Annotated in this window: 100 protein-coding genes and 3 pseudogenes (2 of these 103 only partly in view); 41 read left to right on the top strand and 62 right to left on the bottom strand. The window is 70.1% G+C overall.

Annotated elements, in window-relative coordinates; all coding sequences use genetic code 11:
- Window positions 1–225: the final stretch of a transglutaminase-like domain-containing protein gene (locus tag ACGFZQ_RS08610; protein WP_393839708.1), read on the top strand. 663 nt of this gene lie to the left of the window's left edge; only the last 225 of its 888 coding nucleotides appear in the window; its start codon lies off the left edge, out of view; the stop codon is at window positions 223–225.
- A gap of 26 nt (window positions 226–251) precedes the next feature.
- Here the strand turns inward: ACGFZQ_RS08610 and ACGFZQ_RS08605 are convergent, their stop codons facing one another.
- The 12 genes from ACGFZQ_RS08605 to ACGFZQ_RS08550 all read right to left on the bottom strand — a co-directional run bounded on the left by ACGFZQ_RS08605 (window position 252) and on the right by ACGFZQ_RS08550 (window position 10,857).
- The gene (locus ACGFZQ_RS08605; RefSeq protein WP_393839707.1) at window positions 252–866 is read right to left on the bottom strand and encodes a response regulator transcription factor; all 615 of its coding nucleotides are present in this window, start codon (window positions 864–866) and stop codon (window positions 252–254) included.
- Complete coding sequence (locus tag ACGFZQ_RS08600; RefSeq protein WP_393839706.1) at window positions 863–2,071, bottom strand: sensor histidine kinase; 1,209 nt, start codon at window positions 2,069–2,071, stop codon at window positions 863–865. Before ACGFZQ_RS08600 ends, ACGFZQ_RS08605 begins: the two co-directional genes overlap by 4 nt.
- Entirely contained in the window at window positions 2,068–2,808 is a 741-nt protein-coding gene (locus ACGFZQ_RS08595; RefSeq protein ID WP_393839705.1) for an ABC transporter permease, read from the bottom strand. Before ACGFZQ_RS08595 ends, ACGFZQ_RS08600 begins: the two co-directional genes overlap by 4 nt.
- A complete protein-coding gene (locus ACGFZQ_RS08590) occupies window positions 2,805–3,749 on the bottom strand; it encodes an ABC transporter ATP-binding protein (protein WP_393839704.1) in 945 nt (314 codons plus the stop codon). Before ACGFZQ_RS08590 ends, ACGFZQ_RS08595 begins: the two co-directional genes overlap by 4 nt.
- Before the next feature lie 138 nt (window positions 3,750–3,887).
- Entirely contained in the window at window positions 3,888–6,194 is a 2,307-nt protein-coding gene (locus tag ACGFZQ_RS08585; RefSeq protein WP_393839703.1) for a hypothetical protein, read from the bottom strand.
- A 155-nt stretch (window positions 6,195–6,349) separates the two neighbouring features.
- Window positions 6,350–6,766, bottom strand: a complete 417-nt coding sequence (locus tag ACGFZQ_RS08580; RefSeq protein WP_382527861.1) for a DUF6113 family protein — start codon at window positions 6,764–6,766, stop codon at window positions 6,350–6,352.
- The gene (gene mshB / locus ACGFZQ_RS08575) at window positions 6,763–7,644 is read right to left on the bottom strand and encodes an N-acetyl-1-D-myo-inositol-2-amino-2-deoxy-alpha-D-glucopyranoside deacetylase (protein WP_393839702.1); all 882 of its coding nucleotides are present in this window, start codon (window positions 7,642–7,644) and stop codon (window positions 6,763–6,765) included. The genes ACGFZQ_RS08580 and mshB overlap by 4 nt, the downstream gene beginning before the upstream one ends.
- A gap of 53 nt (window positions 7,645–7,697) precedes the next feature.
- Window positions 7,698–8,360 carry a hypothetical protein gene (locus tag ACGFZQ_RS08570; RefSeq protein ID WP_393839701.1) on the bottom strand — a complete coding sequence of 221 codons (663 nt, stop codon included), beginning with the start codon at window positions 8,358–8,360 and terminating at the stop codon, window positions 7,698–7,700.
- Between the two features lie 156 nt (window positions 8,361–8,516).
- Window positions 8,517–8,774, bottom strand: coding sequence for a hypothetical protein (locus tag ACGFZQ_RS08565; protein WP_393839700.1), 258 nt, complete (start codon window positions 8,772–8,774; stop codon window positions 8,517–8,519).
- A complete protein-coding gene (locus ACGFZQ_RS08560; protein ID WP_393839699.1) occupies window positions 8,771–9,118 on the bottom strand; it encodes a hypothetical protein in 348 nt (115 codons plus the stop codon). The genes ACGFZQ_RS08565 and ACGFZQ_RS08560 overlap by 4 nt, the downstream gene beginning before the upstream one ends.
- Window positions 9,119–9,185: 67 nt before the next feature.
- Window positions 9,186–10,082, bottom strand: coding sequence for a helix-turn-helix domain-containing protein (locus ACGFZQ_RS08555; protein ID WP_393839698.1), 897 nt, complete (start codon window positions 10,080–10,082; stop codon window positions 9,186–9,188).
- 352 nt (window positions 10,083–10,434) lie between these two features.
- Window positions 10,435–10,857 carry an ATP-binding protein gene (locus ACGFZQ_RS08550; protein ID WP_393839697.1) on the bottom strand — a complete coding sequence of 141 codons (423 nt, stop codon included), beginning with the start codon at window positions 10,855–10,857 and terminating at the stop codon, window positions 10,435–10,437.
- Between the two features lie 155 nt (window positions 10,858–11,012).
- Between ACGFZQ_RS08550 and ACGFZQ_RS08545 the strand changes: the two genes are divergently transcribed.
- Both ACGFZQ_RS08545 and ACGFZQ_RS08540 read left to right on the top strand, forming a co-directional pair.
- Window positions 11,013–11,888 carry a helix-turn-helix domain-containing protein gene (locus ACGFZQ_RS08545; RefSeq protein ID WP_393839696.1) on the top strand — a complete coding sequence of 292 codons (876 nt, stop codon included), beginning with the start codon at window positions 11,013–11,015 and terminating at the stop codon, window positions 11,886–11,888.
- Complete coding sequence (locus ACGFZQ_RS08540; RefSeq protein ID WP_393839695.1) at window positions 11,885–12,097, top strand: DUF397 domain-containing protein; 213 nt, start codon at window positions 11,885–11,887, stop codon at window positions 12,095–12,097. Before ACGFZQ_RS08545 ends, ACGFZQ_RS08540 begins: the two co-directional genes overlap by 4 nt.
- 7 nt (window positions 12,098–12,104) lie before the next feature.
- On the opposite strand, the gene ACGFZQ_RS08535 is transcribed toward ACGFZQ_RS08540, so the two are convergent.
- The 3 genes from ACGFZQ_RS08535 to ACGFZQ_RS08525 all read right to left on the bottom strand — a co-directional run bounded on the left by ACGFZQ_RS08535 (window position 12,105) and on the right by ACGFZQ_RS08525 (window position 14,522).
- Complete coding sequence (locus ACGFZQ_RS08535; RefSeq protein WP_393839694.1) at window positions 12,105–12,704, bottom strand: N-6 DNA methylase; 600 nt, start codon at window positions 12,702–12,704, stop codon at window positions 12,105–12,107.
- An 85-nt stretch (window positions 12,705–12,789) separates the two neighbouring features.
- A complete protein-coding gene (locus tag ACGFZQ_RS08530; protein WP_393839693.1) occupies window positions 12,790–14,100 on the bottom strand; it encodes a type I restriction endonuclease in 1,311 nt (436 codons plus the stop codon).
- A 227-nt stretch (window positions 14,101–14,327) separates the two neighbouring features.
- Window positions 14,328–14,522 carry a hypothetical protein gene (locus ACGFZQ_RS08525; RefSeq protein ID WP_089098958.1) on the bottom strand — a complete coding sequence of 65 codons (195 nt, stop codon included), beginning with the start codon at window positions 14,520–14,522 and terminating at the stop codon, window positions 14,328–14,330.
- A gap of 189 nt (window positions 14,523–14,711) precedes the next feature.
- Between ACGFZQ_RS08525 and ACGFZQ_RS08520 the strand changes: the two genes are divergently transcribed.
- A complete protein-coding gene (locus tag ACGFZQ_RS08520; RefSeq protein ID WP_393839692.1) occupies window positions 14,712–16,832 on the top strand; it encodes a prolyl oligopeptidase family serine peptidase in 2,121 nt (706 codons plus the stop codon).
- 245 nt (window positions 16,833–17,077) lie between these two features.
- Here the strand turns inward: ACGFZQ_RS08520 and ACGFZQ_RS08515 are convergent, their stop codons facing one another.
- From ACGFZQ_RS08515 to ACGFZQ_RS08495, 5 genes are read right to left on the bottom strand one after another with little or no spacing between them, the layout of a single operon-like run.
- Window positions 17,078–18,151: an ABC transporter ATP-binding protein gene (locus ACGFZQ_RS08515; protein ID WP_393839691.1), complete on the bottom strand. Its 1,074-nt coding sequence runs from the start codon at window positions 18,149–18,151 to the stop codon at window positions 17,078–17,080.
- On the bottom strand, window positions 18,144–19,118 hold the full coding sequence (locus ACGFZQ_RS08510) for an ABC transporter ATP-binding protein (RefSeq protein WP_393839878.1): 975 nt from the start codon (window positions 19,116–19,118) through the stop codon (window positions 18,144–18,146). Before ACGFZQ_RS08510 ends, ACGFZQ_RS08515 begins: the two co-directional genes overlap by 8 nt.
- Before the next feature lie 8 nt (window positions 19,119–19,126).
- A complete protein-coding gene (locus tag ACGFZQ_RS08505) occupies window positions 19,127–20,107 on the bottom strand; it encodes an ABC transporter permease (protein WP_351745651.1) in 981 nt (326 codons plus the stop codon).
- Complete coding sequence (locus tag ACGFZQ_RS08500) at window positions 20,100–21,023, bottom strand: ABC transporter permease (RefSeq protein ID WP_393839690.1); 924 nt, start codon at window positions 21,021–21,023, stop codon at window positions 20,100–20,102. Before ACGFZQ_RS08500 ends, ACGFZQ_RS08505 begins: the two co-directional genes overlap by 8 nt.
- Window positions 21,024–21,029: 6 nt before the next feature.
- Entirely contained in the window at window positions 21,030–22,661 is a 1,632-nt protein-coding gene (locus ACGFZQ_RS08495) for an ABC transporter substrate-binding protein (protein WP_393839689.1), read from the bottom strand.
- Between the two features lie 431 nt (window positions 22,662–23,092).
- On the opposite strand from ACGFZQ_RS08495, the gene ACGFZQ_RS08490 reads away from it, so the two are divergent.
- From ACGFZQ_RS08490 to ACGFZQ_RS08470, 5 genes are read left to right on the top strand one after another with little or no spacing between them, the layout of a single operon-like run.
- Window positions 23,093–24,964: an ABC transporter substrate-binding protein gene (locus ACGFZQ_RS08490; protein WP_393839688.1), complete on the top strand. Its 1,872-nt coding sequence runs from the start codon at window positions 23,093–23,095 to the stop codon at window positions 24,962–24,964.
- A 3-nt stretch (window positions 24,965–24,967) separates the two neighbouring features.
- On the top strand, window positions 24,968–26,044 hold the full coding sequence (locus ACGFZQ_RS08485; RefSeq protein WP_351745662.1) for an ABC transporter permease: 1,077 nt from the start codon (window positions 24,968–24,970) through the stop codon (window positions 26,042–26,044).
- Entirely contained in the window at window positions 26,041–26,997 is a 957-nt protein-coding gene (locus ACGFZQ_RS08480) for an ABC transporter permease (RefSeq protein WP_393839687.1), read from the top strand. The genes ACGFZQ_RS08485 and ACGFZQ_RS08480 overlap by 4 nt, the downstream gene beginning before the upstream one ends.
- A complete protein-coding gene (locus ACGFZQ_RS08475) occupies window positions 26,994–27,989 on the top strand; it encodes an ABC transporter ATP-binding protein (protein WP_393839686.1) in 996 nt (331 codons plus the stop codon). The genes ACGFZQ_RS08480 and ACGFZQ_RS08475 overlap by 4 nt, the downstream gene beginning before the upstream one ends.
- Window positions 27,986–28,978, top strand: coding sequence for an oligopeptide/dipeptide ABC transporter ATP-binding protein (locus ACGFZQ_RS08470; protein ID WP_393839685.1), 993 nt, complete (start codon window positions 27,986–27,988; stop codon window positions 28,976–28,978). Before ACGFZQ_RS08475 ends, ACGFZQ_RS08470 begins: the two co-directional genes overlap by 4 nt.
- Before the next feature lie 102 nt (window positions 28,979–29,080).
- On the opposite strand, the gene ACGFZQ_RS08465 is transcribed toward ACGFZQ_RS08470, so the two are convergent.
- The 7 genes from ACGFZQ_RS08465 to ACGFZQ_RS08435 form a co-directional block, all read right to left on the bottom strand.
- Window positions 29,081–30,229, bottom strand: a complete 1,149-nt coding sequence (locus ACGFZQ_RS08465) for a dipeptide ABC transporter ATP-binding protein (protein ID WP_351745672.1) — start codon at window positions 30,227–30,229, stop codon at window positions 29,081–29,083.
- On the bottom strand, window positions 30,222–31,283 hold the full coding sequence (locus tag ACGFZQ_RS08460) for an ABC transporter ATP-binding protein (RefSeq protein ID WP_393839684.1): 1,062 nt from the start codon (window positions 31,281–31,283) through the stop codon (window positions 30,222–30,224). The genes ACGFZQ_RS08465 and ACGFZQ_RS08460 overlap by 8 nt, the downstream gene beginning before the upstream one ends.
- A gap of 11 nt (window positions 31,284–31,294) precedes the next feature.
- The gene (locus ACGFZQ_RS08455; RefSeq protein ID WP_393839683.1) at window positions 31,295–32,233 is read right to left on the bottom strand and encodes an ABC transporter permease; all 939 of its coding nucleotides are present in this window, start codon (window positions 32,231–32,233) and stop codon (window positions 31,295–31,297) included.
- Window positions 32,226–33,152: an ABC transporter permease gene (locus tag ACGFZQ_RS08450; protein WP_393839682.1), complete on the bottom strand. Its 927-nt coding sequence runs from the start codon at window positions 33,150–33,152 to the stop codon at window positions 32,226–32,228. The genes ACGFZQ_RS08455 and ACGFZQ_RS08450 overlap by 8 nt, the downstream gene beginning before the upstream one ends.
- 149 nt (window positions 33,153–33,301) lie before the next feature.
- On the bottom strand, window positions 33,302–34,924 hold the full coding sequence (locus tag ACGFZQ_RS08445) for an ABC transporter substrate-binding protein (RefSeq protein WP_393839681.1): 1,623 nt from the start codon (window positions 34,922–34,924) through the stop codon (window positions 33,302–33,304).
- Between the two features lie 518 nt (window positions 34,925–35,442).
- A complete protein-coding gene (gene typA, locus ACGFZQ_RS08440) occupies window positions 35,443–37,350 on the bottom strand; it encodes a translational GTPase TypA (RefSeq protein ID WP_393839680.1) in 1,908 nt (635 codons plus the stop codon).
- Window positions 37,351–37,580: 230 nt separating this feature from the next.
- Window positions 37,581–39,785, bottom strand: a complete 2,205-nt coding sequence (locus ACGFZQ_RS08435; protein WP_393839679.1) for an ABC transporter family substrate-binding protein — start codon at window positions 39,783–39,785, stop codon at window positions 37,581–37,583.
- Window positions 39,786–40,165: 380 nt separating this feature from the next.
- Here ACGFZQ_RS08435 and ACGFZQ_RS08430 point away from each other — a divergent pair, with 380 nt between their 5' ends.
- Genes ACGFZQ_RS08430 through ACGFZQ_RS08415 form a run of 4 tightly spaced genes read left to right on the top strand, consistent with a single transcriptional unit; the run spans window position 40,166 to window position 44,046 of the window.
- Window positions 40,166–40,456, top strand: a complete 291-nt coding sequence (locus ACGFZQ_RS08430; protein ID WP_351749229.1) for a hypothetical protein — start codon at window positions 40,166–40,168, stop codon at window positions 40,454–40,456.
- Window positions 40,457–40,504: 48 nt separating this feature from the next.
- Window positions 40,505–41,326, top strand: a complete 822-nt coding sequence (locus ACGFZQ_RS08425; RefSeq protein ID WP_393839678.1) for a hypothetical protein — start codon at window positions 40,505–40,507, stop codon at window positions 41,324–41,326.
- Window positions 41,327–41,341: 15 nt separating this feature from the next.
- Complete coding sequence (locus ACGFZQ_RS08420) at window positions 41,342–43,273, top strand: fumarate reductase/succinate dehydrogenase flavoprotein subunit (RefSeq protein WP_393839677.1); 1,932 nt, start codon at window positions 41,342–41,344, stop codon at window positions 43,271–43,273.
- Window positions 43,270–44,046: a succinate dehydrogenase/fumarate reductase iron-sulfur subunit gene (locus tag ACGFZQ_RS08415; RefSeq protein WP_393839676.1), complete on the top strand. Its 777-nt coding sequence runs from the start codon at window positions 43,270–43,272 to the stop codon at window positions 44,044–44,046. The genes ACGFZQ_RS08420 and ACGFZQ_RS08415 overlap by 4 nt, the downstream gene beginning before the upstream one ends.
- On the opposite strand, the gene ACGFZQ_RS08410 is transcribed toward ACGFZQ_RS08415, so the two are convergent.
- On the bottom strand, window positions 44,021–45,010 hold the full coding sequence (locus ACGFZQ_RS08410; RefSeq protein WP_351749237.1) for a phosphotransferase: 990 nt from the start codon (window positions 45,008–45,010) through the stop codon (window positions 44,021–44,023). The genes ACGFZQ_RS08415 and ACGFZQ_RS08410 overlap by 26 nt on opposite strands.
- Window positions 45,007–46,089 (bottom strand): hypothetical protein, encoded by a 1,083-nt coding sequence (locus ACGFZQ_RS08405; RefSeq protein WP_393839675.1) that lies wholly within the window; start codon window positions 46,087–46,089, stop codon window positions 45,007–45,009. The genes ACGFZQ_RS08410 and ACGFZQ_RS08405 overlap by 4 nt, the downstream gene beginning before the upstream one ends.
- Before the next feature lie 82 nt (window positions 46,090–46,171).
- Here ACGFZQ_RS08405 and ACGFZQ_RS08400 point away from each other — a divergent pair, with 82 nt between their 5' ends.
- A complete protein-coding gene (locus tag ACGFZQ_RS08400; protein ID WP_393839674.1) occupies window positions 46,172–47,650 on the top strand; it encodes a hypothetical protein in 1,479 nt (492 codons plus the stop codon).
- A 51-nt stretch (window positions 47,651–47,701) separates the two neighbouring features.
- On the opposite strand, the gene ACGFZQ_RS08395 is transcribed toward ACGFZQ_RS08400, so the two are convergent.
- From ACGFZQ_RS08395 to ACGFZQ_RS08370, 6 genes are all read right to left on the bottom strand, one after another.
- Window positions 47,702–50,290: a SpoIIE family protein phosphatase gene (locus ACGFZQ_RS08395; protein WP_393839673.1), complete on the bottom strand. Its 2,589-nt coding sequence runs from the start codon at window positions 50,288–50,290 to the stop codon at window positions 47,702–47,704.
- Window positions 50,291–50,539: 249 nt separating this feature from the next.
- Window positions 50,540–50,956 (bottom strand): ATP-binding protein, encoded by a 417-nt coding sequence (locus ACGFZQ_RS08390; protein ID WP_351741779.1) that lies wholly within the window; start codon window positions 50,954–50,956, stop codon window positions 50,540–50,542.
- 141 nt (window positions 50,957–51,097) lie between these two features.
- A complete protein-coding gene (locus ACGFZQ_RS08385; RefSeq protein ID WP_393839672.1) occupies window positions 51,098–51,592 on the bottom strand; it encodes a (deoxy)nucleoside triphosphate pyrophosphohydrolase in 495 nt (164 codons plus the stop codon).
- A 29-nt stretch (window positions 51,593–51,621) separates the two neighbouring features.
- Window positions 51,622–51,822 (bottom strand): SPOR domain-containing protein, encoded by a 201-nt coding sequence (locus ACGFZQ_RS08380; protein ID WP_351741773.1) that lies wholly within the window; start codon window positions 51,820–51,822, stop codon window positions 51,622–51,624.
- A 302-nt stretch (window positions 51,823–52,124) separates the two neighbouring features.
- Window positions 52,125–52,877: a GntR family transcriptional regulator gene (locus ACGFZQ_RS08375; protein ID WP_393839671.1), complete on the bottom strand. Its 753-nt coding sequence runs from the start codon at window positions 52,875–52,877 to the stop codon at window positions 52,125–52,127.
- A gap of 147 nt (window positions 52,878–53,024) precedes the next feature.
- Window positions 53,025–54,251 (bottom strand): DUF4190 domain-containing protein, encoded by a 1,227-nt coding sequence (locus tag ACGFZQ_RS08370; RefSeq protein WP_393839670.1) that lies wholly within the window; start codon window positions 54,249–54,251, stop codon window positions 53,025–53,027.
- A 208-nt stretch (window positions 54,252–54,459) separates the two neighbouring features.
- On the opposite strand from ACGFZQ_RS08370, the gene ACGFZQ_RS08365 reads away from it, so the two are divergent.
- Entirely contained in the window at window positions 54,460–55,635 is a 1,176-nt protein-coding gene (locus ACGFZQ_RS08365) for a serpin family protein (protein ID WP_393839669.1), read from the top strand.
- A gap of 42 nt (window positions 55,636–55,677) precedes the next feature.
- On the opposite strand, the gene ACGFZQ_RS08360 is transcribed toward ACGFZQ_RS08365, so the two are convergent.
- The 5 genes from ACGFZQ_RS08360 to ACGFZQ_RS08340 are packed head-to-tail and all read right to left on the bottom strand — an operon-like array spanning window position 55,678 to window position 64,619.
- Entirely contained in the window at window positions 55,678–58,671 is a 2,994-nt protein-coding gene (locus tag ACGFZQ_RS08360) for a glycoside hydrolase family 2 TIM barrel-domain containing protein (RefSeq protein WP_393839668.1), read from the bottom strand.
- A gap of 39 nt (window positions 58,672–58,710) precedes the next feature.
- Window positions 58,711–61,437 carry an alpha-mannosidase gene (locus tag ACGFZQ_RS08355; RefSeq protein WP_393839667.1) on the bottom strand — a complete coding sequence of 909 codons (2,727 nt, stop codon included), beginning with the start codon at window positions 61,435–61,437 and terminating at the stop codon, window positions 58,711–58,713.
- Window positions 61,438–61,463: 26 nt separating this feature from the next.
- Window positions 61,464–62,306 carry a carbohydrate ABC transporter permease gene (locus ACGFZQ_RS08350; protein WP_393839877.1) on the bottom strand — a complete coding sequence of 281 codons (843 nt, stop codon included), beginning with the start codon at window positions 62,304–62,306 and terminating at the stop codon, window positions 61,464–61,466.
- A gap of 20 nt (window positions 62,307–62,326) precedes the next feature.
- Window positions 62,327–63,277 (bottom strand): sugar ABC transporter permease, encoded by a 951-nt coding sequence (locus ACGFZQ_RS08345; RefSeq protein WP_351741757.1) that lies wholly within the window; start codon window positions 63,275–63,277, stop codon window positions 62,327–62,329.
- Between the two features lie 7 nt (window positions 63,278–63,284).
- Complete coding sequence (locus tag ACGFZQ_RS08340; RefSeq protein WP_351741755.1) at window positions 63,285–64,619, bottom strand: ABC transporter substrate-binding protein; 1,335 nt, start codon at window positions 64,617–64,619, stop codon at window positions 63,285–63,287.
- A 248-nt stretch (window positions 64,620–64,867) separates the two neighbouring features.
- Here ACGFZQ_RS08340 and ACGFZQ_RS08335 point away from each other — a divergent pair, with 248 nt between their 5' ends.
- Window positions 64,868–65,869 (top strand): LacI family DNA-binding transcriptional regulator, encoded by a 1,002-nt coding sequence (locus ACGFZQ_RS08335; RefSeq protein WP_351741752.1) that lies wholly within the window; start codon window positions 64,868–64,870, stop codon window positions 65,867–65,869.
- Between the two features lie 339 nt (window positions 65,870–66,208).
- On the opposite strand, the gene ACGFZQ_RS08330 is transcribed toward ACGFZQ_RS08335, so the two are convergent.
- From ACGFZQ_RS08330 to ACGFZQ_RS08320, 3 genes are all read right to left on the bottom strand, one after another.
- On the bottom strand, window positions 66,209–68,404 hold the full coding sequence (locus ACGFZQ_RS08330; RefSeq protein ID WP_393839666.1) for a DEAD/DEAH box helicase: 2,196 nt from the start codon (window positions 68,402–68,404) through the stop codon (window positions 66,209–66,211).
- A gap of 142 nt (window positions 68,405–68,546) precedes the next feature.
- Window positions 68,547–69,782 carry a hypothetical protein gene (locus tag ACGFZQ_RS08325; protein WP_393839665.1) on the bottom strand — a complete coding sequence of 412 codons (1,236 nt, stop codon included), beginning with the start codon at window positions 69,780–69,782 and terminating at the stop codon, window positions 68,547–68,549.
- Window positions 69,779–71,017, bottom strand: coding sequence for a HesA/MoeB/ThiF family protein (locus ACGFZQ_RS08320; RefSeq protein WP_393839664.1), 1,239 nt, complete (start codon window positions 71,015–71,017; stop codon window positions 69,779–69,781). Before ACGFZQ_RS08320 ends, ACGFZQ_RS08325 begins: the two co-directional genes overlap by 4 nt.
- 220 nt (window positions 71,018–71,237) lie before the next feature.
- Here ACGFZQ_RS08320 and ACGFZQ_RS08315 point away from each other — a divergent pair, with 220 nt between their 5' ends.
- Window positions 71,238–72,653: a M14 family zinc carboxypeptidase gene (locus ACGFZQ_RS08315; RefSeq protein ID WP_393839876.1), complete on the top strand. Its 1,416-nt coding sequence runs from the start codon at window positions 71,238–71,240 to the stop codon at window positions 72,651–72,653.
- A gap of 324 nt (window positions 72,654–72,977) precedes the next feature.
- Here ACGFZQ_RS08315 and ACGFZQ_RS08310 read toward each other — a convergent pair whose 3' ends face one another.
- Window positions 72,978–73,430, bottom strand: coding sequence for a MarR family winged helix-turn-helix transcriptional regulator (locus tag ACGFZQ_RS08310; RefSeq protein ID WP_393839663.1), 453 nt, complete (start codon window positions 73,428–73,430; stop codon window positions 72,978–72,980).
- A 242-nt stretch (window positions 73,431–73,672) separates the two neighbouring features.
- Here ACGFZQ_RS08310 and ACGFZQ_RS08305 point away from each other — a divergent pair, with 242 nt between their 5' ends.
- The 3 genes from ACGFZQ_RS08305 (at window position 73,673) to ACGFZQ_RS08295 (ending at window position 77,012) form a co-directional block, all read left to right on the top strand.
- On the top strand, window positions 73,673–74,407 hold the full coding sequence (locus tag ACGFZQ_RS08305) for an acetoacetate decarboxylase (protein ID WP_393839662.1): 735 nt from the start codon (window positions 73,673–73,675) through the stop codon (window positions 74,405–74,407).
- A gap of 65 nt (window positions 74,408–74,472) precedes the next feature.
- Entirely contained in the window at window positions 74,473–75,426 is a 954-nt protein-coding gene (locus ACGFZQ_RS08300; RefSeq protein WP_393839661.1) for a 3-hydroxyacyl-CoA dehydrogenase NAD-binding domain-containing protein, read from the top strand.
- A 56-nt stretch (window positions 75,427–75,482) separates the two neighbouring features.
- A complete protein-coding gene (locus tag ACGFZQ_RS08295; RefSeq protein WP_393839660.1) occupies window positions 75,483–77,012 on the top strand; it encodes a CoA transferase in 1,530 nt (509 codons plus the stop codon).
- A gap of 197 nt (window positions 77,013–77,209) precedes the next feature.
- On the opposite strand, the gene ACGFZQ_RS08290 is transcribed toward ACGFZQ_RS08295, so the two are convergent.
- On the bottom strand, window positions 77,210–78,136 hold the full coding sequence (locus tag ACGFZQ_RS08290; protein WP_393839659.1) for a LysR family transcriptional regulator: 927 nt from the start codon (window positions 78,134–78,136) through the stop codon (window positions 77,210–77,212).
- Between the two features lie 96 nt (window positions 78,137–78,232).
- Between ACGFZQ_RS08290 and ACGFZQ_RS08285 the strand changes: the two genes are divergently transcribed.
- Window positions 78,233–79,396 carry a nuclear transport factor 2 family protein gene (locus tag ACGFZQ_RS08285; protein ID WP_393839658.1) on the top strand — a complete coding sequence of 388 codons (1,164 nt, stop codon included), beginning with the start codon at window positions 78,233–78,235 and terminating at the stop codon, window positions 79,394–79,396.
- A gap of 58 nt (window positions 79,397–79,454) precedes the next feature.
- Here ACGFZQ_RS08285 and ACGFZQ_RS08280 read toward each other — a convergent pair whose 3' ends face one another.
- The 5 genes and pseudogenes from ACGFZQ_RS08280 to ACGFZQ_RS08260 form a co-directional block, all read right to left on the bottom strand.
- A complete protein-coding gene (locus tag ACGFZQ_RS08280) occupies window positions 79,455–79,652 on the bottom strand; it encodes a thioesterase domain-containing protein (RefSeq protein WP_393839657.1) in 198 nt (65 codons plus the stop codon).
- 376 nt (window positions 79,653–80,028) lie between these two features.
- Window positions 80,029–81,447 (bottom strand): ATP-binding protein, encoded by a 1,419-nt coding sequence (locus ACGFZQ_RS08275; protein ID WP_393839656.1) that lies wholly within the window; start codon window positions 81,445–81,447, stop codon window positions 80,029–80,031.
- An 83-nt stretch (window positions 81,448–81,530) separates the two neighbouring features.
- Window positions 81,531–82,259, bottom strand: a pseudogene (locus ACGFZQ_RS08270) (SDR family oxidoreductase); the annotation flags it as partial.
- A complete protein-coding gene (locus tag ACGFZQ_RS08265) occupies window positions 82,181–82,636 on the bottom strand; it encodes a hypothetical protein (protein ID WP_393839655.1) in 456 nt (151 codons plus the stop codon). The pseudogene ACGFZQ_RS08270 and the gene ACGFZQ_RS08265, both read right to left, overlap by 79 nt.
- Complete coding sequence (locus tag ACGFZQ_RS08260; RefSeq protein ID WP_393839654.1) at window positions 82,630–82,935, bottom strand: hypothetical protein; 306 nt, start codon at window positions 82,933–82,935, stop codon at window positions 82,630–82,632. The genes ACGFZQ_RS08265 and ACGFZQ_RS08260 overlap by 7 nt, the downstream gene beginning before the upstream one ends.
- Before the next feature lie 405 nt (window positions 82,936–83,340).
- Between ACGFZQ_RS08260 and ACGFZQ_RS08255 the strand changes: the two genes are divergently transcribed.
- A complete protein-coding gene (locus tag ACGFZQ_RS08255; RefSeq protein ID WP_393839653.1) occupies window positions 83,341–83,592 on the top strand; it encodes a hypothetical protein in 252 nt (83 codons plus the stop codon).
- A complete protein-coding gene (locus tag ACGFZQ_RS08250; protein ID WP_393839652.1) occupies window positions 83,589–83,981 on the top strand; it encodes a PIN domain-containing protein in 393 nt (130 codons plus the stop codon). Before ACGFZQ_RS08255 ends, ACGFZQ_RS08250 begins: the two co-directional genes overlap by 4 nt.
- Before the next feature lie 389 nt (window positions 83,982–84,370).
- Here the strand turns inward: ACGFZQ_RS08250 and ychF are convergent, their stop codons facing one another.
- Window positions 84,371–85,459, bottom strand: coding sequence for a redox-regulated ATPase YchF (gene ychF / locus ACGFZQ_RS08245; protein ID WP_351741729.1), 1,089 nt, complete (start codon window positions 85,457–85,459; stop codon window positions 84,371–84,373).
- Window positions 85,460–85,655: 196 nt separating this feature from the next.
- On the opposite strand from ychF, the gene ACGFZQ_RS08240 reads away from it, so the two are divergent.
- On the top strand, window positions 85,656–86,189 hold the full coding sequence (locus ACGFZQ_RS08240) for a DUF6542 domain-containing protein (RefSeq protein WP_351741726.1): 534 nt from the start codon (window positions 85,656–85,658) through the stop codon (window positions 86,187–86,189).
- Between the two features lie 88 nt (window positions 86,190–86,277).
- Here ACGFZQ_RS08240 and ppgK read toward each other — a convergent pair whose 3' ends face one another.
- Together ppgK and ACGFZQ_RS08230 are read right to left on the bottom strand one after the other, a co-directional pair.
- On the bottom strand, window positions 86,278–87,027 hold the full coding sequence (gene ppgK / locus ACGFZQ_RS08235) for a polyphosphate--glucose phosphotransferase (RefSeq protein ID WP_393839651.1): 750 nt from the start codon (window positions 87,025–87,027) through the stop codon (window positions 86,278–86,280).
- A 75-nt stretch (window positions 87,028–87,102) separates the two neighbouring features.
- A complete protein-coding gene (locus ACGFZQ_RS08230; protein ID WP_351741721.1) occupies window positions 87,103–88,116 on the bottom strand; it encodes a 4-hydroxy-3-methylbut-2-enyl diphosphate reductase in 1,014 nt (337 codons plus the stop codon).
- 158 nt (window positions 88,117–88,274) lie between these two features.
- Between ACGFZQ_RS08230 and xseA the strand changes: the two genes are divergently transcribed.
- The 3 genes from xseA to ACGFZQ_RS08215 all read left to right on the top strand — a co-directional run bounded on the left by xseA (window position 88,275) and on the right by ACGFZQ_RS08215 (window position 90,516).
- Window positions 88,275–89,483, top strand: coding sequence for an exodeoxyribonuclease VII large subunit (gene xseA / locus ACGFZQ_RS08225; RefSeq protein WP_393839650.1), 1,209 nt, complete (start codon window positions 88,275–88,277; stop codon window positions 89,481–89,483).
- Window positions 89,484–89,534: 51 nt separating this feature from the next.
- Window positions 89,535–89,771, top strand: a complete 237-nt coding sequence (locus tag ACGFZQ_RS08220) for an exodeoxyribonuclease VII small subunit (protein ID WP_351741716.1) — start codon at window positions 89,535–89,537, stop codon at window positions 89,769–89,771.
- A gap of 154 nt (window positions 89,772–89,925) precedes the next feature.
- A complete protein-coding gene (locus tag ACGFZQ_RS08215; protein ID WP_351708662.1) occupies window positions 89,926–90,516 on the top strand; it encodes a malonic semialdehyde reductase in 591 nt (196 codons plus the stop codon).
- Window positions 90,517–90,603: 87 nt separating this feature from the next.
- Here ACGFZQ_RS08215 and ACGFZQ_RS08210 read toward each other — a convergent pair whose 3' ends face one another.
- Window positions 90,604–91,131, bottom strand: coding sequence for a DUF4245 domain-containing protein (locus tag ACGFZQ_RS08210; RefSeq protein WP_351741711.1), 528 nt, complete (start codon window positions 91,129–91,131; stop codon window positions 90,604–90,606).
- A 125-nt stretch (window positions 91,132–91,256) separates the two neighbouring features.
- Here ACGFZQ_RS08210 and glpX point away from each other — a divergent pair, with 125 nt between their 5' ends.
- Window positions 91,257–92,294: a class II fructose-bisphosphatase gene (gene glpX / locus ACGFZQ_RS08205; protein ID WP_351741708.1), complete on the top strand. Its 1,038-nt coding sequence runs from the start codon at window positions 91,257–91,259 to the stop codon at window positions 92,292–92,294.
- Between the two features lie 140 nt (window positions 92,295–92,434).
- On the opposite strand, the gene ACGFZQ_RS08200 is transcribed toward glpX, so the two are convergent.
- A complete protein-coding gene (locus ACGFZQ_RS08200) occupies window positions 92,435–92,818 on the bottom strand; it encodes a WhiB family transcriptional regulator (RefSeq protein ID WP_351741706.1) in 384 nt (127 codons plus the stop codon).
- A gap of 153 nt (window positions 92,819–92,971) precedes the next feature.
- Window positions 92,972–93,673, bottom strand: a complete 702-nt coding sequence (locus tag ACGFZQ_RS08195; protein ID WP_351741704.1) for a DUF1707 domain-containing protein — start codon at window positions 93,671–93,673, stop codon at window positions 92,972–92,974.
- 169 nt (window positions 93,674–93,842) lie between these two features.
- Here ACGFZQ_RS08195 and ACGFZQ_RS08190 point away from each other — a divergent pair, with 169 nt between their 5' ends.
- A complete protein-coding gene (locus ACGFZQ_RS08190; RefSeq protein ID WP_393839649.1) occupies window positions 93,843–95,516 on the top strand; it encodes a fumarate hydratase in 1,674 nt (557 codons plus the stop codon).
- A 71-nt stretch (window positions 95,517–95,587) separates the two neighbouring features.
- On the opposite strand, the gene ACGFZQ_RS08185 is transcribed toward ACGFZQ_RS08190, so the two are convergent.
- Window positions 95,588–96,757, bottom strand: coding sequence for an IS30 family transposase (locus ACGFZQ_RS08185; protein ID WP_393839875.1), 1,170 nt, complete (start codon window positions 96,755–96,757; stop codon window positions 95,588–95,590).
- Between the two features lie 246 nt (window positions 96,758–97,003).
- On the opposite strand from ACGFZQ_RS08185, the gene ACGFZQ_RS08180 reads away from it, so the two are divergent.
- The 4 genes from ACGFZQ_RS08180 to ACGFZQ_RS08165 all read left to right on the top strand — a co-directional run bounded on the left by ACGFZQ_RS08180 (window position 97,004) and on the right by ACGFZQ_RS08165 (window position 99,566).
- Entirely contained in the window at window positions 97,004–97,246 is a 243-nt protein-coding gene (locus ACGFZQ_RS08180) for a hypothetical protein (protein WP_362437867.1), read from the top strand.
- Complete coding sequence (locus ACGFZQ_RS08175) at window positions 97,218–97,742, top strand: DUF6879 family protein (RefSeq protein ID WP_362437865.1); 525 nt, start codon at window positions 97,218–97,220, stop codon at window positions 97,740–97,742. The genes ACGFZQ_RS08180 and ACGFZQ_RS08175 overlap by 29 nt, the downstream gene beginning before the upstream one ends.
- Before the next feature lie 15 nt (window positions 97,743–97,757).
- On the top strand, window positions 97,758–98,606 hold the full coding sequence (locus tag ACGFZQ_RS08170; RefSeq protein ID WP_393839648.1) for a helix-turn-helix domain-containing protein: 849 nt from the start codon (window positions 97,758–97,760) through the stop codon (window positions 98,604–98,606).
- Window positions 98,607–99,356: 750 nt separating this feature from the next.
- A complete protein-coding gene (locus ACGFZQ_RS08165) occupies window positions 99,357–99,566 on the top strand; it encodes a DUF397 domain-containing protein (RefSeq protein ID WP_393839647.1) in 210 nt (69 codons plus the stop codon).
- A 323-nt stretch (window positions 99,567–99,889) separates the two neighbouring features.
- Here the strand turns inward: ACGFZQ_RS08165 and ACGFZQ_RS08160 are convergent, their stop codons facing one another.
- Window positions 99,890–100,468, bottom strand: a complete 579-nt coding sequence (locus ACGFZQ_RS08160; RefSeq protein ID WP_393839646.1) for a recombinase family protein — start codon at window positions 100,466–100,468, stop codon at window positions 99,890–99,892.
- 334 nt (window positions 100,469–100,802) lie between these two features.
- Between ACGFZQ_RS08160 and ACGFZQ_RS08155 the strand changes: the two are divergent.
- Both ACGFZQ_RS08155 and ACGFZQ_RS08150 read left to right on the top strand, forming a co-directional pair.
- Window positions 100,803–101,448: pseudogene (locus ACGFZQ_RS08155) on the top strand (class I SAM-dependent DNA methyltransferase).
- A 296-nt stretch (window positions 101,449–101,744) separates the two neighbouring features.
- Window positions 101,745–102,002: a hypothetical protein gene (locus ACGFZQ_RS08150; protein ID WP_393839645.1), complete on the top strand. Its 258-nt coding sequence runs from the start codon at window positions 101,745–101,747 to the stop codon at window positions 102,000–102,002.
- A gap of 582 nt (window positions 102,003–102,584) precedes the next feature.
- Here the strand turns inward: ACGFZQ_RS08150 and ACGFZQ_RS08145 are convergent.
- Complete coding sequence (locus ACGFZQ_RS08145) at window positions 102,585–103,022, bottom strand: hypothetical protein (RefSeq protein ID WP_393839644.1); 438 nt, start codon at window positions 103,020–103,022, stop codon at window positions 102,585–102,587.
- A gap of 274 nt (window positions 103,023–103,296) precedes the next feature.
- On the opposite strand from ACGFZQ_RS08145, the gene ACGFZQ_RS08140 reads away from it, so the two are divergent.
- From ACGFZQ_RS08140 to istB, 3 genes and pseudogenes are all read left to right on the top strand, one after another.
- Complete coding sequence (locus ACGFZQ_RS08140; RefSeq protein WP_393839643.1) at window positions 103,297–104,145, top strand: inositol monophosphatase family protein; 849 nt, start codon at window positions 103,297–103,299, stop codon at window positions 104,143–104,145.
- A gap of 182 nt (window positions 104,146–104,327) precedes the next feature.
- Window positions 104,328–105,963, top strand: a pseudogene (gene istA / locus ACGFZQ_RS08135) (IS21 family transposase).
- The gene (istB, locus tag ACGFZQ_RS08130; protein WP_393839642.1) at window positions 105,960–106,769 is read left to right on the top strand and encodes an IS21-like element helper ATPase IstB; all 810 of its coding nucleotides are present in this window, start codon (window positions 105,960–105,962) and stop codon (window positions 106,767–106,769) included. Before istA ends, istB begins: the two are co-directional and overlap by 4 nt.
- Before the next feature lie 439 nt (window positions 106,770–107,208).
- Here istB and ACGFZQ_RS08125 read toward each other — a convergent pair whose 3' ends face one another.
- From ACGFZQ_RS08125 to ACGFZQ_RS08115, 3 genes are all read right to left on the bottom strand, one after another.
- Entirely contained in the window at window positions 107,209–108,777 is a 1,569-nt protein-coding gene (locus tag ACGFZQ_RS08125) for a recombinase family protein (RefSeq protein ID WP_393839641.1), read from the bottom strand.
- A 182-nt stretch (window positions 108,778–108,959) separates the two neighbouring features.
- The gene (locus ACGFZQ_RS08120) at window positions 108,960–109,406 is read right to left on the bottom strand and encodes a hypothetical protein (protein WP_393839640.1); all 447 of its coding nucleotides are present in this window, start codon (window positions 109,404–109,406) and stop codon (window positions 108,960–108,962) included.
- A gap of 53 nt (window positions 109,407–109,459) precedes the next feature.
- A complete protein-coding gene (locus ACGFZQ_RS08115) occupies window positions 109,460–109,969 on the bottom strand; it encodes a SigE family RNA polymerase sigma factor (protein ID WP_393839639.1) in 510 nt (169 codons plus the stop codon).
- Between the two features lie 137 nt (window positions 109,970–110,106).
- On the opposite strand from ACGFZQ_RS08115, the gene ACGFZQ_RS08110 reads away from it, so the two are divergent.
- From ACGFZQ_RS08110 to ACGFZQ_RS08100, 3 genes are all read left to right on the top strand, one after another.
- Window positions 110,107–111,492 (top strand): class II fumarate hydratase, encoded by a 1,386-nt coding sequence (locus tag ACGFZQ_RS08110; protein ID WP_393839638.1) that lies wholly within the window; start codon window positions 110,107–110,109, stop codon window positions 111,490–111,492.
- Between the two features lie 84 nt (window positions 111,493–111,576).
- Window positions 111,577–112,290, top strand: a complete 714-nt coding sequence (locus ACGFZQ_RS08105) for a DUF402 domain-containing protein (RefSeq protein ID WP_393839637.1) — start codon at window positions 111,577–111,579, stop codon at window positions 112,288–112,290.
- Window positions 112,291–112,595: 305 nt separating this feature from the next.
- A protein-coding gene (locus ACGFZQ_RS08100) for a SpoIIE family protein phosphatase (protein ID WP_393839636.1) crosses the window boundary here: on the top strand, window positions 112,596–113,649 show its 5' portion. The gene runs 1,010 nt beyond the window's last position; the window shows 1,054 of its 2,064 coding nt (coding positions 1–1,054); its start codon is at window positions 112,596–112,598; its stop codon lies off the right edge, out of view.

The following is a 113,649-nucleotide window of genomic DNA, read 5'->3' as shown; positions in this document are numbered from 1 at the left end:
GAGCGGTCGGACGTGGGCCTGTGGGCCGTGGACCTGTCGCTGCAGATGCCCGCGCACCCGGCCAGGCTGCGGTACGACCGGGCGCGGCTGCTGGTGGAGCGGGGTGACTTCGTCGACGGCGCCGAGGAGTTGGAGGAGTACGCGGAGTTGATCGACGTGGTGGACGAGGGAGCGGCGGAGAAGGTGCGGGGCGAGGCCCGGGCGGCGCGGGCCCGGCTGAACTGAGGGGGGCACCTGCCGCGGGCCGGGCCCTACAGCCAGCCCTTCTCCCTCGCGATGCGGACCGCTTCCGTCCGGTTCCGTACCGCCAGCTTCTGGATGGCCGTCGAGAGGTAGTTCCGTACCGTCCCCTGCGAAAGGTGCAGCGCGGCCGCCAGTTCCGCGTTCGTGGAGCCGTCGGCCGCCGCGCGCAGGACCTCCCGCTCGCGGTCGGTGAGGGGGTTGGCGCCCTCCGCCAGGGCCGCGGCGGCCAGGGTGGGGTCGATCACGCGCTCGCCGGCCAGGACCTTGCGGACGGCCTCGGCGAGTTGGGCGGCGGGGGCGTCCTTGACCAGGAACGCGTCGGCGCCCGCCTCCATCGCGCTGCGCAGATAGCCGGGCCGCCCGAAGGTGGTCAGGACGACCAGCTTCACGGCGGGCAGCGCCTTGTGCAGCTGGGCCGCCGCCTCGATGCCCGTGCAGCCCGGCATCTCGATGTCGAGCAGGGCCACGTCGACGCCGTTCGCCCGCGCCGCCGCCAGCACCTCGTCGCCGCGCGCTACCTGGGCCACGACCTCGATGTCGTCCTCCAGGCCCAGCAGGGCGGCCAGCGCCTCCCGGACCATCGACTGGTCCTCGGCGAGGAGGACCTTGATCGTGCTGCTCATGCCCCGGATCCTACGGCCCCGCCGGCGCCGAGCGGGACCCGGGCGACCAGCCGGAAACCGCGCTTCAGGCGCCCCGCCTCCAGCGTGCCTCCGGCCTTCTCCAGCCGCTCGGTGAGACCGGTGAGGCCGTTGCCGGGACCCTTGCCGGAGCCGCCCGAGCCGTTGTCCTCGACGGCGAGTTCGAGGACCGGGCCGTCCAGGGTCTGACGGCGCAACACCTCGACCGTGCAGGCGCTCGCGCCGCTGTGCCGTACGACGTTGGTGATCGCCTCGCGCAGCGCCCAGGCGAGCGCCGCCTCGCCGTCCTCGGGTACGCCGGCGAGGTCCGGCTCGGCCGGGACCTCGGCGGTGACCGCGGCGGCGGTCAGGGCGACCTGGGCGCCGGCCAGTTCGGCGGCGAGCCGGGGCCGCCGGTAGCCGGTGACCGCCTCGCGGACGTCCACCAGGGCCTGGCGGCTGACCTGTTCGATGTCGGAGACCTGCTGGGCCGCCTTGTCGGGGTGGTCGGGGAGCATCCGGCCGGCCAGCTCGCTCTTCAGGGTGATCAGGGAGAGCGAATGACCCAGTAGGTCGTGCAGATCGCGGGCGAGGCGCAACCGCTCCTCGTTGGCGGCGAGTTGGGCGACGGTGGCGCGGGCCTTGCGCAACTCGACGGTGGTGGCGACGAGTTGCCGTACGCCGGTCATGGAGAAGCCGACCAGCAGCACCACCAGGAACAGACCCCAGGCCTCGTCCATGTCGTGGACGTACCAGCCCGCCAGCATCATGGCGGCGGTGGTCAGCGGGATCGTCCAGTAGGCGACCCGCAGCGGGAAGGTCACTCCGCACATCACGGAGACGTACACGAACAGGCCGAACCAGGAGCCGCCTAGGGTGAAGGCCAGGGTGACCGCGAGCGTCCACTCCACGGCGATCGCGATGGTGACGATCCAGCCGCGGAAGGGCCGGCCCATGGAGCGGAAGACGATGGACAGGTAGATCCCGACGAACGCCGTCAGGCCCGCCCAGCCGGTCACCGTGACCGCGGTGGTGTGGTGGCCGGAGGCCAGGTCGTCCGCCGGGGAGGCGAGGAAGACCAGCCACGGCAGGACCCACACCATCTTGCGGATCGCCTCGCCCCGGCTGCGGGGCGGCTGGCCGATCCGTACCAGCCGGTCCGCCCGGGCTTCGTCCTCGGGCCGCAGGTCTTCCCTCATGGTGCTCACGCCTTCAGCGTGTCCTTCCGGTACAGCCCGGCCGCGCCGCCCGCGAACAGGGCGAAGAAGACGACGAGGATGGCGATGTCCTGGGCCCGCGGGGCCTGGCTCTGTTCGATGGCCCTCCCCAGTGCAGCGTACGCGTGCGTGGGCAGCCACTTCGCGATGTCCTGGAGCCAGGTCGGGAAGGACGAGGACGGCCACCACAGGCCGCCGAGGATCGACAGGCCGAAGTAGGTGATCATCGTGATCGGGCGGACCGCGTCGCCACTCGCCAGATACCCGATGGCGACGCCGAGCGCGGCGAAGACCAGGCTGCCGGCCCAGATCGCGCCGGTGAGGGCGAACCACTGCCAGGCGTCGAGGCGTACGTGCTTCACGGCCGCCGCGATCAGGAAGACGACCACGATGGACGGCAGGCTCACCACGGCGGCGCTGGCGGTCTTGGCGAGGACGTAGCCGCGCCCGGGCAGGGTGGTCAGCCGCAGCTGCCGTACCCAGCCGCTCTCGCGCTCCCTGGCGATGCGCTCGCTGTTGCCCATCAGGACGGCGGTGAGGGCGCCGAAGGAAGCCATGGAGACCATGACGTAGGCGGCCAGGGAGAGCCCCGAGTCGTCGACGGTCTGGGTGGTGTCGCCCTGGCTGGCGACCAGCAGGAAGATGATCGACGGGTAGATCACCGAGAAGAACAGGAACTTGCGGTTGCGCAGGGCCCGGGCGAGCTCCAGCTTGATCAGGGCGCTCATGGCTGCGTGGCCTCCTTGGCCTCTTCGGCCTCCGTGATGGCGACGAACGCCTGCTCCAGGCCGAGCCCGGCGACTTCGAGGTTGCGGGGGTAGACGCCCAGGCCGTAGAGGGCGTGGACGGTGGCGTCGGCGTCGGACGACTGCATGCGGATCGTCTGGCCGGAGGTATCGGCACCCGTGAGGAACGGCAGCGCGCGCAGCGGGGCCTCGTCGATCTCGCCCTCCAGGTCGAAGGAGATCCGCCGGGCGCCCGCCTTCGCCTTGATCTCGGCGGCGGTGCCGTCGGCCAGCAGCCGCCCGCGGTGCAGCACCAGCACCCGGTCGGCGATGGCGTCGGCCTCTTCGAGGTAGTGCGTGGCGAACAGGACCGTCCGCCCCTCGTCGGCCTGTTCCCGCATGGTGGCCCAGAAGGCCTGGCGGGCGGAGACGTCCATGCCGGTGGTCGGCTCGTCCAGGACGATCAGATCGCTGTCACCGGCGGTCGCGAGCGCGAAGCGGACGCGCTGGGACTGGCCGCCGGAGAGCTTGTTGACCTTGCGGTCGGCGATCCCCGAGATGCCCGCGCGGGCGAGGACGTCGCTGACCTTGTAGGGCCTCGGGTGCAGATCGCAGGCGAGCTTGACCAGCTCGCGCACGGTGACCTCGTCCATCAGGCCGCCGCTCTGCAGCATCGCGCCCACCCGGCCGGCGACGATGGCCTCGCGCGGGCTCATGCCGAAGACGCTCACCGAGCCGGTGTCGGCCTGCTTGAGGCCGAGCAGCAGATCGAGCGTGGTCGACTTGCCCGCGCCGTTGGGCCCGAGCAGGGCCACGGTCTCCCCCGGGTGCAGCCGCAGCGAGAGCCCGTGGACGGCCCGCACCTTCCCGTAGGTCTTGCTCACCTGGTCGAACCCGACCACCACCGGGGTGCCGGTGGCGGTGGTCGCCGCTGTCGTTGTCATGCGTCCATGCTCGCGGCCGGCCCTGGTGCGGGGGCAGTGCCGGCCGTCCGGAGTGCCGTATGACAGATGTCATCCGCAGGGCGTGACACGCCAGAGGGGGCGCCCGGTGAGTACCGGGCGCCCCCTCTCGGAGTGACGTCAGCTCGGGTTGGTGTCGATGACCCCGACGCGCTCGGCCGTGGTCTTGCCGACCAGCGCCTTGCGCAGCGCGGAGGCGACGTCCTGCGGGGTGACGGCCGTCTTCTGGCCGGTGCCCCGGGTGATCAGCACGCCGTCGAAGGTGGCGCCGTACGCCTTCTTGAGGGCGTCGAGGTCGTACGTCTCGACCAGCTTGCCGTCCACGGCCTTGAAGCCGAGGATCTTCGGCAGCGACAGGGCGCCGAACGGGATGCTGTGCACCGCGTCCGTCTGCACGATGACGTTCTTCGACATCGCCGGCTCCGCGAAGTCCTTCATCTCGCGGTCGACCTCCGCGTTGGAGACCGTCGGCTGCACGGTGGTCGTCGGTACGGCGACCGCGGAGGCCGCGCCCGTCTCCACCATCGACTCGTACGCCTGCTCGACCGCCTTCGTGGAGGCGGCCGCGTCGATGCCCTTGCCCGCCTTGCCGTAGACCGCGACGGCCTTGCCCGAGGTGAACTTGATCGTGCCCTCGGTGGCCGAGCCGGAGCCGCTGCCGAGGCCCTTGAGGGCGGCCTGGAGCTTCTCCTCGTCGACCGGCATGGCGGGCTCGACGACCCGCTTCTGGCCGAACAGGGCCCCGATCACGGAGACCGGGTTGTAGTCGCTCTTGGCGGCCTCCTCGACCGTGGACTGCATGTCGAACTGCAGGCCCGCCTGGTCCGGCGGCAGCGAGACGGCCTTGCCGTCGACCGACAGCTTCAGCGGCTTGTTCACCCGCGTGCCGAACGCGTCGTCGAGCTTCTTGACGGCGTCGTCGCGGGTGCCGCCGCCGATGTCGACGCCGAGCACCGTGGTGCCCTTGGGCACGTCGGAGTGGTTCATCAGGAGCCCGGCGCCGTAGACACCGAGGCCGGCGACCACCACGACACCGACGAGGAGCGGCAGCTTGCCGCGCTTCTTCTTCGCCTTGGCCTTGCCCTTGCTCTTGGACTCGGCCAGGGGCGGCGAGACCGGTTCGGGCAGCTTCGGGGGCGTGTGCGGCAGCGGGCCGTCGCCGGGCGCGCCCGGCGCGAACGGGGAGTTCGCGCCCGGCGGTACGACCGGGATGCCGCTGGTGACGGTGTGTCCGGAGACGTTGTCCGCCGGGGAGCCGTAGCCGGGCGTGCCCGGTTCGGGGGCGGGCTTCTGCGGGGTGAGGATCGCGGTGTCGTCGCTCAGGCCGCCGCCGGGGCCGAGGCCGGCGGGGGCGGTGCGCGCGCCGGGTCCGGCCTGAGCGTGACGGCCGGCGGGGCTGCCCGGACCGGCACCGCGGCCGGCGCCGGGTCCGCCCGGACCGCCACCGTGGCCGGCGGGGCCGCCCGGCGCGCCGAAGGACTCACCGCCGTTGACCGGCGGGATGAACGGGCCGTTGCCGGTGACCGGACCGCCGGTGGGGCCCGCCGGGCCCTGCGGGCCGCCGGGGCCGCCGGGCAGGCCGGGGCCGTTGAAGCCGCTGGGGCCGCCGGGACCGGCCGGGCCGCCGCCGGGCGCGCCGGGACCGGGCTGGGCGCCGTTCTGGCCGCCGTTCTCGGTGAAGTACGGCAGTTCGTCGCGGCGGGGCTCGCCGGGGCCCCTGCCGCCGCCCCGGGGGCCGCCGAGCGGGCCCGCGGCGAGCGCCTCGGTCACGTCGAAGGAGCCGGTGCCGCCGCCGTGCCCGGGAGCGACCGGGCCGCCGGTCGCGCCCGTGGGCAGCCCCGCGCCGTTGGTCGCGCCGGGCCGGGACGTGCCGGGCACGCTCATGGAGCCGACGACACCGCCGGGGCGGCCGCCGTTCGGGCGCGGGGCACCGGGGGTGCCCTGCGCGGCCGGGCCGTTCGGCGCCGCGGCGGGCGAAGCGCCGGGCGTCCCCGCGCCGTTGGTGGCGCCGCCGCGCTGACCGCCCTTGGCAGGGCCGGACTTGCGCGGCGCGAACCAGTCGCTGGACTTCTCGCCGGTGGCAGGCCCGGGCGCGGTCTCGGCGGGCGGCTCGACGGTGCCGGTGGACATGGTGGCGCCCGTCGGCCGCGCGTGCGTGCCCGTCTCCTCGCCGGAGCCGCTGTCGGCGTCCGTGACGGGGGTTCGGACGACCACCGGCGGAATCGGCCGGGATCCGGGGATGTTGATCCGGATCCGGGTCGTCAGCGTGGTCTCGGTCTTGCGTTCCTCCGGCTGCGCGGCCGAACGGCCCGCGCCCTTGCCGTCGTCGGAAGCCATGGGGGTCCCGTACGGCGGTGTGCCCGAGGGGTATGCGGCTCCCCCGTGCCCGTCGGGCCCGGAGGAAGGAGTGTCAGTTTCACGACTCAAGGCAGGTTCTCCCGGTTGGCTCCGCCGCCCGTTCGACCTTGCTCGGGCGGCTCGGCGGCGCGCACCACCATACTGGCCACTTCTGGCGCTTATCCCATGACCGCTGGGGAAACCCACACCGGACTCGCACGCGCGCCCCACGGCGAAGTGGTACGTCACTTGCCAAGTCGGGCGCCGTCCGTGTCGGGTTGCCGCCCCAAACCTATAGTGGCGCAGATCACAGCCAGCGCCATGCCGCCGAGCAGGAAGAGGTAGGAACCGCCTCCCGCGCCGAACAGGAAGTCACCCTCGGGTCTGCTGGCGGTGAGCAGGATGACGGCGACGACCCAGCCGAACGCGGGCGCCGCGGCCCCGGACCGGCTGCCCAGCGCCCGCGCCCCGCCGAGGAAGACCCCGGCGGCACCGGCCAGGGCGAGCAGCAGCCCGCCGGGAAACCAGGCGGCCTGGACGAGGGCCCCGGCGAGGCCGACCAGGGCGCCGAGCACGACCAGCCCGAACAGGGCGGCGATCCGCCCGGCGGGGGGCCTTTGCAACGGTTGCGCGAGCATCGAGCCACGTCCTGCGGAGCTCATGACGCCTCCCTGATACCGGCGAAGAGATCGGTCTCGCGCGCCGCGCCCGGCTCGCCGACCGCCAACTCGTAGTACTCGGTGATGAATACGGGCTGCGCCAGCTCATTGCTCAGCGCGAAGCAGGGGACGCCGTGCGGTGCCACCTCGACCTGGGTGGCATGGGCGGCCATCGCGGCGGTCTTCGCGGTGGCGTAGGCGGTGCCGTCGATCTCGGTGGTGATCCGGCGGTCGTCGACCACGCCCGGTACGTCGTCGACGGCGGCGGCCTTGGCGAACGGCAGCCCCGGCAGCTCGTCCCGGAGCCGGGCGAAGGCGGCCTCGGCGACCGTGCGCGGGACGCGGTTCCAGTAGACCTTGGCGACGCGGTGGCCGGCCTCGGCGGCCAGCTCCACGGCTCGCACGGCGACTCGGTGGGCCTGGATGTGGTCCGGGTGGCCGTACCCGCCGTTGTCGTCGTAGGTGACCAGGACCTGGGGGCGGATCTCCAGGATCACCTCGACCAGGTGTCCGGCGGCCTCGTCGACGTCGGCCTGCCAGAAGCAGTGCGGGTCGTCGTTGTCCGGGGTGCCCATCATGCCGGAGTCCCGGTAGCGGCCGGGGCCGCCGAGCAGCCGGAAGTCGCCCACGCCCAGCTCGCGCATGGCCGCGGCCAGCTCGCCCCACCGGTACTCGCCCAGCGCGGGACCGGTCAGATGCCGCAGCTCGGGCGGGATGACCTCGCCGCCCTCGCCGAGGGTGCAGGTGACCAGCGTCACATGGGCGCCCTGGTCCGCGTAGCGGGCCATGGTGGCGCCGTTGTTGATCGACTCGTCGTCCGGGTGCGCGTGCACGAGCAGCAGGCGCCGGGCGGGCAGCGGCCGGGCGGGCGGTTCCGTCATGTGCCCACCCTACGAAACGCCGCTGACAGCCGTACCGCCTCCCCGCCCGGCCGTCACCCTTCTTCGTCGAGCACATGGGCGATGGCCAGCGCGATGCGTTCGATCCAGTCGATGGCGTCGTTCACGGCCGCCTCGTCGATGGGGCGCCGCTGCTTCAGGTCACCGTCGATCAGGTCGGCATCGTGCGCGATCTTGTTGCGCCGTTGCGTGATCTCCAGATAGCGACTGCGAAGCGTCTTCTCGTTGAGCGAGGTACGCCCCTGGAAGAAGGTCTTGTTGATCCATCCGGCGGACAGGAACCAGACCTTCTTTTCCGTGACCAGTTTGAGGACTTCGGAGATTTTCCCTGGGTGCTGGAGAGACTGAGCCGCGAGCTTGTCCCGGAGATGCTCGACAACGGCGTCGGGAAGGGTGACAGCACCTTTTCGTACCGCCTCGACCCTGTGCAGTGGCAGCTCGTACACGCGCAGTTGGTGCGGCATGTCAGGACTGTCCTTGGCCGCCAGCTCGGCGACCCTGCGCAGCACCTCCTCGTGCAGCCAGTGATCGATGGCGGCGACCGCCTGTACCCAGGCCGCACGGTAGAAGTCGTCGATGTCGATCGTCGGCGAATTGAACGGCGTCAGCATCCGGCCCGCCTCGACCATGCGCCGGGCGTACGACAGGTTCGTCATGAACGCCTCGAACTGGCGCGTCTGCGGTCTGGGAACGGCCATGGGTAACCCCCGTACGACTCTCCGTCACGAACTCCGCGATCACGATCCCGGAGCCGCACCGGGGTCCGTCAAGCCGAGCCTCGCCTGCCCCGCTGAACGTGGCCTGTTCTACCCCCTCTGCTTCCGGATCCCACCCTTCGGATCAGCCCAGGTCCCTCAGAAGCCCAGATAGGTGATCAGGACCACGTAGACACGCTCGCTACGCACGACGACCTGATACCTGAACCAACCGCCGGAGACGATGATTTCGCCGCCCTTCGGGTCGATCCCCTCGTAGGCCCGGCCATGGACATGAAGGGCTTCAGCCGCCCTGACCAGTTCGTCGGCCCGGCGTGAAACAGCGGCCAGAAAGTCCGCCGGAACGGTGCGGGCGACCTCTTCTGCCCCAAAGGCGTACTCCCATTTCCAGCTCACTCGCGTACTGCCTTCAGCGCCTCTTCGAGGACCGCGCTCAGCTCGCGAAGGGCTTCGTGCGCGATGGTCGGATCCTCATGCTCCAGATCCTTCTCCGCCTGGGCGTAGCGGGCTGACAGGTCCGGTCTGCGGGCAATCTCGATCTCCTTGGCCCAGATCAGAACCCAACTCTGCACCGGGCTGAGAGACCGCCATTCGACCGCTTTGGCAAAGGCCTCGTCCTTCATGGCCTGCATCTCGTCAAGGCGCCCCGGAGCAACGACGGCGAGGGCTGCACGGAGGGCATCCGGTGTCAGCTCGGGCCGGGGGATCAGCTCGTTTCCGTGGTCGGCCTGAATGCCCATAGTGTCCTCCAGAGGGTGCCCTGGCCAGAGTATCCGGGCCGGGTCCGGGGAACCGGGCAGAGCGGTATCACGCGGCGGCGGCCACGGGAGTGCGGCAGTCATGGCAGCGTCCTGGGGTCGGGGAGCGGAAGGCGCGGTCGCAGCCGTCGCAGTTCCGGAGCGGAGCCGGGATGCTCGGCGGCTGGGCCGGAGCCCGGAACGGCGGCGGAGGCGGCAGCTGGACGGCGAGCCGATGGGCGAGCAGGGCCGCCGGCCGACGCAGTTGCCCCTCGGGCGGCAGATCCACGGTGAGCGCGTGCCGTACGGCGACGGCACTGACGTCCCGCTCCAGCCAGGCGGCCACGCCGGGAGCGAGATGGGCGGTGTCGCAGGCGGAGAGAAGCAGGCGCGGGTCGTCGCGGCGGAGCGCGGCGAGGAGGTCGGTGGCCGCCTGGATGAGCTTGGGATGGGGGTGCGAGGGCTGCGGTACGGCGTCGAGAGGTTTGCGGGGTGCCTTCGGCCGAGGTGACTTCGCTGTCGGCGCCGCCGCAGACGGCTGTGGGGGCGGGCAGGCTTCGGACCGGGTCTCCCCGCGTGGGGCCGTCGGCCGGTTGCAGGAGATCGTCCGGGTGACGATACGGCCGCCGGGCACGCGTTCGCGCTCGCGGCGCAGGTACCCGTGGGCCTCCAGCTCGCGCAGCGCTGCGGCGATCCGGGTCGCGCCCTCCTGGAATCGGGCGGTGAGGGACTTGATGTCGACTTGGGCGCCCTTGGGCAGCGACTGGATGTGACAGCCCAGTCCGATCGCGAGCAGGGACAGGTCCGGGTGCTGGGTGAGGTGGTTGCCGATCACCGTGAAGCGGTCGGTGTGGCGGGTGTTCTCGTGAATGAGCCCACCACAGGAGTGGGGCCGCCGGTTCGGGTGGTTGTCGGCGGCAAGCCGGGACTGGGCGCGCGGGGGCGCGCTAGGGTGCTGCGTATCCATCGGGAAGTCCTTGTCTTCCTCGGTGGTCAGGCCCTCGCACTGGGATTGCCGTCCCGGCGGGGGCCGTCGCATGTCTGCGGTTGTGTTGCGCCGAGCGTAGGGCAGGCAAGGGGCCGCGAATCCAGCCGAGTCGGCGATGTTCACCCGCCCGGGTGAGAGTGCGCCGCGGGCGGGAGGGGTGGGCTTGGCAGGGTCCTTTTTCGCCGTCGTGGTTCTTGGAAAAGAGAGCGCCCCTGTCACCGGAACACGGGACTGCGGGTTCCGGTGGTGACGCGCTGGAGGAATCCGACCCCCTGCAATCACTGGATTCGACCACACAGGACGGCGTGTCAGGCACGTCCTGCGGCCGCGGTCAGACCTTCACTTCCGCCCAAACGGCCTTGCGCGGGGACGGGCCCAGAGCGACACCCCAGCGATCGGCAAGCGCGTCGACCAGGAGCAGACCACGACCGGATTCCGCGTCGGGCTCCGGCTGCTGGGCGTGCGGAATCCGGTCGCCACGTGTGTCGGTGACCTCGATACGGAGGGTGTCGCCGACGACGTAGAGGGTGAGCCGGAAATCGCGCCCGGGTACGCGACCGTGGCTCGCCGCGTTGGCCGCGAGTTCGCCCACGAGGTGCGCCGCTGGGTCCAAGGGAAGTCCCCAGGAACGAAGTTGTTCGCTGGCCAGCAGCCGGGCCAGGCGGGCGCCACGGGGTGTCGATGAGAGCAGCACGCTGAAGTTGCGGACTGGGGTGGCGGGGTGGGCCTCGGGGGTGGAGATTTCCTGAATCACGTCACTCAGCGTGGCCGCGCACGCCTACCGTGAACAGTGACGCTGCCGTTGCGTACGGTGACTGTCCGGGAGCTGTCCAGTGGTGTCGGCGCTGTCGGGGAGGGCGCACGGGCAGGGCGTCGTCGGGGCACGGTCGTACGACGGAGGGGTGCGGAATGTCGGTGGATGCAGAGCCGGGACGACTCAAGACCGAGGCAGACGAACCGGGTTGGGAGGTGGATCCGGACGACGACTGGGGAGTGGCGGTCGTGGCAACCGTGGGGCGGCAGTTGAAGCTGCGCCGAGAGGCCGTGGGAATGCGGGCCGCCGAGTTCGGGGAGGCGGTGGGGTACGGCGAGGACTTGGTGTACAAGATCGAGGGCGGGAAGCGGATCCCCCGGCCCGAGTATCTGGACAGGGCGGACGAGGTGCTGGGGGCGGATGGGCTGATCGCCGCGATGAAGGAGGATGTGGCGCGGGTCCGGTATCCGAAGAAGGTGCGGGATCTGGCGAAGATGGAGGCGACAGCCGTAGAGCTGCTCTCGTACGGCAACCACAACCTGCATGGTCTCCTTCAGACGGAGGAATACGCGTGGGCTTTGCTGAGGACACGGCGACCTGTGCCTCCAGAAGACCAGCTGGAGCAGGCAGTGGCGGCGCGCATAGCCCGGAAGTCGATCTACGATCGCTCACCGGCCCCCGAACTCAGCTTCGTCCTGGAAGAGGCGACGCTGAGGCGCCCGGTCGGGGGCAAGATGGTGTGGCGCCAGCAGCTCGAACACCTGCTCCAGGTAGCCCAGTTGCGGAACGTCGAAATTCAGGTGATGCCGATGGACCGCTGGGAGCACCCTGGGACCGCAGGGCGCATCCAGGTTCTGAAGTTCGGGGATGGCACGGCGGTTGGGCGCATGGACGACGAGTTCAACGGGCGTCCAGTCTCCGACCTGAGGCAACTCCGGATCCTCGAACTCCGCTATGGCATCATCCGGGCGGAGGCTCTGACTGCACGGGAGTCAGCGACCTTCATCGAGCAACTGGTTGGAGAAACATGATCCGCAAGGGCACTGCCGGGGACGCGTCCGAGCTGATGTGGTTCAAGAGCAGCTACAGCGACAGCAGCAACCCGAATGACTGCGTCGAAATAGCAACCACCCCCACCACCATCCACGTCCGTGACTCGAAGCACGCCGAAGCCAGCGCCCGCCTCGCGCTCTCCCCCAAGGCCTGGGCCGACTTCGTGCCGTACGCGTCCGAAGGCTGAAGGTCGGCTACTCGACCTCGGCCTCCGGTACGTCCACCTCGCCGCCCAGGGAACGGGCGATGGCCGTGAATTCGTTCAGCGCAGCCTGGAGGTCGCGGACGATCTCCTCGGCGATGACCTCGGGCGGCAGACCGCTGTCGGCATCGTCGAGGGCGGGATCCTTCATCCACGTGATGTCGAGGTTGATCTTGTCGCGGGCGACCAGTTCCTCGTAACTGAACTTCTTGAAGGGCCCGTTGTCGTCCTCGGACTCAACACGGGAGGAGCGGGGCTCACCGGGCCGATAGGCGGTCACGAAGTCGTCGAGGTGGGCTCGGGTCAGCGGTCGCTGCTTGAGCGTGAAGTGCTGGCCGGTCCGGAAGTCGTAGACCCACGTCTCGGTGGTGTGGGGCTTGCCGTCAGCGCGCGGGGGCTTCTTGTCGAAGAAGAGGACGTTGGCCTTGACGCCGCCGGCGTAGAAGATGCCGGTGGGCAGCCGCAGGATGGTGTGAAGGTCGAACTCGTCGAGCAGCTTGCGTCGTACCTTCTCGCCGGCGCCACCCTCGAAGAGGACGTTGTCGGGAAGGACGTTCGAAGAGGACGTTGTCGGGAAGGACGACGGCCGCACGACCGCCAACAGCCGTCAGCCGTCAGCCGTCAGCCGTCAGCCGTCAGCCGTCAGCCGTCAGCCGTCAGCCGTCAGCCGTCAGCCGTCAGCCGTCAGCCGTCAGCGACATGATGTGTGGCCGGTCGACCGCCAGCGAGCCCTCCAGGCCCGTGATGGCGTCCACCTGGGCCATGCGCAGGCCGTGCGTCTCCAGGAGCGGCATGCTCGTGCGGAGGGCCGCGCGGAAGGTGGGGGCGTCCGGTTCCTCGTCGGCCCGCTTCATCCAAGCGGCGATGGTCTCGGGGCGGTGGAAGGTGAAGACCTCGCGGGATCGGGCGTCGGGGTCGGCCCGGTTGAGGAAGTACGTCTCGGCGCCCGTGCTGACGTAGCGGAACGCGAAGGGCTCGTCGCGGCGCCAGACCGCCATCGCATGTTCTCTGAGCACGCCGGCCGCGTAGCGCTCGTTCTGGGCGAGCGCGCCGGCGAGCGGTGTGCCCTCGCGTTTGGCCTCGATGACTCCGACGATCTTCCCGTCGACGTAGAGGACGTAGTCGGCACGCCCCGTGGCGAGGGTGAACTCCTCGACGGCCACGCCCCTGCCCGCGAGCGGGTTGGTGTCCGCCTTGCTCTGGATCAGCCAACCCGCCTTCGTCAGCATCGCGTCGATCTTCTTGCGGGCCTGCACCTCGTTGAGTGGCGCGGGCCTCTGCGCGCGCTCCACGATCGCGTCGCGGGCCGAGGAGGCGATCCTGCGGGGCTGGACGCGCTCCCTGTCGTACCGCTGCTGGTGGGCCGCACGCAGTTCGGTGACTTGAGCCCTGAGTTCCTCGATCTGGGCGGCGTACGCCGACTTCGCCCGCTGTGCGCTGGCGATGAGTTCTTCCGCCTCGGCGCGGGCGCGACGCTCCGCCTCAAGGCGGTCACTGGTCTCGGACAGCTTGACGCGTGACTCCGCCAGCGCGCGACGGTGGCCTTCCAGCGTCTCCTGGAGTTCCGCGATCTCCTCGGGGTCGGCAGACTGCACGTCCACCGGAAGCGTCGGCGGGACGAAGGCCGCGACGGTCCGCTTGCCACCCATCGCGCGGTCGAAGAGATCACCGAGCTGCCAGCACAGCTTCAGTGCTTCGAGCGCCTTCATCGTGTCGAAGAGGTGGTTGTGCGCGGCGTCGTTGCGGCCCCGGCGCAGCTTGTCGAACGCCTCGCGGCTCCAGCCGACGAGCACGCCCGCCCGGGTGAGCGCGTTGAGGCGGTCGAACTGGGTCGTGCCCTGGACGCGCGTGCCGGTGCGGGTGACGAACTCCTCCGCGAGCACCTCACCGAACTGTCCGGCGCTCACATAGGCGGCGTTCGGGTTGGTGAAGACCGTCAGTTCCGCCTGCGAGCCGTAGATGGCCAGGAGCGGCTGATAGCCGAACAAGCGACCGAAGTTGGGTGACGCCTTCGCCACCTGCCGAAGCCGGTCGTCAGCGTTTCCGTTCCGCCCGTCCATGCCCTGCCCGTCCACGCGCCCCCGCCTCAGCCTTCGCTTGTCCCAGGACGGTCAAGCTTACGGAGGAGGACAGCGGGAAGCAGCGGAACGGGGACAACGGCGCAAGGGCAGTCTCCGGTCGCCCGTGTGCGCCGGAGACACACCCGTACCGCGGGTCAGAACTTGATGCTGCCGATCATGCTGGCGACGTTGGTCGTCAGATCGCTGATCGTCGGCGCGATGGTCGAGGATGCCAGATAGAAACCGAGCAGCATGCAGACGACCGCATGCCCGCCCTTCAGACCCGACTTCTTGATCAGCAAGAAGACGATGATCGCCAGCAGCACCACCGCCGAAATCGAGAGTGCCACGGCGGCTCACCTCCAAAGATCCCAGGGACGCGGGGGGTTCGGGTATGGGGGTTGTAGATCGGTACAGCAAATCCATGCGCAAGCCAGCAGGTTCATACCCACGCAGCGGTAGTGATCATAACTATGCGTGCTCGCGCATCGCTCGGCGCACGGCCGCACAAGGGGGCGCATGGCCAATATGGTCGGGGCATGAAGACCGAGGCTGTCTCATTCCCCCGCCGGCACGCCCGCACCCAGCGTTTCTCGCTCGGCGCGCCGCGCGCGTTCACCGTGGCCCCCGACGGCTCCCGCGTGGCGTTTCTGCGCTCCGGTTCCGGTACGGACCGGGCCAATTCCCTGTGGATTCTCGATGTGCCGAGCGGCGAGGAGCGCCTCGCGGCCGATCCGCGCACCCTGCTCGGCGGCGCCGACGAACACCTCTCGGCACAGGAGCGGGCCCGTCGCGAACGCAGCCGTGAGGGCGGTGCCGGCATCGTCGGCTACGCCACCGACGCGACCCTGGAGCTGGCGTCTTTCGCCTTGTCAGGGCGGCTTTTCACGGCGGAGCTCAGGGCCGGCACGACACGCGAACTCACGGTCCCCGGACCGGTGATCGACCCGCGCCCGTCTCCCGACGGCCGCCATGTCGCGTACGTCGCGGAGGGCGCCCTGCGGGTCGTGGGCGCCGACGGCGCGGGCGACCGGGCGCTGGCGGAGCCCGACTCGGAACAGGTCACCTATGGACTGGCCGAGTTCATCGCGGCCGAGGAGATGGGGCGTTCGCGCGGCTTCTGGTGGTCGCCGCGGTCCGACCGGCTGCTCGTGGCCCGGGTGGACGACACGCCGGTACAGCGGTGGTGGATCGCCGACCCCGCCCACCCCGAGCGTGAGCCACATCATGTCGCCTACCCGGCGGCGGGCACCGAGAACGCGGACGTACGGCTGTTCGCCTACGACCTCGAAGGGGGGCGCGTGGAGGTCTCCTGGGACCGGGCACGCTACCCCTACTTGGCGCGTGTGCACTGGTCAGAGGCGGGTGCACCGCTGCTGCTCGTACAGGCGCGCGACCAGCGCAGCCAGCTGTTCCTCGCCGTGGACCCGGGGTCGGGGGCGACCCGGATGGTGCACGCCGACGAAGATCCAACATGGCTTGAACTGTTCGGTGGAGTGCCCTGCTGGAGCCCCGCCGGACAGCTGGTCCGGATCGCGGACGAGGGCGGCGCCCGGGTGCTCGCGGTGGGTGAACGGCCGCTCACGGGCGCCCAGTTGCACATCCGTGCGGTTCTCGACGTGACCGCCGATGACGTGCTGGTTTCCGCGTCCGCCGGCGAGGAGGCCGAGTCCCCCGAAATCGGCGAGGTACACGTCTATCGCGTCAACGAACTCGGCGTGGAGCGCGTGTCCCAGGAGCCCGGCGTGCACACCGCCGCGCGCGCCGGGGGCGTGACCGTATTGGTGTCCGCCGCGCTGGACCGGCCGGGCGCCCACGTCCAGGTGCTGCGTGACGGAAAACATCTGGCAACTGTCACGTCGTACGCCGAAGATCCCGGTTTGTCCCCGCGCGTGACGCTCACCGAGGGGGGCGCACGCCGAATTCCGTGCGCCGTGCTTATGCCACGGGACTACCACGGGGACACTCCCCTTCCGGTTTTGCTCGATCCCTACGGGGGTCCGCACGGCCAGCGCGTGGTCGCCGCGCACAACGCCCACCTCACCTCCCAGTGGTTCGCCGACCAGGGTTTCGCGGTGGTCGTCGCGGACGGGCGGGGCACCCCCGGCCGCTCCCCGGCCTGGGAGAAGTCCGTCAAGGACGACATCGCGGCGATCGCCCTTCAGGACCAGGTCGACGCCCTCCAGGCACTCGCCGCGGACTTCCCGCTCGACCTGACCAAGGTGGCCGTCCGCGGTTGGTCCTTCGGCGGCTACCTCGCCGCGCTCGCCGCCCTGCGCCGTCCGGACGTCTTCCACGCGGCGGTGGTGGGCGCCCCGGTGACCGACCTGCGCCTGTACGACACCCACTACCAGGAGCGCTACATCGGCCACCCGGGCGAGCAGCCGGAGGTGTACCGCCGCAACTCGGTGATCGACGACACGGGCCTGGTCGACGCGGCCGAACCGCATCGCCCGATGATGATCATCCACGGCCTGGCGGACGACAACGTGGTGGTGGCCCACTCACTGCGCCTGTCCAGCGCCCTGCTGGCCGCGGGCCGCCCGCACGAGGTCCTGCCACTGTCGGGCGTGACCCACATGACCCCACAGGAACAGGTGGCGGAGAACCTGCTGCTGCTCCAGCTGGACTTCCTCCGGCGCGCTCTGGGACTGGACTGAGCGACAGCGCTCCACCGAGCACCGCAACCCATAAGTGAGGAACCACGACGAAGCACCAGCCAGGTCCGCGAGAGCGGCGCCGGTTTAGGCGCGAAAAGGGGCAACGGGCCGGGACGACATGGCGCGTCCCGGCCCGTTTACGGCACCCGCACGGCCGTACGTTGATTACAGTGCCGCGTCCGTATATCGGGACCGGGTCGCCGAAGTTGCCTGTGTGTTAACGCGATTGACCCCGGTTCATGTCCTTATGCACCCCCGTCGGCAAGATCGTCCGGCGGCCCCTCCGGCGGCACCACCCGCTTCTCCTCCGCGAAGTGACACGCCGAGTCATGGGCCGCCGGCCCCGGCACCAGCCGGAACACGTCGGGCACCGCGAGCATTGGCACCTCGATCGCGCAGCGCTCCCGCGCCTTCCAGCACCGCGTGCGGAATCGGCACCCCGACGGAACGTTCGTCGGCGACGGGACGTCCCCGCTCAGGATGATCCGCTCCCGGTGTTCCCGGGCCTCCGGATCCGGCACCGGCACCGCGGAGAGCAGGGCCTGGGTGTAGGGGTGGGTCGGGTGCTCGTAGATCTCCTCGTCCTTGCCGATCTCCACGATCCGCCCGAGGTACATCACCCCGACCCGGTCCGAGATGTGCCGCACGATCGACAGGTCGTGGGCGATGAAGACGTACGACAGGTCGAAGTCGTTCTGGAGCCGGTCGAGCAGGTTGATCACCTGGGCCTGGACGGAGACGTCCAGCGCGGACACCGGCTCGTCCGCGACGATCACCTCGGGGCGGAGCGCCAGCCCCCGTGCGATGCCGATGCGCTGCCGCTGGCCGCCGGAGAACTGGTGCGGATAGCGGTTGATGTACTCGGGGTTGAGACCCACGACGTCCAGCAGGTCCTTGACCCGCTTGCGCCGGTCGCCCTTCGGGGCCACCTCGGGGTGGATCTCGTACGGTTCCCCGATGATGTCGCCCACGGTCATCCGGGGGTTGAGCGAGGTGTACGGGTCCTGGAAGACCATCTGGATGTTGCGGCGGACGGCCCTCAGCGCCCGCCCGCTCAACCTGGTGATGTCCTCGCCCTTGTACTTGATCGACCCCGCCGTCGGCCGCTCGAGATTGACGAGCATCTTGGCAACCGTCGACTTGCCGCAGCCGGACTCCCCGACGATGCCGAGGGTCTCTCCTTTGTTGAGCACGAAGTCGACACCGTCAACGGCCTTGACCGCACCGATCTGCTTCTTGATCAAGATGCCCCGCGTCAAGGGGTAGTACTTGACCAGTCCACTCACTTCCAGGATCGGCTCAACCGTCGCGTCAACCATTGAGGCACTCCCTCCAGAAGTGACAGGCGCTGCCCCGGTGCTGATCCACCTCGTACAGCGGTGGCTCGTCGGTGCGGCACACGTCCTGTGCCATGGGGCAGCGCGGGTTGAAGGCGCACCCCGGAGGGATGTGCATGAGGTTGGGCGGCAGGCCCTTGATGGCGTAGAGCTCCTGCCCCTTCTGGTCCAGGCGCGGGATGGAGTCGAGGAGCCCGCGCGTGTACGGATGCGCCGGCGCCTTGTAGATGTCGTGCACCGGCGCGGACTCGACGATCCGCCCCGCGTACATCACGGCGATCCGGTCGGCGACGTCCGCGACCACGCCCAGGTCGTGGGTGATCAGGATCAGCCCCATGCGGTACTCGCGCTGCAACTCCGCGAGCAGGTCCATGACCTGGGCCTGGACGGTCACGTCCAGCGCCGTGGTCGGCTCGTCGGCGATGATGAGCGCCGGTTCCAGGGCCAGCGCCATGGCGATCATGATGCGCTGGCGCATGCCCCCGGAGAACTGGTGCGGATAGTCCCGCACCCGCTGGGCGGCGCCCGGGATCCGCACCCGGTCCATCAGCTCGACCGCCTTGGCCCGCGCGGCCTTCCTGGACATCCCCCGGTGCACGACGAACATCTCGCCGAGCTGGTCGCCCACGCTCAGCACCGGGTTCAGCGCCGACAGCGCGTCCTGGAAGATCATGGCCATCTCGGCGCCCCTGATCTTCCGCCGCTCCTCTTCCCTGAGCTTCAGCAGATCCCGCCCCCGGAAGAGGATCTCGCCCCCGCCGATCCGCCCCGGTGGCGTGTCCAGGATCCCCATCACCGCCTGGGCCGTGACCGACTTACCGGATCCGGACTCCCCCAGCACGGCCAGCGTCTCCCCGGCGTCGACCGCGTAGGAGACCCCGTTGACCGCCTTCGCGATCCCGTCCCGGGTGCGGAACTCCACGTGCAGGTCGCGCACTTCGAGCAGCACGGCGGCGCTCACCTCAGCTTCGGGTCGAGGGCGTCGCGCACCGCGTCGCCGAGCATGATGAAGGCCAGGACGGTGAGCGCGAGGGCCCCGGAGGGCCACAGCAGGGCGTGCGGGGCGTTGCGGATGTAGGGCGAGGCGGCGGAGATGTCGATGCCCCAGGAGACGCTGGGCGGCTTCAGCCCGACGCCGAGGTACGACAGGGTCGCCTCCAGTGCGATGTAGGTGCCGAGCGCGATGGTCGCCACGACGATCACGGGGGCCACCGCGTTGGGCGCGATGTGCCGCAGCAGGATCCGGGAGTTGGAGGCGCCGAGCGCGCGGGCGGCCTGGACGTAGTCGTTCTGTTTGGCGGTGATCACCGAGCCGCGGGCGATCCGGGAGATCTGCGGCCAGCCGAGCAGCACCATGAACCCGATGACCGGCCAGACCGTGTTGCTGGTCACCACGGAGAGCAGGACGAGACCGCCGAGGACGACCGGGATCGCGAAGAAGACGTCGGTGATCCTGGACAGCACCGAGTCCCAGAACCCGCCGAAGAACCCGGCGAGCCCGCCGAGCACCGACCCGAGGATCGCGACCCCGAGCGTGGCGCAGACGCCCACCGTGACGGACGTACGGGCCCCGTAGACGGTCCGTGTGTAGACGTTGCAGCCCTGTCCGTCGTACCCGAAGGGCGCGCCCGGCTGGGAGCCCTCCTGGGCCTTGGCGAGGTCGCACTTGAGGGGGGAGCCGGAGGCGATCAGGGACGGCCACAGGGAGATGACGACGAGGAAGAGGATGACGAGGGCGGAGACGATGAAGACCGGGTTGCGGCGCAGGTCCCGCCAGGCGTCGGACCAGAGCGAGCGCGGCTTGTCGGACGGGCCGGTGCCGAGCGGTCCACCGGGTGTCCGCTCCAGCGTCTCCGCCTCGGTCGCCGCCAGGTCCATCGCCCCGCCCATGCCCGTCCCCGCGATGGCCCGGTCCGGCTCGAACGGCTGCTCAGGCATAGCGGATCCTCGGGTCGAGTACGGCGTAGAGGAGGTCCACCAGCAGGTTGGCCACCAGGAACACCAGGACCAGCACCGTCACGAAGCCCACGACCGTCTGGGTGTTCTGCCGCAGGATCCCCTGGTAGAGCTGGTAGCCGACGCCGTGGATGTTGAAGATCCGCTCGGTGACGATGGCGCCGCCCATGAGGGCGCCGATGTCGGTGCCGATGAAGGTGACGACGGGGATGAGGGAGTTGCGCAGCAGGTGCCGTGCGATGACCCGGCGCCTGGGCAGCCCTTTGGCAATGGCCGTACGGACGTAGTCGCTCCGTCTGTTCTCGGCGATGGAGGTACGGGTCAGCCGGGTGACATAGGCGAGCGACACGGAGGCGAGCACCAGCCCCGGCACGATCAGCTCGCCGAAGGTGGCGTCCGGGGAGACGGAGGGTTTGATCCAGCCCCACTCCACGCCGAGCAGGAGCTGGAGCAGCAGGCCGGTGACGAAGGTCGGTACGGAGATGACGACCAGGGTCGCCAGCAGCACCCCGGTGTCGACGGGCCGCCCGCGCCGCAGGCCGGTGAGGACGCCGAGGGTGATGCCGATGACGACCTCGAAGACGATGGCCACGATCGTCAGCCGGATGGTGACGGGGAACGCGGTGGACATCAGCTCGGTGACCGGCTGTCCGTTGAACGCCGTACCGAAGTCCCCGGTGAAGACGTTCCCCATGTAGGTGAGGTATTGCTGCCACACCGGCTTGTCGAGTCCGAACTCCTTCTTCAGCTGGGCGGCGGTCGCCGGATCGCAGGCCCGTTCTCCGCACAGCCCGGCGATCGGGTCGCCCATGACGTTGACCATGAGGAAGATCAGCAGCGTGGCTCCGACGAACACCGGGATCATCTGGAGCAGCCGCCGGACGACATAGCGCCCCATGCCGCGTCAGCTGACCTTGATCTCGTTGTACACGGGGACGCTGAACGGATTGAGGGCCACGTTCGAGAGCCGCTCGGAGTGGCCGGCGCTGCCGTTCTGGTACCAGAGCGGAATGGCCGCCATGTTGTCGCGGACGACTTCCTCGGCCTTCTGGAAGGTGCCGACGGCCTTGGCGGTGTCGGTCTCGGCGTTGGCCTGGTCGACGAGCTTGTCGAAGTCCTTGTCGGACCACTTGCCGTCGTTGGAGGAGGCGTTGGTGTAGTAGAGCGGCTGGAGGAAGTTCTGGATGAGCGGGTAGTCCATCTGCCAGCCCGCGCGGAACGGCCCGGTCATCTTGTGCCGGCCGATCTGGTTGCGGAAGTCGGCGAAGGTGCCCACCGGGTTCCCGACGCACGCCTTGTCGTTGCCGAGCGCGTTGTTGATGGAGTTGCACACGGCGTCCACCCACATCCTGTGCGAGCCGGTGTCGGCGTTGTACGTGATCTTGAACTGTCCGCCGGGCAGCCCACCACCCTCCTGGATGAGCTTCTTGGCCTGGGCCGGGTCGTAGTCACAGGCGCTCCCGCACAGCCCCTCCTTGAAGCCGCCCGCCGTGCCGAGCACCGGCGAGGTCCAGTCGGTGGCCGGGGTGCGGGTGTTCTGGAAGATCGTGTCGGTGATCTGTTTGCGGTTGATGGCCATGGAGAGCCCGGTGCGGACCTTCGCCGATCCGCTCTGGTTCCAGGCGCTGTCGTAGTAGGGGAAGGCGAGGGTCTGGATGATGCCGGCCGGGGTGTTGATGTAACGGTCGCCGAGGTCGTTCTTGACGTTCTTCAGCTGCGAGGCCGGGACGTCGTCGACGAGGTCGAGGTTGCCGGCGATGAGGTCGGTGTAGGCGGTGTCGCTGTCCGTGTAGACCTTGAGGGTCACGCCGCCGTTCTGCGCCTTGTCGGCACCGGGATAGCCGTCCCACTTCTTCAGGGCCATCTGCGAGCCCTTGGTGTACGACTCGATGCGGTACGGCCCGTCGCCGACCGGCTGCTTCAGCCAGCCCGCGTGGTCGGTGAAGAAGGACCGGGGCAGCGGGGCGAAGGCCGCGTAGCCGAGGGTGTCGGGAAAACTGGAGAACTTCTGGTTCAGCTTCACGGTGAAGGTCTGGTCGTCGACGACCTTCAGACCGGAGAGCGCCTCGGTGCTCTGGCTGCCGCTGTCGGGGTGGACCTTGTCGTATCCCTCGATGTATCCGAAGAAGTAGGCGTTCTTCTGGTTGTTCTTGAGGCTCGCCCCGTAGTTCCAGGCGTCGACGAAGGAGTGGGCGGTCACCTTCTCGCCGTTGGAGAAGGTCCAGCCGTCCTTGACGGTGATCGTGTAGTTCTGCGAGTCGCTCGTGTCGATCTTCTGGGCGAGCATGTCCTGGGCCTTGCCGGTCTTCGGGTCGTACTTCTTCAGGCCCCGGAAGATCATGTCGAGGACCTTGCCGCCCTGTACCTCGTTGGTGTTGGCGGGCTCCAGGGGGTTCTGCGGGTCGCCCCAGGAGGAACTGAGCACGCCGCTGTCGCCGCCGCCCCCGCCGCTGCCTCCGCCGCCCCCGCAGGCCGTGGCGGCGAGCGCCGTCACCGCCGCGCAGGCCGCCCATCGGGCGTGCGTGGCTGAACGCATGGCGTGCCTCCTCCGTGAAGGGTGATCCGCGAATGATGTGCTACCGGTCAATATCATCAGAAATGGCGCATAACACATATTCACTGCACCCATCCGCAGGACAACCCACCCGGAGGAGTGGCGCCATCCGGCTGGCGGCGCCTTCGCCGGGCGTCCACCCGCCACGACGAGGCACGTTTCACGGCGGCCGCATCCGGCATCAGGCGGCGCCAGCGTCCCACCAGGCCCCTTTTGCCGGTCTAGACCAATAATGATCCGATGGGGCGTCAACTCGCCTTTTCCGCAGGCCACACTGGATCCACGCGCCGTTGACGCACCCAGACAGCCGCTGATAGACACACTCATCACCCCACTGGCGTCACCAGGCGAGAACCCGGCCCTGAAGTCCGAGCAAGCGTCCCTGTGCGAGCGATGACGCGAGGTCACGATCCATGAGCCCACAAGCCCAGCACAGCGCAAGTCGTTCCCACCCGAGAAGCCCACGCCCCCGTACGCCCCGGCTCGTGGCAGCCGCCGGCGCCCTCACCCTGACGGTCTCGGCATTACTCGCGACCCCGCTCGACCCGGCCCCCCAACAGGCCGAGGCCGCCCAGGGCGACAAGGTGCTCACTGTCGCGGTCGCCCAGAGCGTCGACTCGCTGAGCCCCTTCCTGGCGGTGCGTCTGCTCAGCTCCAGCCTCCAGCGGCTGATGTACGAGTACCTCACCGACTACGACCCCGGGGACGCGCACCCGATTCCCGGTCTGGCCACCAAGTGGGCCGCGTCCGCCGACAAGCTCACCTGGACGTACACGATCCGCTCCGACGCGAAGTGGTCGGACGGGCAGAAGGTGACCGCCGAAGACGCGGCATGGACGTTCGACAAGCTGATGACGGACCAGGCGGCCGCCACCGCGAACGGCAACTTCGTCACCAACTTCCGCAGAGTGACGGCCCCAAGCCCCACCAAGCTGGTCATCGAACTGAAGAAACCGCAGGCCACGATGACCGCCCTGGACGTGCCGATCGTGCCCGAGCACATCTGGAAGAACGTCTCGGACTTCTCGAAGTTCAACAACGACGACAAGTTCCCCGTCGTCGGCGACGGGCCGTTCGTCCTCACCGACTACAAGGCGGACAGCTACGTCCGGCTCAAGGCCAACAAGGACTTCTGGCGCGGCGCCCCCAAGTTCGACGAGCTGGTCTTCAAGTACTACAAGGACCAGGACGCCGCCGTGGCCGCCCTGCGCAAGGGCGAGGTCTCCTTCGTCGCGGGCGCGCCCGCCCTGACGCCCGCTCAGGCGTCCTCCCTTCACGGGCAGAAGGACATCCACGTCAACGACGCCCCGGGCCGCCGCTTCTACGCCCTCGCCACCAACCCGGGCGCACAGGCGAAGAACGGCCAGAAGTTCGGCGACGGCGACCCCTCCCTGCTCGACGAGCGGGTGCGACACGCGCTGTTCCTGGCCGTCGACCGGAAAACCATCGTCGACAAGGTGTTCCAGGGGCACGCGGTCGAAGGCCAGGGCTATCTCCCGCCGCGCTTCTCCACGTACTTCTGGAAGCCGTCGGCCGGCCAGGAACTCGCCTACGACCCCGCGAAGGCAGCCCAGCTCCTCGACCAGGCCGGCTACAAGAAGAACGCCGACGGCAAACGGGTCGGCAAGGACGGCAAGCCGCTGAACTACCGCGTCCTGTGCCATGCCACCGACCCCAACGACAAGGCCGTGGGCCAGTACCTCAAGGAGTGGTGGGCCGACCTCGGCATCGGCACGACCCTCGACTGCCTGGACAACGTCACCGACCCATGGCTCGCGGGCAAGTACGACCTGGCCTTCGACGGCTGGTCCGTCAACCCCGACCCGGACTACGTGCTGTCCATCCACACCTGCGCCGCCCTGCCCGCCACCCCGAAGGACACCGGCGCGACCGACAACTTCGTCTGCGACAAGACGTACGACGACCTGTACGCCAAGCAGCTCGCCGAGTACGACTCCGCCGAACGGGCCACCCTCGTGAAGCAGATGGAGTCGCGGCTGTACGACCTGGGGTACATGAACGTCATGGCGTACCCGAACGCCGTCGAGGCCTACCGCACCGACCAGATCAAGTCGATCGAGACCATGCCCAAGGCCGCCGGCAACATCTACGGCCAGGACGGCTACTGGAGCTGGTGGTCGGCGGTACCGGCGGGCTCCGGAAGCTCCCCCGGGGGCAGTTCGACCGGGGTCGTCGCCGGGATCGTCGCGGGTGTCGTGGTCCTCGCCGGCGCCGGAGTGTTCTTCGCGCGGCGCCGCCGCGCCACCGCCGACGACCGCGAGTAGCCCATGCAGCCGACTGCTCGCGACGCGGTGTCCGCGTCGGCCGACACGGCCGCCGTACCGGTTCCGGACGGTCCGGCGGCCCGCGGACCGCGGGCGCGCACGGCCGCCGCGTATCTGCGCTACGGGGCGGCCAAGGCGGGCGGTGCCGCCGTCTCGCTGCTCGCCGTCCTCGTCACCGGCTTCTTCCTCTTCCGGCTGATCCCCGGCGACCCGGTCAAGACCATGACGGGCGGCCGGCCGGTCTCGGCCGCGCAACTGGCCGAGTACCGCAAGGAGTTCGGACTCGACCTGCCGGTGTGGGAGCAGTTCACGGACTACTGCCGCAAGGCGCTCACCGGCGACCTGGGCACGTCGTACCAGTTCCGCACCCCGGTCGTCGACAAGATCGGCGAGGCGCTGCCGAACACACTGCTGCTGACCGGCACGGCCTTCGTGCTCTACACCGCGCTCGGGATGTTCCTCGGCACCCGTTCGGCATGGCGGCACGGCCGGCTCGGCGACCGGCTCAACACCGGCCTGGCGCTGGTCCTGTACTCCGTCCCGTCGTTCTGGCTCGGCCTGCTGGCGATCATCGTGTTCGGCGTGGGCCTCGGCCCCGTCCCCGGGCTGTTCCCGACCGGCGGCATGGAGACGGGCGGCAAGGAGGGCTTCGCCTACGTCCTCGACGTCGCCCACCATCTCGTCCTGCCGGTGCTCACCCTCGTCGCGGTCGAGTACGGGCAGACGCTGCTGGTCACCCGCTCGGCACTGCTCGACGAGATGGGCAGCGACTACCTCACCACCGCCCGCGCCAAGGGCCTGAGGGACGACCTGGTGCGCCGCCGGCACGCGGTACCGAACGCGCTGCTGCCCACGGTCACCCTGGTCTTCGTCAACCTCGGCCGGACCGTCGCGGGCGTCATCCTGGTCGAGACCGTCTTCTCCTGGCCGGGCCTCGGCGGACTCTTCTACCAGGCCCTGAGCGTGCCCGACCTGCCCCTGGTGCAGGGGCTGTTCCTCTTCTTCGCCTCGGCGGTGATCATCATGAACACTCTGGCCGACCTGGTCTATCCACTGCTCGACCCCCGGGTGGGCCGATGACGGCCGAGGCCACCCCGCCGGCGCCGGAGACCGGGGCCCCAGGGGCCGGGGCTCCCGAGGCCGCCGGACCGCACGCGCTGGCCTGGCAGCGCCGCCGCCGCTCCGCCGTACGGTTCTGGCGGCAGTACCGCACCCACCGCGCCGGGCTGGTCGGCCTGACCGCGCTCGTCCTGTTCGCCCTGGTGGCGCTGACCGCGCCCCTGACGGTCGGCTCCGGCGTGGCCGGGGTGACCACCGCGCCGGGCGGTCCGCTGGAGGCGCCGAGCGGTGAGTTCCCGCTGGGCACCGACCGGTTCGGGCGTGATCTGCTCGGCCTGGTGGTGTGGGGGTCGCGGATCTCGCTCCTGGTCGGGCTGCTGGCGGCGGTGCTGTCGGTCGTGATCGGTACGGTCGTCGGCGTCACCTCCGGGCACTTCCGGGGGGCCTACGCGACCGTGCTGATGCGGATCACGGACTGGTTCCTGGTGATGCCGGCGCTGGTGCTCGCCATCGCGCTGGCCACCGTGATGTCCCGGTCGCTGGGCACGGTGATCCTCGCCATCGGCGTCACCTCCTGGCCGACGACGGCCCGGCTGGTGCGCGCGCAGACGCTCGCGGTGGAGTCCCGGCCGTACATCGAACGGGCCCGGGCGCTCGGCGGCGGCCACTGGCACGTGATGACCCGGCATGTGCTGCCCAACGTGATGCCGCTGGTCCTCGCCCAGACCACCCTGATGATCTCCTCGTCGGTCCTCGCCGAGGCGACGCTGGCCTTCCTCGGCCTCGGTGATCCGACGGTCATCTCGTGGGGCGGGCTGTTGCAGGACGCGCGCGAGGCGGGGGCGGTCAGCGCCGGGGACTGGTGGTATCTGGTGCCGCCGGGCATCGCGATCGCGGCGGTCGCTCTGGCGTTCACGCTGTGCGGGCGCGCGGTGGAGTCCGTCCTCAACCCCAGGCTGGGGGTGGCCCGTTGACGCTGCTGGAGGTCCGGAACCTGGAGGTGGCCTACCCCGGCGGAGCGGTCGCGGTGCGGGGCGTGGACCTGTCGCTGGCGGCGGGGCGGAAGCTCGGCATCGCGGGCGAGTCGGGCTGCGGCAAGTCCACGCTGGCCCTCGCGCTGCTCAGGCTGCTGCCGGCCGGGACGCGGGTGTCCGGGGAGGTCGTGCTGAACGGCGAGGACGTGCTGGCCATGCGCTGGGGGCAGGTACGGGCGGTGCGCTGGGCGGGCGCCTCGATCGTCTTCCAGGGGGCGATGCACTCGCTCAATCCGGTGCACCGCGTAGGCGACCAGATCGCCGAGCCGATCCTGCTGCACCGCAGGGCGACGGCGGCCGCGGCGCGCAGACGGACCGGCGAGCTGCTGGACCACGTGGGGCTGCCGGCGTCCCGCGCCTCCGCGTACCCGCACGAGCTCTCCGGCGGGCAGCGCCAGCGGGTGATGATCGCCATGGCGCTGGCCTGCGACCCACGGCTGATCATCGCGGACGAGCCGACCACGGCCCTGGACGTGATGATCCAGGCGCAGATCCTGCGGCTGATCGAACAGCTCGTCGCGGAGCAGGACGTGGGCCTGATCATGATCAGCCACGACCTGGCGGTGCTCGCCGACACCTGCGACCGGCTCATGGTGATGTACGCGGGCCGTGCCGTCGAGGAGGGCCCGGCCCGCCAGGTCTACGAGGACGCCCGGCACCCGTACGCCAGGGCGCTGTCGGCGGCGTTCCCGCGCATCGGCGACCCCGCCTCCCGGTTCGCCCCGCGCGGCCTGGCCGGTGACCCGCCCGACCCGTCCGCGCTGCCGCCGGGCTGCGCGTTCCATCCGCGCTGTCCGGTGGCACTGGACCGGTGTGCCACGCAGGACCAGGTGCTGCGGGACGCCGAGCCGGGCCGCCGGGCCGCCTGTGTGCACGTGGCGGCGGCGCCCGGAGCGACGGCCGCGGCCGAGGACACGAGGAGCGCCTCATGACGACGACACCCCCGCCGCTGCTCAGCGCCCAGGGGCTCCATGTGGCCTTCCCCGGACGCCACGGCGCCCCGGGGGCCCGGGCCGTGGACGGCGTCGAACTGGACATCCGGGCCGGGGAGATCGTGGCGCTGGTCGGCGAGTCCGGCTGCGGCAAGACGACGCTGGCGCGCTCGCTGCTCGGCCTGGTGACGCCGACCGCGGGACGGATCTCGTTCGCCGGGAAGCCCCTGGAGTACTCCTCGCGGGCGCTGCGGGCGTACCGCAGGCGGGTGCAGCTGGTGCTGCAGGATCCGACGGGCTCGCTGAATCCCCGGCACACGGTGTACGACGCCGTGGCCGAGGGGCTGCGGATCCACGGCCTCACGGGAAACGAGCGGGCGAAGGTCGCCGAGGCACTCGGCCACGCGGGACTGCGTCCACCGGAACGCTTCTTCCTGCGCTACCCGCACGAGCTGTCCGGAGGGCAGCGCCAGCGCGTGGTCATCGCGGGCGCGCTGGTCCTCGAACCCGAACTCATCGTCGCCGACGAGCCGGTGGCCTCCCTCGACGCCTCCGTGCGCGGCGAGATCCTGGCGCTGCTGCTGCGGCTGCGCGCCGAGCTGGGCCTGGCCGCGCTGGTGGTCACCCATGACCTCGGTCTGGCCTGGAACATCGCCGACCGGGTCGCGGTGATGTACCTGGGCCGGATCGTGGAGACGGGCGAGGTCGAACAGGTCCTCACGGCTCCCCGGCACCCGTACACCCAGGCGCTGTTGTCGGTGCTGCCCGAGGCGCCGGGTGAGCGCGTGGTGCTGACCGGCGAGCCGCCCGACCCCTCCCGCATCCCCGCGGGCTGCCGTTTCCACGTCCGCTGTCAGATCCTGGCGAGCGGGGAGGCGGAGCGGGCGGGCGTCGCGGACGCCTGCCGGGGCCAGGACCTGGAGGTGCTGGGCGGAGCGGGCGGCACACAGGTGGCGTGCCACTGGGCCCGGGCCCGGATCACGGCGTGAGACCGGCCGGCGCTCCGGCATCCGGAGCGTCTCCTCGGGACATGCCGGTTCCCGGTACCCCTGAAGGAGGTACCGGGAACCGGTGGTGGTGGTGCCGGGACGTCAGGCCGCGTGGACGACGTCCTTCTCCTCGGCGAAGTGGCAGGCCGACTCGTGGGCCGCCGGGGTGTCCGAGGTCTTGAAGCGCTCGGGGATCGCCAGCAGCGGAACCTCCTCGGCGCACTTGTCCTGGGCCTTCCAGCAGCGGGTGCGGAAGCGGCAGCCGGACGGCGGGTTGGCCGGAGAGGGCACGTCGCCGGTGAGGATGATCCGCTCGCGCTGCTCCCGGTCCTGCGGATCCGGCACGGGCACGGCCGACAGCAGGGCCTGGGTGTAGGGGTGCGTCGGGTGCTCGTAGATCTGCTCGTCCGTGCCGATCTCGGCGAGCTTGCCGAGGTACATGACCCCGACCCGGTCCGAGATGTGCCGGACGATCGACAGGTCGTGGGCGATGAAGATGTAGGAGAGGTTGAACTCGTCCTGCAGCCCCTCCATCAGGTTGATGACCTGTGCCTGGACGGACACGTCGAGGGCCGAGACCGGCTCGTCGCAGATGATGACCTCCGGGTTGAGCGCCAGGCCGCGCGCGATGCCGATGCGCTGCCGCTGTCCGCCGGAGAACTGGTGCGGGTACCGGTTGATGTACTCGGGGTTGAGACCCACGACGTCCAGCAGGTCCTTGACCCGCTTGCGCCGGTCGCCCTTCGGGGCCACCTCGGGGTGGATGTCGTAGGGCTCGCCGATGATGTCGCCGACCGTCATCCGGGGGTTGAGCGAGGTGTACGGGTCCTGGAAGATCATCTGGATGTTCCGGCGGACGGCCTTGAGGGCCTTGCCGGAGAGCCTGGTGATGTCCTGGCCCTTGTAGAAGATCTCGCCGGCCGTGGCCTGCTCCAGGTTCATCAGGAGCTTGGCCACCGTCGACTTGCCGCAGCCGGACTCGCCCACGACGCCCAGGGTCTCGCCCTGGTACAGGTCGAAGGAGACGCCGTCGACGGCCTTCACCGCGCCGATCTGCCGCTTGAAGAGGATGCCCTGCGTCAGCGGGAAGTGCTTGACGAGGTTGCGCACCTGCAGGATCGGTTCGCCTCGGTCCACCGGAGACTCCAGGGCGGCGACCGCCTCGTCCTCGGTGTGCACGTCCGCGACCTCGACGTCGGAGACGTTCGGCGTCGCGTCCGTCGACTCGTCGGTCTTGGTCGACTCAGCCATGGATCGTCTCCTTCCAGAAGTGGCACGCGCTGGCGCGGCCCGGCAGTTCCGTGCCGTCCTGCTCGGTCACCGGGACCAGCACCGGACGGTCGGTGCGGCAGATGTCCTGCGCCCTCTCACAACGCGGGTTGAAGGCACAGCCGCTGGGCACCTTGAGCAGGTTGGGCGGCAGGCCCTTGATCGCGTAGAGATCCTGGCCCTTCTGGTCCAGGCGCGGGATCGAGTCCAGCAGGCCCCGGGTGTAGGGGTGCGCGGGCCGCTTGTACAGCTCGTGCACCGGCGCGGTCTCCACGATCCGGCCCGCGTACATCACGGCGATCTTGTCGGCCACGTCCGCCACGACACCGAGGTCGTGGGTGATGAGGATCAGGCCCATCTGGTACTCACGCTGGAGTTCCGCGAGCAGGTCCATCACCTGGGCCTGGACCGTCACGTCGAGGGCCGTGGTCGGCTCGTCGGCGATGATCAGGTCCGGCTCCAGGGCGAGCGCCATCGCGATCATGATGCGCTGGCGCATACCGCCGGAGAACTGGTGCGGGTAGTCGTTCACCCGGGCCGCGGCGGCCGGGATCTTCACCCGGTCCATCAGCTCGACGGCCTTGGCCTTGGCCGCCTTGCGGGACATGCCCTGGTGGACGCGGAACATCTCACCGAGCTGGTATCCCACGCTGAGCACGGGGTTGAGCGCGGAGAGCGCGTCCTGGAAGATCATCGCGATCCGGGCGCCGCGCAGCTTGCGCCGCTCCTCGTTGGACATGGTGAGCATGTCCTGGCCGTAGAAGCGGATCTCCCCCTTGGGGATGCGGGCCGGCGGCATGTCCAGGATGCCCATGATCGCCTGCGCGGTCACGGACTTGCCGGAGCCGGACTCGCCGAGCACGGCGAGGGTCTCCCCCGAGTTCACTGAGTAGTTGACGCCGTTGACGGCGCGGACCACGCCCTCACGGGTCTGGAACTCGACGTGCAGATCGCGCACCTCGAGCAGCGGGCCGGTTCGCTCCGGGTCGCCGGGACGGGGAGCCGGGACGGCGTCCGTCGGGTCGATGATGGTCACGTACGCCTCCCTCAGCGCGTCTTGGGGTCGAAGGCGTCGCGGACCACGTCGCCGAGCACGATGAACGCGAGCACGGTGATGCTCAGCGCACCTGCCGGGAACAGCAGCGCGTGCGGGTTGGTCAGGAACCTGTCCTGGGCGTCGCTGATCATGACACCCCAGGAGATGTTCGGGTACTGGATGCCGATGCCCAGGTAGGACAGGGCGGCCTCGGCGGCGATGTAGACACCGAGGTTCATCGTGGTGATGACGATGACGGGGGCGAGCGTGTTCGGCAGGATGTGCCGGAACGCGATCCGCCGCGAGTCGGCGCCCAACGCACGGGCGGCCATCACGTAGTCGTTGTACTTGTTGCCGATGACCTCGCCGCGCATGATCCGGAAGACCTGGGGCCAGCCGAGGATCGCCATGATGAACGACACCGACCACACGTCGCCGCCGCCCCAGATGGACATGATCAGCAGGCCGCCGATGAGGAGCGGGAGCGCAGAGAAGACCTCGGTGATCCGGGACAGCAGCGCGTCGATCCAGCCGCCGAGCAGGCCGGACAGCATGCCCAGCAGACCGCCGATCAGGGTGGTGGCCACGGTCGTCACCACACCGACGACGATCGAGTTGCGGGTGCCGTACACGGTCCGCGTGTAGATGTCACAGCCCTGGACGTCGTAGCCGAACAGGTGCCCCGACGACGGTCCGTTCATGGAGTACTGCAGCTGGCAGAAACCGTCCGAGAACGGGGAGCGGCCGGTGAACAGGCTGGGTGCGATCGCCAGGGCGAGCAGGCACACGATGATGAGGGCCGTCACGATGAACATGGGCCGCTTGCGGAGATCCGCCCAGCCGTCCTTGAGCAGGCTCGCCTGACGAGCCGCGGCCTTCTCCTCGGCCTCGATCTCCTTGGCGATGGCGGCCTCGTCGGTGGTGGGCCTCTCTATCGTCTTCTCACTCATAACGGATCCTCGGGTCGAGCACGGCGTACAGCAGGTCTACGAGGAGGTTGGCGACCAGGTAGATCAGGACCAGCAGGGTCACCAGACCGACGACGACCGGCCGCTCGCGCAGATAGAGGGACTGGGCCAGCTGACCACCGATACCGGGCATGTTGAACACACGCTCGGTGATGATCGCGCCACCCATGAGAGCGCCGAGGTCGAAGCCCAGGAAGGTGACCACGGGGATCAGGGAGTTGCGCATCGCGTGCACGCCGATGACCCGCCGGGTCGGCAGACCCTTGGCGATCGCGGTACGGACGTAGTCCGCGCGGATCGACTCCGTCATGCTCGTCCGCACGAGGCGCGAGATGTAGGCCATCGAGGTCGAGGCGAGCACGATGGCGGGCAGGATGTAGCTCTGCGGCCAGCCCTTCTCGATACCGGCGACCGGCGTGATCTTCAGGTTCACGCCGAACTCCAGCTGAAGCACGCTACCGAGCACGAAGACCGGGATGGAGATCAGCACGAGCGTCGAGATCAGCACGACGTTGTCGAGGAACTTGCCCTTCTTCAGGGCGGAGAAGATACCCGCGAGGATGCCGATGACACCCTCGATGGCGAACGACGTCAGACCCAGCTTCAGGGTGACGGGGAACCGCTCGGAGACGATCTCCGAGATGGCACGTCCGTTGTACGTCTCGCCGAGGTCACCGGTGAAAACGCCGCTGATGTAGTGCCAGTACTGCTCGTAGAGCGGTTCGTTGAGGTGGTAGTGCGCGCGAAGGATCGCCGCGATGTTGGGGTCGGCGCGCTTGTCGCCGGCCAGTGCCTGGATGGGGTCGCCGGGCAGAGCGAACACCAGGCAGAAGATGATGAACGTGACGCCTATCACCACAGGGATCACCTGCAGGAGGCGGCGCACGACGTATCGGCCCATGGGTACTCCAGAGGGGGGTGCTCGGCCCGACCGCGGCCGGGGGGATCGGCACGGTCGGACGGAAGACGGCAGCAGGAGTGAGCAGGGGAAGGCTATTCCTCCCCCTGCTCACCCCGTACCGCTCTGTGTCAGATCTGTTCAGAACCTGGTCAGCTGAGCTTGACCGTGTCCCACAGGATCTGGTGGCCGGCGATCTTCAGCGACTTGATCTTGTCGCTGAAGCCGGTGTTCAGGGTGTAGAAGTACACAGGGATGTACGGCATGTCCTTGAGGAGGACGTCGTCGGCCGCCTGGTACTTCTTGATGGCCCCTTCGTGCGTCGGAGCCTGGTCGCCCTGGACGAGGAGCTTCTCGAAGTCCTGGTTGACGTAGCCCGAGTAGTTGGAGCCGTTGGCGATGGCGTCCTTGGAGAAGATCGGACGGAGGTAGTTCTCCATGTCCGGGTAGTCCATGGACCAGGCCATACGGAAGGCGCCCTGGTACTTCTTGGCGTCCAGGTCGTTCAGGATGGTCTGGAACTGCTCGAACGGCTTGGCCGTCACCTTGATGCCGAGGGCCTGCTGGATCTGGTTGGCGACAGCCTCGATCCACGCCTTGTGGTCACCGTCGGCGTTGTAGCCGATCTCCAGCGTGTTGCCCGGCAGCCCGCCGCTCTTCTTGTAGAGCTCCTTGGCCGCGCTCGGGTTGTACGTGCAGCTCTCGCCGCAGGCGCCCTTGCGGTAGCCGTCGATGATGGGGCTGATGTAGTCGTCCGCGGGCGTACGGGCACCGAGGAAGATCTTCTCCGCGATCGCCTTGCGGTCGATCGACATGGAGATGGCCTTGCGCAGGTCCGCGCTCTGGAAGGCCTTGTTGTACTTGATCGGGAAGCCGATGTAACCGACGCCGGAGTCCGCCGTGTCCATGTAGTGGCCCGGCAGGTCCTTGTGGTACGTGGGCAGACCCGAGTTGGGGATCGTCAGCAGCGTGTCGAGGTTGCCGGCGACGAGGTCCTTGTACGCGGTGTCCAGGTTCGAGTAGACCTTGAAGTTGACACCCTTGACCTCGATCTTCGAGGCGTCCGGGTACTTGTCGTACTTCGTGACGTCGATCTCTTCGTTGTGCTTGAACGTGCCCTTCATCTCGAAGGGGCCGTTGCCGATCGGAGCCTCGCCGAAGCCCTTCGGGTCCTTGAAGAACGCCTTGGGCAGCGGGACGAACGCGGTGAAGGACAGCTGCGACGGGAACGCCGAGAAGGCGCCGGTCAGGGTGACCTGGAGGGTGCTGTCGTCGATCGCCTTCAGACCGGACATCTTGTCGGTCTTCGGCTTCTTGCCCTCGCCGGGGTTCAGGTCCGCGTAGCCCGCGATGTGGCTGAACAGCGGGTTGGTCTGCTGCGCGTTGGTCTGGTTCGCGCCGTAGTTCCAGGCGTCGATGAAGGACTGGGCGGTGACCTTCTCGCCGTTGTGGAACGTGTAGCCCGACTTGAGCTTGATCGTCCAGACCTTGTTGTCCTTGGACTCGATCGACGACGCCATGGCGTCGACGACCTTGTTGTCGGCGTCAAGCTTGGTCAGACCCGTGAAGAGGGCGTTGATGACCTGGCCGCCCTCGGTCTCGTACGTGTTGGTGGGAACCAGGCTGTTCTGCGGCTCGCCGATTTCCACCGACACGACGCCGTTGCCCTTGCCGCTGCCGGAGCTGCCGTCGTCCCCCCCGCCGCCACAGGCCGTCGCACCCAGCGCCACAACGGCGGCTATCGCAACCCACTTGGCGCTCTTGGCACCACGCATGGGGCTCCTCCTCATGAGTCCATTGATTCACCGCAGAAGGAAGCACCCGACACTTCGCCGTCACCGGCGCCTGAAACCGTGAGGTGTGCTCCCCGCGCTCGCAGGTCAGCGCCACCCAGCGCATGACCCTTAGATGCGAGCTCTACGCGCCTAACTATCTGCCATGCGCCATGACCGAACCACACTCATAAGGTCTCGGTTCGATCACACCTGATGCGAACATCTTCCAAAATCCGGACAAAGGGTTTGCAGAAAGATCCCTGCGAAACGGACTTGTTACACACCTATCGGGCCTGAATGTTCGTTTACCGAACTCAAGTCGGATGAAAATCCACTTGCAGAATCGCGGAAAGTGCGCTTGGACACAGACGGGGCGCATGCTGCCAGCAGCGTAGTGCCGTGCGGTCCGCCCTTACGGATCCACGACGAGAATTAGGGTTTTCCCTACCTCTCCCCTCAACACGAAGCCGGGCACCCCGCATTGCGGGGTGCCCGGCTTCCTGCTGGAACGGCGTGCGTCAGCCGTGCTTGGCGCGGCTGGCGGTGCGACCGCGCTCCTTCTGGTCCAGGACGACCTTGCGGATACGCACGGCCTCCGGGGTCACCTCGACGCACTCGTCGTCACGGCAGAACTCCAGCGACTGCTCCAGGGAGAGCTTGCGCGGCGGGACGATCGCCTCGAACGAGTCGGCCGAGGACGACCGCATGTTCGTGAGCTTCTTCTCCTTGGTGATGTTCACGTCCATGTCGTCGGAGCGCGAGTTCTCGCCGACGATCATGCCCTCGTACACCTCGGTGCCGGGGTCGGTGAACAGCACACCGCGCTCCTGGAGGTTCGTCATCGCGAAGGCGGTGACGGCTCCCGAGCGGTCGGCGACCAGCGAGCCGTTGTTACGCGTGGTCAGCGTGCCGAACCACGGCTCGTGGCCCTCGTGGATGGAGTGGGCGATGCCCGTGCCGCGCGTGCCGGTCAGGAACTCGGTCCGGAAGCCGATGAGGCCGCGGGACGGCACGACGAACTCCAGGCGGACCCAGCCGGAGCCGTGGTTCGACATGTTGTCCATGCGGCCCTTGCGGACGCCCATCAGCTGCGTGACCGCGCCCATGTGCTCCTCGGGCACGTCGATCGTCATGCGCTCGACCGGCTCGTGCACCTTGCCGTCGACGATCTGGGTGACCACCTGGGGCTTGCCGATGGTCAGCTCGAAGCCCTCACGGCGCATCTGCTCGACCAGGATGGCGAGCGCCAGCTCACCACGGCCCTGGACCTCCCAGGCGTCCGGACGGTCGGTGTCGAGCACGCGCAGCGAGACGTTGCCGACCAGTTCGCGGTCGAGGCGGTCCTTGACCTGACGGGCGGTGACCTTGCGGTCCTTGACCGCGGCCTTGTTGTCGGCGCCCTTGCCGGTGCCGCCCCGGCCGACCAGCGGCGAGGTGTTGGTGCCGATGGTCATCGAGATCGCGGGCTCGTCGACCGTGATCAGCGGCAGCGGGATCGGGTTCTCGGGGTCGGCGAGGGTCTCGCCGATCATGATGTCCGGGATGCCGGCGACCGCGCAGATGTCACCCGGTCCCGCCATCTCGGCGGGCTTGCGGGTGAGCGCCTCGGTCATCAGGAGCTCGGTGATGCGGACGTTGGACATCGTGCCGTCGCGCTTGATCCACGTGACGGTCTGGCCCTTGCGCAGCTCGCCCTGCTCGACCCGGAGCAGCGCGATACGGCCGAGGAAGTTGTCCGCGTCCAGGTTGGTGACGTGCGCCTGGAGCGGGGCCGCCACGTCGTACTCGGGAGCCGGGACGTGGGACAGGATCGTGGAGAAGAACGGCTCCAGGCTGTCGCTGTCGGCCGGGACGGTGCCGTCCTCCGGCTTGGTCAGCGAGGCCACACCGTCACGCGCACACGCGTAGACGATCGGGAACTCGATCTGGTCCTCGTCGGCGTCGAGGTCGAGGAAGAGGTCGTAGGCCTCGTTGACGACCTCGTCGATGCGCGAGTCGGGGCGGTCCGTCTTGTTGATGCACAGGATGACGGGCAGCTTGGCCTGGAGCGCCTTGCGCAGCACGAAGCGGGTCTGGGGCAGGGGGCCCTCGGAGGCGTCGACGAGCAGCACCACCGCGTCCACCATCGACAGACCGCGCTCGACCTCGCCGCCGAAGTCGGCGTGGCCCGGGGTGTCGATGATGTTGATGGTGACGACCTCGCCACCGTCCTTCGGGTGGTACTTCACGGCCGTGTTCTTGGCCAGGATCGTGATGCCCTTCTCACGCTCCAGATCGTTCGAGTCCATCATGCGGTCGTCGAGCGACTCGGCGGCGTGCGCGGCGAAGGCACCGGCCTGCTTCAGCATGGCGTCGACGAGGGTCGTCTTGCCGTGGTCGACGTGGGCGACGATGGCGACGTTGCGGATGTCGTGGCGCGTGGCCATGGTGCGGCGTACTCCCGGAGTATGAGGAAGGGGCTTGCGCGTACATCGGTGTTACGCGCACCCTGCCGGGCTGAACACGCCACGGCCTCACCCCATGGTACGGGGCCGCTCCCGCTGGGGCGCGCCGGGCCGACCCCTCGGGGGCCCGGGAGCACCGCCGTACGACTCCGCCGCACGGGCGCGACCAGCCACGACAGCCGCCCGCACCCGATCGTGAATCCGCTCTCCCGCTACCCCTTGCTCGGGCTGGCCGACACCTTCGCGCCCTTCTTCAGGAACCCCATGTCCTGGTAGACCGGCGTCTGGAAACCGAACGCGCCCACGTTCACCAGCCCCTTCCTGGCCCCCACGATCTGCGGCCGCTGGTACAGCGGCAGCGACCCGGCCGACGCCCAGATCCGCGAGTCCGCCTTCCGCAGCAGCCCGTCCGCCTCGTCCTCGTCCAGCGCCCCGAGCGCCTGGTCGAAGAGCTGGTCCACCTGGTCGGTGCCCACCCTCGTGTAGTTCTGCTCGACGTTCAGGGACCCGTCGGCGGCCGGCACCGGCTTCGCGTAGATCGGCCGCGCGTCCGTCGCCGGGAACGCGGACGACGGCCACGAGTACAGCGCGAGGTCGTACTGCCCGGAGGCGATGTGGTCCTTGAAGTAGCTCTCGTCGGAGACCTTGGTGATCTCGGCCTGGATGCCGACCGCCGCCAGCATCTGCCGGATCCGCTCGGCGACGTCCTGGAGCGTCTGCGACCCCGGCCCCGACGGCAGCACGAACCGCAGGCTCAGCGCCTTGCCGTCCTTGGCCAGCGGTGCGGCCGCGGCCTGCGCCCCCTTGGGCACGGCCGTGCCCTTCGGCGCGTACGCCCCGGGCGCCCCGTGGGCGTGGTCCTTCTGGTGGTCGCGGGTGTCCTTGTCGTCGGGGGTGTCGGGGCTCTTGTCGTCCTCCCCGACGATGAACTGCCCGTCGTCCCCGCCGTCGGAGTCGTCGCCCTTTCCGGCCTTGCCGCTCTTGTCGCCCTTCTCCCCCTTCTCTCCCTTGCCCGTCTTGTCGCCGTTCCCGCTCTGCGCGCCGGCCGCCTTGTCCCCGGCCTTGATCGGCCCGCCGGCCACCCATCCCGCGTCGGCGAGCAGCGCCTGCGCCTCATGGGTGTCGAGGCCGCCGATCGACCCGCTGCTGTCGGCGTAGGCGGCCTGCCCGGACAGGGCGAGGTGGCTGCCGACCGGCACGGCGGGGAGCCCCAGCGGGGTGAGCACCAGCTTGGCGAGCGTCTGGCGGTCGAGGGCGCGGGCGACGGCCCGGCGCACCCGCTCGTCGGCGAGGGGACCCTCGGAGCCGTTCAGGGCGAGCTGGGTGAAGGCGGGCTCCAGGGACTTGCGGACGTCGAAGTCGCGCAGCTCCTGCTGCTGCTCCAGCCACTTGGAGACGGTCTTGCGGAGCTTCTTCGGCCCCTTGGGCAGCTGGTCCTCGTCCATGCCGAGGGTGAGCGCCCAGGAGCGCAGTTTCTTCGCGGAGGTCTTCCCGGCGCCCTGCAACGGCGTGCCGGTGCCCTTGTCCCGTCCGGCGATGATGATCCGCTGGGCCTCGGAGGCGTCGATGTCGGCGACGTCGACCGTGCCGGCGGCGAGCGCGGTGGCCCGCTTCTCCCGGTCCACGGCGTGCAGGTCGATCTCGTCGAGCTTGGCCGGGCGGCCCCACCAGCGCGGGTTACGGGTGAGGATCACGTCTTTCTTGGCGGTGTCGACCTTGTCGACCCTGAAGGGTCCCGCGGTGACCGTGAGCTTCCGGCGGGCGCCGTCGTTGAAGGCGTCCGGGGTGCCCATGACCTCCTTGGGGTAGAGCGGCGAGAACAGCGACTTCCAGTCGGCGTACGGCCGCTCGAAGGTGACCCGGACCTCCAGGTCGTTGGCGCCACGCTCGATCTTGCCGATGCGGTCGTAGCCGGCGTTGCGGGCGGTCCAGTAGGCGGAGTCCTTGCCGGACAGGGCGCGCCACTGGGCGGCGAAGTCGGCGGCGCCGATCTCCCGGCCGTCGCTCCAGACGGCCTGCTGGTTGAGCTTGTACAGGACGACCTGGCGCGGCTCGGTCTCGATGACCTTCGCGGACTCCAGGTAGTCGGGGTCGCGGACCGGGCGGCCGGTGGCGTCGATGGTGAACATCGACGGCAGGACGGCCTGGGCGACCCGGGTGGTGCCCGCGTCGGCGTCGGCCTGGAAGGTGTTGAGGGTCTCCGGTACGGCGTCCACGGCCCACTTCAAAGTGCCGCCCTCGGCGACCGCGTCACGGGTGACCGCCGCGATGTCCTGTCCGGCCAGCGGCTTGCTGCCCTCGTCGTCGGAGCCGCAGCCCGCGAGGAAGGGCACCGCGAGGGCGCCCGCGGTCAGGAACGTGACGGAACGCATGACCGCACTGCGGCCAGGCCTGGGTCCGACGCCGTGGTGAGACATCTCTGCTACCTCCGGGAGGCCCGGTGACACGGGTGGGGTCTGTTCACATTTGGGGGTATTTTGGAGTTGATCACATGTACGTCAGAAGTACGGACCCCACTGAAATGGACGGGGTCCGTCGGCCGGGGACGACACGGCGGCGAGGGCTGCCAAAGCCCACCCGTGCGGCGCAACGCCCACCCGGGTTTCGCGCGGTACGGCACCCCTCGCGGCGGCGTCCGTCCCCGGCGCACACAGAGCGCGTGCGGGCGTGCGACGGAGGCGTGCAATCCGCCAATCGCTGCACATGCCTTCACACCGGCAGGTGTGACGCGCAACACTCGCAGGCGCATGAACGTTGCCGCCTTGGACACCGAAGTCCGCGGAAGTGAGGTCACGTCATGTCCGTGCACGACGACCTGACGTCAGTACAGCGCTGTCTGGACGACCTGAACCGGTCCGTCGGCCGCCTGGAGCAGCAGCTCGGGAGCGGCGGACTGGAGATGCGCCGCGTCCGTGCCGACGCCGATCACCTGCGCGAGAGCGTGGCGCTGCTGCGGGAGACGGCCAACACCGGCACCCCGGGCAAGCGCCCCGAACTCGTCACCATCTCCGACGACCCGTACGACATCAACCTGTGGACGGACACGGACGACGAGGGTCTCGGCGCCCGCGACCGGCACGCCCCCTAGGAGCGCCCGTCCGCAGGCCCCGACCCCCGAACCGACCGGAGTCATCCATTGGCCACTGGTACGGAACCACATCCGAAAAGCGGCGGCGTACGTACCGGTACGCGCGCCGCGATCTCCGCCCCGCACCTGCGGACCGACCGCTGGTGGCTGGCACCCGCCGTCACCGCGGCCGGTCTGTTCGCGTTCGTCGTGTACTCGACCTGGCGGGCCTTCTCGAACGCGCACTACTACTCGGCGCCGTACGTCTCGCCGTTCTACTCGCCGTGTCTGGCCGAGAACTGCAAGACCATGCCGTCCGGCCCGAACGCCGACCTCTTCGGCAGCTGGTGGGCGATCTCCCCGGCGATCATCATCCTGATCTTCCCGCTGGGCTTCCGCCTGACCTGCTACTACTACCGCAAGGCGTACTACCGCAGCTTCTGGGCGTCCCCGCCGGCCTGCGCGGTGGCCGAGCCGCACGCGAAGTACACCGGTGAGACCCGCTTCCCGCTGATCCTGCAGAACGTCCACCGGTACTTCTTCTACTTCGCCCTGCTGGTCGCCTGCGTGCTGACCTACGACACGGTCCTGTCCTTCCGGGACACGGACGAGCACTGGGGCCACATGGGCCTCGGCACCCTGGTCTTCCTGGTCAACATCGTGCTGATCTGGGCGTACACCCTGTCCTGCCACTCCTGTCGGCACATCGTCGGCGGCAAGCTCAAGCACTTCTCCAAACACCCCGTGCGCTACAAGGCGTGGCAGCTCGTCGGCCGGCTCAACGACCGGCACATGCTGCTCGCCTGGGCGTCGTTGGTGAGCGTGGCGCTCGCCGACTTCTACGTCTATCTGCTCGCGTCCGGTGTCTTCGACGATCCGCGATTCTTTTGAGGACAGGGGCTTCTGATGTCAGCGGTGGAGCGGCAGCAGTGGGACGTCGTGGTCGTCGGTGCCGGCGGCGCCGGGCTGCGCGCCGCGATCGAGGCGCGCGAGCGGGGCGCCCGTACGGCGGTGATCTGCAAGTCGCTGTTCGGCAAGGCGCACACGGTGATGGCCGAGGGCGGTATCGCGGCGGCCATGGCCAACGTCAACGAGCACGACAACTGGCAGGTCCACTTCCGCGACACCCTGCGCGGCGGCAAGTTCCTCAACCAGTGGCGGATGGCCGAGCTGCACGCCACGGAGGCCCCGGACCGGGTCTGGGAACTGGAGACCTGGGGTGCCCTGTTCGACCGCACGAAGGACGGGAAGATCTCCCAGCGCAACTTCGGCGGCCACGAGTACCCGCGCCTGGCGCATGTCGGGGACCGCACCGGTCTTGAGCTGATCCGGACCCTGCAGCAGAAGATCGTCTCGCTCCAGCAGGAGGACAAGAAGGAGACCGGCGACTACGAGTCCCGGCTGAAGGTCTTCCAGGAGTGCACGGTCACCCGGATCCTCAAGGACGGCCGCCGGGTGTCGGGGGTCTTCGCGTACGAGCGGGAGAGCGGCCGCTTCTTCGTCCTGGAAGCGCCCTCCGTCGTCGTCGCGACCGGGGGCATCGGCAAGTCCTTCAAGGTGACGTCGAACTCGTGGGAGTACACCGGCGACGGGCACGCGCTCGCCCTGCTGGCCGGGGCACCCCTGCTCAACATGGAGTTCGTGCAGTTCCACCCGACGGGCATGGTCTGGCCGCCGTCGGTGAAGGGGATCCTGGTCACGGAGTCGGTGCGCGGCGACGGAGGGGTGCTGCGCAACTCCGAGGGCAAGCGGTTCATGTTCGACTACGTCCCGGACGTCTTCAAGGAGAAGTACGCCGAGTCCGAGGAGGAGGGCGACCGCTGGTACGAGGACCCGGACCACAACCGGCGGCCGCCCGAGCTGCTCCCCCGCGACGAGGTGGCCCGGGCCATCAACTCCGAGGTGAAGGCGGGCCGCGGCTCCCCGCACGGCGGGGTCTTCCTGGACGTGTCGACGCGGATGCCGGCCGAGGTGATCCGGCGCCGGCTGCCCTCCATGTACCACCAGTTCAAGGAGCTGGCGGACGTCGACATCACGGCGGAGGCGATGGAGGTCGGGCCGACCTGTCACTACGTGATGGGCGGGGTCGCGGTGGACTCCGACACCGCCGCCGCCCGTGGCGTACCGGGGCTGTTCGCGGCCGGTGAGGTGGCCGGCGGGATGCACGGCTCCAACCGGCTCGGCGGCAACTCCCTTTCCGACCTGCTGGTGTTCGGGCGCCGGGCGGGCTGGCACGCCGCCGACTACGCGGCGGACCTCGACACCCGGCCGGACGTGGACGACGAGCAGATCGACGCGGCGGCGGCCGAGGCGCTGCGGCCCTTCTCGGCCGAGAGCCAGGAACCGGACTCCGGCCCGCCGGAGAACCCGTACACCCTCCACCAGGAGCTCCAGCAGGCCATGAACGACCTGGTCGGCATCATCCGCCGGGAGGGCGAGATGGAGCAGGCCCTGGAGCGGCTCGCCGCGCTGCGGGTGCGGGCACGCCGGGCCGGGGTGGAGGGGCACCGCCAGTTCAACCCGGGCTGGCACCTCTCCCTGGACCTGCGGAACATGCTGCTGGTCAGCGAGTGCGTGGCCCGGGCGGCCCTGGAGCGCACCGAGTCGCGCGGCGGCCACACCCGCGAGGACCATCCGGCGATGGACCGCGGCTGGCGCCGGATCAACCTGCTCTGTCAGCTGGCCGACCCCACGGGCGGGCTGGCGGCCACCGACCCGGAGCGCGGCCAGATCGACCTCACCCGCGAGACCACCGACCCCATCCGCGCCGACCTGCTCGCCCTCTTCGAGAAGGAGGAGCTGGTCAAGTACCTCGCCGAAGAGGAGCTGTACGAATGAGCGGCTACACGGCCCACTTCAGGGTGTGGCGAGGCGACGTCGAGGGCGGCGGCCTGGAGGACTTCGAGGTCGAGGTGAACGAGGGCGAGGTGGTCCTGGACATCATCCACCGCATCCAGGCCACCCAGGCTTCCGACCTGGCCGTCCGCTGGAACTGCAAGGCGGGCAAGTGCGGTTCGTGCTCGGCGGAGATCAACGGCCGCCCGCGCCTGATGTGCATGACCCGGATGTCCGTCTTCGAACGGGACGAGACCCTCACGGTCACCCCGCTGCGCGCCTTCCCGGTGATCCGCGACCTGGTCACGGACGTCGGCTTCAACTACCAGAAGGCCAGGGAGGTCCCGTCGTTCGTACCGCCGGCCGGAGTGGGCCCCGGCGAGTACCGGATGTTCCAGGAGGACGTGGACCGGTCGCAGGAGTTCCGCAAGTGCATCGAGTGCTTCCTGTGCCAGGACACCTGCCATGTCGTCCGCGACCACGAGGAGAACAAGACGGCGTTCGCCGGGCCGCGTTTCCTGATGCGGGTCGCGGAGCTGGACATGCACCCGCTGGACGCGGCCGAGACGTCCGGCCTGGACCGCAAGCGCACGGCCCAGGACGAACACGGTCTGGGCTACTGCAACATCACCAAGTGCTGCACGGAGGTGTGCCCCGAGGGCATCCACATCACCGACAACGCGCTGATCCCCCTGAAGGAGCGGGCCGTGGACCGCAAGTACGACCCGCTGGTGTGGCTCGGCTCGAAGATCAGGAGGCGCCCCGCAGGAGGCTGAGCGCCTGCCGGAGGTTGGACTCGGCGATGTCCCGCATCGGTTCGCGCTCCGGGAAGTCGCCGTCCAGCAGCCGGAGCGGCCCGGCGACGAGGTTGAGGTGCATCGCGAGCCGGTACAGCTCCATGCGGTCCTCGTCGAGGTCGGCGGTGCGCAGCACGTCGTAGGCGGGCCCGAAGCGGAGCTGGAGGAAGACGTGCTCCCATTCGGCGTCGAAGTACATCAGGCCCTCGATGTCGATGAGCGCGGGATCGCCCTCCTCGGTCACCAGGACGTGGTCCGGGCCGAGTTCGCCGTGCACGAGGGAGGCGTGGTCGCGCGGCTCGATCACGTCGTACAGCTCCCGGACCCGCTCCGACAGCGCCTGGCGGGCCTCCCGCACCCGGGGGTCCCGTTCGGCCACCTCCGCGATGTCGTGCAGGGCGCGGTCCGCGACGACCTGCTCGCAGGAGCTGCCGAGCGGCTTGCCGCCCTCCTCCACCAGGGCGGCCTTGCCGTACCCCGAGGACACGCACTCCCGGAGCACGCCGAGCGTCCCGGCCAGCCGGGCCAGCGGCACCCGGGCCGCGCCGGGGTCGCTGCGCAGCAGCACCTCCAGGCTGCCGCCGCGGACGTCCTCGACGACCGCCGCGTACGAGGGCAGGTGCTCGGCCTCCTCGTCGGCGAAGAGCAGCCGCGGGGTGCGCACCCCGAGCTCGGTCAGCCGGTCGTGGGCCGACAGGAAGAGGCCGAGCCCGGAGGCGTGTGCGAAGGGGTCGCGGATGTCGGCGTCGGCGGGTCCCCAGTAGTCCTCCTCCGGGGACCAGACGTAGGCGATCGCGGACCGGCCGTTGTCGAGGGCGAGCCGGTAGACACCTTTCTTGGAGCCACCGCGCAGCCGGGTGACGGTGGCGGGGACACGGCCGAGGGCCTCGCGGGCGAGCGGCGCGAGGTCGTCACGGGTGAGGTGGGCACGAGCGGTTGTCATGACGTACGGACCCAGTCCTTCCGATAAGAGGTCCAGTCATCCTCGGTGGCGGCGAAGTCGACGTACAGGGCGACGCCGAAGTTAGCGCGATCCGCGTCCGTGCGGGACAGTCCCAGCCGAACCCCTCGCACGGCCGCCGGCACGGTCTCCGCGTGCGCCCAGTGGCCGAAGCGGTTCTCGTGGTAGAAGGGCAGGCCCATGAGGAGGTCGGTGTCCGCCGGGGTGACCTCCAGCGCAAGGCTGGTCTGCTGCGCGACGTACCCGCCGTACAGACTCTGCAGGGGCTGCATGGTGTCGTACGACATCACCGCGATCTGGTCCACCCGGCGGGCAACTTGCCCGAAATACTCCTGTGACCACCATTTGGGATGGCCGGTGACAGTACCCCAGAAGGAGTGAAAGGCGGGGAGCGGGTCGATCTGATGTGCGGCGACGGACAGCAGCGGGGTCACCGGCCGCAGCGCGTCGAGGAGAGCCAGGTAGTTCCGGTCGCCGGAGTGCAGGGGCTCCAGGTCGAAGTGGACCCCGTCGAAGCCGGCCGCGATCACCTGCCGGGTCGACGCGACGACGGCGGCACGCGTCCGCGCCTTCTCCAGATGCATGGCGTACGGCTTCTCGGGCGCGATCTCGTCCCCGAGCCAGGCCTGGACGCGGACGCCGGGAAGTTTTCGATGCACGGCCGTTATCAGCCAACGGGCCTTGGGATAGTCCGATCTGGGCAGCGTGCCGTTGTGTTCCAGTGGTCCGGCATGGACGTAGAGGTCGCGTACGCCGGTGTCCGCGAGCCGGGCGGCGAGGGCGGTGACGTCGGCCTCGCTCTTACGGCCGTCGACCCAGGCGTGCCCGAGCCAGAGGGCGTCCTTGTCCCGGGTGCGGGTGCCGGGCCTCGGGTCGCCGGTGTAGTTGACGCGGAGGGCGGTCTCGGCGGTGAGGAGCGGAAGGACCAGGAGCAGGACCGCGGCGAGCCCGATACGCCGGGTCCAGCGGACCCAGGAGGCTCTCTTCCGGACGCCGGGCACCTCCGGCGCGCCCTCCCCCTCGCCCGCCCCCTCCTCCTCCGGCTCTGATTCCGTTGTCATCGGCCGTCCCCCTGTTCTCGTCGTCCCCCGCCCGTCCCCGCCCCGGTCGCGAAGCCGACAGGCTGCCCATACGCTCCGAAATGTGACGTCATCCTTGATCCGGGGCCGTCCGAGGCACGCCACCGGGCACATAGGCGTGCGGGTGGGGCATGCCGTGCTGGGCGGGGTGGCCGGAGCGGTCTGGCTGGTGTTGCCGGTGATGACGACCACCGCTCAAGATCCGGTTCCCGTGGCGACGCGCGAGCCGGTCGCCGCGGCCCGGGCGGACGGGGCGTCGACCGCCGACTACGTCATGCCGCTGGTCGCCGTGGCGGCCGCCGGTGCGCTGGGCGGCTACGGGTACGTGCGGCGGGTCCGGCGGTCCCGCTCGCGGACCACCCCCGGGATCGTCTCCGCCGCCCCGCCGACGCCGTCGCCGGTCGATTCCGAGCGGCAGGCGCGGGCCGCCCTGGTCCTGGCCGACGACTGCGTCCGCACCAGCCGGGAGGCGCTCGGGTACGTCGACGGCGGCGACTCCGCGGTAGCGGCCCTGCGGGCGGCCGGGACCGAGCTGGCGGCCGCGTTCGCGATATGGCGGCGGTACGAGGAGGGGATACCCGGGGACGACACCGCCCGGCGGCAGGCGCTGGTGGGGGTGGTGGGGCGGTGCGCGGAGGCGGGGCGGCAACTGGACGCGGCGGCGGAGGGGTTCGACGCCGAGTGGGGTGCGGGGGACGCGCTGGCGGTGGCCGAGGGTCGGTTCCGGGAACTGGCCGCGCGCGCGGGCGGGGTGGCGGGTGCGCTGACGCAGGCGGCCGAGCGGTACGGGAGCGGGGCCGTCGCCGCCGTGGTGGGGTACGTCGAACAGGCCAAGGACCGGCTGGTGTTCGCGACCGGACGCCTCAACCAGGCCCGCCAGGATGCCGATTCGGGCGACGGCGACGGGTTCCGCCGTGGCCTGCGCGCCGCGGAGGGCGCGGTGGCGCAGGCCGGGGTGCTGCTGGACGGGGTGGCCCGGCTCGCGGCGGAACTGCGGACGGCGGCGGGCCTGGTGCCGGCCGCGCTCACGGGCGCGGAGGCGGAACTGGCGGGCGTCCGGGCGCCCGCCTCACCGGCCCGCCTGGCCCACGCCGACACCGTGCTGGCCGCCCTGCGGGGGGAGCTGACCGGTGGGCCCTACGACCCGCTGGACGCCCTGCGCCGGGTCGTACGGGCGGTGGAGGGGGCCGGGGGCGGGCGGTCCGGGGTGATCGCCGCCGGCGCGGACCTGGTGGCGCGAAGCGCGCTGGAGGCGGCGGACGACTTCGTCGGGGTGCATCGGGGGGCGGTGGGAGCGGAGGCACGGGCACTGCTGGCCGAGGCGCGGCGGGCCGCTCCCGCGGACGCGGACCGGCTGGCACGGCGGGCCCGGGAGCTGGCCGGACGGGACGTACGCGCCCATGGCAACCCGTACGCCGGGGAGGCGGCCCACGAGAGCGGGCTCGCGGGCGCGGTGCTGGGGGGCGTGCTGCTCGGTGAGGAGGGGGACGGGGGGCCGGCGGTGGCGTTCGGCGGGCCGGAGACACGGACGCGGCTGCGCTAGCCGCGAGAGGCCGTCGGGCGCCTGCGGGTGCGTGGGGGCTGGTCGCGCCTGTCAGAACAGGCTGAGCAAAGCCTCCGCCGGGTCCGTCAGGCCCGTTTCGCCGTCCGGCAGGGGGAGTTCGAACCACACCGTCTTCCCGCGTGGCGTCCGGCGCGAGCCCCACGCCGCGCTCAGCAGCCCGACCAGTTGGAGGCCCCGGCCGCCCTCGTCCGTGTCGCGGGCGCGCCGGCGCCTCGGCTGGACCAGGCCGGAGTCCCACACCTCGCACACCAGCGTCCGGTCGAGCAGCAGCCGTAGCCGGATCTCCCCCTCGCCGTACCGCAGCGCGTTGGTGACCAGCTCGCTGACCAGCAGCTCCGCCGTGTCGACCAGCGGTTCCAGGTCCCAGCTGAGCAGCTGGCCGCGCGCGTACTCGCGGGCGCGGCCCACACTGCGCGGCTCGCGCGGCAGCGTCCAGTCGCCGACCGACTCGGCCGGCAGCCCCTGTACACGTGCCATCAGCAACGCGATGTCGTCCTCGCCGTGGTGCGTGTCGAGGGTGTTCAGGACGTGGTCGCAGACGTCCTCAAGGGGTTGGGAGGGGTCGGTGAGTGCTCCGACGAACGCCTGGAGGCCCTCGTCCAGGGGGTGGTCGCGGGACTCGACGAGACCGTCCGTGTAGAGCGCGAGCAGCGCGCCTTCGGGGAGTTCGACCTCGACCTCCTCGAAGGGCTCGCCGCCGACGCCGAGCGGCATGCCGGGCGGGACGTCGAGCATCAGGGCGTCCTCGCCGGGTTCGACCAGGACCGGGGGCAGGTGGCCGGCGTTGGCGAACGTACAGCGCCGGGTGACGGAGTCGTAGACGGCGTACACGCAGGTCGCGAGGTAGACCTCGGAGAGGTCGGCGTCGCGGGGCTGGCGGGCCGTGCGGGTGGCCTGCTGGACCCCGCCGGGGGTGCCGAGGCCGCGGGCGATCTCGTCCAGCGCGGAGAGCACCTCGGCGGGTTCCAGGTCGAGCAGGGCCAGCGTGCGGACCGCCGTGCGGAGTTCGCCCATCGCGACCGCCGCGCGCAGCCCTCGGCCCATCACGTCGCCGACCACCAGCGCCGTGCGGTGGCCGGGGAGTTCGATGACGTCGAACCAGTCGCCGCCGACCTCGGTGGCCGCGTTGCCGGGCAGGTAGCGGCAGGCGATGTCCAGCCCGGATGCCTCGGGGTCGCCGGGCGGGAGCAGGGACCGTTGCAGTATCAACGCGCGTTCGTGCTCGCGCCGGTAGAGCCGGGCGTTGTCGATACAGACGGCGGCGCGGGCGGCCAGCTCCACGGCGAGGTCCCGGTCGCGGTCGCCGAACGGCTCGCTGCCCTTGGTGCGGGCGAACTGGGCGAGGCCGACGACCGTGTCGTGGGCGACCATCGGGACGGCGAGGGTGGACTGGACGAGGCCGCCCTCCTCGGCCGGCACATGCTGTGGGCGGGCGGTGCGCAGGGCGTCCGCGCAGGGCGAGTTGAAGGGGTAGTGGTGGACCGCGCCGACGGCGACCGGGGCGCCGCCGCCCACGAAGGGCGCGTCGGAGACCGCGCTGGCGAAGGCGACCCGGCGCAGCTCCGCACTGCCGTCGGAGAGCCCCGGCGGCCGCTCGTCGCCCGCCAGCAGACCCTGGTAGAGGTCGACGGTGGCGAGGTCGCAGAAGCCGGGCACGACCACGTCGAGGAGTTCGCGGGCGGTGGTCTCCAGGTCGAGGGAGTTGCCGATCCGGGCGCCCGCCTCGTTGAGGAGGGCGAGATTCCGCCGAGCCGCGGCGGCCTCGCGGGCGGCGGCGCGGCGGGCGGTGATGTCCAGGCCGAGCCAGGCGATGCCGATGGGACGGCCGGTGCCGCTGTGCACCCGGTAGAGGTTGATGGACCAGTGCCTGCGCTCCTCGGAGCCCGGCACGAACCCCGTGACGTGCATGTCCGTGATGGAGTTGCCGGTCTCCAGGACCCGACGCAGGGTGGCCGCGACCCGCTCGGCCTCGGAACGCGGCAGATAGTCGTGGACGCCCTTGCCGCGGTGGTCGTCGGGGCTGCCGCCGAAGATGGAGGAGAACCGCACGTTGGCGCGGCGGATCCGCAGGTCGGGGTCGATCAACAGGAAGCCGAACGGAGATTGACCGAATATCGACTGCGAGGCGGCGAGGTCGGTCTCGATGCTGCGTAGGGTGCGGACGTCGACCACTATGCACACGGCCGCGTTCTCGCCCTCGGCGGTGCGGGTGGGCATGACGTAGACCTCGGCGAGGCCCTCCTCGCCTCGCTCGCCGTCCGCCGTGTCGGGCATCCGGAACGGGACCACACCGGTCCACTCCCGCCCGTCCAGGATCTCGGCCATCTTCCGCTGGCCGCGCTCGCGCAGGTCCGGGTCGACGAACGCCTCGATCGGATCCATGCCGACGGCGCGCTCCGCGGGGATGCCGAAGATCTGCTCGGCGCGCAGGCTCCACTGGTCGACCAGGCCGCCGGCGCCGATGGAGAACGAGGCGACCTTGATGTAGTCGTAGATCGAGCCGGGTGGGCTGCTCTGCCACATGGCGTCGCCGGGGGCCGCGGCTGTCTCCGCGGTCCCCGCCCTCGCACCGTCCGACGGGTCCTCGGACTCCGTGGCCTTAGCTGGTATCTCGCTCACGCGAACCGTCCCCTCCAGCTCACCGCACCCGGCACCGGTCACCGGGGGCGGCTGCCCGCAGTATCCAGCACTACGGCGCCGCCTGACACGGTGTTCACGATCACAGCACGGTCCCGACGATTTCCGGACCGGACCGTGACAACACTTCCAGTCTTCTAACCAGGGAACACGCCGTCGAATCACACACTCCGGCACCCATTCCCCGGCCACTCCCGCGAGTGGACGTCGTAGCGCTGCGTGTACACCCTTTCACCCCGTCCGGCCGGGTACCACCAGCTCGAACCAGACCGTCTTCCCGGTGTCGCCGGGCCGGGTGCCCCAACTGCGCGAGGAGCCGGCGACCAGCTGGAGTCCGCGGCCGCTCTCGTCGTCGGGGCTGGCGGCGCGCTCGCGCGGCGGGTCCGGGAGCGGGTCGGAGACCTCCACCCGGAGGGTGTCGCCGAGGTCGGCCGGGCGGACCAGGCGGACGCCGATGGGGCCGGTGGCGTGCCGGAGCGAGTTGGTGACCAGCTCGCTCACCAGCAGGGCGGCGATGTCGGCGAGGCCGTCGAGACCCCAGCCGGTCAGTTGGTCACGGACCGCGGTCCGGGCGGTGCGCACGGCGCCCGGTTCCGCGGGAAAGGTCCACTCGACGGTGTCACCTTCGGTGTCGATCACACCGATCACTTCCCAGTCGCATCGCTGGCCGCGAGCCCACCCATGTCCGGTTTCGTGGGGTTAATGGGCACATACCCGGTTACCGGGATGCAGTACCGCGTGGGAGGGCGCACTGTGGCTCGAACGGTGTACAGGAGGAGGGCCGAGCGCCTAGGGGGTAGGGGGCGCGGTTGTCGGGCGACCGCGGGTGCGTGGGGGCTGGTCGCGCAGTTCCCCGCGCCCCTGGGGAGACCGGGGCTTCGCCCCGCGCCTCCCCAGGACGCCGATCTCACGTACCGCCGGCACGTCCTGGTCCAGCCAGTCGACGTCCCAGATCTCCCCCGGCGCAAGCCACCTCAGCTCGTCGTGGTCCTGGAGGGGCTTGGGGGTGGGGGAACCCGGGCGCAGGGCGGCCGTCCACACCTGGAGGACGTACGGCTCCCGCAACGGCCACTCCCCCGGCACCCGCGTCAGCGGCTCCGCCTCCACGCCCAGTTCCTCGCGCAGTTCGCGCACCAGGGCCTGTTCGGGGGTCTCGCCGGGCTCGACCTTGCCGCCGGGCAGTTCCCAGCGGCCGGCCAGCTCCGGGGGTGCGCTGCGGCGGGCCGCGAGCAGGCGGCCGGCGTCGAGCAGGGCGGCTCCGACCACCACGATCCGTTCGCTCATGACCGGAGCCTACGGGAGGCGGTGCGGGGTCAGTTGCGCGTGCCGCCCCCGCTGCCGTTGCCGAGGCCGATGCGTTCGACCCAGTAGAGCTGCTTGTGCCCGCGGTCGTCGAGACTGTCGGCGATCTTCTGCGCCTCGGCCCGGGTCGCGTACCGGCCGACGCGGTAGCGATTGCCGTTGTCGTCCTGCCGTATGACGAGCCAGGGGAGAGAGACCGTGCCTTCCGTCATCGCGCCCCTCCGTTTCTCCCGGCTCCCGCCCATCCCCGCCCCGCTAAGGAAACCGCACTCCGCATATGCCCGAGCGTACGCCTAACCTTTACGCAGCGAATACGCCTTTTCACAAAGAGGTACGCAACCAGCCAGAACGGTGGGGGCGCACGACGACGAACGCGCCGTTCGCACACCCGGCACTTCGAGTCGGAGGCATACCGGGGAGAGCCGGGGCCACCTGCGAGAACGGCCGGATTGCAGCGGCCGGGCCCGGGCCCTGACAGAGACCGTGAAGACGTCAACTATCGCAAGGGTGTGCGCTACTTCACGCGGAGGTGGTACGCGGCGCGGTACCGGTCGGCCGGGATGACGACGTCAGCGGTCTCCACCGGGCGGCCGGAGGCGTAGTACGTCCGCTGGATCACCAGGACGACATGGCCGGGGACGCCACCCAGGGTGAGCAGTTCCTCGGCGAGGCCGGGGCGGGCGCCGACCTCCTCGGTGACGTTGTCCACGATGACGTCGATGGCCCGCATCCGCTCGACCACGCCCATGCCGCCGAGGGGGCCCTCCTCGGGCAGCATCACGGGCGTGCGGCCGGTGACCGCGAGGGGTTCCCAGGAGGTGGAGAGCATCATCGGCTCGCCCGCGTCCCGGAACAGGTACCGGGTGCGCATCACGCGGTCGCCGACCTGGATGCCCAGTCGGTCGGCGATCACGGCGCCGGCCTCGGCCTGCTCGCTGCGCGACTCCCAGGTGCCGCGCGCGGCCGCGTCGGACTGCTCCTGCCGGAACGGGGTGGCGCCGCCGACCGGGCGGAACCCCGAGCGGGCCACCCGCCGGGGCACGGGCCGCTCACGCACATAGGTCCCGGAGCCGGAGCGGCCCTCGACCAGCCCCTCGGCCATCAGCACCTTGCGAGCTTCCAGGGCGACGGTGTCGGAGACGCCGTACTCCTCGCGGATGCGAGCCTGGGAGGGGAGCCGGGTGTGAGGGGGCAGCGAACCGTCGACGATCTTCTTACGGAGATCACCCGCGACACGCAGATACGCCGGCTGCTCACCGAAAGTCACTGGCCGCTCCCATCAGGTTGTACAGACAGCAACAGCCTGGCAACCGTGGGTTGTGCCATGCAAGCAAAGGCCAGAGAATCACTCGATGTGATGACATGTGACCGGGGAAGGCTTTACGCAGGCACTTTCTCCCCGCTATAGCCGCGGTCACACCTGCATACCGGAGCCACTTCCTCCGCTGCCGGAGTCGCCGCCTCCGTCGTCGTACGCGGGCGGGACGGTGGTGAGGCCCAGAGCTTTGCGTACGGTCACCGTGCGGTGCGGGTCGATCAGCTTGCCCCCCTTGTCGTAATGCGCGTAGAAGGTATCGGCGTCCGGCGCCTTCGCGGCCTTCGCCCACTCGGCGCGCGCCTTGTCGAGGTCGGCGGCCAGGGCGAGGACCGGCTGCTTCGTCTCCGCGGTCCACTCGTACGAGCGCAGCATCGCCGACTGCTTGCCGAGCGCCGTGGCCACCCGGCCCGCCCACGCCTTGTTCCCGGGCAGGTCGTCCTCGATGTAGTCGGCGTCCGGCGCGGTGTCCAGGGCGGCGTTCAGGACGTGCGCGGCCTTGAGGTAGGCGACCTGTTCGGGGGCGTAGGAGTCGGCGTCCTTGTGGTACGACTTGGTGAGCCTGTCGCCCTCAGTGGCGCTGCCGAAGGCACAGACGACGCTGCGGTCCCCGGCGGTCCAACTGTCCTCGCTGGGCGTGAAGTAGTACACGGCGACGTCGTCGGGGACCGCCCAGGCGTCGAAGACGTAGGTCTCCTCCAGGGCGTAGCAGCGTTGGTCCGCGGAGTCGCCGACCGCGTCGTCGCCCGGGTAGTCGGTGCCCTTGACGTCGTAGGTGCCGAAGACCTCGCCGTCGTGCTCACCGGCGCAGGCGACGTGCGTGACGTCGGTGACCAGGTCGTCGGAGAGCGAGTGGTCGGGGGTGTCGAAGCAGTCGCCGGTGGACAGCGAGAGGCTGGAGCGGTCGTTCATGCCCTCCTTGAAGCCCTCCCAGAAGCTGGCCCCGCCGCCGGTGGCGAGCAGCAGCACCCACAGGGCCAGCCCGATCCCGGAGAGCACCGAGCCGATGACCGCCATCGCCGTGCCGCGCTCACCGCGCTTGCGGATCTGGCTCAGCGCGACCAGTCCCAGCACCAGTCCCACGCCCGGCACACAGCACAGCAGGCCGAGCACGAGGGAGGCGATGGCGAGGCCGTTGACGGGCGCCGGGAGGGTGTAGGGGCTGTAGCCCTGGCCCCAGGGCTGGTACGGCGAGGGGTACGGCGGCTGCTGTCCGTACGGTCCCTGCGCGTACTGCGGGTACTGCGGGTACTGCGGCAGGCCCGTCTGGGGCGGCTGGTACGGCCCTTGCGGCTGCTGGGGGCCGGGGGGCGGAGGTATGGACACCGGTACCGTGCTCCTGAGGGGGCGTCTGGCCGCGTGAAACGGACGGCTGAACTGACGTACGACTGCGCGCATCGTAAGCGCGCCGTGAACGGGGGCGGAATGAGGGTGGGGAGAGCGGTCGTGCGCGCGGTGAACGCGCCGGCCGCGCGCTGGGCGGCCGCTTCGGGGATCCCCTGCCCTTCCCCGAGTACACCTGGGAGGACGACCAATGAACCACACCGTCAGCGCCGTCAACGCGCTCACCGCACGCTGGGCGCAGCGGACCAGACAGGGCACGGTCTTCTCGGCCGCCGGTGTCTGGCCGCTGCTGGCCTTCCTCGCCGACGGCGCCGCGGGCCCCGCCCGGGACGAACTGACCCGGGCCGTGGGGTTGCAGGCGGACCAAGCGGCGGCAGGTGCACGGGAGTTACTCGGCGGGCTCGCCTCGATGCACGGTGTCGGGGCGGCCCTGGGACTGTGGACCGACCGTGCGCTGGAGCTGCGCGAGCAGTGGGCGGCCGGGCTGCCCGCCGACGCGCACGGGGAGCTCGGGGCCGACCCCGCGGCCTCCCAGGAGGCGCTGGACGCGTGGGCGGCCAAGCGCACCGAGGGACTGGTCGAGCGGATGCCGGTCAAGCTGACCGAGGGCGCCCGGATGGTGCTCGCGACCGCGCTGGCCCTGCACACGGACTGGCGGCAGCCGTTCCGGGAGACCGTGCTGCGGCCCGGCTCCGGGCCGTGGCAGGGCCGCACCCTGGCCGGTCTGCACCGCAGCAGTGTCCGCACGGACCGGATCGGGGTGACCGCGGGCCCGGACGGGCACGTCACCACGCTGAAGGTCCTGGGCGGCAACGCCCTCGACGTGCATCTGCTGCTCGGCGAGGAGGGGATGGCACCCGGGCAGGTGCTGCACACCGGCATCGGCGTCCTGGAGCGCGCCCTGCCGGTGACCACCGGCGGCCAGCTCCCCTACGGGAAGGCCGGTCCGGGGGTGTCCGTGGAGCGGCTGCCGTCGGCCACCCCGGACCCGGTGCGGCTCGATGTGACGACCGTCGGCTTCGAGGTGCGCGCGGACCACGATCTGCTGCAGCTGCACGGCCTGTTCGGGCTCTCCACGGCGGCCGACGCCCGCGCGGGGCACTTTCCCGGCATCAGCGCCGCGCCGCTGGCCATCGGGGCGGCCGGGCAGTCCGCGGTCGCGGAGTTCGGGCCGCTGGGCTTCCGGGCCGCCGCGGTGACGGCCGTGCTGGCGGCGCCGGGCGGCGGCCCGCCGCAGTACCGGCACGAGTCGACCGTCGTCCGGGCCACCTTCGACCGCCCGTTCGGCTTCCTCGCCGTACACCGCGACACCCGCCTGGTACTGGCGGCGGGCTGGGTCACGGAGCCGGCGAGCGGCGCCGGCTAGCCGAAGCCGGCACCGCTGCCGGAGCCCTCGTTCGGGACGGCGTCAGACGGCCGGCGGTACCTGACCCCCGGTCACGCGCAGCCTGATCGTGCGGGCCTCGGGGCGCAGCGCGAACTCGGGCCACACGTCCGGTCCGCAGGCCCGGGAGCCGAGTCCGTGCTGGGCCGCGTCGATGATGAGGTGGCTGGTGGTGGACTCCGGGAGTTCGTAGGGGTGGGCGGCCCGGGCGAGCTGCTGGGGGGTGTGCCGGGCCAGGGTGAAGCCGGGGCGCCGTCCCTGGGTGTCGGGGAGCGCCGTGAGGTGCAGTACCCCGGTGTCGGCGCTGGTCAGGGTGAGGCGGCGGAGCCGGGAGCGGTGGCCGGTCTCCTGGGGGCGGGCGTAGCCGGCCGCGAGGTCCCCGACGGCGGCGGAGAAGCGGCCGGTGCGGGCCGCGCGGAGACTGTCCGGGTAGGACTCGTGCGGGCCCAGGCCGAACCAGTCGGCGCCGTCCACGGGGGCCGTCCCGTCGGGCAGTTCGAAGCGCACCCCGATCCGCGGCCAGACCGTCGTCCAGCCGCGCGCGGGCTCGATCTCCACGCGCAGTTCCAGCTCGCCGTCCTCGACGGACCACACGGTCTCCACCGTCACCGACAGCGCGGAGTGCGCGGCGGAGACCCGGTCGACGGTGCGCAGGGCGTCCGCGGTCCGCTCCACGCCGATGCGCCGGGTGGTCAGCCGGTCGAGTCCGGCGCGGCGCCACAGGTCTGCGCTGGACACCTCGGCGAGGCTGGCGTCGCTGCCCTCCAGCCGGTCGGAGGTGCCCTCGTCGTTGTCGGTCGGCGCCCGGAACAGCTCCAGTCGCGGGCCGGTCACGGCGCGTCCGGCGAGGCGGGTGAGGGAGCCGCCGGTGAACTCGGCGATGCCGAGGGTGAGGGTGCCCTCGTCCGGCTGCCAGCCGGTCCGGCGCCGGACGGCGGGCACCGGCCGCCGTACCGAGCGGTCCAGCTGGGCGGTGGCGATCTCGTGTCCCGCGGGCGCCCAGGGGGTCTCCGCGGCCAGCACCGCCTCGACCGTCAGCCAGGTCTCGGCGTCCGGGGCGACCGGGACCGGCGGCAGCGGCACCCGCCCCGACTCGCCCGCGGCCACCGCCGGGACCTTCAGGTCCCCGGACGCCACGAGGGTGCCGTCGTGCTCGACTCGCCAGCGGAAGCGCAGGTCGGAGGTGTCGGCGGAGTGCCTCAGGTTGGTGATCGCGAGCTGGTCGCCGTCGAAGGCGAACCGGATCGGCTGCACCACGGCCTTGAACTCGTGGAGGCCGGGCGTCGGCACGTCGTCGCTCAGCACCATGCCGTCCATGACGAAGTTGCCGTCGTGCACGACCTCGCCGAAGTCGCCGCCGTAGGCGTAGTACGGGGTTCCCTCCGGGGTCCTGGCCAGGATGCCGTGGTCGCGCCACTCCCAGACGAAGCCGCCGTGCAGCCGGGGGTGACGGTGGACCAGTTCCTCGTACTGGTCGAGGGCGCCGGGTCCGTTGCCCATCGCGTGGGCGTACTCGCAGAGCAGGAACGGCCTGGTGCGCTGCCGGGCGCCCTGGGCCGGGGTGCAGCCCAGCAGCGGGGCGCGGGAGCCGTCCGTGCCGATCTGCTCGGTCTCCGTCACGGTCGCGTACATGCGCGAGTAGACGTCGGTGTAGTCGCCGGTGTAGTCGCCCTCGTAGTGCACGGGACGCTCGGGGTCGCGGGCGTGCACCCAGGCCGACATGGCGGCGAGGTTGGCGCCGGTCCCGGCCTCGTTGCCGAGCGACCACAGCACGACCCCGGGGTGGTTCTTGTCCCGTTCGACGGTGCGCTCGATGCGGTCGAGGCAGGCCGCGCGCCAGGCCGGGTCGTCGGTCGGGTTGCCGGTCCAGCCGACGTTGTCGAAGCCGTGGGTCTCCAGGTCGCATTCGAGGACGACCCAGAAGCCGAGTTCGTCGGCGAGGTCGAGCAGCCGGGGGTGCGGCGGGTAGTGGCTGGTGCGGATGGCGTTCACGTTGAACCGCTTCATCCGGGCCAGGTCCTCGCGGGCGTGCGCCTCGTCGAAGACCCGGCCGCGCTCGGGGTGGGCCTCGTGCCGGTTCATGCCGTGGAAGACGACCCGGCGGCCGTTGACCAGGAAGCGGTCACCGCGTATCTCGACGGTACGGAAGCCCACCCGCAGGGCGATGGTCTCGGCGGCCGAGGACACCGTGACGTCGTACAGCCGGGGCTCCTCGGCCGACCAGGGCTCCACGCCCGGGATGTCGAGGGGTGTCACGTCGGCCGCCGTCTCCCAGACCCGCTCGACGTCCAGTTCGGGGATGCGCAGGGTGACGGGGAAGGCCGCCGGGTCGGCGGTGACCTCGGGGTCGATCCGCCCGCGCCCGTCGTCGTAGCCGGTGCGCAGCCAGACGTCCTCGATGCCTCCGGCCGGGCGGGCGAGCAGGGTGACGTCCCGGAAGATGCCCGGCAGCCACCACTGGTCCTGGTCCTCCAGGTAGCTGGCCGCCGACCACTGGTGCACCCGGACGGCGACGACGTTGTCACCGGGGCGGACCGCGGACGTCACGTCGAACTCGTGGGCGAGCCGGCTGCCGCTGGCGCTGCCGATCTCGACGCCGTTCACCCACACCTTGAACAGCGACTCGACCCCGTCGAAGCGCAGCAGCACCCGCTCGGCGTCCGACCAGCCGTCGGGGAGGCCGAAGTGGCGGCGGTAGTCGCCGGTGGGGTTCTCGTCGGGGACGTGCGGCGGGTCGATCGGGAACGGGAACTGGATGTTCGTGTAGATCGGCCGGCCGTAGGCGCCGTCGCCCTCCAGCACCCAGTGCGCGGGCACCGGGATGCCGTCCCAGCCGTGGTCGTCGAAGTCCTCCTCCGCGAACTCCTCGGCCACGGCCGCCGTCGGCGACAGCCTGAAGCGCCAGTTTCCGTTCAGCGAGAGGGCGGGGGCGTCGGAGTGCAGCCACGAGCGGGCCGGGCGCAGGGCGCCACGCCACGGGGCGGTGTCCGATACGTACGCGGAGTGCTCGGAGGGCAAGAGTTCACAACTTTCTTGGTGTCGGGGGGTGTTGTGCCGCTAGCGGAGGACGACGGTGCGGATCTCCCAGGGGCCGAGGGCGAGTTCGAGCCCGTCCCCCGTGACCGGCTCCGCGGCGATCGGCCGGCCGAGCAGGTCGACGGTCGTGGCCTCGGTGAAGGCGCCGGTCACCCGGACGGCCGCCGCGGTGTCCCGCAGCGCGGCCAGCCGGACCTCGGTGCCGGGCCCGTGCTCCGGGTCGGTGACCCGGCGGATGCTGGACACCTGGACGTCCCGGCCGTCGACCTGCACTCCGGTCGCGTCCGGGGGCAGCGGGCCGCCGCCGGTCGCGGTCCCGCGGGCCACCAGGACGTCGGCCCGGAACTCCTCGGCGAGCGCCACCGCGTTCGCGCCCTGCCAGCCGCTCGCCCAGGGCAGCACGGCGAACCGGTTCTCGATGCGCATGCCCAGGTCCTGCGCGCCGGGGACGGGGATCTCGCTCGCCGCGGGTTCGTCGCGCAGGGGGTGGAGGTTGACGCTGATCGAGCCGATGGCGCGGAGCAGGGTGAGGGCGAGTGCGGAGCCGTCGTCGACGAGTTCGTACTCGGCGGAGTGGTCGAGCAGGACGGTGGCCGGGCCCGCCGACACGAAGGAGCTCGCGGGGAAGGTCGGCAGGGGGTACTCGCCCCAGCCGCCCTCGGCGGTCAGTCCGCGCTCGGTGACGGCGAACTGCCCGGCCGACGCGGAAGCGCTGACCGGCACCGGCAGCGGCACGTGGAAGCGCAGCCGGTGGTCGGCGGACCGGTTGAGGAACGCGGTGGAGATCCGGACGAACGGCTCGCCCGCACGGACCTCCACCACCATGTCCACGGGGGTCGGGACGGTACGGCCGTCCCGCCGGTCCCGGTCGTCCACGCTGAGCGCGGCCGGCCAGTCGTAGACGCGGGTGACCCGCAGCCTGGCCCGCAGCGGGCCCCGGTCGAGGAGTTCGACGCCGACCCGGGCCGGCTCGGACACGAGGGTGTCGTGCGCCGGAGGGGCGTAGTTGTAGCTGTCGCCCCGGTCGCCGCCGTCGACGAGGCGGCCGACTCCGGACAGGACGGTGCCGTCGGGCCCGGTCACCTCCAGGGTGCCGTCGGCGGCCACCGTGACCTCGACCAGGCCGTTGGAGAGCCGGTCGGGCGCCGCCGTGACCGGGCGCAGCGCCGGGGCGGCGGGCCGGTCGGCCGGCTCGACCCGGAAGGCGGCCAGTCCGCAGGCGGAGACCGGCACGGCCACCAGCGCGGTGGCCCGGGCCTGGGCCAGGGTCCGCACCCGCCACTCCCCCGGGTGCGCGGCCGCGGCGGCGGCGACCTCGCCGCGCAGGGTCATCAGGTCGAAGGGCCCGGCCGGTGCCTCGGCGAGGTGGAAGACCAGGGAGTTCGGGGTGAGTTCGTAGCGGTCGATGAGCAGGCCGAACAGCTCGCGGCGGTGGATCCGGCGCAGCACGCGTTCGAGCTGCGAGGCGTCGAGCCGCTCGTCGCTGAGGACGGTCGGGGCCTCGGAGACCAGCTGGACGGGGTGCGCCGAGCCGTCGGCGGTGGTCGCGACCAGCGTGCGCCCTTCCGGTGCGGCCACGACGTCCACCTCGACCAGTGCGGTACGGGGTACGGGCAGCGGGTTGGCGACCAGGTGGCCGTCGCTCGGCACCAGGGCGGCGGGCTCGGCGAGGGCCGCGTCCCGGACCGCCCGGGCGGTCTGCGCGGCCTCGGCGAGGCGGGCGGCGACCTGGTCGCAGGTCTCGTCGGTGCCCGAACCGACCACCGAGTCATGGGCGGTCGACTCGATGATCTTGTGCCAGGCGAGGGCGAGGAAGTGCGACTCGTCGCGCCGGGACCACAGGGCGTTCATCCGCTCGGCGTGATCGACGGTCCGCTCGGCGAGGGCCATCCGCTGCTTGAGCCCGAGCCGCACGGACAGCACGCCCGGCAGGATGTTGCCCCGGACATGGCTGCGCAGTTCACCGGTGACGACGGCGGTCACCTCGTCCCGCACGTGCTTGCGGAGGTACTCGTCGAGCGTGCCGACGGTGATGGGCCGCTGCTCGCCGGAGGCCTGCCGCAGCCAGTCCCCCAGCTTCGGGTCGGGCGCGTTGTGGTCGGTGCCGGCCATGGCCAGGAGCGGGTCGCCGCCCCAGCGCCCGGCGGTCAGCTCGGCGTACTCGGCGAGCGCCTGCCGGATCCGGTCCGGTACCAGCAGGACGTCGAGTCCGTTGTCGTACCCGTCGAAGAGGAACTCGGTGCGGACCTCGGAGCCGTCGGGGGCGCGCCAGCGGAAGGCGTGGCCGTCGACCGAGCCGGGCACCCCGCGCCACAGGGCGGCGTGCTCGATGCCGGCGCGGGCCAGGATCTGCGGCATCTGCGCGACATGGCCGAACATGTCCGGGAGATAGCCGACGGGCATCGCCCCGCCGAGGCGCTCCGCGGCCGCCCATCCCATCTGGAGGTTGCGGACGATGGTCTCGCCGGAGCAGAGGAACTCGTCGAGCAGGATCAGCCAGGGCCCGACGGCCAGCCGGCCCTCGCGGACCAGGGCGGCGACCCGGTCGCGGTTCTCCGGGCGCATCTCCAGGTAGTCCTCGACCGCGGCCATCTGCCCGTCGACGGTGAACCGGAAGTCCGGGTCGGCGTCGGCGGTCGCCAGCACGGTGTCGAGGGCGGTGACGAGGCGGTGCCGGAACACCTGGAACGGCTCGTACCACTCCCGGTCCCAGTGGAAGTGGGGCACGAAGACGGCGGAGTCGGGCATGACGCGGAACACCTTCTGTGTGGGGGTCACTTGAGCGAGCCGGCGGCGAGGCCGGTCCGCCAGAAGCGCTGGAGCAGGATGAACACGACGATCACGGGCACGATCGACACCAGCGAGCCGGTGATGATGGACTGCTGCAGCAGGGGAGCCCGGGCGGTCTGGCCGTTCCACTCGTACAGGCCGAGCGTGATCGGGAAGAGGGACTCCTTCTGGAGCATCACCATCGGCAGGAAGAAGTTGTTCCAGATGGCCACGAACTGGAACAGGAAGATGGTCACCAGGGCCGGTGTCATCAGCCGGAACCCCACCGAGAAGAAGGTGCGGAACTCGCCCGCGCCGTCCAGCCGCGCCGACTCGATCAGCTCCTGCGGCACGGACGCGTTCGCGAAGATGCGCGCGAGATAGACGCCGAACGGGCTGACGATGCTGGGCAGGAAGACCGCGAGGTAGGTGTTGACCAGGCCGGTCGCCGAGAACAGCAGGAACAGCGGCAGGGCGAGCGCGGTGGTGGGGACCAGGACGCCGCCGAGGATGACGGAGAACAGGAACTCCCGGCCACGGAACCGGAACTTGGCGAGGGCGTAGCCGCACAGCGCGGAGATCAGGGTGCCGACGGCCGCGCCCAGCACCGCGTAGATCACGGTGTTGAGGATCCAGCGGCCGAAGATGCCGTCGCTGCGGGTGAACAGGACATGCAGGTTGTCGAAGAGGTTGAAGTGCGAGAACGCCAGCCCGTTGGTGGAGGCGAGGTCGCCCTGCGGCTTGGTCGACGCGACGATCAGGAAGTAGACCGGCAGCAGGAAGTAGACGGTCAGCAGCAGCATCAGGGCCATGGCGGCCGTACGGCTGACGCGGCTCTCGCGGATCATGGAGGTGTTGTCGCTGTTGCTCACAGTCCCGCCTTCTTCGAGGTCAGTCGCATGAACCCGAAGCTCAAGACGAAGGTGATGACGGCGATGACGACGGAGATGGCCGCGGCCTGCTGGTAGTTGTTCCCGGAGGCCACCGTGTAGGCGAGCATGTTCGGGGTGAACGTGCTGGAGATGTTCGAGGAGATCTGCCGCAGCACGGCCGGTTCGGCGTACAGCTGGAGTGTGCCGATGATCGAGAACACCGTGGTCAGGACGATCGACGGGGCGATGATCGGCACCTTGACCCGCCAGGCGATGGTCCAGTTGTTCGCACCGTCGATCTTCGCGGCCTCGTACAGCTCCTGCGGGATCGACTGGAGCGCCGAGAACATGATCAGCATGTTGTAGCCGGTCCACAGCCAGGTGGAGACGTTCGCGGTCGACCACAGGACGGCACCGGGGCCGAGGAAGTCGGGGTGCAGCCCGATGCCGTTCAGCGCGTCGACGACGGGGCTGAGCTGGGGCGAGTAGAGGTACGACCACATGATCGCGGCGATGACACCGGGCACCGCGTACGGCATGAACGCGGTGATGCGGAAGAACCCCTTGGCCTTCAGCAGGGGCGTGTCGAGGAGCAGCGCGATGGTCAGGGCGACGAAGAGCATGACGGGCACCTGCACGATGCCGAACAGCCCGATGCGGCCGATGCTGGACCAGAACTCGGTGTTCTGGAACACCTTCACGTACTGCTCGAAGCCGCCGAAGGTCGTGTACGACGTCCCGTACTGCCCTCCGCTGCGGCGCACGACGCGGACGCTCTGCCAGAGCGCATAGCCGACCGGCACCAGGTAGAACAGCAGGAACGGCAGGAAGAACGGGGTGACGAAGGCGGCGATGGTGCCCGCCCGGGGGCCGCCGCCGTTGAGGCGGCGGCGACGGCCCCCGGGCATGGTCACCGCGCCGGACGCGCGGTTCGCAAGATCGGTCATACCGCGGTCACTTACCCGCCGTAGCCGGGATCGCCTGGTCCTTCATCGACTTCAGCGCGGCGGCCTGGGCCGCCGCGAGCGCGTCGCTGAGCGTGCCCTTGCCGGCCGCGGCCTTGGCCATCGCGTCCTGGAGCGCCAGGTTCACCGTCTTCTGCGTGGGGCCCCAGGCGAAACTGGTGTCGATCTTCTTGGACGAGGCGGCGAAGACGTCGAAGATCTTCTCGTTGTTGTAGTACGGCACGCCCTGCTTCAGCGCGGGAAGATCCAGGCCGGCGGTGGCCGCCGGGTAGAGGCCGCCCAGCTTGTTCTCCAGCGCCAGCGCCTCCGGGTCGGTGTTCAGCCAGGTGTTGAACTCGACCGACTCGTACAGGTGCTTGCTGCCCTTCATGAACGCGACGGTCGAACCGCCCCAGTCACCGGAGCCGCCGCTCGTGCCCCAGGTCGGCATCGGGACGATCGACCACTTCCCGGCCTGCTTGGGCAGGTTGTCGCGGAACCCGCTGTACCCCCAGGCGGCACCGACATAGCTGGCGATCTGGTCCTTCTGGTACGCCGCGTACATCTGCGTCGACCCGTTGGCGAGGTCGGTGCGCACGACCTTCTCGGAGATCAGCTTCTGCCAGTAGTCGGCGACCTGCTTGCTCTGCTGCGACTCGACGGTGACCTGCCACTTGTCGCCGGAGTAGCCGTACATCTTGGCGTCGTTCTGCCACAGGAGCCCGTTGAACCACTCGGCGTTGTTCGGGTCGAAGAACGTCATGTCGAGGTTCGGGTCCGCCTTGTGCAGCTTCTGGGCGGCCGTCGCGTACTCGTCCCAGGTCGTGGGAACGGCGACGTTGTACTTCTTGAAGAGGTCGGTGCGCACGAACAGGGCCATCGGGCCGGTGTCCTGCGGGATGGCGAACACACCGGTGCCGCCGAAACTGGCCTGCGACCAGGTCCACGGGACGAACTTCGACTCGGCCGCGGTGGCCGCCTTGCAGGCGGAGGCGTCCACGAAGGCGCTCTGGGTGCGCAGGTTGGGAAGCTCGTCGTAGCCGACCTGGGCGAGGTCCGGCGCCTTGCCCGCCTTGAGGGCGTTGCCGATGAGGCCGTACTGGTCGTTGGAGATGTTCTTCATCTGGACCTGGACGTCCGGGTGCTTCGTGTTCCACAGGGCGACGACCTTGTCCATGCCCGGGACGGTGTTCCAGTACTGGAGGGTGACCTTGCCCTTCGCCGGCGCGCAGGACGAGGCGGACGCCTTGTCCGACGAACCGGACGAGGAGCATCCGGCGAGTACGACGATGCCCGCTGTGGCGGCCGCGGCGGCGAGGCGGGTGCGAGTGACTGTGCTGCTCATATCTTCCGTTCCAGAGAACGCCTGGCGAGGGTCGGCAGGCGGGTCGACGTTGACACCTGGAGGCGGATGCCTTCTGGTTGGAATCAGGTTCCGTGAGCGGTAACGTGAGCGCTCACGGGAGCGGTAACGGGAAGTTGATTGGGAGTGTGAGCTTCGGTCCGCCGGAGTGTCAAGGCTCAAAACATCGGACCCGGCATACTCGGTGTCCCTGCGACGCGGTCGCGTCGGCAACTGCACGGAGGTGAGCGATGGCGTCGTCGGGGACCGGACCCCGCAGGGTGACGATCGACGATGTGGCCGAGGCCGCGGGAGTGTCCCGGCAGACCGTGTCACGCGCGCTCAACGACAAGGGCGAGATCGGCGTCTCCACCAAGCAGCGCGTCCTGGACGCCGCCCTCGCACTGGGCTACCGGCCGAGCCGGTTCGCCCGGGGGCTGGTGCGGCAGGACACGATCAGCGTCGGACTGGTGATCCCCGATCTGCTCAACCCGTTCTTCACCGAGGTCGCCGCCGCCGCGCTGGACGCGGCCCGGGGCCGCGGCTGGCACGTCGTGGTGTACGACACCGGCGACCGCGTCGAGGAGGAGCGGGGCACCCTGGAGGTGATCGCCTCGCAGGTGGACGCCGTGGTGGGCTATCTGAGCCTGCCCGAGGACGAGATCGCGCGGCTCACCCGGGGCCTGCCCGTCGTCCTCATCGACCGGAAGAGCCCCACCGAGCGGTTCAGTTCGATCCGGATCGACGGCGAGGCGGGCGTGCACGCGGCGATACGGCACCTGATAGGGGCCGGGCACCGGCACATCGGCATGCTGGACCACGCGGAACGCTCCGAGCCGAGCGTCCGGCACGAGTGGTTCGACACGGCGATGTCCGCGTGCGCGCTGGACTCCGGTTCGGTGGCCCGTGCCGACCAGAGCGTGGAGGGCGGGGAGCGCGCGCTCCAGGAACTCCTGGCCCGGCACCCGCACCTGACCGCCGTGTTCACGTTCAACGACATCATCGCCTTCGGAGCGTTGCGCGCCGCCCGCCGGCTCGGCCGCCAGGTCCCCGGGGATCTCGCCGTACTGGGCTTCGACGGCCTGGGCCTCGGCACCCTCGTCGAGCCGGCGCTGACCACGGTGGCCCTGGACACCCGCCGCCTCGGCGCGCTCGCCGTCGAACAGACGGCCAGACTCCTGACCGGAGCCGGCCCGCTGCGCCCCGACGAACTGACGGTGGGGGCGGAACTGCGGCTGCGCGAGTCGGCGTAGCCGGCGGGCGGAACAGCGCCTGCGCGAGCCGGCGGCAACGGCGGGCCGGCGCCACGGGCGAGTCGGCGCCACGGACGATCCGGCGTCACCGAGCGGGCCGGCGTCACGGGTGAGCCGGCGCCACGGGCGATCCGGCGTCACCGGCGATCCGGCGCCACGGGCGATCCGGCGTCACCGGCGGGCCGGCGTCACCGGCGGGCCGGCGCCACGGGCGATCCGGCGTCACCGGCGGGCCGGCGCCACGGGCGATCCGGCGTCACCGGCGGGCCGGCGTCACGGGCGATCCGGCGTCACCGGCGGGCCGGCGTCACGGGTGAGCCGGCGTCACCGGGGGGTCGGTCACGCGGGCTCGGCGGCCGGCCTTCCGTCCGCCATGCCCAGGCGGGCCTGTTCGTCCTCGACGATCCGGCGGGCCAGGTCCGTGTCCGACACGTCGACGGCGTCCGGGGTGGCTTCGGCCACCGCGCTGCGGCGGGCGTAGGCGTCGAACAGACGGGTCTTGTTCTCCAGCATCTTCACCAGGCGTTCGTCCACTCCCCCGGTGGCGAGCAGGCGGTGCACCCGGACCGGTCTGACCTGGCCCATCCGGTGGGCCCGGCCCACCGCCTGGTGTTCGGCGGTCGGTTTGACCTGGGGCTCGCAGATGACGACGACCGAGGCGGCCTGCATGTTGAGGCCGATGCCCGCCGTCTGGATCTGCGCCAGCAGCACGGCGGGGCCCGGGGCGGCGGTGAAGTCGTCGACGATCTGCTGCCGCCGTCCGGCGGGGACACCGCCGGTGAGCGGGCCGAACAGGGTGACCCGGTCGGCGAGCGCGTCCTGCACCACCCGCAGTACGTCCTTGAAGTAGGAGAAGACCACGGTCTTCTGCCCGTTCTCGGCGGCCTCCTCGACGATCTCCCGGAGCCGCTCCAGCTTGGCCGACCGCTCCGGGCGCAGATACGCGGCCCTGCGCATCGCCGGGAAGTTGCCTGCCCGCACGGCCTCGCGGTACGCCTCCTCGTCCGACGCGCTCAGCTCCTCCCACTCGTCGGTCCGCTGGAGGCTCGGGAGTTCCGTCAGCACGTCCTGCTGGTTGCGCCGCAGATAGACGGGGGCGACGGCCTTGCGGAAGGCGACCGAGCCGGCCAGGGCGCCGTCCCGCCCCGCCGAGGGGCCGTCCCCCTCCGCCAGGGACTCCGCGACACCGCTGTGGAGCATCCCGACCAGGTTGCGGAACTCCACGACCCGGTTCTCCATCGGGGTCCCTGTCATGAAGAGGGTGCGCTCGCAGCGCTCCGCCCACCGGGCGACCGCCTGGGACCGCTTGGTCTTCGGGTTCTTCACGGAGTGCGCCTCGTCGACCACGAAGAGGCCGACCTCGCCGCTCCCCGGTTCCGGAAATCCGCGCAGGGCGTCGAACGTCGTCACCGCGACCCCGCCCCGCCCCTGCCAGTCGGCGAACGCCTGGTGCCGGTCGGGGCCGTGGAGCAGTGTCACGCGCAGGGCGCTGCGGGCCGCGACCTCCCGGGTCCAGTTGACGAGGACGCTCGCCGGGCACACCACCACGAAGTGGCGCTGTCCCTCGGCGGCCAGGTGGGCCAGCACGGCGATCGCCTGGATGGTCTTCCCGAGGCCCATCTCGTCCCCGAGGATCGCCTTGCGCTGCGCCAGGACGAAACGCGCGCCGAAGGCCTGGTAGCCGCGCAGGGAGACCCGCCGGTGGGTGTCGTCGAGCCGCTGGGCGCGGACCCGCTCGGCGATCTCGTCCGGCAGGAAGCCCTCGGCGGCGGCCGTGTCGGGCCGCTGCTCGGAGATCTCCGCGAGCAGGCCGTAGTAGTCGGCGGAGCGGAGTTCGAAGTCCGCCCAGGCGGCGAGGTCGGAGGACGGCCCGCGGAGCAGGTCGACCGAGGACTGGGCGAACAGCTCGGGCAGCCCGGCCGGCTCCGCCTCCGCCAGCAGGGAGCGGAGCTCGGTCACCGCCGCCAGCGCGCGAGCCTTCTTCTCCCGCCCCGCCAGCAGCATCCGCAGGCGCCCGGTGGCGGGTCCGGCGGCGGCCAGCAGCGGTTCCAGCCGCTTCGCCGTCTCGGTGGCCCGGCCGACGGCGCGCACGGCGTCCGGGCCGGCCTCCACGAGTGTGTGCAACGCCATGACCAGCGCGGTGGTGCCCGGTTCCGGCCGGTCCACATCGATATGGACGGCCACGGTCTCGTGCACGGCGTCGGAGAGGCCGCGGGCCGCGGCGAGCATCTGGTCCGCGGTGCGCCGGCCGACCCCGGGGAGCTGCCGCAACCGATAGGCGCCGGCCGCCAGCACCTCGCCGACCGTGCGCAGTCCGCTCTGCTCGACATGATCCAGCCGCAGCCGTCCTTCGGTGACGTCCTGGAGCCGGGCGACGGGAAGGACGTCCAGTTCCCGCTGTGCCGCCGCGTCGTGGAGCGGCGTCAGGGCCGCCCGTACCGCCTCGACGGCCCTGCCGTGATCGGCGACGACGTCGCACGCGGCCGTGTTCAGCCGCGTCCCCCGCACGACCAGCTCCCGCTCCGCCCGCCCCACGTACCCCGCCCCTCGTTCGCCGTCCCCGAATCCTCCCACCGTCCGCCGACAGAGACAGAGACAGAGACAGAGGCCGAGACAGAGGCGGAGGCGGTGGGTGGTCCTCGGGGCGGGCGCGGGTGGTCGGTTGCGGCCGCCGTGGTCAGGTTTCTTTCACGGACCCGCGTGCCCGGCGGTTGCGCCAGCGGGTCACCAGCCACAGGACGTTGACTCCGCCGAGGGTGACCAGCACGGCCGCCGAGTCGGCGGTGCGCGCGAGGCCCTGGTCAGCGCCCAGTCCCCGGGCCGCGCGGACCAGCAGGGTGAGGTCGGCGGGAAGGGTGACGGCGGCCATGAACGCCAGGCAGGCCACCGTGCCGGCGACGAGGACGACGCTGTAGAGGCGGACGGCCCGGCGCTCGTGCGGGGGCAGCCGGGTGCTCGGGTCAGCGGCTCCGGCGGGGCCCGGGGCGCGCAGCAGCCGCCGGAACCGGTAGCGGGCGTAGGCGAGACCGTCGCCGTACAGGTTCCGGCAGCCGGTGACGTCCTGGAGGACGAAGTAGAGGTCCGTGCGCGTGAACACCATGCACTGGAAGGGCAGCGGCAGCAGGGCCAGCAGCAGGCCCGCGGCCAGCACCCGGTGGGCCGTGGTCCCGGTGTCCGTCACGGCGAGGACCAGTACCAGGGCCGAGGCGACGGACAGGTTGAGGGCGATACCGGCCAGGTAGGCCGTCAGCCGCTGGCGGCGGGGCGCGAGTTCGATGCCGCTGATGTCGGTCTGCATGACGAGGAACTGCAGCCGGGTGCCCAGCCGCATTCTCCCCGGCACGCCCGCGGCCCGGGCGGTGACCAGATGCGCCAGCTCATGGGCGAACAGCAGCGCCCACCCGGCCGCCGCCCCGGTGAGCAGGACCAGGCTGCCGTGCGGGCTCCACAGCAGGTCCCGGTAGCCGGGGACCAGGTCGGGACGGCGGACCAGGACGCCGACGGCGGCGGTCAGCAGTACCGCGACGAGCACCGCGAGTGCCGGGTGCAGGGCGAACCGGACGGCGCGGGGCCGCAGCCACGGCAGGGACGCGCGTGCCGGTACGGCGTCCGCGACCGGGCAGTCCCCGATCCGCGCCACGAACCCCAGGGCGGCCAGGTCCCTGACGAAGTCCGTGATGTCGAGTTCCTCGCCGGTCTCCGCGCGCAGCAGTTCCGCCGTGCGGGCCACGCTCAGCCCCCGGCCGAGGAGTTCCACCGCGCGGGCACCGGCCGCGGGCAGGGCGACGAAGGTCCGGGTGGCCATGCGGCCCACGATCCACTCGTCCCGGTCCCGCCGTATCCCGAGGTCGTGCAGCAGGACCCGGGTCGACGGCTCGATCCGGGGCCGGTCCGTCGCCGCGGTGTCCGTCACGTCAGGTCCCCGGTGGTCAGGTCCCCGGCCGTGCCGGCCGTCCCGGCCGTCCGGGCCGCGCGGGCAGCGCCGCAGGCGGGGCAGTCGGGGCGGCGCTCGGAGCGTTGCATCACGGGGTCGCCGGGCACCATGAGGTTGAGGCCGAACCGGCATCCGGGCTCGACCGGCGGGATCCCGCACAGCAGCATCAGCGCGGCATGGGCCAGCAGGCTGCCGGACAGGCCCGCGGTCACGGCGTTGACCGGGTTCCACGGCATACGGGGTGAGGCGACCTCCTCGTCCTGGCCGGGCGCGAGCCGCAGATCGCGCCGCTCGATCTCGGCGCTGCGCAGACACTCCCAGCAGGCACCCCGACCGGGCCTGAACACCCCGACGCTCACCAGCGGACCGCGATATCCGGCTTCGGCCCATGCGGTGCCGGTGGCCAGGCAGACCTGGTTGGCCCATCTGCGGATCACGGCGGGGCGGTCGGCGGCCAGGAGGAGCACGTCGTACCCCGCGCCGCCACCGGAGCCGGAGCCGCTGGAGCCGCCGACACCCCCGGTGTCACCGGCCAGCAGGTCTTCGAGGTCCGCCGGCCCGTGCACCTCGCGGCGTTCGCCCGTGACCGTCGTGTCCGAGTTCAGGGCGTGCAGCGCCGTCAGCGCCGCGTCGATCTTCGGCGTACCGAGGTCGCGCTCGCCGAAGAGCGTCTGCCGGTTGAGGTTGGACAGTTCGACGACGTCCGGTTCGACGCAGTGCAGCCGTCCCACCCCGGAGGCCACCAGGTCCCGCGCGGCGGCCCCGCCGGTACCGCCGACCCCGACCAGCAGCACCCGGGCCCGGCGCAGCCGCAGCTGCGGCTCCCAGGCGCTCTCCCGGGGCCGGAGGTCCATCCAGCGCAGCAGGGTCATGCCCCTGCCGTACCGCTCGCGTTCCCGCTCGGACAGCTCCGCCGGCGGCACGGCACCGGCGTCCTCCACGTACCCGGCCATGGTCAGGTCCGTGATCGCCTGGGCGATGTCCGGGTCCGGCAGCCGCAGCCCCGGGTGGCGGCGGGACACCTCGGCGACGATGTCCGCGGCGCTCCGGGTGCCGTCCATGGCCTCGACCAGCGTCCACACCCAGCCGTCGGGATCCGTGACCTCGGCACCGATGCCGTGCACGACACTCCCGATCCGCACATGGCCGTCGACGGTCCGGTAGGCCCGGTGTTCCGGCTTGATCCGAGGCCGCCGCATCGCGGGCACCGTCATCTTCGCGCCAATCTCGTGTGCGCCAACTTGCCGGTGGGCAAAGGACGTTGACAAGATTCACCGGTTCGGCCAACTCTGGCAAGAGCACGACAACCAGGACAGGCCACAGCCACCACCGGGAGGACATGGCATGCCGAACAAGATCGAGATCCGGCCGCTGGACAAGAAGGAGACCACCGGCGACAGCGGTGGCAACGGCGGCAGCTGATCCGACGCGATGCTGGACCGTTACCTCACGGTCGCGGAAGTCACCGACTCGGCACGGCGGCTGGTCTCCCGGTTCCCCGGGACCGGCCGGCTGCGCCGGATCGGCACGTCCCGGGCCGGCCGCCCGATCCTGATGCTGTCCGTGGGACACGGTCCGCACCACGTCCTGGTGGTCGCCCGGCCGCACCCCGACGAGCCGGTCGGCGGCACCACCGCGATCGCCCTGGCGGAGCAGGTCGCGAGCGCCCTGACCGGGCGAGTGGCGCGCGGCCCGGCGGAGCCGGTGACGCGCGGCCGCCGGCCGTCCACGGCCGGCGCTCCGTCCACCGCGACCGATCCACCCACCGCGACCGATCCACCCACCGCGACCGATCCGTCCCTCGCGACCGATCCGTCCCTCGTCACCTGGGACATCGTCCTGTGCCTGGACCCGGACGGCGCCGCGCTGAGCCAGGGCATCGAAGAGGCGACGGCCGGCCCCCGCCACACCCTGGCCGACTACTACCGTGCCGCCTACCGCCCGGTCGCGGCGGAACAGCCGGAGTGGGCGCCCATCGAATCCCGGCATCTCCCGGAGAGCCAGGCGCTGTTCGACGTCATCGACGAACTGCGGCCGGTCCTCCAGTGCTCCCTGCACAACGTCGAAGCGGGCGGCACCTGGGTCCAGTTGACCCGTGACCTCCCCCGACTCGCCGCGTCGTTCCAGAAGTCCGCCGCCGACCTGGCCATCCCGGTCCAGTACGGCACGTTCGACGCCCTGTACTGGGAGAACCCCGGCCCCGGCGTCTACGTCCTGCCGCCGCCGGAGAGCGCGGCCCGCCTGGCGGCCGGGTCCGAGAACATCGGGCTGTCCACGTGGTGCGCACCCGCGCGGTACGGCGGGGTCACGGCGATCATCGAGGTGCCCCTGTGGGCGACCGACCTGGCCGACGACCCGTCCCCGCGCCCGGACGCCGGTGCCGTCCTGCGTGACCTGGCCGGGCTGGTACGGGACGGCGGACGCCAGGTGACCGCCGTACTCGACAAGGCCCGCCCCTTCCTGCCCCCGGCCCGGGACAGCGCGCCCAGACGCGTCCTGGAGTGGATGGCCGACGGTCTCTACGACCTGGTCGCCGACTCCTGGGAACCGCTCGCCCGGCAGGCGGCCGACGGTCCACCGGGGTTGACGACGGCCCAGGTCTGCGCCCTGGACGTCGTGGCCCGCCGCCAACCGCTGCGCGCCGCGGGCCTGCTGCTACGACTGCTGGAGGCGGCGGACGACGCCGCCGCGCCGGGGCTGCACCGCGATCTGGACGACCTCTTCACCGCCTGGTGCACGGACTTCGAGGGGACCCTGCGACTGCGCCGGGTACCCGTGCGCCAACAGGTCGCCCACCAGACACGCACCATCCTGGCGGCCGCGGAGAGCGCACTGACCACCCTCCGGTGAGAAGGCCCCGAGCCGAGGCCGGCGCGGGTCGAACGCAGGGGCGACCACCCTCCGGGCGGCCGCGGCCGCAGCCGGGGCCCCGGGGGGCGGACCTCGGAACCGCCGGCTGCATCACCCTGCTCAACACCCTCCGACCGATCGGAACCACGCGGATGCGCGGCGTCGGCGGCGCGACCGCGAGCCGCTCCGGGCCGGTCCAAGCCCTTACCCGGCCGGCTCCGGACTGCTCCAGACCCCTCCAGGGCACCCGAGCCGCTCCCAGCCCTCCGGCCCGGTCCGATCCGGCCACGACGGTAGGCGCCCGGTCCCCTGGCCGAGTGTCCGTCAGCGGTCCGGTGTGTCGGCGGCGACCGCGGAGGCGGCGGTGTTGTAGCGGGCGAGGAGGCCGCGCAGGGCCTGGACCTCCTCCGCGGCCCAGCCCTCGGTGCGGGTGTCGACCTCCCGGTACATCAGGGCGTCGGCGCGGGCGAGGAGTTCCCGGCCGTGGTCGCTGGGGCGCAGCAGCTGGGCCCGGTGGTCGTGCGGGTCGGCCTCCCGTACCACCAGTCCGGCGCGTTGCAGAGCGGCGACCTGGCGGCTGATCGTGGACTTGTTCAGGCCGTAGAGGCCGACCAGGTCCGCCGCGCGAGCCCCGTCGCGCGCGTCCATCTCGGACAGCAGGGAGTAGTCGACGAAGCTCAGTTCCGGGTGGAGCCGTTCGGCGTTGCCCCGGAAGCGCCGGGAGAGAGTCACCAGCTCGCGGACCAGTCCCCGGAGCTCTGTGTCGTCGTCGGCCACGTGCGTGTCCCTTCCCTACGGCCCGGGCTCCCGCCTCGGAGTTTCATTTTGCAACAGACGGCGGACGGATCTACAGTGGCTGTGTTGCATTATGCAACTCACATCGCACCATTGACACACCAATCACCACAGACACCACGCAGGTCCCGCCGGGAGGCGCTCGACCAAGGACAGGTGCACAACGTTTCGTCCCCTTAATGTCGTTATGTCAGTCATGGGGACGTGAGAGGCGGGCGAGAGCCATGCGAGTCGAGGACGTCGTCCACGCACCGAGCACACCACTGGACGCCCCGGCCTTCCCGGCGGGTCCGTACCGGTTCACCGACCGCGAGTACCTGAACATCACCTACCGGACGGATCCCGGGGCCCTGGAGCGGGTGGTGCCGGAGCCGCTGCGGGTGACGGAGCCGCTGGTGCGGTTCGAGGTCATGCGGATGCCGGACGTCACCGGGCTGGGCGACTACACGGAGTCGGGCCAGCTCGCCGTCGTCGAGTACGAGGGCGAGAGGGGCGAGTACAGCCTGTCGATGTACGTGGACAACTTCCCCGCGATCGCCAGCGGCCGGGAGATCGGCGCCTTCCCGAAGAAGCTCGGCCGGCCCCGGCTCTTCGTCGACCAGGACACGCTCGTCGGCACCCTGGACTACGGCTCGCTGCCCGTCGCCCGCGCGACGATGGGCTACAAGCACCGGCCGCTGGCCACCGAGAAGGCCCGCGAGGAGCTGACGCCGCCGACGTTCATGCTCAAGAAACTTCCGCACTACGACGGTTCGCCGCGCATCTGCGAACTCGTCCGGACCCAGATCGGCGACCTGACGGTCAAGGGCGCCTGGAGCGGGCCCGCCCGGCTGCAACTGCTGGCCCACGCGCTGGCCCCGCTCGCCGACCTGCCGGTCCTGGAGGTCGTCTCCGCCTCGCACATCCTCACCGACCTGACCCTGGGCCGCGCCCGGGTCGTCCACGACTACCTGGCCTGACCGCCCCCCTCTCTCCCCCCTGCCACATCCCCCCACGCCGAGTCGAAGAAGAGCAGGTGTCCCGCATGTCCGAGAACGACAGCATCGCCGGAATCAGCAAGGTCACCGTGGTCGGAGGAGGCGTCATCGGAGCCTCCTGGGCGGCGCTGTTCCTGGCCCGCGGCCTGTCCGTCACCGTCAGCGACCCGCAGCGCGGAGTCGACGAGGCCGTGCGCGCGTACGTCGGGCAGGCGTCGCCCGCGCTGAAGGCGCTCGGGCTGGACACCTCGGCGCTCACCGCGCGGCTGTCCTTCGAGCCGGACCTGGCCGCCGCCGTCCGCGAGGCGGATCTGGTGCAGGAGAACGGCCCGGAGCGGCTGGAGGTCAAGCACGAGATGTGGCACACCATCGAGAGCAACGCCCCGGCCGGCGCCCTGTTCGCCACCTCCACCTCGGGCATCCCCGCCACCGAGATCGCCACCGCCCTCAGGGACCCGGCCCGGCTCGTCGTCGGGCACCCCTTCAACCCGCCGCATCTGGTGCCGCTGGTGGAGGTCGTGCCCGGCGAACGGACCTCGGCGGAGACGGTCGAACGCGCCCGCGCCTTCTACCGCGGTCTCGGCAAGCAGCCGCAGGTGCTGCGCAAGGAGGTACCCGGCTTCGTCGCCAACCGGCTGCAGTCGGCGATCTTCCGCGAGTGTGTGCATCTGGTGAGCGAGGGCGTCGTCACCATGCAGGAGCTCGACGACATCGTCACCTCCTCCATCGGCCAGCGCTGGGCCGTCGCCGGGCCGTTCCGCTCCTTCCACCTCGGCGGCGGGGAGGGCGGACTGACGCACTTCATGGACCATCTGGGCATCGGCATGGAGCGGCGCTGGGCCGACATGGTCCAGGAGAAGGTGGCCTTCGACGAGCCCACCAGGCAGTTGCTGACCGAGCAGGTCAAGGACTTCGGCGGCACCGTCGACGAACTCGCCGCCGAGCGCGACCGCGGGCAGATCGCCCTGCTGCGCGCCCTGGGCAAGACCTTCGACGCCTGACCCACACCCGCCCACACCGCCGGGCATCCCCCCACACCACAGAGATTGCAGAATTCATGAGCGCCGAAGAACTGACCGACCGCATCCAGCAGTCCCTCGCCAGCCCGTCCACCACGGACGACGGCTTCGACATCCACCAGGCCCTGCGCGAGGTCCTCGCCTCGGCCGGCCTCCACCCCGAGGACAGCGGCGGAGAGATCACCTTCATCGGCGCCGACCCCATCGTGCCCAGCGTCATGCGCCTGGGCGCCGTCCCCGCCCTGGGCATGACCGCCAAGTCCGTCGCGCTGGCCGCCCTGTGGCGCCGGCGCACCGGCGAGGGCCAGGACATCGCCATGGACCTGCGCAAGGCCCCGCACCGGCTGTGCCCCTTCTACGACAAGAAGTGGGAGCTCCTCAACGGCTACCCCGGCGGCACGCCCTCGGACCCTGCCAACCCGCTCGGTTTCGACTTCTACCGGACGCGCGACGACCGCTGGGTCATGCCGCTCAACCCCTACCCGAAGATCAAGAACGCCGTCTACAAGCTGCTCCGCACCTGGCCCGAGAAGCAGGCCGTCGCGGACGCCGTCTCCAAGTGGAACGCCGCCGACCTGGAGCAGGCGGGCGACGAGATCGGCGTGGTGATGCCCATGCTGCGCACCACCGAGGAGTTTCTCCGTGAGCCCGCCTACGAGTACATCGCGCAGCAGCCGCTGATCAAGATCGAGAAGATCGCCGACAGCGAGCCCGAACCCCTGTCCGCCGCGGCCGCCCAGCCGCTCTCCGGCGTGCGCGCGCTGGGCATGGGCCACATCATCGCGGGCGCCGGAGTCGGCCGGGACCTGGCCCAGCACGGCGCCGACGTGCTGAACATCTGGCGGCCGAACGAGTTGGAGCACGACTCCACCTACAACACCGCCAACGTCGGCGTCCGTTCCACCACCATCGACCCCTACGGCGCCGAGGGACAGGCCAGGATCCGCGAACTCCTGCGCGGAGCGGACGTCTTCTATGCCAACCGCCGCCCCGGCTACCTGGAGAAGATCGGCCTCGGCGCCGAGGAGGCCGCGGCCGTCCGGCCCGGCATCATCCACGTGAGCATCACCCTCGCCGGCGGGACCGGCCCCTGGGCCCACCGCGTCGGCTTCGACCAGACGGCCGGCGCGCTCAGCGGCATCATGCTCATGGAGGGCGCGGACGGCATCGCGGCCCGGCCGACCAGCACACCGGCCCTGCCGTACATCAGCGTCGTCAACGACTACGTCCTCTCCTGGCTGGCCACCACCGGTGTGCTCGCCGCGCTGATGCGCCGCGCCACCGACGGCGGCAGCTACCGCGTCACCCTCAACCTCACCCGCATCGCCACCTGGATCCTCAGCCTCGGCGTCTTCGACCGCGCCTACGCCCACGCGACCGCCCTCGACCCCGACCCGGGCTCCCCGCACGCCTACCTCGACCCCGACACCTTCACCGCCGACACCCCCTGCGGCCACTACCAGGGCGTCACCGACCAGGTCGTCATGTCCCGCACCCCCGGCCACTTCCGCGACATCCTCCTCCCCCGCGGCAGCAGCGCTCCGCTGTGGCTTCCCGCCCCCAACTGAACACAGCACTCCGCGGGGAGCCGGTCGTGGGGCGGTGTCCGGGCCTGCTGGTCCAGTTCGCCGGAATCCGCGCCAAAGCCGGTCACCGCACCCCGGCGGTAGGCGGTCCCGATGCAGAATCCGGCGGCGAGCTGGGCGTGCGGCGGAAAGCCGCTGCCACCGCGTCCCGCGGTCAGCACCGCCGGCTCGGAAGACGCTCAGCATGTGCGTGGCGGACGGTGCGCGGCCTGGGCCGGACGGGCCGAGGAGAACGCCGTGGCGAGCTGGTCGAGCAGGAGCGCCGCGGACGGGTGCGGGTCGCGGCGTGGCGTGATCGCGTAGATGCCACGGGTCGGCGGAGCGACGAGGGGCACGGTGGTGACGTCGGTCCGCAGCGCGCTGGTCAGCACTCCGGGGATCAGCGCGATGGCATGGCCGGTCGCGACCAGGGCGATCTTGCCGAGCAGGTCGGCCGCGGTGAGGTCGATGCGCGCGGTGATTCCGGCGCGGGCGGCGTGCCGGCGCAGCAGTGCCGCCGAGCCGTCGTTGTCCTCCACCCAGGTCTGGTCGGCCAGTTCCTGAATGCGCACCGGCCCGTGCGCGGCCCGCGGGTGGCCGGCGGGCAGGGCGACGACCATCTCGTCGGTCCCCAAGTGCCGTTGTTCGACACGCGGGTCGTTGGGCAGCCCCGGTGGCGCGTCGGTGACGACAGCGACGTCGAGGTCTCCGGCGCTCACTCGGTCGTGCAGCTGCGGGCTCAGCCCGGGCAGCAAGCGCCACCGGAGAAGTTCGGTGCTGTCCAGCAGACGGCGGATCGCCGCGGGCACGATCCCCGCCGCCAGCGAGGGCGTCGCCCCGACGGCCAGCGGCCGGCTGAGCGCCCCGTCGCCGACGTCCCGAACGGCACGCTCGGCGCGGTCGGCCTCGTTGAGCGTGATGAGGGCGTGGTGCCGAAACACCTCGCCGGCAGCGGTCGGACGCACGCCGCGCACATGCCGCCGCACCAGCGGCACTCCGAACTGGCGCTCCAGCCCGGCGATCTGCCGGGAGACGGCCGACTGCGTGTAACCCAGCTCGACAGCCGCAGCCGACAGCGACCCGAGCCGACACACCGTCACGAACGTCCGCCACGCAGTCAGTGCCATGGCACGAGTATGGCTGCCCGGTATGCGTGTTCGGCATGATCGCCCTGCGAGATCTGCGCTTGTCGTAGATCTCCTCAACGACCCATGCTGGAAGGCATGACCGCACCGCACAGGATCGCCGTTCTCGGCCTGGGCCGCATGGGCACCGCCATCGCGACACGACTCGCCGACTGCGACTGCGACTGGGACGTCATCGGCTGGACACGCTCCGGACGCGCGGCAGGGTCGGTCAAGACGATCGATCGCGCGAGGGACGCGGTGGCGGAGGCCGACGTCGTCCTCCTGGCCCTGTTCGACGGCCTGGCCTGCCAGGAGGTCCTCGACCACGTCCGGGACTCGCTGCGAGGGGACGCGGTGGTGCTGAACATCAGCACCACCGCGCCGGCCGAGGCGGCGCGGCTGGCCCGGGAGTTCGGCCCGTCCTACGTCCACGCGCCGGTGCTCGGCTCCGTACCCGCCGCTACTACCGGTACCTTGCAGGTTCTCGCCGCCGCCGACCAGGAACCGCTCGACCGCGTGCGTCCGGTTCTGGAAGCGCTGGGCACCGTGCGGCGCGTCGACGGCGCCGAAACCGCCGCCGCACTCAAGCTGATCGCCAACAGCAGCCTCGCCGGCGCCGTCCTCGCGCTCCGCGACTCGCTGCAGCAGGCCGACGCCCTGGGCCTGCCGCGCACCGCGGCCCTGGACGTCCTCCAACTCGGCCAGCTCGGCGGGCTAGTCACCCGCAAACGAGCCTTTCTCACCGGCGAACCGGCCGCAGCGACGGCCGAGTTCACGACCGGTGCGCTGGCCAAGGACATGGCACTGCTGGCCGCCGCGTCGGACACTCCCCTGCGCAGCGCGGGCGAACTGGCCGGCACCCCTGCCGGCCCTGAGGCCGACATCGCCGTCACCGCCACGGACCGCGCCGTGGACGACGCCGTGCTCGAACCGCTCCGTGCCTACATCCGCGGACACGCCACCGGCGACCCGAGCCACTTCCGGGACGCGTTCCTGCCCACCGCCCACATCGAGGGAATCCGGGACGGCGCATTCGTCTCATGGCCCCTGGACGAGTACTGCACCCTCTTCCACGGCCGGCCGGCCCCGGACGAACCGACCCGCTCGCGCCGTATCGACGCCGTCGACGTCCACGGCACCGTCGCCAACGCGACCATGACCCTCCGGCACGGCGCGGACACCTTCACCGACATCTTCCTGCTGATCCAGGTCGACGGCGGCTGGCACATCGCCAACAAGGCTTACCACCGGCACTCCTGACGTACGGGACCGCGGTCCCGGAAGGCACCCGGAAGCCTGCCCACCGACTCCGGTGGGCCTATCGGACCGCACGGCAGGCGGCGTCGATCTCCGGCCGGATGGCGGAGCCGACGGCTCGCGCCTGCTCGAACAGGTAGGTCGCCGCCCCCGGGGCATCGGCCCCGGAGAGCCCCGCCCAGACAGGCGGCACGCTCTCCCGGGACAGTTCGCGGGCCGCCTCAATCGCGATCAGCGCGCCCGTGCTGTGCCCGAACACGGTGAGGGAGGTCCGCCCTGGGCTCGCGACGCGCGGGGACCGCAGGTGACGATCAGCTGGGCACCGACCTCGTCGAGGATCCCCTGAAGGCGGCCGCCGGGGCCATCGCGTCGAGCGGCACGTAGGCGGCGCCCGCCAACAGGACCCCGAGGAACGACGGAACGAGCTCGACCGCCTCCACAAGGCTTTGACCTGCGGAAACGTAGGCGCGTCCCAGCACCATCCCAGCGCGGAATACGAGACGAAGTATGAGAAGGCTCAAGATCGCCAACGCTGCACAACAGCGTCGGCTACGGGCCGGGATCTGAGGGACGTTTCCAACGTCTGCGGCCCGATCGCGCTCACCAGCTCCTGCTCCTCGCCTGCCATCCGCCGCTCACAGCGGCCAAGCGGTGAGCAAATCGCCGGGGCCATAGGCGGCATCGAGCCCCGGACAGTCGACTCCGCTACGCGAGACCGCCACGACTGGAACGGGTTCGTCGGTGAGAGCGGCCCGGTGTCGATGAAGTGCTGCCAGGTCGTGCCGGTCGAAGGGCGACTGCTCCAGCCACTTGATGGAGCCGACGAAGATCAACTCCTTGGCAATGGGGGCACGGTCCGCCCCGACGATGTCGATTTCGACGTCGTTGGTGCGGGTCCAGTAGCCGCCCACCGCGGGGGCTACTGGGAGCTGGTCGTCGGGCAGCATCCGGGCAAGCGCCTCGCGGATGAGCGGCTCGATCGCCCGGCCGCGCCAGCTGGTCCAGTTCTCCCGGATGCGCGCCAAGGTCAGATCGCCCCGCCCTCGCTCGATCTCCTCCATGGACGGGCCGAGCAGGTGCAGCCAAAACCGTAGGTAGGGATCTGCCACCCGGTAGCGGCGATCCTTCGACGGACGCAGTGATACAGGCAGCTCCCCAACGACGATCCGTTTGTCGGTAAGCAGCTCCAGAGCTCGCTGCAGCGGCGTGGCCCCGATCCCGCCGGCCGCGCGGGCGATGTTGGTGAAGGTCCGCTCGCCGCTGCCGATAGCCGCCAGCACCGTACGCGCCTGGGCCTGCGGGGGGAATTCGGCGGCCAGCGAGCGCTCGGCCGACACAAGCAGGGCCGAGACCGGATCACTCAGCGCCTCGCCGAGGAAGTCCCACAACCCTGCGCCGCGCGGCCACTCCGCGCAGATCAGCGGCAGCCCGCCAGTGACCAGCGCAGCGTCGAAAGCTTCCGCCGGATCCAGCCCCAGCATCTGTCCCACCTCGGCGGGGTTGAGCGGTCCCAGTACCATCTCCCGGCCGCGCTGATGGAAGGGGCGCCCGTAGCTGTTCAGTGCCTCCATCATCGACAGATCGGAGCCGATGAGGACCAGCAGCACTGGCTTGGTTTCCAGCACCCGATCCCAGGCCCGCTGCAGCATCCCCTCAAAGGCGCCATCGGTATCCATCAGGTACGGCACTTCATCGATGACCAGCACACTCGCCCGGTCAGCGGGCAGCGCCGCGGCCAGCACGTCGAACGCGGCATCCCAACTCTCCGGCCGCGCGGCGGCTACCAGCCCCGCCAACGGCAGCGTCGATGCCTGGGCGTCCCGGGCCAGCCGTGCCAGATCATCCCTGGGGGACGCACCAGTCGCCGCGTAGAACAGGAACGGGGCTCCGGAGCGCTCCGCGAACCGCTCGACCAGTCGCGACTTGCCCACTCGGCGCCGCCCGCGCAACATCACGCACCGACCGGGCCGCTCCCCGCCAACCCCTTCCGCGACCTTCTGCAGCTCTCGCTCCAACGTCGCCAGTTCCTGCCGACGGCCTACAAAGTCCACCATGGCTACCGACCTCCACCCATGACACTAACGTAAATGTTAGCAACATTGACGTTAGTGCAGTGCCGGGGGAGCCCACACTTCGCCTACGCCTCGCCGAGGAACTCCCGGGCACCACGGAGCCTGGTGGTCAGCCGATGCTGGGTAGAGCGGCTGTCGAGCCGCACGTCGAGTGGCCCGGGCAGGCGCGTGTCCGCTCGGCGCCCAGACGGCAGACGGGATGCGTCCAGGCCGTCGCGCCGGGCGATGCGTACGCCGAGGTCGTAGCGGCTGAGAGCGTCGGGGCCGGCAAGGTGGAAGAGACCGGCCCCGTCCGATCGCGTGAGTTCCCACAAGGCGGCGGCCAGGTCATCGGCGTGCACGGGGCAGCGGACGTCGTCGGTGAAGAGAACACCTTCCCGCGTTCCGGCGATCAGGGCGTGCGCCAGGCGTTCGTGTTCGGACTGGCCGTTCCCGATGATCAGCGAGGTGCGGGCGACGGCCGCGTCCGGGCACAGGAGCCGCACGGCCGTCTCGGCGGCGGCCTTCGCGGCCCCGTACGGGGTGATCGGGTCTGGGGCGCAGGTCTCGTCGTAGTGGACCCGGCTGCCGGAGAAGACGGCGTCGCTGGAGACGTGCACCAGGCGGATGCCGAGCTTCGCGGTGGCCATGGCGATGTGGATGGAGCCGTCGGCGGTGACCTTCCAGTCCGCCCCGCCGCTGGTCACGTTGATCACCGCATGCGGCGCCACCACGGTCAGCACCGCCTCCACGCGTACGGGATCGCGGATGTCCAGCTGGTGCCAGGCGGCGGCTGCGGGGTCGCCGGGGCGGGAGTGAACAGGGCGACCGGGACGTCCCGGTACTCACCCTCCGCCCGGTGCTTGAGCGGCACGAAGACCGAGCGGCAGTCATCGCGGCGCGCCTTGGCACTGACCTGCCAGCGGACCCTGACGAAGCCAGATCGTCGGCACTCGGTGGAGAAGGCCAGCGCCTCGCTGGGTCTCTGGCCGGTACCCGACTGAAGGTAGACCGCGAGCCGGTACTGCGGGGCGATGTACTCCGCGATCAGATCGACCTCGCCCAGCGTGGGAATCTCGTCCTCGTCCACCGCGCACGGGGCCGCCCGGGATATCCGGACGCCGCGCGCGGGATTGTCCGGGATGAGTTTGTCAACGACGGCCGCCTCCAGCATCGCGGCCACCATCACCATCCGATCATTGACCGTGGAGACCGCAACCCCGCACCGGAGGCATGCACGTCCTTGGCGAACTTCTCGAAGTCGCGCCGCGCCAACCCGGCCAGCGTCTTCCGTCCCAGGCGCGGCACGAGATGGTTTTGGATGAACCCTTCGTAGTTGCGGCGCGTCGACTCACCGATGACCCGTCGCTCCAGCCACTCCTGAGCCCAGGCCCGCAACGGCACAAGCCCACGCACAGGATCGAAGCGAATGCCGGCCTTCTTGTCGTTCTCGACCTTGTCTGCGAAAGCGTCCGCACCATCCGAGCCCACCCGACGGGGAAACGACCTCTCCCGCTGCCGCCCGCGCCTACCGCCCGGTTCCCGGTACCGCACCGTCCACCCATGCCGACACCGCGGACGATCACAGGGAAAGTTCCGGTCCCGGACATCCCTCTTGCACCTCTGAAAAACACTCGCCACCCAAGCCCCGATCCTTCGCCTGGCCCGTACTCGAAACCGTGCACCGCCACCTCACGGCCGCGCAAGACATTCATCACCAATCCGCTCTTTCCGGCGAATGTGGACCCAGCCTCACCCACAGCCTCGCAGGCCATCGAGTCGGCGAGGGCCCTCCTCACTGGATGCGCTCACGCCCTCCACGCCGGTCGGCACGTGATCCGTACATCAGCACCGAAGGCCATACCGCGCTATGGTTGATGTATGGCTACAAAGAAGGTGACTATCACTCTCGACGAATCCCTGGTCGAAGCCCTGGCCGGAGCCGCCGAGGAAGAGGGCATCCCACTCTCCCGTCTCGTCGCCGGAGCAGCCGAACGGGAGCTGCGGCTGCGGGCCGGCCGGGCCGTCATCCAGGAGTGGCAGGCGGAACACGGCGCCTTCACTCCGGAGGAGCTCGCCGCCGCCCGCGCGGACCTGGCCGCCGCCGACGCCGAGTACTTCAGCAGCTCGGGAGCCCCGGCCGCGTGAACATCCCCTACCTGTACGACGCCGGGGTACTCATCGCCATCGACAACGACGACCGACGCATGTGGGCCCGCCACAGCCTGGCCCTGGAAGACGGACGGGACATTCACGTCCCGTCCGTCGTCGTCAGCCAGGCATGGCGGGACTCCCGCCGCCAGGTCAGACTCGGCAAGTTCCTCGCCGGGTGCCACGTCGTACCCGTCGGCCTCGAAACCGCCAAAGCCGCAGGCATCCTCTGCGGCAAGGCCGGCACCTCCGACATCGTCGACGCCACCGTCGTGACCATGGCAGCCAGCCTCGGCGCCATCATCTGGACCTCGGACCCGAACGACATCCGCACCCTCATCGACGCCCAGGACATCAAGCCCGCCCCTGTAATCCGCACCGTCTGACCTCCGACGACCAGCCCCTGTGGGCCCGCTATCGCAGGGTTGGAGATAGGCGGGGCCACCTGATCGCGTAGAGGTGCATGGGCAGCGTTAGGACCTCCCGGTAGCGGGCCCACGAGCTGGGCAACAGGAATAGTTTTCGAAGGTTCCCGTAAATGCCGATCGAGTTCTTGGCCGAGTGATGGCCCAGCTAGCACAAGGTCTCCTAAGCGGTAAGCGCAGCCATCTGCGGCCTGGCCTCCGACACCAGCCGGTTCATGTTTGACCAGTTGCACGAGCAGATCCGCCCATCACGCCAACATGGAAACGACGAAGGGGGCCGAGCCCACGAGAGGGCTCGACCCCGAATACACGCGTCAAACCAATCGCATTAACGTGCAGTAATGTCGTGATCACACATTGAAACGGAACTCGACGACGTCCCCGTCCTGCATGACGTAGTCCTTGCCCTCCATGCGGGCCTTGCCCTTCGCGCGGGCCTCGGTCACCGAGCCGGTTTCGACCAGGTCCTCGAAGGAGATGACCTCGGCCTTGATGAAGCCCTTCTGGAAGTCGGTGTGGATCACACCGGCCGCCTCGGGGGCCGTCGCGCCCTTCTTGATCGTCCAGGCGCGGGACTCCTTGGGGCCGGCCGTGAGGTAGGTCTGCAGGCCGAGGGTGTTGAAGCCGACGCGGGCCAGGGTGGCGAGTCCGGGCTCCTCGGCGCCGACCGACTCCAGCAGCTCCAGGGCGTCCTCCTCGTCGAGCTCCGCGAGGTCCGCCTCCAGCTTGGCGTTGAGGAAGATCGCCTCGGCCGGGGCGACCAGCGCGCGCTGCTCGGCCTTGAAGGCGTCGTCGGTCAGCTCGTCCTCGTCGACGTTGAAGACGTAGAGGAAGGGCTTGGCGGTGAGGAGGTGCAGGTCGTGGAGGAGCTCGGCGCGGTCCGAGCCCTGGACGATGCCCTGGGAGAACAGCGTGTCGCCCTTCTCCAGGATCTCCTTGGCCTCCTCGACGGCCTTGACCTTGGGCGCCACGTCCTTCTTGATCCGCGACTCCTTCTGGAGGCGCGGCAGGACCTTCTCGATCGTCTGGAGGTCGGCGAGGATCAGCTCGGTGTTGATCGTCTCGATGTCGTCCTTCGGCGAGACCTTGCCGTCGACATGCACGACGTTCTCGTCCTTGAAGGCACGGATGACCTGGCAGATCGCGTCGGACTCACGGATGTTCGCGAGGAACTTGTTGCCCAGGCCCTCGCCCTCGGAGGCACCCTTCACGATGCCCGCGATGTCGACGAAGTCGACGGTCGCCGGGAGGATCCGCTGCGAGGAGAAGATCTCGGACAGCTTGGCCAGGCGGGCGTCGGGGACGCCGACCACACCCACGTTGGGCTCGATCGTGGCGAACGGGTAGTTGGCCGCCAGCACGTCGTTCTTGGTCAGGGCGTTGAACAGGGTCGACTTGCCGACATTGGGCAGGCCGACGATTCCGATCGTGAGCGACACGTTGCGACTTCCCGTAGTGAGTGGGTGAGTGAGCCGGAGGCTGCCAGTGCCGGCGGGCCGGCCGATCCACCAGTTTACGGGGTTCGGAGCCCCTGACCGGCGGCCGCGTCGAACACCTGGACAAGCTCTGCTCTTCGGCTTGGTTTCGGCGTGTCTGGGCTGCGACTTGGCACATTAACCGACCTAAGTTGGTCCGGTGGAGCATCACAGGACCCGTCCCCGACAGCACGGACAGCGCCGTGGGGCCCCCCGCGCGCCCCTGCCGCCGCAGGCCGGACGGCGGCCGGCGACGCCCGAGCGCCGGCCGGCCCCGGGAAGGTCCGGTACGGCGGCGGCCGGCCCCCGGCGACCACCTGGCCCACGGCTCACCGGACTCGGCGGCGGCCTGTTCTGCGCGGCCGCGATGTTCCTGCTGGGCTTCCTGGACGCCCTGCTGTTCGGGGCGTCCCTGACGGTGTACGGCGTACTGTCCCTGCCGGTGTGCGCGCTGACCGCGCTGTGGGTGCGCGGGAGCGATCTGCTGACCGCCCCCGTCGTCGTCCCGATCGCCTTCGCCACCGGCCTGCTGACCGTCGCCGACGACGGCGGCGGCGGGTTCCTGGGCGGTGTGATGGGCCTGGTGACGGCCCTGTCCACGCAGGCCGGCTGGCTCTACGGCGGCACGCTGGTCGCCGGGGTGATCGTCATCGTCCGCCGGATCCGGCTGATCCGGAGCCGGCGCGGAGGCTGACCCCCGGGCCGTCCCCGGCTGTCCCCGGTTCTCTCCGGCCGTCCCCGGCTGTCCCCGGTTCTCTCCGACTGTCTCCGGCTGCCCGCGGCTACTTGGCGTGGTGCGCCGCGCGCATCGCCGCGCCCACGATCCCCGCGTTGTTCTGCAGCTGCGCCGGCACGATCTCGGCCCGGATGCCCTCGATGAGGGGCAGGAACTTGTCGGCCTTGCGGCTCACGCCGCCGCCGATGATGAACAGCTCCGGAGTGAACAGCATCTCGACATGGGCGAGGTATTTGGTGACCCGGCGTGCCCAGTGCTCCCAGGTGAGGTCGTGGTCCTCCTTGGCCTTGCTGGAGGCCTTCTTCTCGGCGTCGTGGCCGTCCAGCTCCAGGTGGCCCAGCTCGGTGTTGGGAACCAGCTCGCCGTCGGTGAACAGGGCGCTGCCGATGCCGGTGCCGAAGGTGAGCAGGATGACCACGCCCTTGCGGTCCCGGCCGGCGCCGAACTGCATCTCGGCCACGCCCGCCGCGTCCGCGTCGTTGACCACGGTCACCGGCAGGCCGCCGAGCCGGTCGCTGAACAGCGTGCGCGCGTCGGTGTCGATCCAGCTCTTGTCGACGTTCGCCGCCGTACGGATATGTGTGCCGTCGCTGATCACCCCGGGGAAGGTGAGCCCGACCGGGCCGGTCCACCCGAAGTGGTCGATGACCTGCTTGACCCCGTCGGCGACGCTGTCGGGCGTCGCCGGATGCGGGGTGAGCACCTTGCAGCGCTCCTGGGCCAGGTCGCCCTTGTCCAGGTCCACAGGAGCGCCCTTGATCCCGGAACCACCGATGTCCACGCCGAAGATCTGCATGGCTCCACGCTACGTCGTACGACTGACAGTCACGACGCCGGACGGCCCCCGGTCACACCGTCGTACGAGCGCCGTTCAGGCCTCGGTGCCGCTGCCGCCGCGCTCGGCGACCAGGGCGGCCGCCTCTTCGCGCAGGTCACGGCGGAGTTCCTTGGGCAGCGAGAAGGTGATGGACTCCTCGGCCGCCTTGACGATCTCCACATCGCCGTAGCCGCGCTCGGCGAGCCACGCCAGGACCTCCTCGACCAGCACCTCCGGGACGGAGGCGCCGGAGGTGACGCCGACCGTGGTCACGCCGTCCAGCCACGCCTCGTCGATCTCACTGGCGAAGTCGACCAGGTGGGCGGCGCGGGAACCGGCCAGTTTGGCGACCTCCACGAGGCGCTTGGAGTTGGAGGAGTTGCGGGAACCGACCACGATGACCAGCTCGGCCTCGGCGCCCATCTGCTTCACGGCGAGCTGACGGTTCTGGGTGGCGTAGCAGATGTCGTCGCTCGGCGGCGAGATCAGCTGCGGGAACTTCTCCTTCAGCGCGTCGACCGTCTCCATGGTCTCGTCGACGGAGAGCGTGGTCTGGGAGAGCCAGACGACCTTGGACTCGTCGCGGACCTCGACCTTGGCCACGTCCGCCGGGCCGTCGACGAGCTGGATGTGGTCGGGGGCCTCGCCGGAGGTGCCGATGACCTCCTCGTGGCCCTCGTGGCCGATCAGGAGGATGTCGTAGTCCTCGTTCGCGAAGCGGACGGCTTCCTTGTGGACCTTGGTGACCAGCGGGCAGGTCGCGTCGATGGAGGCGAGGCGGCCGCGCTGGGCCTCCTCGTGGACGACGGGGGCGACGCCGTGCGCGGAGAACATCACGATGTTCCCCGGCGGGACCTCCTCGGTCCGCTCGACGAAGACCGCGCCCTTCCTCTCCAGGGTCTGCACGACGTACTTGTTGTGGACGATCTCGTGCCGGACATAGATCGGGGCCCCGTACTGTTCCAGGGCCTTCTCGACGGCGATCACGGCGCGGTCCACACCCGCGCAGTAGCCACGGGGGGCGGCGAGCAGGACACGGCGGCCAGGCGAAGCAGTCATGGCACCCATCGTAAGGCCGGGTTCGGGGGGCGAGATCGCGTCCCGGTGACGATCCCGGGGAGACCGACGACGGCGTCGCCCGGGGCGGAGCAACGGTGTCGGTGCCGGTCGCGCGGTGGCGGGCTGAGTGACGAAGTCTTGTCGGTGGGCGCCGTTACGCTCGGCGCATGGCTTTGAACACGTCTGTCGAAACGCCTGTGCCTGTCGGCGAGATTTCCCGGTTGATCGGCGGGTGGATCGACCGGCTCGGTGCCGTGTGGGTCGAGGGGCAGATCACCCAGCTCTCCCGGCGGCCGGGGGCGGGTGTGGTGTTTCTGACGCTGCGGGATCCGTCGTACGACATCTCGATCGGCGTCACCTGCTACCGGCAGGTGTTCGACGCCGTCGCCGATGTCGTCGGTGAGGGCGCCCGGGTCGTCGTCCACGCGAAGCCGGAGTGGTACGCGCCGCGTGGGCAGCTGTCGTTGCGGGCGGCCGAGATAAGGCCGGTCGGGGTCGGGGAGCTGCTGGCGCGGCTGGAGGCGCTCAAGAAGGCGCTGGCCGCCGAGGGGCTGTTCGCCGCCGCGCGGAAGAAACCGCTGCCGTTCCTGCCGCAGCTGATCGGGCTGGTGTGCGGGCGGGCCTCGGCCGCCGAGCGGGACGTCCTGGAGAACGCCCGGCACCGGTGGCCGGCGGTGCGGTTCGAGGTGCGGAACGTGCCGGTGCAGGGCGTGCACGCCGTGCCGCAGGTCGTGCAGGCCGTGAAGGAGCTCGACGCGCTCCAGGACGTCGACGTGATCATCGTGGCGCGCGGTGGTGGCAGCGTGGAGGATCTGCTGCCGTTCTCCGACGAGCAGCTGGTGCGGGCCGTCGCCGAGTGCCGTACGCCCGTCGTGTCCGCGATCGGGCACGAGCCCGACAGCCCGCTGCTCGACTTCGTCGCCGACCTGCGCGCCTCCACCCCCACCGACGCCGCCAAGAAGGTCGTACCGGATGTCGGCGAGGAGCTGGACCGGGTGCGGATGCTGCGGGACCGGGCCCGGCGGTGCCTGGACGGGCTGGTCGGGCGGGAGGAGCGGGGGCTGGCGCACGCGCTGGCGCGGCCCGTCATGGAGGACCCGCACCGGATGGTCGACGAGCGGGCCGATCATGTCGCCTCGCTGGTGGACCGGTCGCGGCGCACCCTCGGGCATCTGCTCGACCGCGCCGACTCCGAGCTGACGCACACGCACGCGCGCGTGGTGGCGCTCTCCCCCGCCGCCACGCTGAAGCGCGGTTACGCCGTGCTGCAGAAGGACGACGGCCAGGTGGTACGGGGCAGCGCGGAGGTCGAGCCGGGCGAGGCGCTGCGGGCGCGGGTCGCCGAGGGGGAGTTCACGGTGCGGGTGGACGGCTGAGATGCCGCACGGGTCGCACGGGTCGTACGAGTCGATGGGGAAGGTGGACGCATGAGCGGCAAGACGGAAGAGACGCTCTCCTACGAGCAGGCGCGCGACGAGTTGATCGAGGTCGTACGGCGGCTGGAGGCCGGCGGGACGAGCCTTGAGGAGTCCCTCGCGCTCTGGGAGCGCGGCGAGGAGCTGGCCCGGGTGTGCCGGCGGTGGCTGGAGGGGGCGCGGGCCCGGCTGGACGCGGCGCTGGCCGAGGAGGAAGAGGGCGCGGAAGGGGGCGCGGAGGGGGAGTGAGCGGGGCGGTGTGAGCGGGCGGTGCCTGTGAAGCGGATCACCAGGTTCCGACCGTTGTTGAAGGTTGAACCTTCTCGGCGTATGGTCGTGCCGTCAGCCTATCCGGACCGCGGTCCGGATTCGACGGATCGTGACCTCCAGGAAGTCAGAAGCCATGTCTCTTGTTCTTGACCCCGCCGCCCAGGACCTGCTGTTCCGCGAGGCCCGCACCGCCAACACCTTCACCGACGAGCACGTGTCCGACGAGCAGGTCCAGGCCATCTACGACCTGGTCAAGTACGGCCCGACCTCCATGAACCAGTCGCCCCTCCGGGTGGTCCTGGTCCGCTCCCCCGAGGCCCGCGAGCGCCTGGTGCAGCACATGGCCGAGGGCAACCAGAAGAAGACCGCCGCCGCCCCGCTGGTCGCGATCCTCGCCGCGGACAACGAGTTCCACGAGGAGCTGCCGCAGCTCTTCCCGCACTTCCCGCAGGCCAAGGACGCCGTCTTCGGCGACCGCGCGGTGCGCGAGGGCAGCGCCGCCCTGAACGCCGCCCTCCAGGCCGCGTACTTCATCATCGGCGTCCGCGCCGCCGGCCTCGCCGCCGGCCCGATGGGCGGTTACGACGCCGCGGGCATCCAGAAGGAGTTCCTGGACGACGACCACACCCCGGTGATGGTCGTCAACATCGGCAAGCCGGGCCCGGACGCCTGGTTCCCGCGCTCTCCGCGCCTGGCGTACGACGACGTCGTCACGACCGTCTGAGCCACCCCGCACACGTGAGAGGCCCCCGGCGACGACCACTAGAACGGAAGACGGCGCCGGGGGCCTCTCCACATCAGAACGGACGGGTCAGGACATCCGCAGTGCCGCGGCCATCTTCGTCAGCTGGGTGAACGAGGCCGTGCCGGCCACCACCGTCGTGGAGCCGGGGGTGTTCTCCAGCACCAGCGCGTCGTAGCGGCCGCCGGTGTAGTGCGTCCAGGTGCGGTCGCCGATCTTCTCGGTCGTCTTCGTCGCCGACGCGCCCTGACTCGCGTCGGTGATGAAGTCCGTGACGGGCTTCTGAGTCGACTGCTCGATCTGGACGTACTGACCGTCGGGGGTCTGGTAGCCGAGATGCCAGCGGTCGCCGGCCTCGCCCTGGAAGCGGACCGAGGTCGCCTTCCAGGCGCTGGGCAGGCCCTCCGGCGCGGCCACCGGGTAGGTCGCCGCGCGCCGAGCCGTCAGCAGCTCGACCCGGTAGTCGACCCGCTGGATGTCGGGAGCGTGATCGTCATGCGGGACGAGCAGGTAGATGAAGCCCGCCGCGAGACCGATCAGGGCCAGGGAGAGAATCATGTCCCGGACCGTCTTCTGCTTGCCGTTCGTGCCTGCCACGTCCCCTATCGTCGCAGGTGCCCGCTGCGCTCATCCGTGGGGTCCCCTGCTCATTTTGTCAGCCTGGCGATAGAGTCGACAGGAACCCTCATCCGGCCGTCGTCGTATCAGAAAGGTGCGCTCCGATGACCGAGAACCATCATCACCTGCCGTCCGAGCTCGATGTCCCCTCCGAAGCCCCCGACCGCAACCTCGCCCTGGAGCTCGTCAGGGTGACCGAAGCCGCCGCGATGGCCGCCGGTCGCTGGGTGGGCCGCGGCGACAAGAACGGCGCCGACGGCGCCGCGGTACGCGCGATGCGGACCCTCGTCTCCACCGTCTCGATGAACGGCGTGGTCGTCATCGGGGAGGGCGAGAAGGACGAGGCCCCGATGCTCTTCAACGGGGAGCGCATCGGTGACGGGACCGGTCCCGAGGTCGACATCGCCGTCGACCCGATCGACGGGACCACGCTGACCGCGAAGGGCATGCCCAACGCGATCGCCGTGCTGGCCGCGGCCGAGCGCGGTGCCATGTTCGACCCGTCCGCCGTCTTCTACATGGACAAACTGGTCACGGGCCCGGATGCGGCGGACTTCGTCGACATCAACGCGCCGGTCTCCGTCAACATCCGGCGGGTCGCCAAGGCGAAGCGGGCCACCCCGGAGGACGTGACCGTCGTCATCCTCGACCGGCCGCGGCACGAAGGAATCATCAAGGAGATCCGCGAGGCCGGCGCCCGCATCAAACTGATCTCCGACGGTGACGTCGCCGGCTCGATCTACGCGCTGCGCGAGGGCACGGGCGTCGACATGCTGCTCGGCATCGGCGGTACGCCCGAGGGCATCATCTCCGCGTGCGCCGTGAAGTGCCTGGGCGGAACCATCCAGGGCAAGCTGTGGCCCAAGGACGACGAGGAGCGGCAGCGGGCCATCGACGCCGGGCACGATCTGGACCGGGTGCTGACGACCGAGGATCTGGTGACCGGGGAGAACGTGTTCTTCGTCGCCACCGGGATCACCGACGGTGAGCTGCTGCGCGGCGTGCGGTACCGGTCGGAGACCGCGCTGACCGAGTCCATCGTGATGCGGTCGAAGTCGGGGACGGTACGGCGGATCGACTCCGAGCACCGGCTGCGCAAGCTGCGGGCGTACAGCGCGGTCGATTTCGACCGGGCGAAGTAGCGCCGACGGGGAGAGGCTGCCGACAGCACGCGGCTACTGCTGCGTTGTGGCTGGTCGCGCAGTTCCCCGCGCCCCTGACGGGGCGCTGCCCCCTCACCGCGTTCAAAAGGCGCCCTCTGTGCGGAGAGGGCGCCTTTTGCCTAGCCCGCCTGTGCTATCCGGTTCGTCGCCGCCGCTCGTGCCGCCTTCTTCAGTTCCATGTCGCGGCGCCTGCGCCTGGCCAGGACCACGCGGCGTTCCGCTGCGGTGAGGCCGCCCCAGACGCCGTACGGCTCGGGCTGGAGCAGCGCGTGTTCGCGGCACTCGACCATCACCGGACAGCGGGCACAGACCCGTTTGGCCGCCTCCTCCCGGGACAGCCGGGCGGCGGTTGGTTCCTTGGAGGGTGCGAAGAACAGGCCTGCCTCGTCGCGCCGGCACACCGCCTCGGTGTGCCAGGGTGCGTCTTGGTCCCTGTCCCGCGCCGGCACCCGCTGGGCCGGAACGGCAGCTACCTGCAGGGACGAATGCGGCGGTTGCAGCACGGGTCTACTCCTGACGACGGCTTCGCGAGCGAGAGACGATGCAGCAAGGCCTACCCGCTGTGCGCGGGCCTATGCACAGCGTCCTCAACAGCCGTGGCGGGGCGGCTTGTTCACGATCCCGGGCACCGTCCGTCGAGCAGTGATTCGCGTCCGTCAACGGTCCAGGTGTTTGCGCAACTTCCTGTCGACCTTGTCCTGAACCCGGTCCAGGATGTCCTCGATGAACTTCCCGCGCTTCGGCCGCGCCTCCACGTTGCCGAGCACGGCCCACCCCTCGACGTAGACGACCGGCGCGTCCGAGTCGACCGAATCCAGCGTGTCCGCCTCGAAGTTGCCCAGCACACCGCCGCCGGTGCCACGCAGCGAGACGTTCTCCGGGACGCGGATCTGGACGTCGCCGAAGATCGAGAACGCCCTGATGACGACCTGCTGGTACTCGAAGATCGCCTCGGTGAGGTCGAGCTCGATGGAGCCGAAGACCGCGTACGCGTGCAACCGGCGGCCCGCCCGCCAGCGGCCCCGGCGGCGGGCGCTGCTGAAGACGGCCACCACGTTGCTGTCCGGCTCGACGGGGATCGCGCCGGGCGTCGGCCGGGGCGGGACCGGCGTGTAGGCCGACGCGGCCGGGCCGGCGTGGGCCGCCGGCAGGTCCCGTATGAAGACCTCCAGCTCGCCCACCGTCTTGGCGCTCAGCACGCCTTCCACGCGCTCGGCGTGCTCGTCGGCGGTCAGGCGCCCCTCCGCGAGGGCCTCCCGCAGGATGTCGGCGATGCGGTCACGGTCGGCGTCCGAGGCGCGCAGCTCGGCGACCGGCGTTCCGGCGCGCTCCTGAGGGGTCTGCTTCTGAAGGTCCACGGCAGCAGAGTACCGAAACGCGATAGATCGCGACTAGGGGTGTGGACAACCTCGGGCGTGTCGAACTGAGCCTTACCTCACAAGCTCCGTGTCGGAGCCAGGTTCTACGCTGGAGAGCGCTCGCCAGCGTCGGCGGGCGGCCGTCCGCCAGAGTGAGGAATGGGCTGAGATGCCTGAGTTCGCGTATACCGATCTGCTCCCCCAGGGCGAGGACACCACCCCGTACCGGCTGGTGACCTCGGAGGGTGTGTCCACCGTCGAGGGACCGGACGGGCGGACGTTCCTCAAGGTGGAGCCGGAGGCGCTGCGCAAGCTGGCCGAAGAGGCGATCCACGACATCCAGCACTACCTGCGGCCCGCCCACCTCGCCCAGCTCCGGCGGATCATCGACGACCCGGAGGCGTCGGCCAACGACAAGTTCGTCGCGCTCGACCTGTTGAAGAACGCGAACATCGCGGCGGCCGGCGTGCTGCCCATGTGCCAGGACACCGGCACGGCGATCGTCATGGGCAAGCGCGGGCAGAACGTGCTGACCGAGGGCGGCGACGAGGCGGCGCTGAGCCGCGGCATCTACGACGCCTATCTGAACCTCAACCTGCGGTACTCGCAGATGGCTCCGCTCACCATGTGGGAGGAGAAGAACACCGGGTCGAACCTGCCCGCCCAGATCGAGCTGTACGCGGCCGACGGCGGCGCCTACAAGTTCCTCTTCATGGCCAAGGGCGGCGGCTCGGCCAACAAGTCGTTCCTCTACCAGGAGACGAAGGCCGTCCTCAACGAGGCCTCCATGATGAAGTTCCTGGAGGAGAAGATCCGTTCGCTCGGTACGGCCGCCTGCCCGCCCTACCACCTGGCGATCGTCGTCGGCGGTACGAGCGCCGAGTACGCGCTGAAGACCGCGAAGTACGCCTCCGCGCACTACCTGGACGAGATCCCGGCGGAGGGCTCCGAGCTCGGCCACGGCTTCCGGGACAAGGACCTGGAGCAGAAGGTCTTCGAGCTGACGCAGAAGATCGGGATCGGCGCGCAGTTCGGCGGCAAGTACTTCTGCCATGACGTGCGCGTGGTCCGGCTGCCCCGGCACGGTGCGTCCTGCCCGGTCGCCATCGCCGTGTCGTGCTCCGCGGACCGCCAGGCCGTCGCGAAGATCACCGCCGAGGGCGTCTTCCTGGAGCAGCTGGAGACGGACCCGGCCCGCTTCCTCCCCGAGACGACCGACGAGCACCTCGACGAGTCCTCCGACGTGGTGAAGATCGACCTGAACCAGCCGATGGACACGATCCTCGCCGAGCTGACCAAGTACCCGGTCAAGACGCGGCTCTCCCTCACCGGCCCGCTGGTCGTCGCCCGTGACATCGCGCACGCGAAGATCAAGGAGCGGCTCGACGCGGGCGAGGAGATGCCGCAGTACCTGAAGGACCACCCGGTGTACTACGCCGGTCCGGCGAAGACCCCCGAGGGGTACGCCTCCGGTTCCTTCGGTCCTACGACGGCCGGTCGCATGGACTCCTACGTGGAGCAGTTCCAGGCCGCCGGCGGCTCCAAGGTGATGCTCGCCAAGGGCAACCGCAGCAAGCAGGTCACCGACGCGTGCGACGCGCACGGCGGCTTCTACCTGGGCTCCATCGGCGGCCCGGCCGCACGGCTCGCCCAGGACTGCATCAAGAAGGTCGAGGTCGTCGAGTACGAGGAGCTCGGCATGGAGGCCGTCTGGAAGATCGAGGTCGAGGACTTCCCGGCGTTCGTCGTCGTCGACGACAAGGGCAACGACTTCTTCACTTCGCGGGAACCTGAGCAGCCGACGTTCACCAGCATCCCCGTGCGGGGTCCCGGCCTCGGCTGACCCGGCGGAGCGACGCCTGAAGAGAGCCCCCGGCACCCGGCGAATTCCAGGGGTCGTTGCAACACAGGTGATCAACTGGCTGTGGCCGGGAGCTTAGCGAGACGCTCGGCTGGGGTTTCCCAGCCGAGCGTTTTGCGTGGGCGGCTGTTGAGTTCGGCGGCGACGGCCGCCAGGTTCTCGGGAGTGTGGGCTGCCAGGTCGGTGCCCTTCGGGAAGTACTGTCGCAGCAGGCCGTTGGTGTTCTCGTTCGAGCCGCGTTGCCAGGGGCTGGCCGGGTTGCAGAAGTAGACCGGGATGTCGGTGGCGACGGTGAACGCCCGGTGGGCAGCCATCTCCGAGCCCTGGTCCCAGGTCAGGGACCGCCAGAGGTGAGGCGGGAGGGTCTGGACAGTCGCGGCGAGCGCGTCGCGGGTGGCCAGGCCGCTGTGGCCGGTCGGCAGGTGGACGAGCATCAGGTAGCGGGTGGACCGCTCGACGAGTGTGCCGATGGCGGACTGGCCGTTCCTGCCGATGATCAGGTCGCCTTCCCAGTGGCCGGGGACGGCTCGGTCGGCTGCTTCGGCAGGCCGCTCGCTGATCATGACCATGTTCTTGATCGGCCGGTTGACGCGCTTGTTGGAGAGGCGGTGCGGCCGTCGCATGGCCCTGCCGGTCCGCAGCGAGCGGGTCAGTTCGCGGCGGAGTTCACCGCGGCCCTGGACGTAGAGGGCCTGGTAGATCGTCTCGTGGACCACGTGCATCTCCGGCCGATCGGGGAAGCGGGCCCGCAGAGCCTGGCAGATCTGTTCAGGGCTCCACCGCATCGTCAGATGTTCCTGGATGAAGTCCCGCAGCTCGGGGTTCTGGCCGATCTTGCCGACCTTGGGGCGGGCTCGTCTGTGTCGCGCCCGATTGTCGGCGTGGAAGGGCCGGTAGGAGAAGCCGCCTCTGGGCATCGGCCGGCGGTTCCGGCCTATCTCCCGGCTCACGGTCGACGGACTACGGCCCAGCTCGACGGCGATCTGCCGGATGGACGCCTTCTCCCGCAGCCGGTCGGCGATGTGGATGCGCTCCTCCTCGCGGAGGTATCTCGACGCGAGAGAAGCCGGTTCCCTCCGGTCTGTCGCCTCCTCGGGCTGCTGCCCAGGGACCGGCTTCTTCCCCTTGCCCGGCGAGTGGTGGCCGTTGCGCCACTTCTTGCCGGTCCGCAGGTTGATGCCGACGATGCGGGCCGCTTCCCGGGTGCTGTAACCCTGCTCCATGAGCTGGAAGTATGCGGCTCGCTCGGCGACCAACCTGCGGGGCCCCTGAGGCTTCCGCTCGTCCCGAATCTCGAAGTCCATCGCATCCCCTGAGCTGGGGTGTTGCAACGACCACTAGAACGGAAGCCCGCCGGGGGCTCTTGTCGTCTGACCTGGCCAAAACCGCACTCTTGACGCCGCATCGCGTGCGTCGCGAGGGTTCGTTGCGTAGAAGTCCGTGCAACCCACTTAGCCCGGGAGGCTGCTGTGTCGCTACGGTTCATCGCCAAGGACCCGAACACGGATGGGGCGAACTGCCCCACCGTGTGGGTTGACGAGGAGAAGCAAGAGATCGTGATGCAGGGTTGGACGGTGGACGAGGCCACGCGTGCCGAGTGCCTGAAGTCCGGTCCCATCCCCGACAGTGAGACCGTCGTCCGGCTGCCCATGCGTATGGCTGCCGCCATCCGGGAGGCATGCGATGCCGCAGACGGCACCGCCGTTCGCTGAGCTGCTGGCGAACTGTCAGCGGTCCGCCGTGCATCTGGAGATGCGCGACTTCTACGACGACCCCGACGAGGCTCCGCGCGTGGCCGCGTGGAAGGCCGGGTATCGGCCCGACCCGAACGACCGTGCGTCGTGGTGGCGTCCGTGGCTCGACATGGTGTCGGAAACCGTCTCCCATGGCGTGGTCATCCGTCGCGCCCGAATCGTCTCGGAGCCCGTGAGCGAGTACACGCGCTACCTCTACGACGGCACGTTTACCAACGTCGCCGCTGGTGAGCAGATCCGTTGGCTTCCCCGCCGGAACGCGTCGGACCTTGCCCTGCCGGGCAACGACTACTGGTGCTTCGATGACCGGTTGGTGAGGTTCGGCTACTTCTCAGGTGAAGGTGTCTACCTCGGCGACGAGGTGGACGACCGTCCCGAGGTGGTCAAGCTGTGCGCCTCGGCGTTCGAAGCCGTCTGGGACCGAGCCATTCCGCACGACCGCTACAAGATCTGAGGCCCGACAGCACCAATGGCCCGTTCCCCGTCGTCCAGCGTCCAGGCTGCCCGTGAGGCGCTCGCAGCACGTCTCCGGGAGGTCCGCCTAGACGCTGGGCTGACCGCGCGGGAGGTGGCCCTACAGGCCGGCTGGCACCCCTCCAAGGCGAGTCGGCTGGAGAACGCGGTTACGCCACCGTCCGATGCTGATATCCGCGCATGGTGCGGTATCTGCGGAGCTGACGGCCAAGCGGCCGACCTGATCGCTGCTTCTCGCTCGGCTGAGTCCATGTATGTCGAGTGGCGCCGCCTACAGCGCACGGGACTGCGTCGACTCCAAGAGTCATACGTACCGCTCTTCGAGCGCACGCGGACTTTCCGGATCTACTGTTCCAACGTTGTGCCGGGGCTGCTCCAGACCCCGGCCTACGCTACGGCGCTGCTCTCCGAGATCACCCACTTCCGGCAGTCCCCGAACGACGTGACCGAAGCCGTCGCGGCCCGCATGGATCGGGCGCGCGTGCTGCGCCAAGGTGACCACCGTTTCGCGATCCTCGTTGAAGAAGCCGTCTTGCGGTACCGCATGGGCGACGCCGAAGTCATGGCCGGGCAACTCGGGCACCTGCTGTCGATCATGTCCCTTCCGGCGGTATCCCTGGGAGTCGTGCCGTTCACGGCTTCGCGGCACATGTGGCCGCTGGAGACGTTCAGCATCTACGACACCGAGCAGGCCCAGGTGGAGCTACTGACTGCCGCTGTCAACGTCACTGCTCCCTCAGAGGTCGGGCAGTACGCCGAGGCATTCGATCGGCTGTCCGAGATTGCCGTCTACGGGGGCTCAGCGCGCGCCCTGATCACCGATGCCATAGGGGCCCTCGGGTAACTCGCGTGCAATTCTGTAGAACTTCGTAGAGCCCAACCGTGGCCCGTTCCTAGCTTGTTGGCCACGGAGCGCAGCTACGAGGAGCGGGCAACCATGGCGAGCGAAGCGAGAGCACGACTGGCCCGGGATGTGGCAGACCACGGAGATGACGGGCGGCTACTGGTCTTCAAAGATGCCGACGACCCGCTAGGGAACAGCGCGGAAGGCGCAGACCTGGCCCCGCATTCCGACGTCGGCAGTCCCCGCCCGACGCTGAGGGAGCGAGTAGCGGAAGCCAACCGGCAGAGCCGCTTGGGCCGACCGTGACCACAGCCTTGGAGCGCCCGAAGAAGCGGCGGGCAGGCCGTACTGGGTACGAGGGCAGGGCCCCCGGCATGATCGAGTGGCTGAACGCCATGGCGACCATTTGCGGTACGTGCTTCGGTCACCGCGAAGTCTGGTGCCCTGGCTGTGCGGGCTTCGGGGGGTGCTGGACGTGCAACAACCGGGAGAAGGTTCGGTGCCCGCAGTGCGCGGGCGGGAAGCTCGACGGTTGGAGATGGTGAGGCGATTCATTGGCCGCATAGCTTGGCCAGCCGTCGTGTTCGTTACCTGGCTCGCCTGCGGCCTGATCATCACGCTTGCCGCGACGCACAACCTATGAACTCCCGCCCCCGGTTGGTGGAAACCGTGGACAGGTCGAGCAGCCGGGGCGGGTTGTACGACAGCGCGGGGACCGTATCCCCGCTGTTCGGAGAAGGGAACGGCAGCATGAGCAGAGTCCCCGAATTCGAGTTCGTCAGGACGGCGGCATGCCGTGACGCACGGGTGAACAACTGCCCTGAGGTGGCGCTGAACGTGCCCGGCGTGGTGGCGCTGCGGGACAGCGAGCGGCCCGAGACCATCGTCACCATGACAGCCGCGCAGAGGTCCGACCTGACGGTCGCTGTGAAGGCAGGTGAGTACGACCTGAGCGCCTGAGAGTAAGTCCCGTGCCGAAGTGCCCCCGCTGTAACGCCGAGTGCCCCATGGACCCCGAGAACGGGTTGCCGTGGTGCGCGCGGTGCGGGGCGTTCTTCTGGCTCTCACCGCCTGCCTGCCGGGGCTTGTGGTGGTGGCGTAACGCTGCCACCCGTGCCCCCGACCGGCCACGCGAGCACTGAGCGGGCCCACTGTCGGCCCCGTCCGTCTGTCGTTCCCCCGTGGCAGATGGGCGGGGCTTCCCCGCGTCGCAGCGATGGCCGTATAGGGAACGAAGGAACCCCCGGCCCGAGAGCGCGGGGGTTCCTGTCGCGCTGCTGCGCCTACTCGGAGAGGTGGCGGTAAACGGTGGCCTGCCCGACCCCGAGAGCCTTAGCGATCGCCCCGTAAGACTCACCAGCGGCCCGGCGAGCCTTGGCCGCCGCGATCATGTCTTCGGTCATGGCCTTGGGCCTGCCACCGGTGCGGCCCTGAGCCTTGGCCGCTTCCAAACCGGCACGGGTGCGCTCCACGATCATGTCTCGCTCAAGCTCGGCGAAGGCGACCATCATCGTGAAGAAGAACTTCCCCTCGCCCTTCGGCGAGTAGCTACCGGCGAGAGTGCCAGTGAGGATGCGCAGGGCGATGCCTCGGGCGTGCAGATCCTCGGCGATCGTCAGCACGTCCTTCGTGGACCGTCCAAGGCGGTCCAGCTTCCAGACGACGAGCGTGTCACCCTCGCGCATGTAGTCGAGTGCGGCCAGGAGGCCCGCGCGGTCGATGTTCTTACCCGAAGCCTTGTCTTCGAAGACTCGGGCACAGCCGGCCTCAGCCAGAGCGTCAGCCTGAAGCTGCGCATCCTGCGCCTTGGTGCTGACCCGCTTGTAGCCGATCAGGTGACCGGTGGTGGTGTTCGTCCCCATGCCCCGATCATTCCAAAACCCATTCCGAAACCCAAGGCTTCAGAGCAAGGTTCTGGAATGACTTTTGGAACGACCTGGGGCCCGAGAGTGGCCCCTTCGGCCACTGATCCACTAACCACCGTTTTCGAGACGGATCTACGGGTCCCCCACTGAGCGACGTGGGCGCATGTCCCCTCTTGGGGGGTCTGGCCCCCGTCTCGGATGACCTGGTCTGGTTCGTTGTTGATCCCAGTTGATCTGGGTCGTCAGCCTGCGTCTTGCGGCATCGAAACGATGATCACGCGGTGCGCTGGCTGTGCACGGCGTCCTGATCACTGGACTACTGTGTCGAGGCATGAACGCGGACCGCTGGTTAGCAGACACCCGGACTTCCTACGACACGGTCGCGGTCAGCTATGCCGACCGAATACGCGAGGCTTTGGCCAGGGAACCGTACCTTCGAGCGGCTCTGGCGTTGTTCGCCGACTTGGTGCACGCCGCTGGCGGCGGGCCGGTGGCGGACGTGGGCTGCGGACCTGGACACGTCACCGCTCACCTGCATGAGTTGGCTGTGGACGCTTTCGGTATCGACCTCTCACCCGTGATGATCGACGTAGCTCGGCGCGACCACCCCGGCCTGCGGTTCGAGGTGGGCTCGATGACAGACCTCGACCTCGCCGACGCTTCGGTTGTCGGGCCTGCTCGCTTTTTGGACGTTGATTCACGTCCCCGACGATGCCGTCCCCACGGTCTTCGGCCACTTCCGGCGGGTGTTGCGTCCCAGCGGACCACTGCTGCTCGGCTTTCACGTCGGCGACGAGTCGAGGCTGAAGACGCAGGGCTACGGCGGTTATCCGATGAACGTCTACGTCCACCGCCGCCAACCCGACCAAGTGGCGGCCTGGCTACGCGAGGCTGGGTTCACGGTCGAGGCCCAAATGCTGCTCGACCTTGATGAGAGTGTTCCAGGGGCGGTCCTTTTCGCGCGCCGTCAGTCCTAGCCCCGCCAGCGTCCCGGTTGCGACCGATAGGACAGCGCAATCCAGATATACGCGGGAGGGGTCGCTACGATGCGTTAAGCATAGGCGCAGATTCCCACCAGTTCGGGTTAATGTGCGGCCGTGCGCTCGGAAGGAAGGGCGCGGGTGCCCGGAAGGATGCCTTCAGAGTTTCAGACCCCCCTTCCCAGCTCTTTCCGGTGGCCAGGGCCACTGTGGGAGCCTCCACGACCTGAACACCGGCGCCTTCCCCGTCAGCCGGCCGAAATCCCCTTGACGGTGTCAGTACCGTGGATCGCATGGGTTGGTCGCTGAGCTATCTGAAGCCGCGTGAGCCACGGTTGTTGGACGCGCTTTTCCTGTCGGCTGGTCGCGCGTTGCATCTGGCCAATGCCTTCGAGTCGAAGTGTCAGTACGTCTTGCGGATGGCCAACCTTGCCGAGGCTGCACAAGCCGACCCGGTGTTGGGTCTGCAAGAGATGACCAACGGTCTGCCCCCGGACAAGATGCTCGGGGGAACGTTGCGAGACCTAGCGAACACATCGCTCGGCTCGTGAACCTCCGCCTTCGACGCCCTCGATGGGGCGAGGAAAGCCCGCAACTTCATTGCGCATGAAGGAGCCTCGGTAGGCTCAATATCTGCCGTGAGTCAAGGCGACATCTTGGAGCATGCAGCGCGGCTGCGCGCTGCTGTAGCCGATCTAGCCTTGGGCGACAACGTCGTGTCGCAATGGTGCTTCCACCTCGATGAGCCGAAAGACTCTCTTCCGAGGATGCTGATAGACGCTTACCCAACCATGGTCGATGGTTGGGTGTTTGGTCACTTCGGCGGCCTACTCGACGCCGAGGACGACTCGTCCTCAGACGTCGTTGAAGCTGAGTAATTCTGTCTCGCAGATAGAGGCACCTTCCACGGGGTGCCTCTAGGTTGCTATGAAGCCTGGCCTCCATTCCTCGGCCAGGGCGAGACGCGAACGCTAGTAAGCTTCTATAGAGCAGCGCCCTTAGAGGGGCGCTGCTTCTGTCTAAGGCCATAAGTTCCCTGGCCTTGATCGGCCAGGGCATAGCTGCGCAGCGGAGCGCAGCAGCTAACGGCCCCCGAGGGGGCCTTACTAAGGCCATAAGTCGCCGAGGGCCGTTCAGGCAGCCTCGGTGAACCATTCCCGGTCATCGATCCAGCCCAGGCACTCCGAGGAACGGTCACCCGCCAGGAGGCGGAACGTCGTCTTCGCCCCGCGCTTGCTCCCAACCGTCTCGACTTCGAGCCATCCGGCATCGATCAGGGCCTTCACTCCACGCTCGGTATAGCGGCGAAGGTTCCCGGCCCGGTCGCGTACGCCGACAGCATCGGCAAGCGAACGCCACGGAACAGTCACCTCGGATTCGTCGCCGCAGAGGCGGGCTATCTGCCGGGCCACGGCCTGACCGCTACGTGGCACGCATAGAACCGCGTCGGCATACCACAGGGCGGCTTGCCCGGTCGGGGGAGCCGTCTCGGTGGCAAGGGCGAACCCGCGCTTTCGCAGCTTCACTCTGCGCCCCGCGATAGCGTCCGCGTACTGTTCGGCAAAGGTCATCGGTCAGGTTTCCTTTCGGGGGATGCGAGAACAGAAAAGGCCCCGGTTATCCGGGGCCGCTGTGCGGTCTTCTATGCCTAGGTTTTAACCCGCCAGGGGTGGCGGAATCAAGGAAGAGCGTTTAAACGGTCAGGGGGCCGAGCGTGGGCATGGAAAGGCCCCCTGTTTGTAAGCACGTGAATGGGCTCCGCTGTACGGACGAGAAGTGGCTCCGCGGCGTAAGAAGTTGATCTGGCCCCACCCGACGGTCAGAGAGCCGTGAAAGGCTCGACGGATGGACTATGCGTTCGATGCTCCTCCCGTTGACCGGGAGCTTCTGGACTTCGCCGTTTGCCTCGCCGGTCGTGCCGGACAGATGTCAGCACAGGGCTTCTTCAGCGATGACTGGCACAGCCGCCTCAAGGAGGACGGCACCGAGGTCACCGAGATCGACGTGGCGGTCGAGGAGCTCATCAGGGATGAGTTGAGTCGGCGGGTGCCGGATGACGGGATCTTCGGTGAGGAAGGGGGTGTGACCAGCGGGTTATCGGGACGGCGTTGGATCATCGACCCGATCAACGGCACGAAGTACTTCACCCACCGAGTGCCGTTGTTCTCGAACGATCTCGCCTACGAGGACGAGCACGGGCCGGCTATCGGCGTGATCAACATGCCCATGAGCCAGCAGATGATCGTGGCGGGTCGGGGCCTGGGCTGCTGGGTGCTGCCTGGTCCGGAGCCCGACCTGCGGTCGGGCCGCCGCGCCCAGGTCACGGACCGGACCGGCCTGGGAGGGGCGAGGACGCTGATGCACAACCCGGCCGGATGGCCGGAGGAACTCCTTTGCGCTCTTCACCGCCGGGTCCTGCTGGTGCCCTCAACGGGCATGATCGCGGCCCTGGTGACGGGCCGGGCCGATGCCGGCGTCATCGCCGGTCCGCCGATGGGCTACGAGGACGTCGCTCCGATGCCGGTCATCGTCACAGAGGCGGGCGGCCGGGTGACCGACCTGAGCGGAACGTCCGTGCTGGAAGGCGACATGTCAGTGCTGGTCACCAACGGTCGGCTGCATGAGGGGTTCTTGCAGTTGGTGAAGGGGCTGCCTCGCAGCCGCGACTTCCGCGTTCTCGACGAAGGTGAGTAGTACGGCAGGCCGCGAAGCAGCCTGGCGACGTTTGCATGAGTGGGCCGACATGCAGGCCCGCGACGTGCCCTCTTTGGAGTGAATGCACTGGTCCGTCCGCCCGGCGACGGCAGGGTTTGTGCGTCGATCACGGTCATGTCGGAGGCCGTGGTGCTTGATCACGGTCGTGTCGGGAGGCCGGGATGGGTTTGTCGCGGACAGAACTGTTCGCTGCGATCCGGAGGGACAAGCGTCTCGATCCGGAGTTGTCGCAGCGGGCACTGGCGGCGAAGTACGGGGTCCACAAGCGGACGGTGCGGCAGGCGCTGACGTCCGCGGTTTCCCCCGCCGAGGAAGAAACCGGTGCCTCGGGCCACGGTCCTTGACCCGGCCAAGGCGTGGATCGACGCGATGCTGCGGGAGGACACGACCGCGCCGCGCAAGCAGAAGCACACCGCCCGCAGGGTCTACCAGCGTCTCGCGCAGGAGTACGGCTTCGACCAGGCGTCGTACTCCACCGTCTGCGACTACATCGCGATCCGCAGGCCGCAGATCGAAGCGGAGGCACTGGAAGGGCGCCGGCATCTGACCGGCATGGTCCCGCAGGTCCATCTCCCTGGCGAGGAAGCCGAGGTGGACTTCGCCGATGTGTGGGTGCGGCTGGCGGGCGAGGTGGTCAAGTGCCACCTGTTCACGCTGCGGCTGTCGTACTCCGGCAAGGCCGTCCACCGTGTCTACGCCTCACAGGCCCAGGAATCCTTCATGGAAGGCCACGTCGAGGCGTTCAACGTGCTGGGCGGCATTCCGACCCGGCACATCCGTTACGACAACCTCAAACCGGCGGTCAACCGTGTCTGCACCGGCCGCAGCCGGGTGGAGTCGGAGCGGTGGCTGACCTTTCGCGCCCACTACGGCTTCGACGCCTTCTACTGCATTCCCGGACAGGACGGCGCCCACGAGAAGGGCGGAGTCGAGCACGAGGGCGGCCGTTTCCGGCGCACGCACCTGGTCCCGGTCCCCGAGGTCGCCACGCTGGACGAGCTGAATGCCAGGCTCGCCGAGATCGACGCGGTTGAGGACGAGCGGATTCTGGCGGGCCGACTGACCACTGTCGGCTTCAACTTCGTTGCTGAATATGACCAGTTGGCACCGCTGCCGCTGGAGGAGTTCGAGTGCGGCATCACGCTGACGCCGAAGGTGGACCGCAGCAGCCGGATCACGGTCCGCCAGTGCCACTACTCGGTGCCGGCCCGCTTCATCGGCCAGAACGTGCGCGTGCTGCTGCGGGGCAACGAACTGCTCGTCTTCGAACGGCGGGAGGTCGTCGCCCGCCACCCGCGGCTGACCCGCCGGGGCGACTTCCGTGACGAACTCGACCACTACCTGGAGATCCTACTGGCCAAGCCCGGCGCCATGGCCGGCTCCACCGCGCTGGTCACCGCCCGGCAGAACGGTTCGTTCACCGAGGTCCACGAAGCGTTCTGGGCCGCGGCCCGGGCCGCCCACGGGGACGCGGTCGGGACCCGGGCTCTGATCGAGGTCCTGCTGCTGCACCGCCGGATGCCCGCGGCCGCCGTCGAGCAGGGCATGGCCGCCGCGATCCGGGCGGGTTCCACCAGCGCGGACGTAGTCGCTGTCGAGGCCCGCAAAGCGGCCACGCTGGCCCCGCCCCCATCCGAGGACCTGGACGACGCAGGCGACCCACCGCCCTGGGCCGAGCCCAGCGGCGTGGTGTCGCTGACGGCCCGCCGGGCCCAGCTGCCTGAGGACAAACGGCCGTTGCCGGACGTCGCCCACTACGACCAGCTCCTGACCCGTCAACCGAAAGGCACCGCATGAGCACGACCGAGACCACGGCCCAGGTTCCCCCGCCCCGCCGGGACACGGGACCGGAGGAGGCCGTGGACACGGCCATCGACGAAGCCTGCCGGGCCCTGCACCTGCCCACGATCCGCCGCCGGATCCAGGAGATGGCCGCCGAGGCGATGCGCCAGCGGTCCAGCTACAAGGACTTCCTCGCCGACCTGCTGGAGGCCGAGTGCGCCGAACGTGAGGAACGGCGCAAGCAGCGGCTGGTCAGGGACGCCAGCTTCCCCCGCCCCAAGCGGCTGGAGGACTTCGACTTCGCGGAGAACCCCAACGTCACCCCTGAGATCGTCGGCACCCTGTCCGACCCAGCCTGGGTCAAAGCAGGACAGCCGCTCTGTCTGATCGGCGACTCCGGCACCGGCAAGTCCCACCTGCTGATCGGGATCGGCACGGCCATGGCCGAAGCCGGGCTCAAGGTCCGCTACACGACCACGGTCAACCTGGTGAACGAACTCGCGGAGGCCGCGGACGAGAAGAAACTCACCCGAACCATCGCCCGCTACGGCCGCGTCGACCTGCTCTGCCTGGACGAGTTCGGCTACCTCGACCTGGACAAGGCCGGGGCCAAGCTGCTGTTCCAGATCTTCACCGAGAGGGAAGAACGCCGGGCCATCGCGATCGCGTCGAACGCCCCGTTCTCGGAGTGGAAGCAGACCTTCACCGATCCCCGTCTCTGCACGGCGATCGTGGACCGGGTCACCTTCAACGCGCACATCGTCGAGACCGGAACCCAGTCCTACCGCTTCGCGCAGAGCCAGCGGAAACGCCGCCGCTGACCCACACCGACAACTGCGGCCGGCCTCCCTTCCAGGAGGCCGGCCGCAGCCGTTTCGGGCCCGGCCGTCAAGTCCCAGTGCCGGCCGCGCACCATCGCCCGTTCTCGTCCAGCCGCCACGGTCACCGGGAGGTCCGCAACCTGAGCCGAGTCGGGTCGGCAACCCTCCACGCACCTGTCGGGGGCGCGCTGGCGGAGGTCCACCGAGGCTTCAAAACTACCGTCAACACCCCCCATCCCGGCCAGCGGAACCACCCGATCGAAGTGGGGCCAAATCACCTTGCTACAGGGGCGTGAATCACACCACCGCACGCCCCCTCCAGCCCCCGACCGGGGCCAAAAGAACTCCGTGCAGCGGAGCCCAAAGAAGTGCTTACAGACAGGCCCCCGAAGCGTTTACACGCGACGGGGGCAAGGGTTGGGAGCGTGGGCGGCCCTACCTACTTCCGCTTATAAGCCATCTGCTTCGGCAGAATGTATTCCGCTTCCGGCTCGATCAACCAGTATCCCTCGGGAACTTGAAGCCCGGTTTCCTTGGCGATCTCGGCAAGCTCAGCCATCTTGCAGACGACTCGTCGGCTCCCGTCTTCCGTGGCCCCCACCGTCACAGTTATGCCGTGCCGTTGCAGGAACACACGCTTCTGTTCGTCATCCTTAGTCGTCCACTCTTCGGAGTAAGTCCGACCCGTCTCCTTCCAGGCCGGGGCATCCTCGGCAGTCTTGATTTCCTCCCTCAGGCGTTCAACCTTGGCCGACTGGAATTCGTGTTGCCCCCAGTAGCGTTCAACCTGAACGTCGGTCTTGAACCGGCCAGCTAGGTAATCGGCTTCCAGTCGGTCTAGCGTCGCTTCGGCCTCGGCAAGCTCGACCTTGGCCTGACTGATCGAATTACCGGCCCGCTCCATAACCGGGAGCGGGCCGAGAGTGAACTTCACGAAAGTCCCAACCGCCATGTCTAGGTCATCGCGGCGAATGCGGCCAGGGTTTGAGCACGTTCCGGTGTTGACGTTGTTGCAGGCGTAGTAGTGATGCACGCGGCCGTTCGGCTTCGTCTTCTTGTTGGACGACATCCGGGCGCCGCAACCCTGGCAGGTAGCCACACCGCCCAGCATCGACCGTGAAGGGGTGGACCGCCTAACCGGACGATCACTCTTGAGGGCGGCCACGAATTCTGACCACTCGGCAAAATCCATCAACGGATCATCAGTGATCCGAACGTTCTCGCCGTTTTCGTCTACGACGTTCTCGCCCTTGTACGTGTAGATGCCGGCCACCGTGGGATTCATAGCTATGGCGCGAATCGCGTTGGCAGTCCAGGCAACGCCCCTCGGATCTTCCCCCTTCACGATTCGAAGATGATCCCGCCAAGTGGGAACGCCACGCTTATTCAGATCAAGTGCGATCTTGTACGACGACCAGTCGCCCTTTAGTCGCTCGACAATCTCTCGGAACAGTTCCGCATACGTGTGGTCCTGAACGAGCTTCTTTCCGCCGCCTTCCTGCCGTTCGAAGCGGTACCCGTACGGCTCGACGCCACCGATCCAAACGCCCTTGGCCTTGCGGGCGGCCGAGCCAGAAAGCGCGCGGGCGCGAATGGTGTCCAACTCGCCTTCGGCAAAGGCGGCGATGATCTGAGCGAACATCTTGCCCATGGGGGTGGACATGTCGATGCCCTCGGTCACGGACACGATGGACTTCCCGTGCTTCTGGCACCACTCGAAGACCTCGGCGAAGTGGCCCGCCTTCCTACTGAGGCGGTCGAGCTTCCAGACGGCCAACACGTCCCACTCGTCGGCCCGCTCGTTGAACCAAGGACCGAGGCCCGGTCGCTTGAAGGGGTGCATCGCACCGGACACGTCCAGGTCTTCCGCCCAGCCCGCAATGCGACCGTCCACGGCGGGGCCAGCAGTCCAGTGCTCTACGGCCTGCCGCTGCTTCTCGGGACTGGTGGTGTCGTCCTTGAGGATGGACAGGCGGACAGCGCCCAGGACCCTCGGATGCTTGATCATGGCGGCGATCGTACGAGGGTCCACGCAAGATGAACAAGTTGAACGACTTCTTCCAGGACCCGGCCCGGCAGCCGACGTTCACGTCGATCCCGGTGCGCGGACCGGGCCTGGCGTAAGTATGTGAGCGGACGCCCGCCCCTGATTGGCGCAGGGGCGGGCGTCGTCGTCAGGTCAGGGCCCGGTCAGCCGGCGCAGATGGTGAAGTCGACCGTGTCGCCCGGCTTGATGGTCTTCGGGGCGTGCGGGGACACCTTGAGCACCGAGCCCGGCTTGCAGCCCTTGACGGCCTTCTTGGTGACGGTGCCGAGCTTCGTCTGCGTCTTCTCGAGCACCGGCTTGGCCATGTCCAGGCTGTAGCCCGCGAGGGGGAGCCGCGTGGTCGCACCGTCGCTGAAGAGGTAGAGCAGGGTGGTGGCGTCGTCGTTCGCGGCGACCGTGCTGGTCGCCGCCGGAGTCGGGCTGTTGTTCGCGGCCGAGGTGGCCAGGGCCGTCCCGCCGCCCGCCGCGATGAGCGCGGCGGCGACGGCGGCGATGCCCGCGGCCCGCCGGCGGCGGGTGCGGCGGACGATCTGCGGCGCGTCGAAGCCGGGGGTCTCGGCGGAGTCGGCGTACTGGTTCATTGCGTTCATCAGTTCCTCTTCGAAGGGTGTGCAGCCGGAGGGCCGCGCATCGCCGTACGAGGTCATCGGATTCCTCCCTGGGGCTGCCGTGCTGAAGGGCCGGAGAGTGCGGGGAACTGGCTGCGGAGCTTCTCCATCCCCCGGGCCAGCTGAGAGCGCACCGTGCTCGGCGAGATGCCGAGGTCGGTCGCGATCTCGGCGTCGGAGAGGTCGTGGAAGTACCGCAGCACCACCACCGTCCGCATCCGCATGGGCAGGTGCTGCAGCGCCCGCACCAGCTGGTCGCGGCTGTCGACCTGTCCGTACGCGTCGCCCGGGGCGATCCGGTCGCCGGGGTTCGGGACGGTACGCCGGTACCGGCGCCAGCGGTCGTTGGCGAGGTTGACCATGATCCGCCGTACGTAGGCGTCCGGGACGTCCGCGCCGGCGATGGTCCGCCACTTGCGGCAGGCCCGCTCCAGCGTCTCCTGGACCAGGTCCTCGGCCGTGTCCCGGTTTCCCGTCAGGACCAGGGCGCCCCGGAACAGCGCGCCCGACCGGGCGGCGACAAAGCCGTCGAAGTCCGTCTCCACACGCTCCTCCCTTCCTGTCACCCGTCCTCGACGTGAGCCCGTGCCGTACTGCTGCATCCGTGTGGTGAGAGCTGGGTCACACACCCGCGCGGCGCAAGCGGCGGAACATCCCCGGCGCGCCGACCGCTGTAACCGGTATGAGCGACTACCGCATCGAACACGACTCCATGGGCGAGGTCCGCGTCCCCGTCCACGCCAAGTGGCGGGCCCAGACGCAGCGGGCCGTCGAGAACTTCCCGGTCTCCGGGCAGCGGATCGAGCGCGCGCACATCGAGGCGCTGGCCCGGATCAAGGGTGCGGCGGCCAGGGTGAACGCCGGGCTGGGGGTGGTCGACAAGGACATGGCGCAGGCGATCCAGGAGGCGGCCGGGGAGGTCGCCGAGGGGAAGTGGGACGACCAGTTCCCGGTGGACGTGTTCCAGACGGGATCGGGGACCTCGTCGAACATGAACGCCAACGAGGTCATCGCGACGCTGGCGACCGAGCGGCTCGGGCGGGACGTGCATCCGAACGACCACGTCAACGCCTCGCAGTCGTCGAACGACGTGTTTCCGTCGTCCATCCACATCGCCGCCACGGCCGCCGTCACGCGGGACCTGATCCCGGCCCTGGAGCAACTCGCGGCGTCGCTGGAGCGCAAGTCCGACGAGTTCGCCGATGTGGTGAAGTCCGGGCGGACACATCTGATGGACGCCACTCCGGTGACCCTCGGGCAGGAGTTCGGCGGGTACGCGGCGCAGGTGCGGTACGGCGTGGAGCGGTTGCGGGCCTCGCTGCCCCGGCTGGCCGAACTGCCGCTCGGGGGGACGGCGGTGGGCACCGGGATCAACACCCCGCCCGGGTTCTCGGCCGCGGTGATCGAGGAGGTCGCGCGGGTCACCGGGCTGCCGTTCACCGAGGCGCGCGACCACTTCGAGGCGCAGGGCGCGCGGGACGGGATCGTGGAGACCAGCGGGCAGCTGCGGACCGTCGCGGTCGGCCTGACGAAGATCGCCAACGATCTGCGGTGGATGGCCTCGGGGCCGCGGACGGGGCTCGCCGAGATCGCGCTGCCGGATCTGCAGCCGGGGTCCTCGATCATGCCGGGGAAGGTCAACCCGGTGATCCCGGAGGCCGTGCTGATGGTGTCCGCGCAGGTCATCGGGAACGACCAGACGATCGCCGTGGCCGGTGCGGCCGGGAACTTCGAGCTGAACGTGATGCTTCCGGTCATCGGCAAGAACGTGCTCGAGTCCGTCCGGCTGCTCGCCAACGTCTCGCGGCTGCTCGCCGACCGGACCGTGGACGGGATCACCGCCAACCGGGAGCGGGCCCGGGAGTACGCCGAGTCGTCGCCGTCCGTGGTGACGCCGCTCAACAAGTACATCGGGTACGAGGAGGCCGCCAAGGTGGCCAAGAAGGCGCTGGCGGAACGTAAGACGATCCGCCAGGTGGTCATCGAGGGCGGGTATGTCGAGAAGGGTGATCTGACCGTCGAGCAGCTGGACGAGGCGCTGGATGTCCTGCGGATGACACGTCCGTAACCGCGTGCGAACGTTTCGCGCCGCCCGGCCAGAACCGTGACGTCCGCCGCAGCGTCGTATGCCTATGGCACCTAATATCTGTGCATGGCAGACGGTGGAGCGGTGAGACGCGTGATGCGCGGGGAAACGGGCGGTGCGACCGGTGGCGGGGCCGGGTTCTGGGCTCCGGGGAGCCAGATCCTGTGGCGGTACCGGGAGAACGCCGGGGACGGTTTCCACATCGCGCGCCCCGTCACCGTCGTCCGGGACGACGAGGAGCTGCTGGCCGTCTGGCTGGCCCCCGGCACCGAGTGCGTCAGGCCGGTGCTCGCCGACGGCTCGTCGGTCGGTGAAGAACCGCTGGAGTCCCGCTACACCAAACCGCGGTCGGTCACGCACGGCCACTGGCGCGGCACCGGGGTGCTGAAACTGGCCCGGCCCGGTCAGCCCTGGTCGGTGTGGCTGTTCTGGGAGCCGGGCTGGCAGTTCAAGAACTGGTACGTCAATCTTGAGCAGCCGCTGGTCCGTTGGGACGGCGGAGTGGACTCGGAGGATCACTTCCTGGACATCTCCGTGCACCCGGACCGGAGTTGGCACTGGCTCGACGAGGACGAGTTCGCCCAGGCCCAGCGGGACGGCCTGATGGACGCGGAGACGGCCGAACGGGTGCGGGCCGCGGGTCTGGCCGCGGTGGCCGCCGTACGGGCCTGGGAGCCGCCGTTCTCGGACGGCTGGCAGCACTGGCGCCCGGAGTCGTCCTGGGCGGTACCGTCACTGCCGGATGACTGGGACCGTACGCCCGCGCACGTGTCCACATGAGACCCTTGATGCGCCCCCGGTGCACAACCGTAGGATCGTCCTCCGCAAGGGCGCGCTGAGCACAACTCCCGGAGTGCGATCCGGGCTTGACCGAACGTCACCGAGGGGCGGCAGGACGTGAGCGAGGGGTACGAGGGCAGCACCGGCGAGCGGGGCGCGGGCCGGGGATCGTTCGCCGGCGGCACAGGAACAGCCTCCAGCCACGCCGGAATTCCGTTCCTGGGACACGTAATCCGGGTATCGGAGTTTCGGCGGGACCACCTGCGCGCCCGGCGCGCAGCCCCGGACGGACGGATTCGACACGCGTGACGGAGCACCCCACCTCCTACGAGCGCCCGCAGCCGGGCGCCGACCCCGCGCAGGCCCGCGGGGCGCTCCTGCGTACCCCGCAACCGCAGCCGCAGCCGCAGGCACAGCCCCGTCCGCTCGGCGCCACCGCCTTACCGGCGCAGGCCCGCGCGGGCGAGACGCCCTCCGGCCCCGGCACCAGCACGTCCAAGGAGCACTCCGTCAACGGCCCCGAGCACGCCCAGCCCACCAGCGCTGAGCCCGATCCACACCGGCCGCGCCCCACCCCGGAGGGCATTCCGCCGCAGCCCGGCGCCGAGCAGGAGCGCCGTACCGGACGCGGGCTGCCGCCCGGCCGGCCGATGCCGATGCGGCGCGACGGTGACCGGCTGCGCTTCGTGGGCGCCGCGACCCGGCGGATCGCCCGGGGCATCGATCTGGACGAGATCGTGATGGGGCTGTGCCGGGCGACCGTGCCGACCTTCTCGGACGCGATCCTGGTCTATCTGCGCGACCCGCTGCCGGTCGGTGACGAGCGTCCGGTCGGCCCGGTGGTGCTGCGGCTGCGCCGCACCGACCGGATCCCGGAGGAGCGGGACACCGACGGCTTCCCGCCGCTGCCCGTCCCGGAGCCGGAACCGGCCGACATCGGCCTGGCCGCGCTCACCGCGGAGCTGTGCGAGGTACGGCCGGGCGGTGCCCTCAACGAGGTGCTGCGGGGTGTACGACCGGTTTTCGCCGACTCCCCCGCCGCGCGCGCCGCGCTGCCCGAACTTCTGGGCGAGGGCGCCGAGTCCCTCGTACCCGGCGGACAGCATGCGATCCTCGCCCCGCTGCGCGGCCGGCGCCGGGTGATCGGCGCGGCTCTGTTCCTGCGCCGCCCGGAGCGGCTCGCCTTCGAGGCGGACGACCTGCTGGTCGCCGCCCAGCTGGCCACGCACAGCGCGCTCGGCATCGACAAGGCGGTGCTGTACGGCCGGGAGGCCTACATCGCGGACGAGTTGCAGCGGACCATGCTGCCGGAGCACCTGCCGAGCGCCACGGGCGTGCGGCTGGCCTCGCGCTATCTGC

Origin of the sequence: Streptomyces sp. NPDC048254, assembly GCF_043201895.1 — a bacterium.
Lineage (GTDB): Bacteria > Actinomycetota > Actinomycetes > Streptomycetales > Streptomycetaceae > Streptomyces.
Note: the sequence above shows the minus strand (reverse complement) of the source record. Positions and strands in the feature narration are given on the sequence as shown.

Bases quoted from the DNA above. Each gene is read 5' to 3' on its own strand.
- ACGFZQ_RS08605 (WP_393839707.1), bottom strand. From the start codon at position 866: ATGAGCAGCACGATCAAGGTCCTCCTCGCCGAGGACCAGTCGATGGTC.
- ACGFZQ_RS08595 (WP_393839705.1), bottom strand. From the start codon at position 2,808: ATGAGCGCCCTGATCAAGCTGGAGCTCGCCCGGGCCCTGCGCAACCGC.
- ACGFZQ_RS08590 (WP_393839704.1), bottom strand. From the start codon at position 3,749: ATGACAACGACAGCGGCGACCACCGCCACCGGCACCCCGGTGGTGGTC.
- ACGFZQ_RS08580 (WP_382527861.1), bottom strand. From the start codon at position 6,766: ATGAGCTCCGCAGGACGTGGCTCGATGCTCGCGCAACCGTTGCAAAGG.
- mshB (WP_393839702.1), bottom strand. From the start codon at position 7,644: ATGACGGAACCGCCCGCCCGGCCGCTGCCCGCCCGGCGCCTGCTGCTC.
- ACGFZQ_RS08570 (WP_393839701.1), bottom strand. From the start codon at position 8,360: ATGGCCGTTCCCAGACCGCAGACGCGCCAGTTCGAGGCGTTCATGACG.
- ACGFZQ_RS08560 (WP_393839699.1), bottom strand. From the start codon at position 9,118: ATGGGCATTCAGGCCGACCACGGAAACGAGCTGATCCCCCGGCCCGAG.
- ACGFZQ_RS08555 (WP_393839698.1), bottom strand. From the start codon at position 10,082: ATGGATACGCAGCACCCTAGCGCGCCCCCGCGCGCCCAGTCCCGGCTT.
- ACGFZQ_RS08545 (WP_393839696.1), top strand. From the start codon at position 11,013: ATGTCGGTGGATGCAGAGCCGGGACGACTCAAGACCGAGGCAGACGAA.
- ACGFZQ_RS08540 (WP_393839695.1), top strand. From the start codon at position 11,885: ATGATCCGCAAGGGCACTGCCGGGGACGCGTCCGAGCTGATGTGGTTC.
- ACGFZQ_RS08520 (WP_393839692.1), top strand. From the start codon at position 14,712: ATGAAGACCGAGGCTGTCTCATTCCCCCGCCGGCACGCCCGCACCCAG.
- ACGFZQ_RS08515 (WP_393839691.1), bottom strand. From the start codon at position 18,151: ATGGTTGACGCGACGGTTGAGCCGATCCTGGAAGTGAGTGGACTGGTC.
- ACGFZQ_RS08505 (WP_351745651.1), bottom strand. From the start codon at position 20,107: ATGCCTGAGCAGCCGTTCGAGCCGGACCGGGCCATCGCGGGGACGGGC.
- ACGFZQ_RS08500 (WP_393839690.1), bottom strand. From the start codon at position 21,023: ATGGGGCGCTATGTCGTCCGGCGGCTGCTCCAGATGATCCCGGTGTTC.
- ACGFZQ_RS08495 (WP_393839689.1), bottom strand. From the start codon at position 22,661: ATGCGTTCAGCCACGCACGCCCGATGGGCGGCCTGCGCGGCGGTGACG.
- ACGFZQ_RS08490 (WP_393839688.1), top strand. From the start codon at position 23,093: ATGAGCCCACAAGCCCAGCACAGCGCAAGTCGTTCCCACCCGAGAAGC.
- ACGFZQ_RS08485 (WP_351745662.1), top strand. From the start codon at position 24,968: ATGCAGCCGACTGCTCGCGACGCGGTGTCCGCGTCGGCCGACACGGCC.
- ACGFZQ_RS08480 (WP_393839687.1), top strand. From the start codon at position 26,041: ATGACGGCCGAGGCCACCCCGCCGGCGCCGGAGACCGGGGCCCCAGGG.
- ACGFZQ_RS08470 (WP_393839685.1), top strand. From the start codon at position 27,986: ATGACGACGACACCCCCGCCGCTGCTCAGCGCCCAGGGGCTCCATGTG.
- ACGFZQ_RS08465 (WP_351745672.1), bottom strand. From the start codon at position 30,229: ATGGCTGAGTCGACCAAGACCGACGAGTCGACGGACGCGACGCCGAAC.
- ACGFZQ_RS08455 (WP_393839683.1), bottom strand. From the start codon at position 32,233: ATGAGTGAGAAGACGATAGAGAGGCCCACCACCGACGAGGCCGCCATC.
- ACGFZQ_RS08450 (WP_393839682.1), bottom strand. From the start codon at position 33,152: ATGGGCCGATACGTCGTGCGCCGCCTCCTGCAGGTGATCCCTGTGGTG.
- ACGFZQ_RS08445 (WP_393839681.1), bottom strand. From the start codon at position 34,924: ATGCGTGGTGCCAAGAGCGCCAAGTGGGTTGCGATAGCCGCCGTTGTG.
- typA (WP_393839680.1), bottom strand. From the start codon at position 37,350: ATGGCCACGCGCCACGACATCCGCAACGTCGCCATCGTCGCCCACGTC.
- ACGFZQ_RS08435 (WP_393839679.1), bottom strand. From the start codon at position 39,785: ATGTCTCACCACGGCGTCGGACCCAGGCCTGGCCGCAGTGCGGTCATG.
- ACGFZQ_RS08430 (WP_351749229.1), top strand. From the start codon at position 40,166: ATGTCCGTGCACGACGACCTGACGTCAGTACAGCGCTGTCTGGACGAC.
- ACGFZQ_RS08420 (WP_393839677.1), top strand. From the start codon at position 41,342: ATGTCAGCGGTGGAGCGGCAGCAGTGGGACGTCGTGGTCGTCGGTGCC.
- ACGFZQ_RS08415 (WP_393839676.1), top strand. From the start codon at position 43,270: ATGAGCGGCTACACGGCCCACTTCAGGGTGTGGCGAGGCGACGTCGAG.
- ACGFZQ_RS08410 (WP_351749237.1), bottom strand. From the start codon at position 45,010: ATGACAACCGCTCGTGCCCACCTCACCCGTGACGACCTCGCGCCGCTC.
- ACGFZQ_RS08405 (WP_393839675.1), bottom strand. From the start codon at position 46,089: ATGACAACGGAATCAGAGCCGGAGGAGGAGGGGGCGGGCGAGGGGGAG.
- ACGFZQ_RS08385 (WP_393839672.1), bottom strand. From the start codon at position 51,592: ATGAGCGAACGGATCGTGGTGGTCGGAGCCGCCCTGCTCGACGCCGGC.
- ACGFZQ_RS08380 (WP_351741773.1), bottom strand. From the start codon at position 51,822: ATGACGGAAGGCACGGTCTCTCTCCCCTGGCTCGTCATACGGCAGGAC.
- ACGFZQ_RS08365 (WP_393839669.1), top strand. From the start codon at position 54,460: ATGAACCACACCGTCAGCGCCGTCAACGCGCTCACCGCACGCTGGGCG.
- ACGFZQ_RS08355 (WP_393839667.1), bottom strand. From the start codon at position 61,437: ATGCCCGACTCCGCCGTCTTCGTGCCCCACTTCCACTGGGACCGGGAG.
- ACGFZQ_RS08350 (WP_393839877.1), bottom strand. From the start codon at position 62,306: ATGATCCGCGAGAGCCGCGTCAGCCGTACGGCCGCCATGGCCCTGATG.
- ACGFZQ_RS08345 (WP_351741757.1), bottom strand. From the start codon at position 63,277: ATGACCGATCTTGCGAACCGCGCGTCCGGCGCGGTGACCATGCCCGGG.
- ACGFZQ_RS08340 (WP_351741755.1), bottom strand. From the start codon at position 64,619: ATGAGCAGCACAGTCACTCGCACCCGCCTCGCCGCCGCGGCCGCCACA.
- ACGFZQ_RS08335 (WP_351741752.1), top strand. From the start codon at position 64,868: ATGGCGTCGTCGGGGACCGGACCCCGCAGGGTGACGATCGACGATGTG.
- ACGFZQ_RS08320 (WP_393839664.1), bottom strand. From the start codon at position 71,017: ATGACGGTGCCCGCGATGCGGCGGCCTCGGATCAAGCCGGAACACCGG.
- ACGFZQ_RS08305 (WP_393839662.1), top strand. From the start codon at position 73,673: ATGCGAGTCGAGGACGTCGTCCACGCACCGAGCACACCACTGGACGCC.
- ACGFZQ_RS08300 (WP_393839661.1), top strand. From the start codon at position 74,473: ATGTCCGAGAACGACAGCATCGCCGGAATCAGCAAGGTCACCGTGGTC.
- ACGFZQ_RS08295 (WP_393839660.1), top strand. From the start codon at position 75,483: ATGAGCGCCGAAGAACTGACCGACCGCATCCAGCAGTCCCTCGCCAGC.
- ACGFZQ_RS08290 (WP_393839659.1), bottom strand. From the start codon at position 78,136: ATGGCACTGACTGCGTGGCGGACGTTCGTGACGGTGTGTCGGCTCGGG.
- ACGFZQ_RS08285 (WP_393839658.1), top strand. From the start codon at position 78,233: ATGACCGCACCGCACAGGATCGCCGTTCTCGGCCTGGGCCGCATGGGC.
- ACGFZQ_RS08275 (WP_393839656.1), bottom strand. From the start codon at position 81,447: ATGGTGGACTTTGTAGGCCGTCGGCAGGAACTGGCGACGTTGGAGCGA.
- ACGFZQ_RS08265 (WP_393839655.1), bottom strand. From the start codon at position 82,636: ATGGTGATGGTGGCCGCGATGCTGGAGGCGGCCGTCGTTGACAAACTC.
- ppgK (WP_393839651.1), bottom strand. From the start codon at position 87,027: ATGCAGATCTTCGGCGTGGACATCGGTGGTTCCGGGATCAAGGGCGCT.
- ACGFZQ_RS08230 (WP_351741721.1), bottom strand. From the start codon at position 88,116: ATGGGTGCCATGACTGCTTCGCCTGGCCGCCGTGTCCTGCTCGCCGCC.
- xseA (WP_393839650.1), top strand. From the start codon at position 88,275: ATGGCTTTGAACACGTCTGTCGAAACGCCTGTGCCTGTCGGCGAGATT.
- ACGFZQ_RS08220 (WP_351741716.1), top strand. From the start codon at position 89,535: ATGAGCGGCAAGACGGAAGAGACGCTCTCCTACGAGCAGGCGCGCGAC.
- ACGFZQ_RS08215 (WP_351708662.1), top strand. From the start codon at position 89,926: ATGTCTCTTGTTCTTGACCCCGCCGCCCAGGACCTGCTGTTCCGCGAG.
- glpX (WP_351741708.1), top strand. From the start codon at position 91,257: ATGACCGAGAACCATCATCACCTGCCGTCCGAGCTCGATGTCCCCTCC.
- ACGFZQ_RS08190 (WP_393839649.1), top strand. From the start codon at position 93,843: ATGCCTGAGTTCGCGTATACCGATCTGCTCCCCCAGGGCGAGGACACC.
- ACGFZQ_RS08185 (WP_393839875.1), bottom strand. From the start codon at position 96,757: ATGGAGCAGGGTTACAGCACCCGGGAAGCGGCCCGCATCGTCGGCATC.
- ACGFZQ_RS08175 (WP_362437865.1), top strand. From the start codon at position 97,218: ATGCCGCAGACGGCACCGCCGTTCGCTGAGCTGCTGGCGAACTGTCAG.
- ACGFZQ_RS08170 (WP_393839648.1), top strand. From the start codon at position 97,758: ATGGCCCGTTCCCCGTCGTCCAGCGTCCAGGCTGCCCGTGAGGCGCTC.
- ACGFZQ_RS08165 (WP_393839647.1), top strand. From the start codon at position 99,357: ATGAGCAGAGTCCCCGAATTCGAGTTCGTCAGGACGGCGGCATGCCGT.
- ACGFZQ_RS08160 (WP_393839646.1), bottom strand. From the start codon at position 100,468: ATGGGGACGAACACCACCACCGGTCACCTGATCGGCTACAAGCGGGTC.
- ACGFZQ_RS08150 (WP_393839645.1), top strand. From the start codon at position 101,745: ATGGGTTGGTCGCTGAGCTATCTGAAGCCGCGTGAGCCACGGTTGTTG.
- ACGFZQ_RS08145 (WP_393839644.1), bottom strand. From the start codon at position 103,022: ATGACCTTTGCCGAACAGTACGCGGACGCTATCGCGGGGCGCAGAGTG.
- ACGFZQ_RS08140 (WP_393839643.1), top strand. From the start codon at position 103,297: ATGGACTATGCGTTCGATGCTCCTCCCGTTGACCGGGAGCTTCTGGAC.
- istB (WP_393839642.1), top strand. From the start codon at position 105,960: ATGAGCACGACCGAGACCACGGCCCAGGTTCCCCCGCCCCGCCGGGAC.
- ACGFZQ_RS08125 (WP_393839641.1), bottom strand. From the start codon at position 108,777: ATGATCAAGCATCCGAGGGTCCTGGGCGCTGTCCGCCTGTCCATCCTC.
- ACGFZQ_RS08120 (WP_393839640.1), bottom strand. From the start codon at position 109,406: ATGAACGCAATGAACCAGTACGCCGACTCCGCCGAGACCCCCGGCTTC.
- ACGFZQ_RS08110 (WP_393839638.1), top strand. From the start codon at position 110,107: ATGAGCGACTACCGCATCGAACACGACTCCATGGGCGAGGTCCGCGTC.
- ACGFZQ_RS08105 (WP_393839637.1), top strand. From the start codon at position 111,577: ATGGCAGACGGTGGAGCGGTGAGACGCGTGATGCGCGGGGAAACGGGC.